This is a genomic window from Paenibacillus sp. FSL H8-0259, assembly GCF_037963255.1.
GTDB classification, from domain to species: Bacteria; Bacillota; Bacilli; order Paenibacillales; family Paenibacillaceae; genus Paenibacillus_AQ; species Paenibacillus_AQ phytohabitans.
Genome location: NZ_CP150147.1, coordinates 2,537,548 through 2,652,890, shown reverse-complemented (window position 1 = coordinate 2,652,890; position 115,343 = coordinate 2,537,548). Strand labels below are relative to the sequence as shown.

Annotated in this window: 91 protein-coding genes, 3 tRNA genes, 1 pseudogene and 1 riboswitch (2 of these 96 only partly in view); of the genes and pseudogenes, 25 read left to right on the top strand and 70 right to left on the bottom strand. The window is 52.1% G+C overall.

Features of this window, described 5'->3' with window-relative positions:
- The 12 genes from NSU01_RS11160 to NSU01_RS11105 all read right to left on the bottom strand — a co-directional run.
- A protein-coding gene (locus NSU01_RS11160; protein WP_076242769.1) for a Gfo/Idh/MocA family oxidoreductase crosses the window boundary here: on the bottom strand, positions 1-436 show its start. The gene continues 470 nt to the left of window position 1, outside the view; only the first 436 of its 906 coding nucleotides appear in the window; the start codon lies at positions 434-436; its stop codon lies off the left edge, out of view.
- A 664-nt stretch (positions 437-1,100) separates the two neighbouring features.
- A complete protein-coding gene (locus NSU01_RS11155) occupies positions 1,101-2,165 on the bottom strand; it encodes a glycosyltransferase family 4 protein (protein WP_076242768.1) in 1,065 nt (354 codons plus the stop codon).
- Entirely contained in the window at positions 2,162-4,054 is a 1,893-nt protein-coding gene (locus tag NSU01_RS11150) for a WD40 repeat domain-containing protein (RefSeq protein WP_076242767.1), read from the bottom strand. Before NSU01_RS11150 ends, NSU01_RS11155 begins: the two co-directional genes overlap by 4 nt.
- A 2-nt stretch (positions 4,055-4,056) precedes the next feature.
- Positions 4,057-5,112, bottom strand: a complete 1,056-nt coding sequence (locus NSU01_RS11145; protein WP_042135480.1) for a zinc-binding alcohol dehydrogenase — start codon at positions 5,110-5,112, stop codon at positions 4,057-4,059.
- A 121-nt stretch (positions 5,113-5,233) separates the two neighbouring features.
- On the bottom strand, positions 5,234-6,112 hold the full coding sequence (locus NSU01_RS11140; RefSeq protein WP_042135479.1) for a carbohydrate ABC transporter permease: 879 nt from the start codon (positions 6,110-6,112) through the stop codon (positions 5,234-5,236).
- Positions 6,113-6,259: 147 nt separating this feature from the next.
- Positions 6,260-7,225, bottom strand: coding sequence for an ABC transporter permease subunit (locus NSU01_RS11135; RefSeq protein WP_042135478.1), 966 nt, complete (start codon positions 7,223-7,225; stop codon positions 6,260-6,262).
- 103 nt (positions 7,226-7,328) lie between these two features.
- A complete protein-coding gene (locus NSU01_RS11130; protein WP_076242766.1) occupies positions 7,329-8,993 on the bottom strand; it encodes an extracellular solute-binding protein in 1,665 nt (554 codons plus the stop codon).
- Positions 8,994-9,523: 530 nt separating this feature from the next.
- On the bottom strand, positions 9,524-10,951 hold the full coding sequence (locus NSU01_RS11125; RefSeq protein WP_042135476.1) for an extracellular solute-binding protein: 1,428 nt from the start codon (positions 10,949-10,951) through the stop codon (positions 9,524-9,526).
- 53 nt (positions 10,952-11,004) lie between these two features.
- On the bottom strand, positions 11,005-12,126 hold the full coding sequence (locus NSU01_RS11120; RefSeq protein WP_042135475.1) for a glycosyltransferase family 2 protein: 1,122 nt from the start codon (positions 12,124-12,126) through the stop codon (positions 11,005-11,007).
- Between the two features lie 15 nt (positions 12,127-12,141).
- Complete coding sequence (locus NSU01_RS11115) at positions 12,142-13,614, bottom strand: hypothetical protein (protein ID WP_042135474.1); 1,473 nt, start codon at positions 13,612-13,614, stop codon at positions 12,142-12,144.
- Positions 13,615-13,800: 186 nt separating this feature from the next.
- On the bottom strand, positions 13,801-14,166 hold the full coding sequence (locus NSU01_RS11110) for a DUF4180 domain-containing protein (RefSeq protein WP_076242765.1): 366 nt from the start codon (positions 14,164-14,166) through the stop codon (positions 13,801-13,803).
- A 40-nt stretch (positions 14,167-14,206) separates the two neighbouring features.
- Complete coding sequence (locus NSU01_RS11105; protein ID WP_076242764.1) at positions 14,207-15,760, bottom strand: S41 family peptidase; 1,554 nt, start codon at positions 15,758-15,760, stop codon at positions 14,207-14,209.
- A gap of 137 nt (positions 15,761-15,897) precedes the next feature.
- Here NSU01_RS11105 and NSU01_RS11100 point away from each other — a divergent pair, with 137 nt between their 5' ends.
- Entirely contained in the window at positions 15,898-16,263 is a 366-nt protein-coding gene (locus tag NSU01_RS11100; protein WP_052421766.1) for a VOC family protein, read from the top strand.
- A 454-nt stretch (positions 16,264-16,717) separates the two neighbouring features.
- On the opposite strand, the gene NSU01_RS11095 is transcribed toward NSU01_RS11100, so the two are convergent.
- The 4 genes from NSU01_RS11095 to NSU01_RS11080 all read right to left on the bottom strand — a co-directional run bounded on the left by NSU01_RS11095 (position 16,718) and on the right by NSU01_RS11080 (position 21,270).
- Positions 16,718-16,790: transfer RNA gene (locus NSU01_RS11095), tRNA-Lys, on the bottom strand.
- A gap of 224 nt (positions 16,791-17,014) precedes the next feature.
- Positions 17,015-18,334 carry an amino acid permease gene (locus tag NSU01_RS11090; protein ID WP_218639431.1) on the bottom strand — a complete coding sequence of 440 codons (1,320 nt, stop codon included), beginning with the start codon at positions 18,332-18,334 and terminating at the stop codon, positions 17,015-17,017.
- A gap of 252 nt (positions 18,335-18,586) precedes the next feature.
- On the bottom strand, positions 18,587-20,689 hold the full coding sequence (locus NSU01_RS11085) for a serine hydrolase (protein WP_083705165.1): 2,103 nt from the start codon (positions 20,687-20,689) through the stop codon (positions 18,587-18,589).
- 161 nt (positions 20,690-20,850) lie between these two features.
- Positions 20,851-21,270 carry a DUF1801 domain-containing protein gene (locus NSU01_RS11080; RefSeq protein WP_076242763.1) on the bottom strand — a complete coding sequence of 140 codons (420 nt, stop codon included), beginning with the start codon at positions 21,268-21,270 and terminating at the stop codon, positions 20,851-20,853.
- A 293-nt stretch (positions 21,271-21,563) separates the two neighbouring features.
- Here NSU01_RS11080 and NSU01_RS11075 point away from each other — a divergent pair, with 293 nt between their 5' ends.
- The 5 genes from NSU01_RS11075 (at position 21,564) to NSU01_RS11055 (ending at position 26,879) form a co-directional block, all read left to right on the top strand.
- Complete coding sequence (locus NSU01_RS11075; RefSeq protein ID WP_076242762.1) at positions 21,564-22,757, top strand: serine hydrolase; 1,194 nt, start codon at positions 21,564-21,566, stop codon at positions 22,755-22,757.
- Positions 22,758-23,576, top strand: a complete 819-nt coding sequence (locus NSU01_RS11070; RefSeq protein ID WP_076242761.1) for an ABC-2 family transporter protein — start codon at positions 22,758-22,760, stop codon at positions 23,574-23,576.
- A gap of 28 nt (positions 23,577-23,604) precedes the next feature.
- Positions 23,605-24,387, top strand: coding sequence for an ABC-2 family transporter protein (locus NSU01_RS11065; protein ID WP_042135468.1), 783 nt, complete (start codon positions 23,605-23,607; stop codon positions 24,385-24,387).
- Complete coding sequence (locus NSU01_RS11060; protein WP_042135467.1) at positions 24,384-25,379, top strand: ATP-binding cassette domain-containing protein; 996 nt, start codon at positions 24,384-24,386, stop codon at positions 25,377-25,379. The genes NSU01_RS11065 and NSU01_RS11060 overlap by 4 nt, the downstream gene beginning before the upstream one ends.
- 357 nt (positions 25,380-25,736) lie before the next feature.
- A complete protein-coding gene (locus tag NSU01_RS11055) occupies positions 25,737-26,879 on the top strand; it encodes an asparaginase (protein ID WP_052421764.1) in 1,143 nt (380 codons plus the stop codon).
- 80 nt (positions 26,880-26,959) lie between these two features.
- Here NSU01_RS11055 and NSU01_RS11050 read toward each other — a convergent pair whose 3' ends face one another.
- Together NSU01_RS11050 and NSU01_RS11045 are read right to left on the bottom strand one after the other, a co-directional pair.
- On the bottom strand, positions 26,960-32,554 hold the full coding sequence (locus NSU01_RS11050; RefSeq protein ID WP_076242760.1) for an Ig-like domain-containing protein: 5,595 nt from the start codon (positions 32,552-32,554) through the stop codon (positions 26,960-26,962).
- Between the two features lie 571 nt (positions 32,555-33,125).
- Positions 33,126-33,410, bottom strand: a complete 285-nt coding sequence (locus NSU01_RS11045) for a hypothetical protein (protein ID WP_076242759.1) — start codon at positions 33,408-33,410, stop codon at positions 33,126-33,128.
- A 124-nt stretch (positions 33,411-33,534) separates the two neighbouring features.
- On the opposite strand from NSU01_RS11045, the gene NSU01_RS11040 reads away from it, so the two are divergent.
- The 3 genes and pseudogenes from NSU01_RS11040 to NSU01_RS11030 all read left to right on the top strand — a co-directional run.
- A complete protein-coding gene (locus tag NSU01_RS11040) occupies positions 33,535-34,098 on the top strand; it encodes a hypothetical protein (protein WP_042135460.1) in 564 nt (187 codons plus the stop codon).
- Positions 34,099-34,150: 52 nt separating this feature from the next.
- Positions 34,151-35,479 carry a TerD family protein gene (locus NSU01_RS11035; protein WP_042135457.1) on the top strand — a complete coding sequence of 443 codons (1,329 nt, stop codon included), beginning with the start codon at positions 34,151-34,153 and terminating at the stop codon, positions 35,477-35,479.
- Between the two features lie 381 nt (positions 35,480-35,860).
- A pseudogene (locus NSU01_RS11030) lies at positions 35,861-36,079 on the top strand (transcriptional regulator); the annotation flags it as partial.
- A gap of 339 nt (positions 36,080-36,418) precedes the next feature.
- On the opposite strand, the gene NSU01_RS11025 reads toward NSU01_RS11030, so the two are convergent.
- The 6 genes from NSU01_RS11025 to nrdR form a co-directional block, all read right to left on the bottom strand.
- The gene (locus NSU01_RS11025) at positions 36,419-36,874 is read right to left on the bottom strand and encodes a DoxX family protein (RefSeq protein WP_076242758.1); all 456 of its coding nucleotides are present in this window, start codon (positions 36,872-36,874) and stop codon (positions 36,419-36,421) included.
- Between the two features lie 20 nt (positions 36,875-36,894).
- The gene (locus tag NSU01_RS11020) at positions 36,895-37,488 is read right to left on the bottom strand and encodes a TetR/AcrR family transcriptional regulator (RefSeq protein WP_042135453.1); all 594 of its coding nucleotides are present in this window, start codon (positions 37,486-37,488) and stop codon (positions 36,895-36,897) included.
- A gap of 163 nt (positions 37,489-37,651) precedes the next feature.
- A complete protein-coding gene (locus NSU01_RS11015; protein WP_076242757.1) occupies positions 37,652-38,200 on the bottom strand; it encodes a GNAT family N-acetyltransferase in 549 nt (182 codons plus the stop codon).
- A 618-nt stretch (positions 38,201-38,818) separates the two neighbouring features.
- Positions 38,819-38,891, bottom strand: a tRNA-Lys gene (locus NSU01_RS11010).
- Positions 38,892-38,897: 6 nt separating this feature from the next.
- Positions 38,898-38,973 (bottom strand) — tRNA-Ala (locus NSU01_RS11005).
- 246 nt (positions 38,974-39,219) lie between these two features.
- Complete coding sequence (gene nrdR / locus NSU01_RS11000) at positions 39,220-39,696, bottom strand: transcriptional regulator NrdR (protein ID WP_039305242.1); 477 nt, start codon at positions 39,694-39,696, stop codon at positions 39,220-39,222.
- Positions 39,697-39,859: 163 nt separating this feature from the next.
- On the opposite strand from nrdR, the gene NSU01_RS10995 reads away from it, so the two are divergent.
- Entirely contained in the window at positions 39,860-40,078 is a 219-nt protein-coding gene (locus NSU01_RS10995) for an alpha/beta-type small acid-soluble spore protein (protein WP_039305013.1), read from the top strand.
- A gap of 99 nt (positions 40,079-40,177) precedes the next feature.
- On the opposite strand, the gene NSU01_RS10990 is transcribed toward NSU01_RS10995, so the two are convergent.
- From NSU01_RS10990 to NSU01_RS10935, 12 genes are all read right to left on the bottom strand, one after another.
- On the bottom strand, positions 40,178-40,741 hold the full coding sequence (locus NSU01_RS10990) for a lytic transglycosylase domain-containing protein (protein WP_076242860.1): 564 nt from the start codon (positions 40,739-40,741) through the stop codon (positions 40,178-40,180).
- Positions 40,741-41,337 carry a dephospho-CoA kinase gene (gene coaE / locus NSU01_RS10985; protein ID WP_042135448.1) on the bottom strand — a complete coding sequence of 199 codons (597 nt, stop codon included), beginning with the start codon at positions 41,335-41,337 and terminating at the stop codon, positions 40,741-40,743. The genes NSU01_RS10990 and coaE overlap by 1 nt, the downstream gene beginning before the upstream one ends.
- Positions 41,338-41,346: 9 nt before the next feature.
- Positions 41,347-42,075 (bottom strand): manganese efflux pump, encoded by a 729-nt coding sequence (locus tag NSU01_RS10980; protein WP_042135446.1) that lies wholly within the window; start codon positions 42,073-42,075, stop codon positions 41,347-41,349.
- Between the two features lie 185 nt (positions 42,076-42,260).
- Complete coding sequence (gene mutM, locus NSU01_RS10975; protein ID WP_076242756.1) at positions 42,261-43,103, bottom strand: DNA-formamidopyrimidine glycosylase; 843 nt, start codon at positions 43,101-43,103, stop codon at positions 42,261-42,263.
- Between the two features lie 51 nt (positions 43,104-43,154).
- The gene (polA, locus tag NSU01_RS10970; protein ID WP_042135442.1) at positions 43,155-45,827 is read right to left on the bottom strand and encodes a DNA polymerase I; all 2,673 of its coding nucleotides are present in this window, start codon (positions 45,825-45,827) and stop codon (positions 43,155-43,157) included.
- Positions 45,828-46,056: 229 nt separating this feature from the next.
- On the bottom strand, positions 46,057-46,716 hold the full coding sequence (gene phoU / locus NSU01_RS10965) for a phosphate signaling complex protein PhoU (protein WP_042211754.1): 660 nt from the start codon (positions 46,714-46,716) through the stop codon (positions 46,057-46,059).
- Positions 46,717-46,839: 123 nt separating this feature from the next.
- The gene (gene pstB / locus NSU01_RS10960; protein WP_039304980.1) at positions 46,840-47,595 is read right to left on the bottom strand and encodes a phosphate ABC transporter ATP-binding protein PstB; all 756 of its coding nucleotides are present in this window, start codon (positions 47,593-47,595) and stop codon (positions 46,840-46,842) included.
- Positions 47,596-47,734: 139 nt separating this feature from the next.
- The gene (locus NSU01_RS10955) at positions 47,735-48,463 is read right to left on the bottom strand and encodes a response regulator transcription factor (protein ID WP_039304977.1); all 729 of its coding nucleotides are present in this window, start codon (positions 48,461-48,463) and stop codon (positions 47,735-47,737) included.
- A 196-nt stretch (positions 48,464-48,659) separates the two neighbouring features.
- Entirely contained in the window at positions 48,660-50,453 is a 1,794-nt protein-coding gene (locus NSU01_RS10950; protein ID WP_042135439.1) for an ATP-binding protein, read from the bottom strand.
- 1,182 nt (positions 50,454-51,635) lie between these two features.
- Positions 51,636-55,487 (bottom strand): carbohydrate binding domain-containing protein, encoded by a 3,852-nt coding sequence (locus NSU01_RS10945; RefSeq protein ID WP_083705162.1) that lies wholly within the window; start codon positions 55,485-55,487, stop codon positions 51,636-51,638.
- Positions 55,488-55,574: 87 nt separating this feature from the next.
- Positions 55,575-58,580, bottom strand: coding sequence for a carbohydrate binding domain-containing protein (locus NSU01_RS10940; protein WP_076242754.1), 3,006 nt, complete (start codon positions 58,578-58,580; stop codon positions 55,575-55,577).
- 398 nt (positions 58,581-58,978) lie between these two features.
- Positions 58,979-60,682, bottom strand: coding sequence for a fumarate hydratase (locus NSU01_RS10935; protein WP_076242859.1), 1,704 nt, complete (start codon positions 60,680-60,682; stop codon positions 58,979-58,981).
- A gap of 104 nt (positions 60,683-60,786) precedes the next feature.
- Between NSU01_RS10935 and yfbR the strand changes: the two genes are divergently transcribed.
- Positions 60,787-61,413 (top strand): 5'-deoxynucleotidase, encoded by a 627-nt coding sequence (gene yfbR, locus NSU01_RS10930; protein ID WP_076242753.1) that lies wholly within the window; start codon positions 60,787-60,789, stop codon positions 61,411-61,413.
- Positions 61,414-61,511: 98 nt separating this feature from the next.
- Here yfbR and thiH read toward each other — a convergent pair whose 3' ends face one another.
- The 5 genes from thiH to NSU01_RS10905 form a co-directional block, all read right to left on the bottom strand.
- The gene (gene thiH, locus NSU01_RS10925; protein WP_076242752.1) at positions 61,512-62,633 is read right to left on the bottom strand and encodes a 2-iminoacetate synthase ThiH; all 1,122 of its coding nucleotides are present in this window, start codon (positions 62,631-62,633) and stop codon (positions 61,512-61,514) included.
- Between the two features lie 31 nt (positions 62,634-62,664).
- Complete coding sequence (locus NSU01_RS10920) at positions 62,665-63,429, bottom strand: thiazole synthase (RefSeq protein WP_042135433.1); 765 nt, start codon at positions 63,427-63,429, stop codon at positions 62,665-62,667.
- A gap of 95 nt (positions 63,430-63,524) precedes the next feature.
- Positions 63,525-63,728, bottom strand: coding sequence for a sulfur carrier protein ThiS (thiS, locus tag NSU01_RS10915; protein WP_076242751.1), 204 nt, complete (start codon positions 63,726-63,728; stop codon positions 63,525-63,527).
- A 6-nt stretch (positions 63,729-63,734) separates the two neighbouring features.
- Entirely contained in the window at positions 63,735-64,424 is a 690-nt protein-coding gene (locus NSU01_RS10910; RefSeq protein WP_256703752.1) for a thiamine phosphate synthase, read from the bottom strand.
- A gap of 74 nt (positions 64,425-64,498) precedes the next feature.
- Positions 64,499-64,601: riboswitch (TPP riboswitch) on the bottom strand.
- A 193-nt stretch (positions 64,602-64,794) separates the two neighbouring features.
- Positions 64,795-65,667 carry an SDR family oxidoreductase gene (locus tag NSU01_RS10905; protein ID WP_039307699.1) on the bottom strand — a complete coding sequence of 291 codons (873 nt, stop codon included), beginning with the start codon at positions 65,665-65,667 and terminating at the stop codon, positions 64,795-64,797.
- Between the two features lie 208 nt (positions 65,668-65,875).
- Here NSU01_RS10905 and NSU01_RS10900 point away from each other — a divergent pair, with 208 nt between their 5' ends.
- Together NSU01_RS10900 and NSU01_RS10895 are read left to right on the top strand one after the other, a co-directional pair.
- Complete coding sequence (locus tag NSU01_RS10900; RefSeq protein WP_042135429.1) at positions 65,876-66,304, top strand: NUDIX domain-containing protein; 429 nt, start codon at positions 65,876-65,878, stop codon at positions 66,302-66,304.
- A 105-nt stretch (positions 66,305-66,409) separates the two neighbouring features.
- On the top strand, positions 66,410-67,564 hold the full coding sequence (locus tag NSU01_RS10895; protein ID WP_076242750.1) for an amidohydrolase family protein: 1,155 nt from the start codon (positions 66,410-66,412) through the stop codon (positions 67,562-67,564).
- Positions 67,565-68,123: 559 nt separating this feature from the next.
- On the opposite strand, the gene NSU01_RS10890 is transcribed toward NSU01_RS10895, so the two are convergent.
- From NSU01_RS10890 to NSU01_RS10875, 4 genes are all read right to left on the bottom strand, one after another.
- Positions 68,124-68,549, bottom strand: coding sequence for a hypothetical protein (locus NSU01_RS10890; RefSeq protein ID WP_076242749.1), 426 nt, complete (start codon positions 68,547-68,549; stop codon positions 68,124-68,126).
- 95 nt (positions 68,550-68,644) lie between these two features.
- On the bottom strand, positions 68,645-69,586 hold the full coding sequence (mdh, locus tag NSU01_RS10885) for a malate dehydrogenase (RefSeq protein ID WP_039307689.1): 942 nt from the start codon (positions 69,584-69,586) through the stop codon (positions 68,645-68,647).
- A gap of 165 nt (positions 69,587-69,751) precedes the next feature.
- A complete protein-coding gene (gene icd / locus NSU01_RS10880; protein ID WP_042135425.1) occupies positions 69,752-71,047 on the bottom strand; it encodes an NADP-dependent isocitrate dehydrogenase in 1,296 nt (431 codons plus the stop codon).
- Between the two features lie 115 nt (positions 71,048-71,162).
- Positions 71,163-72,275: a citrate/2-methylcitrate synthase gene (locus tag NSU01_RS10875; RefSeq protein ID WP_042135423.1), complete on the bottom strand. Its 1,113-nt coding sequence runs from the start codon at positions 72,273-72,275 to the stop codon at positions 71,163-71,165.
- Between the two features lie 389 nt (positions 72,276-72,664).
- On the opposite strand from NSU01_RS10875, the gene ytvI reads away from it, so the two are divergent.
- Positions 72,665-73,780, top strand: a complete 1,116-nt coding sequence (gene ytvI, locus NSU01_RS10870; RefSeq protein ID WP_039307681.1) for a sporulation integral membrane protein YtvI — start codon at positions 72,665-72,667, stop codon at positions 73,778-73,780.
- Positions 73,781-74,595: 815 nt separating this feature from the next.
- On the opposite strand, the gene NSU01_RS10865 is transcribed toward ytvI, so the two are convergent.
- Genes NSU01_RS10865 through NSU01_RS10855 form a run of 3 tightly spaced genes read right to left on the bottom strand, consistent with a single transcriptional unit; the run spans position 74,596 to position 76,755 of the window.
- Positions 74,596-74,994, bottom strand: a complete 399-nt coding sequence (locus tag NSU01_RS10865; RefSeq protein WP_036695825.1) for an FxsA family protein — start codon at positions 74,992-74,994, stop codon at positions 74,596-74,598.
- Entirely contained in the window at positions 74,991-75,539 is a 549-nt protein-coding gene (locus tag NSU01_RS10860) for a thioesterase family protein (RefSeq protein WP_042135417.1), read from the bottom strand. Before NSU01_RS10860 ends, NSU01_RS10865 begins: the two co-directional genes overlap by 4 nt.
- A 34-nt stretch (positions 75,540-75,573) precedes the next feature.
- Positions 75,574-76,755 carry an MFS transporter gene (locus tag NSU01_RS10855; RefSeq protein ID WP_042135415.1) on the bottom strand — a complete coding sequence of 394 codons (1,182 nt, stop codon included), beginning with the start codon at positions 76,753-76,755 and terminating at the stop codon, positions 75,574-75,576.
- Positions 76,756-76,857: 102 nt separating this feature from the next.
- Between NSU01_RS10855 and NSU01_RS10850 the strand changes: the two genes are divergently transcribed.
- The gene (locus tag NSU01_RS10850; RefSeq protein WP_052421761.1) at positions 76,858-77,601 is read left to right on the top strand and encodes a G1 family glutamic endopeptidase; all 744 of its coding nucleotides are present in this window, start codon (positions 76,858-76,860) and stop codon (positions 77,599-77,601) included.
- Between the two features lie 168 nt (positions 77,602-77,769).
- Here the strand turns inward: NSU01_RS10850 and pyk are convergent, their stop codons facing one another.
- The 6 genes from pyk to NSU01_RS10820 all read right to left on the bottom strand — a co-directional run bounded on the left by pyk (position 77,770) and on the right by NSU01_RS10820 (position 86,656).
- Complete coding sequence (gene pyk / locus NSU01_RS10845) at positions 77,770-79,194, bottom strand: pyruvate kinase (RefSeq protein WP_039307670.1); 1,425 nt, start codon at positions 79,192-79,194, stop codon at positions 77,770-77,772.
- Between the two features lie 341 nt (positions 79,195-79,535).
- Positions 79,536-80,537 carry an acetyl-CoA carboxylase carboxyltransferase subunit alpha gene (locus NSU01_RS10840; protein ID WP_076242748.1) on the bottom strand — a complete coding sequence of 334 codons (1,002 nt, stop codon included), beginning with the start codon at positions 80,535-80,537 and terminating at the stop codon, positions 79,536-79,538.
- A 1-nt stretch (position 80,538) separates the two neighbouring features.
- Entirely contained in the window at positions 80,539-81,432 is an 894-nt protein-coding gene (gene accD, locus NSU01_RS10835; protein WP_039307665.1) for an acetyl-CoA carboxylase, carboxyltransferase subunit beta, read from the bottom strand.
- A gap of 84 nt (positions 81,433-81,516) precedes the next feature.
- A complete protein-coding gene (locus NSU01_RS10830) occupies positions 81,517-81,705 on the bottom strand; it encodes a hypothetical protein (protein WP_036700684.1) in 189 nt (62 codons plus the stop codon).
- Between the two features lie 148 nt (positions 81,706-81,853).
- Positions 81,854-82,354, bottom strand: coding sequence for a phosphatidylglycerophosphatase A (locus NSU01_RS10825; RefSeq protein WP_039307658.1), 501 nt, complete (start codon positions 82,352-82,354; stop codon positions 81,854-81,856).
- 543 nt (positions 82,355-82,897) lie between these two features.
- Positions 82,898-86,656 (bottom strand): DNA polymerase III subunit alpha, encoded by a 3,759-nt coding sequence (locus tag NSU01_RS10820; RefSeq protein ID WP_076242747.1) that lies wholly within the window; start codon positions 86,654-86,656, stop codon positions 82,898-82,900.
- Positions 86,657-86,802: 146 nt separating this feature from the next.
- Between NSU01_RS10820 and NSU01_RS10815 the strand changes: the two genes are divergently transcribed.
- The 3 genes from NSU01_RS10815 to NSU01_RS10805 all read left to right on the top strand — a co-directional run bounded on the left by NSU01_RS10815 (position 86,803) and on the right by NSU01_RS10805 (position 88,093).
- Positions 86,803-87,123, top strand: coding sequence for a YtrH family sporulation protein (locus NSU01_RS10815; RefSeq protein WP_039309559.1), 321 nt, complete (start codon positions 86,803-86,805; stop codon positions 87,121-87,123).
- Positions 87,124-87,187: 64 nt separating this feature from the next.
- Entirely contained in the window at positions 87,188-87,691 is a 504-nt protein-coding gene (locus tag NSU01_RS10810) for a hypothetical protein (RefSeq protein ID WP_042135408.1), read from the top strand.
- Between the two features lie 93 nt (positions 87,692-87,784).
- A complete protein-coding gene (locus NSU01_RS10805; protein ID WP_076242746.1) occupies positions 87,785-88,093 on the top strand; it encodes a YtpI family protein in 309 nt (102 codons plus the stop codon).
- An 850-nt stretch (positions 88,094-88,943) separates the two neighbouring features.
- Here the strand turns inward: NSU01_RS10805 and NSU01_RS10800 are convergent.
- Positions 88,944-90,278 (bottom strand): DRTGG domain-containing protein, encoded by a 1,335-nt coding sequence (locus NSU01_RS10800; RefSeq protein ID WP_042135406.1) that lies wholly within the window; start codon positions 90,276-90,278, stop codon positions 88,944-88,946.
- Between the two features lie 340 nt (positions 90,279-90,618).
- Positions 90,619-90,903: a hypothetical protein gene (locus NSU01_RS10795; RefSeq protein ID WP_076242745.1), complete on the bottom strand. Its 285-nt coding sequence runs from the start codon at positions 90,901-90,903 to the stop codon at positions 90,619-90,621.
- 194 nt (positions 90,904-91,097) lie between these two features.
- Between NSU01_RS10795 and NSU01_RS10790 the strand changes: the two genes are divergently transcribed.
- A complete protein-coding gene (locus tag NSU01_RS10790; RefSeq protein ID WP_042135403.1) occupies positions 91,098-91,673 on the top strand; it encodes a hypothetical protein in 576 nt (191 codons plus the stop codon).
- Between the two features lie 100 nt (positions 91,674-91,773).
- Here the strand turns inward: NSU01_RS10790 and NSU01_RS10785 are convergent, their stop codons facing one another.
- Entirely contained in the window at positions 91,774-92,118 is a 345-nt protein-coding gene (locus tag NSU01_RS10785) for a YlbF family regulator (RefSeq protein WP_042135401.1), read from the bottom strand.
- A gap of 337 nt (positions 92,119-92,455) precedes the next feature.
- Between NSU01_RS10785 and NSU01_RS10780 the strand changes: the two genes are divergently transcribed.
- The 6 genes from NSU01_RS10780 to NSU01_RS10755 are packed head-to-tail and all read left to right on the top strand — an operon-like array spanning position 92,456 to position 99,155.
- Positions 92,456-93,823 carry a YheC/YheD family protein gene (locus NSU01_RS10780; protein ID WP_042135399.1) on the top strand — a complete coding sequence of 456 codons (1,368 nt, stop codon included), beginning with the start codon at positions 92,456-92,458 and terminating at the stop codon, positions 93,821-93,823.
- A 10-nt stretch (positions 93,824-93,833) separates the two neighbouring features.
- Positions 93,834-95,000, top strand: coding sequence for a YheC/YheD family protein (locus NSU01_RS10775; protein ID WP_076242744.1), 1,167 nt, complete (start codon positions 93,834-93,836; stop codon positions 94,998-95,000).
- 13 nt (positions 95,001-95,013) lie between these two features.
- Positions 95,014-96,387 carry a YheC/YheD family protein gene (locus NSU01_RS10770; protein WP_042135395.1) on the top strand — a complete coding sequence of 458 codons (1,374 nt, stop codon included), beginning with the start codon at positions 95,014-95,016 and terminating at the stop codon, positions 96,385-96,387.
- Positions 96,384-97,499, top strand: a complete 1,116-nt coding sequence (locus tag NSU01_RS10765; RefSeq protein ID WP_076242743.1) for a YheC/YheD family protein — start codon at positions 96,384-96,386, stop codon at positions 97,497-97,499. Before NSU01_RS10770 ends, NSU01_RS10765 begins: the two co-directional genes overlap by 4 nt.
- Before the next feature lie 25 nt (positions 97,500-97,524).
- Positions 97,525-98,043, top strand: coding sequence for an N-acetyltransferase (locus NSU01_RS10760; RefSeq protein WP_076242742.1), 519 nt, complete (start codon positions 97,525-97,527; stop codon positions 98,041-98,043).
- Positions 98,025-99,155, top strand: a complete 1,131-nt coding sequence (locus NSU01_RS10755; protein WP_076242741.1) for a YheC/YheD family protein — start codon at positions 98,025-98,027, stop codon at positions 99,153-99,155. The genes NSU01_RS10760 and NSU01_RS10755 overlap by 19 nt, the downstream gene beginning before the upstream one ends.
- 969 nt (positions 99,156-100,124) lie before the next feature.
- Here NSU01_RS10755 and NSU01_RS10750 read toward each other — a convergent pair.
- The 13 genes from NSU01_RS10750 to NSU01_RS10690 all read right to left on the bottom strand — a co-directional run.
- Entirely contained in the window at positions 100,125-101,483 is a 1,359-nt protein-coding gene (locus NSU01_RS10750) for a HAMP domain-containing sensor histidine kinase (protein ID WP_076242740.1), read from the bottom strand.
- Positions 101,480-102,157 (bottom strand): response regulator transcription factor, encoded by a 678-nt coding sequence (locus NSU01_RS10745; protein ID WP_042140949.1) that lies wholly within the window; start codon positions 102,155-102,157, stop codon positions 101,480-101,482. Before NSU01_RS10745 ends, NSU01_RS10750 begins: the two co-directional genes overlap by 4 nt.
- Positions 102,158-102,179: 22 nt before the next feature.
- Positions 102,180-104,144 carry a serine hydrolase gene (locus tag NSU01_RS10740; RefSeq protein WP_339303065.1) on the bottom strand — a complete coding sequence of 655 codons (1,965 nt, stop codon included), beginning with the start codon at positions 104,142-104,144 and terminating at the stop codon, positions 102,180-102,182.
- A 648-nt stretch (positions 104,145-104,792) separates the two neighbouring features.
- Complete coding sequence (locus NSU01_RS10735; RefSeq protein WP_076242738.1) at positions 104,793-105,458, bottom strand: hypothetical protein; 666 nt, start codon at positions 105,456-105,458, stop codon at positions 104,793-104,795.
- A gap of 136 nt (positions 105,459-105,594) precedes the next feature.
- Entirely contained in the window at positions 105,595-106,029 is a 435-nt protein-coding gene (locus NSU01_RS10730) for a hypothetical protein (protein WP_076242737.1), read from the bottom strand.
- A gap of 71 nt (positions 106,030-106,100) precedes the next feature.
- Positions 106,101-106,379 (bottom strand): hypothetical protein, encoded by a 279-nt coding sequence (locus NSU01_RS10725; RefSeq protein ID WP_076242736.1) that lies wholly within the window; start codon positions 106,377-106,379, stop codon positions 106,101-106,103.
- Positions 106,380-106,563: 184 nt separating this feature from the next.
- Positions 106,564-108,285 carry an extracellular solute-binding protein gene (locus tag NSU01_RS10720; protein ID WP_076242735.1) on the bottom strand — a complete coding sequence of 574 codons (1,722 nt, stop codon included), beginning with the start codon at positions 108,283-108,285 and terminating at the stop codon, positions 106,564-106,566.
- A 62-nt stretch (positions 108,286-108,347) separates the two neighbouring features.
- The gene (locus tag NSU01_RS10715) at positions 108,348-109,226 is read right to left on the bottom strand and encodes a carbohydrate ABC transporter permease (RefSeq protein WP_039308538.1); all 879 of its coding nucleotides are present in this window, start codon (positions 109,224-109,226) and stop codon (positions 108,348-108,350) included.
- A 13-nt stretch (positions 109,227-109,239) separates the two neighbouring features.
- Entirely contained in the window at positions 109,240-110,154 is a 915-nt protein-coding gene (locus NSU01_RS10710; RefSeq protein ID WP_076242734.1) for an ABC transporter permease subunit, read from the bottom strand.
- A gap of 212 nt (positions 110,155-110,366) precedes the next feature.
- Complete coding sequence (locus NSU01_RS10705) at positions 110,367-112,010, bottom strand: response regulator (protein WP_076242733.1); 1,644 nt, start codon at positions 112,008-112,010, stop codon at positions 110,367-110,369.
- Entirely contained in the window at positions 112,003-113,805 is a 1,803-nt protein-coding gene (locus NSU01_RS10700; protein WP_076242732.1) for a sensor histidine kinase, read from the bottom strand. Before NSU01_RS10700 ends, NSU01_RS10705 begins: the two co-directional genes overlap by 8 nt.
- A 634-nt stretch (positions 113,806-114,439) precedes the next feature.
- Positions 114,440-115,012 (bottom strand): CueP family metal-binding protein, encoded by a 573-nt coding sequence (locus tag NSU01_RS10695; protein ID WP_076242731.1) that lies wholly within the window; start codon positions 115,010-115,012, stop codon positions 114,440-114,442.
- A 55-nt stretch (positions 115,013-115,067) separates the two neighbouring features.
- Positions 115,068-115,343: the end of a Na+/H+ antiporter gene (locus NSU01_RS10690; RefSeq protein WP_076242730.1), read on the bottom strand. Its footprint extends 1,713 nt past the window's final position; only the last 276 of its 1,989 coding nucleotides appear in the window; the start codon falls outside the window, past its right edge; the stop codon is at positions 115,068-115,070.

Here is a 115,343-nt window from a genome sequence, read left to right as displayed (position 1 = left end):
GCCCGCCGAACCGGACCATCGAGCTGGAGAACACGGGTGTCCCGTAGCTTGCAGCAAGCTCCATGATGGCCCGGGCATCCGCGCTGGTGAGCGCAAGCGGCTTGTCGATGAACACCGGCTTGCCGTAGGGTGCCAGAACCGCGAACTGTTCACGGTGTACTCTTCCGTCTACAGAAGTCAGCAGTACCGCATCCGTTCTTTCGGCTACTTCAGCAATGGAAGCCACCAGCTCGACACCATAGTGCACCTGCAGCTCCCTGCTGATCGCTTCCACCCGTGAGGCGCTTAACGGGAAATCCGCCGAGCCCCCGGCATACCCGCAAGTCAGCCTCCCGCCGGGTACATGCAGCGGATGGGACGCACGGTTCAGCAGCGAAGCATAGATTCTGCTGTGTGAGGTATCCATGCCCACCATACCAATGTTCAGCTCTTTCATCTCTGCACCTCCGCCCGCGTAGACTTGGGTTAACTAGTACTTGCAGCAACTAATGTATTCTGTTCCAAATGGATATTCAGGGATAGTTGTATATAGTTGTATAATGTACAATTAAAAAAGCTCAAAAGGGATGCTTGCATCATATAACTGCAGTCTGTACAACTAAATTTGCCCGAATGGGCCAGAACCAAGGAACAAAGGCAGTTTAATTGTACGAAATACAACTAAACGGATTATTGGTTGAAAATCAGGTGATTTAGTTGTACAAAGTGCAATTAAGCATACCGCATACCGCCCTACCGTTTACCGTTTACAGCTTACCGCTTACCGCCTACTGCCTACCGCTTACCGTTTACCGTTTACCGCAAACGCCCAGACATATGCCGTAATCGGGTCATGGGTTGCCGTGACTCCAAAGAATATTTGGCCCTCCGGCCGCTGTCTGTCCCCAGGTTTCTTGATCTAATCCGCTGTTCGCAGTGGAAAATCTCAGCCAGCTTATGCTTCCGATGCTAGCTTTCCTATGGAAAGCTTTCTGGCGACGCTACCTTCATACAGCTCCAGTTCCAAATTCCCTTCCGCCGCTTTTCCCAGTCCGTATATTATTAAGTTCAATCTATATAGCAGTTAATGAACGCCCCCTTGTGCCTGCGGACAACTTAGATTAACTGTGGTATGCACGTTCCCTTACGAAATGTTCCAGCAGCGCCATGTATGCTTTTCCAACCTCTTCAATGCTATACACCGTTCTTGCCTTCTGCTCGCCCAAGGTCATCAAGCGTTCCCGCAGGGCGTTCTGTTCGAGCAGAAGGGCCACACGCCGGACACATTCCTCTTCATTTCCGGTAGCATACAGCGATACACTCAGCTCATCATCCAGCAGCTCAGGCAACGCTCCGACCTCCGGCACGACAACCGGACACCGGCAGGCCATCGCCTCCAGGACGGTCATCCCGAAGGATTCATTGCTGGTAGTACTGATATACACCCCGCCACTCCCGGCAACCGCAGAATAATAATGGTGCATCTCTTCATAATCCACTTTGGGCAGCCACTCAAAATGCCGGATTCCCAGCTCCTGCACTCTCGCCCGGAGTTTGCCGGTAATTTCTTCGGGAGCGGTGTAACCGCCGACAAGCAGGAACTGCAGGTCCGGGAATTGCGCATTCAGCCTGCCTGCTATGTTCATGAAGGACTCCCAGTTTTTATGCCGGTCCAGCTTGCCTACCCACAGAATGGTAGGCGGCCGCTCGCCGGAGAGGGGTTCGTATTTGAATAGTTCCGTATCCAGGCAGTTATTGATATGACAAGCATCTGTAATCCCGATTCCCTCCAGCATTTCCTTCATATAGGCAGAGGGCGTGATGACAAAGTGAAAGGGCAGGGTATCCCTGGATTCAGCCAGCTTCCGCAAGGGCTCTTCATAGGTGGTGTGCACCTCGTGAATGATCAGCTTCCGTTCTTCCGCCGGGCCCAGCGCTTCATACAGCTCATAGGTATCAATGGTGATGATTACGTCAAAGTCATGCACCTTAATGTAGCTCCTGATTTCATCAGGTGTTCCGAGGATACGGACATGCACATAGCCTTCAAAAGCGCCGGCCCCGCCGTAGTCCTCAAGAAAAGCAAAATGCACCTCCGCACGGCCGCGCAGAAACTTAAGCCTGTTCGCCAGCTGCGTGGTGACTCCGCCCAGCAGGCAAAATTTGTAGAAATATAGGATTTTCATGATTCCTCCTGACTTGCCGTCAAGGCCTGCATCCGGTACAGCGCGGTTGCTCTGGCAAAAAACAGTTCCCCTTCGCCGTCCACCGCAAGCAGCCGGGCATCGTCGTCCAGCACCTCAAGCCTGTCCTGGCGCACATCATATTGGAACAGGGTTTTCATTGCGGTTCCGTACAATATGCCTTCCCTGTACAGCAGCTCGTTGCCTCCCCGCCAGAAGTGGGTCATTTCTTCCCAATCCGCCGGGCATACCCGAATCGTCCTTTCAGTCCCCAGCGTGAACGGATTAAACAGGAAGAGCAGCCCTGCAGTGAGTCCCCATACCTTGCCTTCATCATCCAGCGCCAGCGCCGGGATGGCCATTTCTCCCGGTACCGGAACGCCCTCCCACACCTTGCGGCGGGTGTTCACATCCCAGATCATCAGGGACGCTTCCGTCCGCTCCGGCGCTATGCCGAGCCCTCCCCAGACAGAGCCTCCGGCGAACAAAAGGTCTTCACTTGCAGTCAGTGACACGATGCTCTGCTGCGGCAGCAGCCCCCTGAGTACTTCCCGCGCCCCGGTTTCTGGATGCAACAGGGTTAATGCACCTCCATGACGGCCGTAGGACGGTACGGTTCCGATAGCCAGTTCTTCTCCCGCCCGGGTCCAGGCAAAAGCACGGTCCTGTTCTTCGCCTTGCAGGGAGAAAGCCAGCCTGGGATTAAGGCCGGGATTCCATTCCCGTGACGGGTCATAGGCGAAGATATTCGCTTTGGGGTACACTCCCAGATACATAATGCCGCCGGCTTCCATCATGCCCTCGATCTGCCCGATCCCCCGGCGGGAAACGATTTCCGAGGTGGCCGGATCGTAACTGGCCAATCCCCCGGCGAAATAACCGCCGGTATACAGCTTCCCTTCCGGCCCCCAGGCCAGGGACTGCAGGTGAACCGGCTGCCCCTGCAGCATGAAATCCATGACCGTGTGCCGGTCATGCTCCGGATCATAGATCCAGCAGGTCCCGTCCCTGCGCACACCTGCCAGGCAGCTTCCCTGCGGATTCAGCGGATGGCCCTCCAGCCAGCCGTAGTCTCCTGCCGGTTCCGGCATGGCAAATGAAGTAGGGGTAAGCACGCCCGTTGCCAATGCATAACGCTGCAGAACATCATCCTTGATGAAATAGATGTTCCCGTGACGGTCAGGCAGCGACACACTGAGTCCACTTACATGATCGATAGAATTCTCCCACCGGCGCAGCTTCAGATCATAGATATATAATCTAGAACTCGGTGTTATCCGAATTATCAGCTTCCCGTGTACAATATTCAGATCATACACCAGCTGCTCTGTGCGGCTCTCTTCCGGCAGGCTGATTTCACTCCGTTCACCTGTCTCTGTGTCCAGTTCCACAATATGCGGACACCGGGTTCCAGCCCCCACATATAGCTTGCCCTCCCAGGCTTGCATGCACCGGGCATATTGCTCTCCGTCCACCATGGCGCCGTAATCTCTGAACTGTCCCGTGGACGGGTTATATTGAAAGACTTTGCCGCCGGGATAGCAGCCGCCATAGATGTTGCCTGCGTTGTCGGCGGCAAGCCGCCAGGTGTAGAATTCGCCTGGAATCATCTCCCCCAGGTTCTCGATGCCCTGTTCATGCGTAAATCTGTATAGAATCCCGCTGCCGCCGATGTAGATTCCGCTGACCGCCGCAACCACTCCCCAGCAATGATCCGAGCCTTCCAGCGCGAATTGCTGCACTGGCTCGGTACCAGCAGGATCAAGTACAAACAGCATGCAGGGACTGCCGGAGGATACGGCATAGATCCGGTCCTGCCCCTGCCGCTTGCCATAGGCCGATGCCCATACCGCAAGCCCGTTCAGCGGCTCGCCGATCCTCAGCGCCTCCATGATTATTGCCCCTCCCGGGCTTGGGCTGCAGCAGGCTCTGCTTCCTGAACACCGGTTACAGGATAGGCGAGCACTGCTCCCAGCAGCTCTGCAGGAGATTGTGCATACTGTAAGAACGCATCGGCTGAACGCTCCAGGGGGAACACCTTGCTGATCAGCGGTCCTACCTGAATATCGCCTTCAGCGATCAGCCGGATGTATTCCGCCATGTTGCGTCCTTCGGTCCAGCGGACGTAGCCGTAAGGATAATCAATCCCTTGCTTTTCATAGACAGGATCGTAACGGCCCGGACCGCCTGCTCTGGAGATCAGTACCTGCGCTTCCTTCCCGAACATCAGCTCCCGCGAGAAGTCCGCCTTCACATCTCCGACCAGCAGCACCTTCCCCTGGTTCCTCACCCATTCCAGCGCCTGATCGACAAGCCCGCCGGATTTGCCCCCGGCACAGATCATTACGGCATCCGCTCCCATTCCCGCCGTCAATTGTTCCAGATGCGAGCTGACCTGCTCCGGACTCACTGCAATGTGGCGGATGCCAAGGCTCTCGGCGATACTGCAGCGCGCTTCAAGCAGATCATAGACGATGACCCGGCAGCCGGCAGCCCTGGCAATTTGCGCAATCAGCTGGCCGAGAATTCCTGCTCCAATCAGCACCAGCGTCTCGCCGAACTGCAGGTCAGCCTGCCTTACGGCATGCACTGCGATGGCTCCAAGACCCACCGTTGACGCTTCCACCGGACTGACATGCTCCGGAACCGGCACCATGAGATGCTGTGGCATCAGCAGCCATTCCGCGTGTTTCGCATAAGGCCCCCCGTAACAGGCCACCCGCTGGCCAACTGGCCAATGCTCCATTCCCTGTCCACGGGAGCGGATGATCCCTGCCGCACTATATCCGAGAACTATAGGTTTCGGGCGGTGAGCACCATTCATCATCATTTCTGTTCCGGGGCTGATGGCCGAATATTCTGTCTCAACGAGCACGAATCCGTCCTCCAGCACCGGAGCGGGAATCTCAGCCACGTTAATTTCACCATTCTGGGATAGTACCGCCTTCATATAGCCTCTCTCCTCCCGACTGCTTCGCGCAGATTACGGTGCGAATGTTGTTTTCTCTATTTATGCTCTGTTTCTGCTGTGTTTCTGCTCTATTACTGCTCTGTTCTGCTCCATTGTCCGCTTACTCTTTCAGTGCTCCGATCATAACGCCCTTGACGAAATACTTCTGCAAAAACGGATAGATCATCAAAATAGGCACCGTTGCGATAATAATCGTCGCGAACTTGATAGATTCACTGATGCGGAACACCTCATCCTGCGTAACGCCGGCCAGCATATTCTGCGCGGAGGACTGAATCAGAATTTCCCGCAAAATCAGCTGCAGCGGAAACAGATCACGGTCCTGCAAATAGATCATCGCCGAGAACCAGCTGTTCCAGTGTCCCACCGCATAGAACAGCGTCATTACCGCCAGTACAGGCATCGATAACGGCAGCACAATCCGCAGCAGAATGCGGAAGTCATGGGCACCGTCGATTTTGGCCGATTCAACGAGGCTCTCAGGTATGGACTGGAAGAAGGTCCGCATGACGATCAGGTTAAAAGCACTGACCGCGCCCGGCAGCAGCAGCGCCCATCTTGTATCGTACAGTCCGAGCTCACGCACATTCAGATAGGCCGGAATCAGCCCCCCGCTGAAGAACATCGTGAACACGATGAACGCCATGATCAGGCTGCGCCCCTCCAGATTCTTTCTGGACAGCGGATAAGCGCCCAGAGTGGTTAGAACCAAATTGATAAAAGTGCCCGCGATGACATAAATGAACGTATTTCCGTAAGCGGTCCAGATCCGCTGGTCCTCAAAAACCAGCTTGTACGCATCCACATTAAAGCCCTTCGGCCAGAAGCTGATCTCGCCGGCGGCGATGGCATGCGCATCACTGAATGAGGATACCAGTACATACCACATGGGATACAAGAACAGGAAGGAACAGAAGATTAGGAACAGAACATTGCAGCTGTCAAATATCAGTTCCGGAATGCTGCGTTTGATTACCACTGTCTTCCCTCCTAAGAGTTTTGTTAGGATGACTTCACTGATCAGCTTCGTACAAAACTAGCTTCGGAAGCATACGCCAGAGTTTAATGGAGCTATACTTCCTGTGTGAACAGCGCAATTAAACTGGCTTCGGAAGCATAGCTCCCCTCACCATAAGCTGCTCTCGGTGGTCTTCCGGCTGATCCGGTTCGCCAGCACCAGCAGCGTAAAGTTGATCACGGAGTTGAACAGTCCCACCGCCGCCGAGAAGCTGTAATCGGCTTCCATGACACCGCGTCTGTAGACAAAGGTGGAGATGACGTCTGCCGTGACGTAGGTTCCCGGATTATACAGCAATATAATTTTGTCCCAGCCCACATTCAGCAGGGTCCCGACATTCAGAATCAACAGGATCAGCACTGTGGGCAGAATTCCCGGCAGTGTAATGTGGGTAAGCTGCTTCCAGCGCCCGGCCCCGTCCACAACTGCAGCCTCATAGAGGCTTGGGTTAATGCCGGACAAGGCTGCCAGATAGATGATAGAGTTCCAGCCCAGGCTCTGCCACATGCCTGAACCGACATAAATGGTGCGGAACCACTCCGGCAGGATTAGAAACTGAATCGGCTCAGAGATGATTCCAATGCCGAGCAGCAGGCTGTTGATAATGCCTCCGGGCTTCGTGAAGTCAATAATCATGCCGCAGATGACAATTAATGAAATGAAATGCGGCAGATAAGACACCGTCTGCAGGAAAGACTTCAGCTTTTTGATCCGCAGCTCATTAAGTAAAAGCGCAAAGACCAGCGAAGCCGGAAAAATGAACAGCAGCGAATAAAAGCTCATTAGGAAGGTGTTCTTCAGCAAACGGAAGAAATAATAGCTCTCAAAAAACTTCTCGAAATTTTTGAAGCCCACCCAGGGGCTGCCGGCCACTCCTGCGAAAGGATTGAAATCCTTGAAGGCGATTATCGCCCCGTACATCGGTTTGTATTCAAAGATGAGGAAATACAGCACAGTGGGCAGCAGCATGAGATAGAGATAACGGTTAGCCATCATACGCTTCAGCGAAAGGGAACTCCGTTTCGTCCGCTGTTTCCTGCTTTTGGCCTTGATTGCATTTACGGGTACTGCCATAGGGGGCTCCTTTCCGGGACAGAGGCGAGGGTACCGGTTATCTTAGTGCCAGGGAGCTGCCGGAATTTCCGCAGCCCGCCCGGCTAAGACAGCCCTGCTCCGCTTATTTCCCTTTAAAACGCTCATATGCAGCCTGGTACTGCTTCAGCACCTCGCCAATCCCCATTTGCTCCAGCTGCTTCATGACTTTGTCATAATCCTCGAAGCTCTGGCGTCCCATAATCTGGGCATTGATCGTTTCAGCCACATAGGTCTGAATGTCAGCCATAAGCGGAACCACAATTTCATTTTCTTCAGCCGTGAATTGTACTGGCGGTAGCTTCGCGTCAAAGTCAATATAATCCTTGTAAATCTCCAGCGGATTCTCCGTTTGCCCGTTCGCTTCACGGATCTGTTCGGCATAACGGGTATCGGCCACTGTAGCCCAGCTTCCGCCGCCGATGGTATGGTTCAGCAGCTCCTGCGTATTGGTCAGCCCGTTCGTAGGATGAGTAACCTCTTCCTTATATACCGGCTCGCCGTTCACCAGATCATAAGACTTGCCTTCCACCCCGAAATTGTTCAGCAGAATGCCTTCTTCGGAATACTGGTAGTCCAGCCACTTCATCACTTCTTCGGGATGTGCAGTCTTTGAGGATACTGCAAGTCCATGGGCTGCAGCCTGCCAGCGGAAGGAGACATGGCGCTGATCACCGTTAGGCCCCTTTGGAGGAATGGCTGCTGCAATTTTGAAGGTGTCATGCTTGCCTTCCATCAGCGTTGTGAAGTTCCCCATATAGGACCCCGACCAGCCGAACCAGGCACCGGCCACATCCGTGGTAACCTTCTCGGTCAGCGTCTGGAACGTTGTGTCCACCAGATAGTTCGGGTCCAGCAGCTGTTCTTCATATAGACGGTTCAGATAGGCAACAACATCCTTGAACCGCGGATCATTAGGCCCGAATTTCACTTCACCGTTATCCACGAAGAACCCGTATTCGACACCAAAGGCCGGTGCGAACAGCATCATAATGTTCTCCAAATTGACGGTGACGAGCGGAATTTCATCTTTTTTGCCATTACCATTGGGATCCTGCTCCCTAAAGGCTTTAAGCATGTTATACCAGTCTTCTGTAGTTTGCGGCATCTGGAGTCCCAGCTTCTCCACCCAGTCACTGCGGACCTGAGGGAACATTTGGGTCAAATCCTGGGAATCGAGTACGAGGTTCGGCAGATAATAGATATGCCCTTCAGGCGAGGTGATTTGTCCCCGGATATCCGGGTGGTCATCGAGGAGCTTTTTGAAGTTTGGTGCATATTGGTCAATCAGATCTTCCAGTGGAAGGAGCGCTCCCTGAGCGCCGTATTTGCCGGAGTCCGTCCCCCACAGATCGTTATAGATGATATCCGGAAGCTTGCCGGAGGACATCAGCAGACTGAATGCTTCTGCGCTGGCTTCTGTACTGTGCTGAAAGTTGATATGAACGTTGGTGTTCTCTTCCATTTGCTGAAAGGAGTACTTCTCATTAAAATCGGTTCCCCGGAAATTCCCCCCGCTTGGGGACCAAAGGGACAGGTCCAGCTTGTCCGCCACAATCGGCACCTGAAGGCCGCCAACGGACCGGCTTCCTTCTACAGGAGCAGCCGTCTCACTCTGAGTACCCGAAGAGGCCGATGGTTCAGCGGCGTTGCCTCCATTATTGTTTGACCCTCCACAGGCTGACACCAGTGTAACGAGCAGTGTCAGGACCGGCAACAGCAGAGCTAGCTTCCTTTTAGCAACATTCATAATTCAGCCCCCTATTAATAAGTAAAAGTAAGATAGTTCCTATGAGATATTTACTAACACACGATAAGGGAATCAACAGTACATCAACATTTCGTTTTTACGGAATAGCTATCAGCGCCTTTCCTCTTGATTTTCTCCTTCAGCCTGTACATTTCTCAATAATTGTGACGTTTTTCTCAATCTTGACTTCTTTTTGATTTATATCCAAGCTATTCAGATCTATATTTTCGCATTACTGATATACATCTGATGTATACATTATATTTTCACCTTCCATTGAAGTCAATTAAATTTTGACTATTTATCAGCATTTATGTAATTATACATCACATTGATATTTCATCAATCGAATTTCTCATCATAATATTGTGAAAAAGCTAACATGATTTGATATGAAATATTTCATTGTTTTCATTTCATGTTTTCTTTTTACACCACTTCTAGCAGTAACACAGCAAAAAAAGCGTAATAATAGCAGAATCCTGCCATCATTACGCTTAATCACCGATCCAGAACCGCTGCAGCCTCGCTCAGGTGAGCGTGTCCGTTGCCCTATCCGCCTTCGCCCTGTTTTCTTCAGCAATCAGCCGGCCCATTTCCTCATACATAGAGGTCTCATCAATCATTCTGGACCAATACGCATTCAAGAGCTTGCGGAAGCTTTGCAGTACAGCAATAGGAAGCCCCAGATCTCTGAGGTATGAAAATGTTGGAAATAGCTCTCTGTACATCAGATATCTCGAAGGACGGTTCAAATGATCATCCACGGTCATTTCAGCAATCCGTTTGCGTGCCGGAATACTGACCGAACGTTCGCGGATCATCCGCTGCGCCTCTGCCGAAGCCAGGAAGCTGACGAATTGCCGTGCCGCCTCTTTCTGCCGGGAATTCCCCACAACCGCCGCACCGATGGTGACGAGCAGTGTTTTTTGCGGGTCCCTGGCTTTGAGTGTTGGAAGCGGGGCCAAGTCATAATCCAGGGGAAGGTCCTTGAACTCGTTCAGATTGTAGTAGGTCGCCAGGATCATCGATACCTGCTCCTGCACAAACAGCGATATTGTCTCATCCTCGTGATTGCCAGCCAGATATTTGGGGAAGATCTGATGATTGTTCACCAGCCTGCTGTATATATCCAGACTGTTGGCGGTCTCGGGACTCAGTGTGGGATGGTGTCCTCCGTCCTCCGTGATCCGGATTCCGCTCTGCAGCAGAAACACCGAATAGCGGTTCTCGGAGGCGGGTACAAAATACACGGCATGGCGCCCCCGTTTCTCCGACAGCTGCCGTGCCGACTCCATCAGATCATCCCAGGTCCAGTAACTGTCCGGTTCAGGCAGGTCAGCCTCACGGAAATGGGCTTTGTTGTAGCAGAGCACCACGGGAGAGAAGGAAATCGGATAAGCAAACAGCTGTCCCTCATGCAAAAAGGCTTCGCTGGTAATTGGATACAGCCCCGGATCGGGCTCCAGCGCTTCAAGCAGCTCTGCGGACCCGTTCTCGGCCATCTCCTGAAACTGGGTACTGTTGAGGGACAACACATCCAGCATTCCGTTATTCATCAGCTCCAAGGCCGAATTCACATGATCGAAGTCATTCAAGGCGAGCGGCAGAACATGAATCCCGGGATGCAGCCGGTGGAATTCTGCTATGAGATCGTCCAGCTTGAAGTCCTTGGTCAGGGAAGAGCTGCAGCCGAAATGGATGCGAATCCGCTCCCTGACCGACTCCATTACCACGCTGCCCACACGGTCAATCTTCAGAATCAGACCTTCTTGTACAAGGACATCCAGTCCTCTGCGGACGGATTTGTTACTGAGCTCAAACTGTTTGGCCAGCAGGCTCTCGGCAGGAAGATACGCTCCCGGCTGCAGAATACCGCTAAGAATATCTGTTCGGAGCTTGCTTACCATATAATCCAGTCTTTCCCGGAAGGACTGACGTCCTGATTTATTATTCATGTATTATTCTCCCTGCACCACTTAAATTTACATCATCACCTTTTTATTGTGCTTCAACATGGAAAGGTTGTCAAACGCAAATCGGCCTGCTCCTTAACCTTAAGAATTTCTTTTTCCAACAGATTAATGTTGTTGAGGATGCTCTGATCATCCGGGAGATATCCGGAGGCTAACTTGTTATGATGATAGGATAGTTCATATTCATTAAGGTGGTAGTAACACAGGCCCAGCTGCATGTGGGGCAGCCAGGTTCTGGCCACATCATTAGAGATGGCCCAAGGATTAACAGGCGGCGGCGATTCGATAGCCAGCTTATACCAGTACACCGCCTGATGAAATTGCTCCTTTTCCAAAAAGAAATAAGCCAGCCGGCAGCAGAATTCCGGACGGGGAATATCATAGGTGAACGATTTGAAAATCCACTCCTGCTCCTTGTCCCGGTTTCCCATGTGGTAATAACAATCTGCCAATTTCGAACAGACATGAATTATATCTTCTATTGTACGCTGATTAGAGTCTATGAATTGCAGGTAAAAGAGAACTGCCTGTTCATAGAAGCGATGCTGATGCAGCTCCATGGCATAATGCAAAGTATCCCGTGCTGTAAATTCCACCCCGGAGGACAACAGCAGTTCATAAATTCTCAGGTTCCGCTTAGTATCTGAACGGCTATGATTCTTCAGATGAGTAATCACAATATCACTGTCCAGACAGCCTTCTTCTATCGACAAATCCTCATGCACCGCCCCGGTCCACTCGTAATTCCGGGAGCGTCTGACCAGCCTTACGCGCCGGACCTTTAATGTGGCGTTCCCGTATTCATCAAAGTCGCAGTGATAAGGCATAGACACCCGATCAATGTCAGGAGACAGAGAATGTTTGAGCTCCAAAAGCTTCTGCAGCTCCGCAGGCAGCAACACATCATCTGCATCAAGCCATAGGATATAATCCATTGCCGCTTGCGCAAATGAATAGTTCCGTGCCTCGGCGAAATGATGCTTCCACTTATACTCCCGGACATGAGGCGTCCATCGCCCGGCTATTTCTTTGGTGCTGTCCGTTGATCCGGTATCCACAATGATGATTTCATCCACGGCCTCCTGTACAGATTGTATACATCGTTCCAGTGTAGCTTGCTCGTTCCTCACGATCATGCACAGACTAATTGTAATCATCGCGCTCACCTCTTGTTAAGGATTGATCCCTACTCCTAAAGGGGTGGTACCTACCGTTATGCTGGAAGTGACAGTATTTCTGTTCCCGTCGATAACGGAGATCGTATTGCTCCCGGCATTCGCCACATACGCACCATTGGTCAGAGGATTTACCGCTACACCGAGCGGACTGATCCCCACTGGAATGGTGGCGGCAACGGTATTGGTACTTCCGTTAATGACGGACACATTGTTACTGCCCTGATTGGCGGAGTAAATCAGATTAGTGTTAGGATTCAATCCGATGCCGCTTGGTACTATACCTGCCGGAACCGTAGCGATAATGGTATTTGACAAACCGCTGATCACCGAAACATTGCTGCTGTTTGAATTTGTCACATAAATCCGGTTGGTACGGGTATTCACTGTTACTCCTACAGGAACAGCCCCAACAGCAACCGTAGCAATAACGGCATTGGATATTCCGCTGATGACAGAGACATTGTTGCTGCCTGTATTTGCTACATAGATCCGGTTGGTGATCGGGTTCACCCACGCACCGAATGGCCCGGCTCCTACGGCCACACTGGCAATCACTTCATTGCTGCCCCCGTCAATCACCGAGACATTATTGCTCCCTGAATTCGTAACATAAATCCGGTTGGTATTGGGATTTACTCTTACCCCATTTGGTGTAGTCCCCACAGTAACAGTAGCTATAACCGTATTAGTGCTTCCATCTATCACCGAGACATTCCCGCTATCCTCATTGGCTACATAAATCCGGTTGGTTACAGAGTTCACCTCTACACCAAACGGCCCCGCACCAACTGCAATCGTAGCTACAACAGCATTCGTATTCCCGTCTATCACAGAAATATTGTCGCCGCCGTTGTTGGTCACGTACATCAGATTAACCGAGGCGGGCTCCGCTGATCCGGTAGCTCCGGTAACTCCTGTGGCTCCTGTGGCTCCGGTCTCTCCACTCGCACCCGTAGCTCCTGTAACTCCCGCAACTCCTGTAACTCCCGTAGCTCCAGTCACTCCCGTGGCTCCAGTCACCCCATTCACTCCTGTCACTCCCGTAGCTCCATTCGCACCCGTTGCACCAGCCACTCCCGTAGCTCCCGTGGCTCCCGTCACCCCCGTCACTGCTCCTAATAATTCAGCGGAAACCAGCCTGTGCGCCGTCACCAAATTACCCGTAGCGTCTTTTCCCCATGCAGAAATCCGGATCTCATCGTTCACGGAAGCAGATGTGGTGAAAAGAAATTCAAAGGCATTCAAATCCGCGTAATAAGTTCTGGTTATCACTTGATTCGGGGACAGATTCAGAGTTTCACTCACATATAATGTTCTTGTCCCATCCAAAAAATAGCCTTCGACCACAACCGTCGAACTGGAGACACTGCTTCTATTATCGACTTTGACTGTCACCTGCTGCGTAGGCCTTACCCCGGTTGAGGCTGAGACATTGTTCTCAATCGGTCCCGTAGATAATAAGCTCATCGTCACCACTCCCCTTTCACTCAGATTGATATAAAACAATTTTTCAATATAGTAGTATTCGAATTTAATAGTGAAGGTATAGACGTAATGCCTTTTTAGCGCATATTGTTCTTTTGCCTCACTGGAAAATACAAAAAAAACCGATCCAGCCGGATCGGAGTTTGAGTTGTTTCTTATAGCGTATCTCTAAACCTTACTTAACTGCTCAACCGCCTGCTGCTCATCCGCCAGGAAAAAAACATCCTTCCCGTTATTGCATTCATAAATGAAGTCACGCAGACTCCGGCTCGTGTATCCGCTGAAATCTCCTACGATCGCCACCTTCAGCTGATAATTGATGAACTTCTGTAGAATCTCACCGGCCAGCCGGGTCTTCAAATCAAAAAATCTTTCACTCAGCAGAGCTTTATGTATGACTATCCGGTCGCAATCGACTTCATACCGTACCGTTGCCATTAGATCCAGCGCATCCTGGACATCACTGACTAAGGTCTCGCTGCCGCTCACTACGGCTATCGTTTTTCCGCCGTTTACTACTAGTGTTATATTCATTACCAAATCCTCCTAATATGTACTTAGAACTCACATTCCATTATAGACTCAGCATGACCTTGCGGATCCACTCCTCATTCTTCAAAACCTCAGGTTCATAACTCTCCGGATAGGTCGTTGGATAGCGGGATTCGTCCATCAGCACATCCGGCGCAGTCCCGTAGATTTCATTAATCCGGCCTTCAGCGTTGCTGTTCAGGTCCGTTTCGAGTTTAAATATAATCCCGCTGTTCGGCAGAGCGTACCTGTAAGGCTCCATATAGACACAGGCTCCACCCGCCGTATTCGTTCCGGCCACCGTTCCCAGGCCCAGCTTGCGGACAGCGGCCGTGAAGTTGTCTGCTGCCGAGAAGCTGTCACCGTCTGCAAGCACATATACCTTTCCGTCAAAGAGAAAAGAATCTTCCGGCTGCCAGTACTTGGTCACCGTATAAGTGTCCCAGTCCGCAGAGTCTACTCCCGGGAGTTGCTCTTTCTTAACCTCTGTTACGTCATATCTGTCCTTATTGGTCAGAGTAGAGCTGACGAATTGTTTGTACAGGCGAAACCGCAGCCCGAAACGTTCACCGAATGATTTCTTCACGCTTGCGGATTGCTCGTAATCCACGGGCGCTTTTAACAAAGGCTTCAGCAGATTATCCGCCCAATAATCATCATCACCGCCGCCGTTCCTCCTTAGATCAATAATCAGCTTACTGTATTTCCCTCCCGACTTCTTCATGAAATCCTGAATAACCAGTCGGTCCTGCTCCTTATACATATCTGCAAAGCTAAAAATCCTTATATATCCGGTCTGGTCATCCAGCTCAACGGGGATAACATTGCTGTCAGGCTGTTCATTCCGGTATGGCGCCGCATATCCCTTGTACACCAAGAAATCCCCCTTGGCCATCGTGCCATCCGGGCGGACCGCTTCAATCATCCAAGCACCGTTCCCCGGATCAGCACTAAGTAGCGTCTGCAGGTATACCCGATGAAGCGCAGCATCCCAAACTAGATGAAGCCGTGTCTGCAAAGACTTAACATAATCCTCAACATCCAGACCGTTAATTCGCTCAATTATTGAACCTTGCGGAAAAAGAGTCTCTCTCGCCTGATAATCCTGCGCCAGCACATATTTACCCTGCTCATAGTGGATGTCTGCTTTGCTGTGCACATACATCTCCACACCGACCGCCATGTTAAGCCAGTAGTCTCTGGAGCGGTAGGCTTGTTTATCAATGTTATAGAAGAAAGCAAGCATAGGATTGTACGGCTCATCAAAGACCACCTGTGCATGGCCGGCTTGCCCCAAGAATGTCATGTATTCATAGAACAGCCGGAGAAATTCAGCATTATCGGCAGATTCCCCGGCCCGGGTTATGAATGCCTGACTGATTACGTCCATATTCTCAAGACCTTTATCCTGCTCAAGCGCCTTATCCAGCGGATAAACCTCCTTCACGAGCTTGGCCAGATATTCAAAATCCTCCCGCTTCCGTGCCGCTGTTAATTCAGGCACCTCTTGTTGCGGACCCTCGCGCCATATCGTTCCTATGAAGGCCAGCAGTCCCATAAGTACTAGAAATATCAATAGCAGCACATACTTCCTCATCTTCCGGCCTCCGGCAATATAACAGAATCATTCCAGATAGATTATAACGTTACCCGGCAGACTGTGTATGTTAAAAAAGCCGTACACATAGCGTATAATAGACACTACCAAAATTCACAGCAAAGGATATGAGAAACATGAACTTGAGTATGAACTGGATTACGCTCAGAGTGCGCGATCTGGAGGCTTCCCTTGATTTCTATCACAGGATTCTGGGCCTTCCCATTGAGCGCAGATTTGAGAGCAGAGGCAGGCAAATTGTCATGCTGGGTGCAGAAGGACAACCGAAGATCGAGCTTATTCAGGGAAGTGATCCGGCGCTAAAGCCGGAGTGCGGTATTTCAGTAGGTTTCGAGGCAGGTTCACTGGACGAGGCTATGAAGGAGCTTAGTAACGAGGGAATTCCGGTAGCACGCGGACCCGTCTCGCCGAATCCGCATCTGCGGTTCTTTTACATTCTAGACCCGGACGGCTTCGAAGTACAGATTGCGGAGCATTGCTAGCTCCTGTTCTGACAAGCATGATCAAGTTTAATTTCAAGCGAATCAGCAAACTACGGTAATTGAGTATAGGCTAATGCTAATTAATGAGTCGTGCTTAGAGATCGCCGCCGTAGTTTACCCAGTACATAGAGTATTAAATGGAAAAACGTATCTTAATTTCGCTCTTTTGACTAATTTCAGGATTTTAGTTGGAGAAACGTCACTTAATTTCTCACATTCACTCTACTTTATGGCCTTTACCGCAAATTAAGTGCTGTTTATCCAACTGTTGTCCGGCGAGGGCTTCTCTATTCATCAGCAAGTGGAGAAAATCCAACTATTTCCGGCGCTGATTCAGCCCAACCCTCGCCAACGCTGCTCCCGGATGCCTTAGCCGCCTCTTCAGCGATATTCCAACTTTATTATTCACGCCTTAAACGATAAAAAAACGGCATCTCTGCCGTTTCTTGTGTGATGGACTCTCAGGGGCTCGAACCCTGGACAAATAGATTAAGAGTCTACTGCTCTACCAACTGAGCTAAGAGTCCGTATGTGTCTATGTATTCTGATCTACAAGACGATAATCTCTAAGCTGTGAACGCCCGCTCAAAAGATACTTTCATAGTATACTTAATATAACTCCCCTTGTCAACAAATAATTATATTTCCTCTTGCTCAGCCGTTAACTGCTGCAGTACAAAGCCCTGAAGCACCTTGCACTGCGCAGTTTATTTCATATTCAGCTTACCCTCGGACAATCTGTGGACTTACTCTACACACGGTTCTTCCGGATCATCACATAATAAATCGGGAGTCCGGCCAGCGTAATGCCGATCCCCACCAGCGAACGCAGCGGATCACTGATGATCGTGCTGGCCAGAATATAGATTCCGCCTGCCACGCCAAGTATCGGGGTGAACGGATAGAGCGGCACGCGGTAGCGGCCTGGTTCATACGGCATTTTCTTGCGCAGGATGAACACGCCGAACACACCCATCGTAAAGAAAATCCACAGGACAAACACCAGCAGGTCTGTCAGCGTATTGAAAGTTCCCGAGAAGATGTAGATCACCGCCAGCACACTCTGAAAAATAAGCGCATTCGCCGGGGTCTGGAACTTCGGATGAATACTGCTGAGCACCCGGGAAAATGGAATCTGCCGCTTCTCCCCCATCGCCTGCGGCACCCGCGCAGCGGTCATCAGATACCCGTTCAGCGCTCCTAATACGGAGACAATGATGCCTGCTGTAATAAAAGCTCCGCCGCCGCTGCCGAATAGCGCTTCTGCCGCATCTGCACCCGGAGTCTGGGAGGAAATAATCTGATCATAGGGCAGCGCTTTGAACACTGCAATGTTGAACAGTACATATACAGCAATTACAAATATAACGCCGATCGAAATGACTTTTGGCAGTGTTTTGGCCGGATTGTTGATTTCACCCGCCATATTGGTCACGCTGATCCAGCCGTCATACGCCCAGAGTGTGCCCAGAACCGCCGCCCCGAAGCCCGCGCCTGCCGCTGATGCACTGATTCCTCCAAAGCCGGGAGCCAGATCCGAGAACAAGCCTACGCCCACGATGCCCGCTACCGGAATCAGCTTGCCCACAGTTGCCACAGTCTGGATGATTCCGCCGAACCTTGTGGCGATGACATTTATCAGCAGAATGAAAGCCAGAATACCCACGGCCAGCAGCTTCTGCTGCCAGTGATTCAACGGCAGGAAGTAGCCGGAGTATGTGGCAAAAGCAATCGCCAGCGCGGCAACAGAAGCCGGATAGGAGATCACAGCCTGCACCCAGCCGAGCAGGTAGCCGAATACCCCGCCATACAATTCACTTAAATATGTATACAAACCTCCTGACTTCGGAATCGCGGCAGCAATTTCCGCCACGCTCAGCGCCGAAGCCAGTGTAATAATCCCCCCGGCACCCCAGGCCAGGATACTCATCCATGGAGTTCCCGCGTTATTCAGCACAATCCCGGGCTTCAGAAAGATCCCCGATCCGATAATCATCCCTACCACAAGGGCCAGGGCTTGCATGAAGGTGATACTTTTGGTTAACGGCTTCGAATTCATAATGTGATTCATTGTCCTTTCATTCTCAGGTTTTTATTTATCAAACGTCCTCCAGGCTAAATTCAACTCTGCACTCCCCTATTGCACAGGACAAATTTCTGATGAGGGTAATTAAATTCTTCCACCATTACAGAAAAATAATAGCCAGAATGGCATTGTCGCATGGAATAATAAGAAATACCATTACAAAGTTAACAGGCAATGTGAAAATTACCTGCAGCACAAAAAAAGAGCGAATGAATCGCCCCTTCTCCCTGTATGTTCTTATTGCGGAAGCAGCATGCGGAACAGCAGAGCCGCCATCTCCTGTTTGCTCAGCGCACGTAGTGAACCGTAGTCAGACATGCCGTCCGACTCCGTAACCTCCGGTCCATGCAGCTTCCAGCTAACGATTGAACGGACAGCATCGGCAGCCCACTTCGACGTACCCGGTGCAAGCCCGGCGGTAGAACCCGGTACCCTGATCCCCGTTGCTATAAGCAGGCGGTAGACGATTGCTGCCGCTTCTTCGCGCAGAATCGGACGGTCCGGCTCGAACAACCCGTTGCCGGTTCCATTCAGCATGCCAGCCTCGACCGCAGCTTGAATATCCTGTTGGTATGGTGAATTACCGGTGTCCTTGAATAAGGACGGATTCGATGACTCCGGGATGCTCCATATCGTATTAAACGTATGGATGAACGCTCCGCGGGTAACTTTTTGCTCAGGCTCAAACGGCTCCGAAAGCTCCTCTGTCAAGAAGCCCAGTGACCGCAGGCTCAGAATATAGCCGGCATACGGATGATTGGCCGGCACATCCGGAAATCCGGCTGGATTCTCCGGGAGTTTGGACGCATAGCTATATAGATTGGAGTATTTCATATAGAGGATATGGCCCTCATTATCCGCTTTGAAGGCCAGCGGATTCCCCTCCTCATCCACGAACAGCAGCTCGCCAATCTGCTTCAACTGATGACGGCTGAGCACATCACTCACCGTTAGGGTACCGTCTGCGTTTGCTTGAACTTTCGTCAGCAGCTTAATTCTTAGATCGGAGTACAAGCCCTCGAACCTGGCCAGTTCCTCCGCAGCCTGCACCTGATACCCATTCGGTTCATACGGCGATTGTCCCCCTGCATAATAGTGATTCATAAATGCGGTGAACAGATCATTACGCAAATCCTGATTGGTATTGTATGATACGAACACTCCAGTATGCCGGTCAGGCAGAATCCACAGCAAAGAGCTGTAACCTAGAATGTCTCCGCCTTTGGAGATCACCTTCTCCCCTTTCGTCCGGGCCGGGATTACAGGTGATTCAAAGCCATAGGTCGTATCCGGCAGATCGGGATGAATAACCATCCGGTAGGAAGACATCGCCTTAACCGATTCCCCGGACAGGATTACCGTACCGTCAGCAGCCTTGCCGCCATTCAGAAAAGCTTCCATGAATAGCGCCATATCAGATGCGGTTGATAACATGCTGCCTTCAGGCCACTCCGCCGGAGAGAAGCCGTATAGCGGTATAGCGCCGCCCTCCCCGTCATAGGAAGGCACGAGCCGGTATGCCAATTCAGGAGTTACACGGAAGCTGCTTGAATTCATGCCAAGCGGCTTAAACAGATGGTTCTCCACATAGCTCCCGAAGGATTCTCCGCTTACCTGCTGCACGATATAACCCTGTAGTCTGGAAGCGAAATTATCGTACATGTAAGAGGCTCCCGGCTCGCGGACCACAGGAGGAAAGACATCATAGATGCTATCCTTTAAAGAAACCGGCTTACGGGAAGTGTCGTACAGATAGCTGGCGTCGGCAGGTTCGCGTACTTCAAAACCTGTCGTATGCGTCAACAGATGTTCCACCGTTACCGGAGTATCATAAGGACTCGTTAGCGTGTAGCCGTCCAGGTATTTTTCAATATTGTCCTGAAGTGAGATCTTCCCTTGATCGGCCAGCTGCATAATGGCAGCTGCAGTGAACACCTTGGACACGGAGCCGATCCGGAACGTATCCCTGCTTGCATCTACCCCTGACTTCGCTGATTTGCCGGTTACCCCATATCCCTTCGAGATGAGGGTTTCCCCGTCCTGAACGACTGAGACCGCAGCAGCTCCGGCTTTCGCCTTAATATCCGCTCTGGCAAAAAAACCATCCAGAAACGCCTCGACTTCCTTCGCATCATGGGGGCCATTCTGTACATCTGCAGCGGATGCGCGGCTGAGTTCGGCATGCAGTTCGATAGAGGCTGGACTCACTGAAGATTCCGGCTGCTGAGCATAGGCACTTCCCACATTAACACAACCCAGTATAAGCAGAGCGCTTAGAATGCCGGACTTGATACGGGTGTTATCCCTTTTGTTATTCCTTTTGATATTACCTTGTTTCAACTGCAGCCTCTCCCTAATGTCCTTAAATTTGGAGTTCCAAAGGGCGGAGTGAAGTGTCCGTTCCAGCCAACTCCTTCATTGTAGGGGTTCGGGTAAGCACTGTCGTGCGATTCACCTGCTAATTAAGAGGTCTCATGTGACATTGCTGTCACTTGCAGGCTTCAAGCTCCGTAAGTCTCTCTTAAGAACTTCACAGATTGCTGAATGAATTCCTTCAGGACAACGGCATCAATATCGTCCAGCTTATTTACGTATATACAGGCTTTGCCCGCTGTATGCTTCCCCAGCCTCTGCAGCAGCTCTTCCCGCTGGGTATCACCCGCTGCAAAGTATAGGCTGATCTTCGCTTTTCTCGGCGAGAAGCCTACCAGCGGTGCATCCCCTTCATGCCCTGTCGCATACTTGTAGTGGTACGTTCCGAAACCAATAATGCTCGGGCCCCACATTTTCGCCGGATAACCCGTAGTTTCGCTGAAAATATCTAATAATTTATAAGCATCCTCACGTTTCCCCGGACTCTCTATTTGTTCAATAAACTGGGTGACGCTCTGCTCAGTCTCTTTCGTTTTCTGCTCGTACATAGGTGATTCACTCCTTTAATATATGTTCAACACGAACATTCCCCGCCATCCTGTCTCTCCCTGTTAATTTCCCACCACTATATCACATTCTTGTTATTCCATAACAGCAGCTCACTAAGTCAAGTTTGGTTATAAACAAACTCCCCATTGCAACATCCAATCCCTGGAATATACTTAGACGTATCGTGCCAGTAGCCATTGCCATCCTGATTGGCATGTGCTTGTCACAGTGAAAGCGCTTAGATATTTATTTGAGCCATACACGGCACTACTAAATTTTAAGGAGGCATATTATGCTGCACACTCTTGGTAATACCGACTGCTCACCGGCAGAGGTAGGTTATGACGCTTCACGAATCGGTGTTTTGCACAGCCATTTCCAGAATCTGATCGATGACAAGAAGATCCAGGCTGCCTCTTACTGCGTATCCAGATACGGCAAAACATTCATGCACGGTGCCATAGGCCCCCGCTCGTACCGTGAGGACCGGACGGAACCGCTTTTACCGGCAACGGTCCATAATATCGCATCCATTACCAAAGCCATTACCTCAGTAGCCATTGCTAAGCTTGTGGAGGACGGATTCATCCGCTTGGACATTCCTGTCGGGACGATTCTGGAGCCCTTTAACGTAGAGCCATTCAGCAAAATCGATATCTACAGCCTGCTGACCCATACCTCGGGCCTGTTTCCCGACTGTGCCGGCAGCATGATCCCCTACCATAAGTCTTACTGGCAGCTGATCGAAGAGTACTTCGACAAGTATAATCCTGAGGACGGTAAGCCCGACTGGATTTCAGCTGCACTGAGCTGCGGGGTTAATAAAAAGGTTGGCGAGGAGTGGCAATATTGCTCATTCGGCTTCTGTATCCTCGGTGAGATTATTAAGAAAATCACTGGCGTTACCGCCGAGCAGTACATAGAGGAGCAGATTCTGAAGCCGCTCGGAATGAAGGATACGATGTGGGAACCGACTCCGGAGCTGGCTGCACGCTTCATTATAAGAAACGAAAGAAAAGAAAAGCGGCTCCATGACCTGATCCATGGTACTCAGCCAGAGCTCTCTCCGGCAGAAAAGCTGTGGGAGACGGTGTCCAGTACCGGCGGAGGCCTGGTCTCTACACCCGCCGATCTTATCTTGTTCGCCAATATGCTGCTGGGCATGGGCACGCTGGGCGATACCCGGATTGTGGGCCGCAAGGCCGTCGAGAAGCTCACCACCCGCACCCTCTATGGCGTGCCCGATTACTGCTGGGGTAACAATGTCAAAGACCGGAGCTACGGGATTGGACTGGATATGAGACAAGGTCCTGCCTTCCTCTACTCTGAGGGCAGTTACTTCCATGAAGGTGCAGGTGCCTGCTGCATGGCTATCGACCCTGCAGAGCAGCTTGCTGCGGTATGGTTCGTGCCTTTCACTGACGATAACTGGTATGCGGAAGGGCTGTTCAATGTAACCAATATTATCTGGTCAGGACTGATCTAAATGAACCGCCTTAAGCATAACTGGCTTGTTTGCCGCTCGGTAGCGGAGGTGACCTATAAAGAGTGGAGTGCCTACCGCACCCATTCCCTGGTTTCCGTTATCGTCGGCCCTGTATATTTCATGGTGCAATATTTCATCTGGACAGCGGTATATGGCGGGCAAGCTACATTGGGGGGAATGGATCTCCACCAGATGATCCGCTATTTCGGGGCAACGGCGCTGATCGGTTATCTGATTATGGATTTTGCCGACTGGAACCTGTCCATGCTCGTGCGCACCGGCAAGTTTCTGACCTTTCATCTGCGGCCGGTTCATCACCGTTCCTTCGCCTTGTTCCAGAAGCTCGGGCACCGCTTCCTGGGCTTCCTGTTTGAATTTGTGCCCTGCCTTTTCATTTTTATTTTTATATTCGGAATCGATATGCGGCCGGCAAGCCTCCCGTGGACACTATTGTCTGTGCTGCTTGCCTTTCTGATGAATTTCTATGTGAACTATACGATTGGCCTGACTTCATTCTGGCTAGTGCAGTCGGGCGGAATCCGCAGCGCGTTCATGCTGGTGTCGGCTATTTTCTCAGGGGCGCTCATTCCGCTCGCCTTCTTCCCGCACTGGCTGCAGGTCATCCAGTTCTTCCTGCCGTTCCAATACATCGCCTACATGCCGGCAATGGTGTTCACCGGGTATTATTCGCTCGGCGGCCTGGAGCTGTCCATTCCGCAGGCGGTAGGACTGCAGGCCGTGGCAGTGCTGATTACTTTTGGACTTAACGAGGTTATCCGCCGCCAGGCCATGAAGCAATTCACGGCTGTCGGCGCGTGAATGCCCTGATGAAAGGACAATTCTCAACATGAAACGGTATCTGGAAGTGTATAAGCAGTGTATGTACTCCGCTGTTCAATCGGCTGCGGCCTACCGGATGAACTTCATCGTCAGCAGCCTGATCACGCTGGCCGGCAACATTCTCTTTCCGCTGGTGACCCTGCTGATCTACAGGGCAGGCACCAGCTTTCCGGGCTGGAGCCTGTATGAAGTACTGCTGATCCAGTCTGTGTTCACCATGTCCAGCGGCCTCTCCAGCCTTGTCTTCGGCGGGGTTCTCTGGACAACCATGTCGCATGTTCGCGAGGGCAGCTTCGAGGTGATTCTGCTTAAACCGCTGAACCCGCTGTTTTTCATTGTGGCCACGACATTTTCTACCGAAAGTATCGGCCTGTTCCTGGGCGGTGTGGCGCTGTTCATCTTCTCAGCCCTGCATGTAGGCGCGATTTCTGCGCTCGCTTGGCTGCAGTTCGCCGGCATGTTCATCGCCGGGACAGCTGTCCTGGCCGGATTATCTCTGATGATGGCCGCGATGTCCTTCAAATGGGTAGGCAATTCGCGAATTTCCGAGCTTGCGGACAGCGTGCTGCAGGTCGGCAAATATCCGCTGCCGATATTCCCTCAGGCTGTTCAGGCCGTAGCCACGATGATCATTCCAGTGGGAATGGTAGGCTTCCTCCCGGCGTCCGCTTTACTGGGACGGGTGCAAGCGAGCGATTTCGCGGCGATTGTGCCCTGCTTTTTATTTATGGCAGCAGCCGTATGGGTATACCGGCATATGATCAGATTGTACGAGGGGGTAGGCGGATGAAGCCGGTTATTGATGTGAAGCATTTGACCAAGACATATACAACCTATAGGCGTGGCGCAGGCATGGGGCAGACCTTCAGGAGCTTATTCCAGCGTGAAGAAGTCCTAGTTCAGGCCGTAAGCGATATCAGCTTCTCCATTGCGCAAGGTGAAATCTGCGGCATTCTGGGGCCCAACGGGGCGGGCAAATCCACCGCTATCAAAATGCTCTGCGGCGCGCTCTACCCCACAAGTGGAGAAATTCAGGTACTGGGTTATTCGCCTGCCCGGGACAGGAAGCGTTATGTCGGCCAAATCGGGGCCGTCTTCGGCCAGAAATCCCAGCTGATCTGGGATATTCCGCCGATCGACAGCTTCAACATGAACAAAGCCATCTACGGGATTACCACTAAGGATTACAACAACCGATTGGAAGAACTGACCGGGCTGCTGGATATAGCTTCTGTGATCGAAAAGCCCACCCGGGTGCTATCCCTCGGTGAACGCATGAAATGCGAATTCGTCATGGCGATGCTGCATGGACCGGACATCCTGTTTCTGGACGAGCCGACTATTGGCCTGGATGTAATCGCCAAGGTCAAGATCCGCGAATTCATCCGCCAGATGAATCAGAAACAGAATATGACCTGTATCCTGACGACCCATGATCTTGAGGACGTGGAAGAGCTTGCCCACCGGGTGATTGTCATTAACCATGGGGAGAAGGTGTTTGATGATTCGCTTCAACGGCTGAAGCTTTTCCTGGGGGAGAAGAAACAGGTTAGTTTTACTTTTGTAGAATCTGCACAGGGCACTGACTTCGACAACACCTACACCAAGGTCATCGAACGGCCGTCTGACTTTCAGATTACGCTTGAGGTGGATACAGCACGGATTTCTATCAGTGACTTCATCGAAAATATCTCCCGGAAGCACCAGTTCTCCGACATCTCCGTCAAGGAACTGCCGATCCAGCAGGTGGTCATGAATATCTATGAGAATGCGAAAGCTTAATGTACAAAAGCAGAATGGGCCGTCACAGGGATGTGATCGGCCCATTCTGTTGTATTCGGGACAACCTCTTACTTCACAGCAGCCAGCTCGGACGCCAGCTTCTCGGCCCCGTCCCGACCGCAATGAACTTTGCGAAGCCCGCTCATGACATCCACGCTGGCACCGGCAACAGGTTATCGGAGCCAAATATGCTTATCGTGTTATATATAGTAACATTGAAATTAATTTATTTAATATTTATACATGATTAATGCATAATTATTGATTTATTTTACATAAAAGTAAAAATATCATTTTGACATTTATGATTTATGTCATATATAATTACATTGAATTTAAAATAAAAGGAGGTCACTTATGAATTTTATTCACAAAAGAAGTCTACGTCTCTTCACCGCCCTACTTGTTCTCTTCACCATGTTGTCATTCCCTTCCATCACGAAGGCCGCCGAAGTCAGCGTACCCGGGAAAATTATTCCTAATGTCGTAGTGGTAGGCGTCGGCGGAACGATCACCTCCACTTCGCCTTCCAGAGAACTGTTTCAGACTTACGGCACACCCAAGGTACCGATTAATGATATTATCCAAAGATTACAGCCCGAGCTATCCAAAGTAGCTAATGTCACCAGCACTGAGCTTAGCAACATCAGTTCGGCGCAAACCACCTCCAAGGACTTATATAACCTCACGATCGCTATCGATAAGGAACTGGCCAATCCGGCTGTTAATGCAGTAGTTGTTACTACCGGCACCAACATCATGGAAGAGCTGGCCTACTGGACCGATCTCACCGTCCGCAGTCCAAAGCCCGTTATCTTCACAGGATCCATGAGACAATCCAATACTATCTCCTTCGACGGGGAAGCCAATCTGCTGAATGCTATCCGGCTGGCAGCAAGTCAAAAAACAGCCTATTATGGCACTGTTTTGATGATGAACGATGAATTTTTCGCCGCAAGAGAAGTCACCAAGACAGATGCCCTGCGTCTGGATACCTTTGACGGGGGCCGGTACGGCGCTCTGGGAACGGTAGACGAGAACCGGATTCGTGCCGTTCGTGCTCCAGCCCGCGTCAAGGATGCCGGAACGGATAAGTGGAAAACTCCATTTGATCTCAGCACGATCCAGCCAGAGGACCTGGCTAAGGTTGACGTTGTATACAGCTACACGGAAGCCTCCGCAACCCCCATCACTGCCTTGGCCGATGAAGGGGTTAAAGGGATTGTAACTGCGGGTCACGGTGCCGGCGGTATCTCCACCGCGCAGCAAGCCGCCCGCACAGCGGCAATCGAGAAGGGCGTTTTGTTCGTCAGCGCGACTCGCGCGGGCTCAGGGGCGGTATATGACACTGGAGCCAAAGGAATCATAGGCGCAGGCGACCTGCTCCCGCAGAAAGCGAGAATCCTGCTTCAGCTCGGCCTCACCTTCTCCAAGGATCAGGAACAGATCCGTCAGTGGTTCTCTTCGATCGGCATGCCGGATTTCGATATGAGCAAATAGTCGCCGGCAGTCTAAACGAATTTGCAAAAAACAGCCCTCCCCCCGTCAGAAGACGGAAGGAAGGGCTGTTTTTGTAGTGATTATTCTGCTGTGTGATCCACCGATGCCGCTTGGATATTGCTAAATGCCCAATACTGCGCAGGGACGTCGGACCATTGTGGTGCCGCGCTTGTCAGCGGCGTGATGCCCAGGGCACGGTTGACGATGGTTACGGCCTCCGCTCGGGTTAACGTTTGGTTCGGACGGAAGGTTCCATCTTCGTAACCGGTGATCATGCCCGCTTTGGCCGTCGTTTCAACGGCTGCCTGTGCCCAGTGGCCGGCAATATCGCTGAAGCTGACTGCATTCCCCTGACCGTTAGTAACCAGACGGGACAGAATGGTCGCCATTTCGGCTCTGGTGATCGTTTGGTTTGGTTTGAAGCTTCCGTCAGCGTAACCTTTCATAATACCGCTGCTGCTCACCAGATTAATTGCATTTGTTGCCCAGTGGCCGGCAGCAAGATCTGTGTATGCAACGCCGGAAGTACTGGCTGACGGGTTGAAGGTACGGGCAATGATGCTGGCAACTTCTGCACGGGTAATGCTCTTGCCCGGCTGGAAGGTGCCGTCAGCGTAACCCGTCATATAAGCCTTCACTTGTACCGCAGGATCTTGCGCAAGAACAACTGTAAATGTACTGAATTTATTGACATTAAATTGAATTCCGGACTTGCCGGTTTGGCCGAAGGGTACAATTTCGCCCTTAACCAGTTCTTTGGTGCCGTCGCTATGCTCAATGAAGACCGCCAGTGCCTTCAGCTGTTCTGCAGTTAACGAAGTGTTGTTAATCGGCAGCACCAGCGTCACCGGACGGCTCTGCAGATTGGTATCAATCGTTACCGGACGGCCTACCAGCGTCACCGCCCCACCGCCGGACAGACTTTGAACCTGTGCTTTTGCACGCGCTTCAGCATCTGCACTCTGCTGCTGCGTTTTTAAGGGTACCAGGTTGAAATAAATATCTGTACCAAACCCAACCAGAGAGCTTCCCGGCACCTTCACTTCCGCATTAACCGTGAAGATGTCCAGACTGATTTGATTATCGGCAAACGCCTTGCTTGAAGCGGCTGGAATAGTCATTCTAGTTTCCGCAACCTCATCATTGGCATCAGGAACGATGATTCTGGCAATATTGGAGCCAGCCGCCTTAAGCTCATTAATCGCTCTGAGCGCTTGATCCAATGCGAACGTAATAACATCACTTTTCACACCATTTGCATCCTTCGTACGGCTAACGACAACGGAGGATACATTGGAGCCTTGGGTTGAGCCGTTTTCAACGTTTAGATTAATGGTTTCGGTCTGCGTGCTTGGTGTTGCTACAGGTGCCGCTCCTCCGGAACCTCCAGAACCCGATGCCGGAGGATCTGTTGGCGTGACGGGTACAGGAACGGTTGAGAAGTTCCAGACGGTTTTATCCGCAATCCCCGCAAAGCTGTTCCCTGACTCATCAGTAAATGCACCCGGGTGAATCAATACATAATAGCTGCCGCCCTGCTTCAATATACCGCCTGTATTAATGCTGACGGTAGCATTCGTAACGGAGACAAGCGCCTGATTACCCGCTTTAATCGTCGTTACGATCATATCATCCGCCGCATTCACAATATCAATATTGGCATCCCCGGCTAATACATTCTCGTTAAAGGTCAATGAGAGCGCAGCGGATGTGGATACTTGGGTTGCATTGTCTGCCGGACTATAAGCTGTCACCAGCGGCGCTGCTGTATCAGGCCCGCTGGCTGTTACAAACCGCCAGGCTGTGATGCCTGCAATACCGGCAAAGCTGTTGCCTGCATTATCTCTAAATGCGCCTTCTGTAATCCGGACAAAGTAGCTTGTACCATGCTCCAGATTGTCAGCCGGATTAATAGTTACAACATTATTCTGAATCGTTACGATGTCTGATGCGACGGGAATCGTCACTATCGGATGAATCTCATCTGTACTTTTGAAAATCTCAATGCTGCCTTCCGCTTTCTTTACATTCTCGCTGAAGGTAAGAACCAGATTAGCGCCAAGTGCTACTTCCGTTGCCCAAGGCTCCGGTGAATACGTGCTCACCGTTGGTGAGGTTCTATCTGGTACACCGGTTGTTGTAAAGTTCCATACTCCGCTGTCGTTGATGCCAGCATAGCTGTTGCCTGAAGTATCTTTGAACGTCCCGGTTCCAATCCGTACATAGTAACTTGTACTATACTTCAGATCGTCAGCCGGATTAATCGTCACTACATGATTCTGGGTGGTTACATTTCCGGAAGCAGCGGGAATTGTAGCTACCGGTGCATTATTGGCACTATTGTAGATCACAATGTTGCCTTCTCCCGCCGTTACATTCTCGCTGAAGGTAAGGATAAGATTGGCATCAATCCCCACTTCCGTTGCCCCAGGCTCAGGTGAAAACACGGTTACTGTTGGCGATGTCGTATCTGGTGCAGCAGCTGTTGTAAACTGCCAGGTTGTGCTGTCAGAGATGCCTGCAAAGTAGTTGCCCGCTGTATCTGTGAATGCATCGTCCGTGATCTGAACAAAGTAACTGGTACCATACTCCAGATTGTCAGCCGGATTAACCGTCACTACATCATTCAGGATGGTCAGGTCACTGGCGGAAATCGTAGCTACCGCCTTGTCAGACGCACTGTTGTAGATCACAATGCTGCCTTCACCCGCCGATACATTCTCGCTGAAAGTAAGCACAAGATTGGTCTCAACCCCTACACCTGTTGCACCGTTAGCAGGTAAATACGCGCTTATGGTTGGTGCAGCCGTATCCGGTTCACCGGTTGTTGTAAACCGCCAGGTTGTGCTGTTCGCGATGCCGGCATAATTGTTGCCGGCCGTATCTTTGAATGCCCCGGACCCGATCTTCACAAAGTAGCTTGTGCTGTAGTCCAGCTTATCCTCCGGATTGATCGTTACCACGTTGCCTTGGACCGTTACAATTTCGGAAGTGACAGGAATGGTCACAGCCGGGGTAATGCTATTCGCACTGTTATAAATCTCAATGCTTCCTTCACCTTTCGTTACATTCTCACTGAAGGTAAGGGTCAGGTTCGCGCCAGTGGCAACCTCCGTTGCTCTATCCTCAGGCGAATAAGAGCTCACCACCGGTGGTGTAGTATCCGGCGCCTCTTCTGTTGTAAACTGCCAGGTCCCGCTGTCCGTAATTCCGGCATAATAGTTGCCTGCCGGATCAATGAATGAACCAGCTCCAATATTCACAAAGTAGCTTGTATTGTATTTCAACGGGAAAAACGGATCAATAGTAATCACGCTGCCATCGATCGCTACGTTATTAGAAGAGATCGGAATAATCTGCACCGGTACATCGCTATCCGTACTTTCGTAAATCTCAATGTTGCCGCTCTCCTTCGTTACATCCTCGCTGAATGTAAGCGTCAGATCCGCGTCAATGGCTACTCCCGTTTCTCCCTTATCAGGAGAATAAGCAGTTACAATTGGAGCTGTTTCATCCAGCACGGCTACTGTCGTAAAGCTCCAGGCATCACCTTCAATCGCTACATTCCCAATTTCACTCTCGTTGTAGAACGTATCGCTGTCAATTGTGACTGCATATTTAGTCCCTTTATCCAAATCCTTTTCCGGATTAACCGTTACAGTATTATTCTGTACGGTTACCCTGATGCTGTCGTCCACCGGGATGGTTTCAACCGGAGCTGACAGATCCGAAGCTTTGTAAATGTTAATATTTCCACTGGCTGCTGTCACCTTCTGATTGAAAGTCAGAACCAGCTCAGCATCGGTTGGTATATCTTTCTCAGCATTCTCTGGAGACTGACTTATAACCCGCGGAATGTTGAGAACCGGATAGGACACAATCATCACGCCGGGGTCACCGACTGCGATAAAACGATCTTGCCCGGCAATAAACCCGATGCCGTTAAGTTTTTTAGTCGTGCCTGTAGTCTCAGGGTGCCAAGTCTGGCTTGGATCAGCGGTGTAGTAGACATTCCCGCTGTCTCCCGCTGCCATAAATACGCCGCTTCCGGATGCAACTCCATTCAGATTCACTTGGCCGTCAATGGTTCTGGCCGACCATCTTGAGCTATCCGCAGAGATTACGACCGTTCCGGACGCGCCGACCGCCACGAATAAACCGCTGCCGTAGCTGATGCCGTTCAACAATTTACCGTTCGTTTTGGAATCTTCCGATTTCCACTCCGCTCCATTGGAAGAAGTTACGATGGTACCGCCAGCACCTACAGCCACGTATTTGCCGTTGCCATAGGTAACAGCATTTAAGTGATTCACGGTCTTACTGTCGGAGATCCTCGCCCAGTTGACTCCGTCTGAAGACACTACAATTTTCCCGCTATTGCCTACTGCAACAAAAAGGCCGCTGCCGTAAACAATACTATTAAGTGTAATAGCGTCCACTGAGGTTCCGGCTGTCCAACTAGTACCTTTGTTGCTGGAGGTCAGGATTTGGCCGTTCGAGCCGACCGTTACGAACTTGCTGTTGCCATAAGCAATGCCGTTAATAGCATTAGTAGTGCCGCTAGCAACCTTCGACCAGACCTTACCGTCGGTGGAAGTGCCGATCAATCCATCCGTACCAACGGTAATATAGGTATTATTGGCGTAGGTTACCGTCTTCAGTGCACTGGAGGTGGGGGAGCTGAATTTTTCCCAGCTGCTCGTTCCGCCAGTACTTGCTGTCGCGAAAAATACAGTACCCTCTGAGCTAACTATAAAATAACCAAAATCGGTAGCCTTGATTTTCATCAGATTATCCGTAGCTCCGGCTACTGAAACTGAACTGCTCCAACCGCTCGTTCCGGTGGCTGAATATATCAGTTTGCCTGCATCGCCGGCAATGAAAAATCTGTTGTTTCTGTAAGATACACTATTGAAATCCGACTTAATGCTATTCGTTCCCTTTGTCCATGTGCCCAAAGCGTTCGGGGCGCTTAGGATCTCACCTGCAGCTCCGGCCGCAACAAATACATTGCCGCCATAGCTGATGCCGTTCAAATCATTAGTAGAACCGGAAGTCTGCGGCGTCCAGGCCAGCCCATCCGAAGAGTTAATAATTTTCCCGCCATCGCCAACAGCTACAAACTTGCTGTCACCATAAGCAATAGCGTTCAGATTCACACTAACGCCTGAGGTTGAAGCAGCCCAAGTGACGCCGCCATCGCTAGACGTAATTATTTTGCCTGAATCGCCGACTGCGACTAATCTGCTGCCGCTGTAAACAACTGCATTCAAGTTTTCAGATATATTTTCAGATATGCCTGTAGTCTGAGTGGTCCAGGAAGCACCATCTGTTGACGTTATGACGGTTCCCTTGTCGCCTACAGCAACAAATTTGGCGTTAGCCCCTGAGCCTATATTTATAATATCGTTCAAGTCATTAACTACCCCTGAATTACGGATCGCCCAGGTCGTGTAGTTGCTGAACGTACCCACGCTTCCTCCTTCACCTACCACAACGACTGTATTTGCGCCTATAGTTACTCCCATTACTTTGTTGCCGCTTGGCAGCGGGCTTAGGTTCTCCCAGCTTACCGGAGCTGTATTCTCCGTACCTGCAGATGCGGGCAATGCTCCTGTCACAAATAAACTGATTACGAGTAACAACGAGAAATACTTCTTCAATCCCCTGCTCATTAACAATGTATCGCTCCCCCTTATTCATTCATCATTTTCCGTCCGCTGTATAGCAAGCTTTGCTGCAGTTTGTATACGCTCCCTTAGCTCCCGCATTCTCCCTTCATCTTGCTTATCCGCGGACAAAAAACAATTAAATCTAACTAGAAATTTTCATATCTGCGGTCCATTCTATCAGACAGCTCTAAACAAACTCTTAACAATTCTCGACAAAAAACGCCTCACCAGGTCCTACATGGGGGAAATCTCTCGAAAAAGCGAAAAAAAACTCTCCTCCCCGAAAAAAATGTCTAAAACAAAAAAACGCAAGGAGCTTTCGCTCACATGCGCTTCAGGAACATTTGTATTCTCCGTATACCTAACTCTGATGATCATGTTCGGCATGTTCATTATTGCATTGCTCAACTACCTCAAAAAGAAATAGACCGCCTTAGTCCAAAGGATGCGGTCTATTTCTGCCCGTAGCACCTAAAAGCCTCCGCCCTTAAAAGCGGCTATTGCTCAGAGAGTCGTGTTGACGTGTTCAGTACAAAACCTACAATGAGGATTTCGCGGACTACATGCCGGCAGGTTATTCATCTTCGTCCTTATATTCTTCTTCGTCTCCGAAATTCGTCTTCTCACCGATATCGGCAAACAGCTCGTAGCCATTTTCAGAGCGTGTCCAGTTTTTGATATTATCATAGAATCCAAAGGCGTGATCCAGATCAAAATCAAAGCCTTCAATCGAAATTTCCGCCAGAGCATACAATGAGTCTTCGGCAGCAATGACTATATTACGGAAAGGCCGTCCACGAACCGCACCGTTCCTGTCGCTTAAAGTTATTTTAAAGGCTATGCCTTCATTATTCTTCATCGTTCATCACCACACTACTAAACTACTAAATCTGATATAAATAATCAACCGTGCTCTCCCAAGATTCCCCATCTTCTGCTATGCTAATAGAAATCCCAATAAGAAGCAGGAGGCACGAACTTGAATGGATGCATTTCAATATGAGCTTACTTCAGAGACTACGATTAATCTGAAATATGAGTATGGAGGCGAGTACTTCACGTTCAGCCTGTACCGGGATGACAGAGGCTGGGTGCTTCACCCCTTTGACGGCATTCTGCTGAGGAATCCGGCAATGTGCTCTCTTGTCGCCCAAGAGCTGTTCAAGCACAAGCCTTTCCAGGTCATGCTGGCAAAAGAGGGAATTCTTTTCACCGATATACGTTCCACTGTTAACCTCGATAATGTGAACACTCCGGTTGCCGCGCGCAATGAGCGGGAGTCCTACGATAACCCGGCTGATGACCTTATGGAATTTGTTCAGCAGCACTCGGTGGAAGAGGTCATTGATTACGAATGTAGTCTCGTCGAGAACCGCATCTCCTTTTATAGAGAAATCCTGCAGCGGATGTTCATGGACAATCTGGGCCCCTCTGATCCGGAATTCCAAAAGGTGCAGGATATTGTACGTATCTACGAACATTCTTTAGATAAGCTATCCAGTCTGAATGGTCCGAACCTCGATGCCGGAAGACGCGGCAGATTCTAAGCTCCTTCACGTATTCATTCAATTCTACTAATCTTATGAAAGGCTGGTTCCAATGACCGCTCAGCTGATAAAGGGACAAAAATGCAACTTAACAAAAGATACGCCTCTCCTTACCCGTATCATCGTCGGAATGGGCTGGCACAATACGGGCTCTGCGGTTGAGGTTGATTTTTCCGCCTTTTTGCTTACGCCATCCCAGAGCGTCTCAAAAGATGAGGACCTAATTTTTTATGGCAACCCTTCTACTCCGGACCAATCTGTATGTGTATTGCAGTCTGATAAAAAAGCCTACGCAGGGTTAACCGATAACACACAAATCGCTGTCAGTCTCAGTCAGATTCCTGCAGAATACGAGCGGATTGCATTTGCACTAACGATCTATGAGGCGGAGAAGCGGCAGCACAGCTTCTCGCTGCTGGACGATGCATATTTACGGATCATCAATGCTGCTGATGGAACTGAGCTTCTCCGCTACAGGCTGGGTAAAGCGTTCACTGTAGAGACCGCGATTGTCGCCGGAGAAATCTACAGATACCAGAATGAATGGAAATTCAGCGCAGTGGGTTCCGGATATGCAGGCGGTTTAGCTGCCCTATGCCAAAGTTATGGGATTCGGGTCAATGACATTCTGCCGTCTGTTCAGAACGCCAGCCGGGTCGTTCAGCCGCAGCAGTCTCCCCTTATTCTCCCTGAGCTGAGGTCACGGCCTAAACCGGCGGGTAATTTGCCTCCTTCTTCACCAGCTTCACCTCCAGCATCGCCAGCAGCACCGCCAGCCCCTCCATTAAATCCGGGTACCCTCCTGCTCAAGAAACGCGGGGAGCGGATCAATCTGCAGAAAGGGGCAGGATCACTAGGCGAGATTCTGATTAACCTGAACTGGGTGCAGACCCAATCATCCGGCTGGTTCGGCAGCAAAGGTATCGATCTTGATCTCGGTTGTCTGTTTGAATTAAAAAACGGGCTTAAGGGCTCTGTCCAGGCACTCGGTGAGTCCTTCGGCAGCTTGAACAGGCCGCCCTACATTTCCCTGGACGGGGATGACCGCACCGGATCGATCGCCACAGGTGAGAATCTGCGGATTAACGGCCATTATCTTTCCGAGATCAGCCGGATTGTTGTCTTTGCCTTTATCTATGAGGGAATCACGAACTGGTCGCAGGCTGACGCCCGTGTGACTATCAGGCAGCAGAACGGGCCTGAGATCGAGGTCCGGCTGGATGAGCATAACAATAATAAGGGAATGTGTGCCATCGCCATGATTCGTAATCAGCAGGACGAGACCTTCAGCGTGGAGCGGCTCGTAGAATATTTCGCCGGACACGAGGAATTAGATCAGCACTATAACTGGAATCTGAGATGGGAAGCCGGGAGCAAATAGAGGGGCTCGGTTGCGGACCAGAGAGTTCTTATTTCCTTGAGAAACCCTGTTTCGTATTTCTTACGGACACAGATGTACTTATTTGCAGATATTCGGGTGAAATATTGCCAGATGCCATGGGATAAGTACCGTATGGTCCGTTAGCTCGGCAAAATATGCTGATTATCAAAAAGGCAATTCGATAATTCAGCTTACTACACACTCCTACGAAATAAATTGAATTCACTTTTCACTTCGCGTTATAATAGAAGACATAGGTTTTGAAGCACACGCCGCTTTTAATGCTCTCCCCCATCCGAGACTGATTTAAGGAAGAGGTGAGTATTAAGGCGGCTTTTTGGCGAGGGAAAATAGCGCTCAAGGAGGAGCACCGCGAAAAACAATCTTGAGAATGAAAGTAACCACTGGCGAAAGGAGTTACTCGGTAAAGGATTAGGCCATGGAACCGTTGAGTTCCTCCGCACAGTATGGTTTCCGGCAATCGGGAATCTGGATCATTTGTTTCCGGAATGGGAAGTGCGCGACTTCAATAACGGGTACCGACATTTGGATTTGGCTTATATGCCTGGAGGTATAAAGGGCGGAATTGAGATTCAGGGCTAAGGACCTCATGCCAGAGATCTTGATGTTAGATTGGATATCGCAAGCGGCGGGCAGCAGCGTAATCGTGCCTATAAGCTAAGAGTTTAACTAAGTAACAGGGGTGGGCAGCATGCTAAATTGCCTGATAATTTGATCTGTTCTTATAACGATCTTTAGGGGAGGAATGGTTGCCTGGCGTCAAAACTAGGGAATGGTTTATAAATAATAGTGTTGTATGCAACAACAAATGGCACTATGTCGCTCCGGTCGTGGCAGGTAGAGGCGTGTGAGTGGGCGGGCAAGAGGTGCAGCAGCTTAATTTGTTGCTTGTAGCGGATGGCTGAGTGTTCCCCCCCGCTAACCGGGTAGATAGAACACTGGGGAGGCAAGCAGTACTGCAGTGATAAATATGATCTGAATTCCTATGCGCACCGGCAATTTCGGCACAGGCTTGCCGCCGGTTGTCAACTTGTTGCGGGCGGCATAGATATTGGCGGGGAGCATTGCGATAAGAAGCAAAACGAGGCACACTGAAGCAGCTGGTGAGAAAGCGGGCAGAAGGATACCGATAGCTCCGGCAATTTCCAAGATCCCGGTAACCGTCACAATCCATTCTTTCTGCGGAAAAGCAGGCGGCACCATTCCTACCAAATCAGACCGCCGCCGCCCCCAATGAGCAGAAGCACCCATTAGGAGCATTATGGATACTGCCCATTGAATGGAGGTATGCCAGTCATTCCAATAAGTCACGCCCAGGAAACCAACCACCCGAAACAGCAAAAAGGATAAGATGAGCGTTATAAAAGGAACCATTTCATAATCCTCCCTTAACTTTATTTTTTTAGAATTCCTGCCATAAAGTCCGATACCTCTTTCGCTGCAACAGACTTAGATGATGGGCGCAGGGATGCCCGCACACGCAGACCCAGTGACAGCAGTACGAACAATTCCGCCGTCTCATCAGGGTTCACGTTTTCTTTGATCACCCCGTGCCTTTGACCCGTTGTAATCCACTGCCTGGAGACTGATACCGACCGCTCATGAAAATGCGCAAGGACTTCCGCTACCGCCGGTTCATTCTCCTTGCCCAGCAAGTATAGAAGAACCTTATTGGTCGCTTCATGGCTGTCTTCCAATCCTGCAAGGCTCCTGGAGATGGCCAGCATCGGCCCGTCGAATGTTTTGTTAAGGCCGCCTGCCACTTCTTCCTCAAAACGTTCATTCACAGCTTCAAGCCGCTCCTCCAGCACCCAGGCAAAAATCTCATCCTTACTTTTTACATAATGGAATATTGCACCCTTCGATAATTGCGATTGCTCCATGATGTCCTTTAAGGTGATCGCATGGCAGCTTTTATCCCGCAACAATTCCTTGGTTGCATCCAGTAGTTGCCGGATGGTCTGCTTCCGGCGATCTGAGTTCTTCATGGCGATTCTCCTCCTTCGTTCTGCTTTGACTTTAATTTATCATGATTATACATACCGACCATCGGTTTGTAAATAGAAAAGGGGGCTCAGATACCCGAGACAAATAAAAAAGAACAGCAGCTCTGCCGTTCTTGGGGATAATCAAGCCATTCTACTCTCAGGCCTAATCTGTATATCTCGCCATTATATATGTACTGTAATATTTGCCGTCTGACAGGATACGGTCCTTCTTCAGTATCCCTTCAACTTCAAAACCAAGGCTTTGGTACAAGCGGATAGCCTTCTCATTGGTTTCCAGAACGCCGCTTAGAATGATTTTGGTTATTCCGTTTGCGTCAGCCCAGGAAATGGACGCCTGCAGAAGGTTTTTACCTACTCCGAAGCCCCAATATTGTTTCAAGACTCCTACCCCAAATTCCACCTTGTGCTTAAACCGCTGAAGATCATGTCCTTCACACCGGGAATAGCCAATGATTCTGCCGTCCGCTTCCGCAACCAGACATATATTCCGCGGATGGTTCGTATCCCTCTCAATAATTGTTTCAAATCCGGCTTCATCAATAAAAGCTTCTCCCGGCACCCGGTCCATATGCTCGGTCTCCCCGTCAAGCTGAAGCCTTACCCCGGACAGAGACTTCGCATCTGCCTTAACTGCTGAACGGATCGTGTAGTTTAAACCTTTGACAAGGTATTCCTGATTATCAATGATCATGGAATTACTCCCTTCTTAAAGAATCATTGACTAGCCGCGAAGAGTACACTGCGTGGAAACTATCCTTGAGTAAAGGCTGGTGCACCCCAGCCCCTCTTCATCAAATCGCAATTTGAAAATGAATCGGCTATCCAATCGTGATCTATTCGTTAGTAATTTGTATCGTTTCATCGGTGATTGTTCTTCCATCGCTCCCTAATGCTTGGATGGCAATTCGATGATTAATGACATCCCAGATATATTCCAGGTTAGATTCCAACCATCTTCTCCATTTATATCGTAACCGACAAGTTCTCTCTCTCCCCAAGCTTCTGTGCCCGTTGGGACCGCCAAAAAAAAGAATCGTTTCAACGTTTGTAGCATTTACGGAAACATCCAGTTCGCCGCTGTTCTTCGGAACTATGTACCAACTATCTTTTTTGGGGAAATTAGTTTCAACATTCGATATTCCAGGTGTAGTATCACCCGCCTGGGAAGAGATGCTCCCTTGATTTATAGAAAAGTCCCCGGAGGAACATGCTGTAAGAACGAATAGATAATTTTTGATATCCGTCTACAGCTATATATATGGTATGAAGAAACAACAAAAAAACGGCATCTCTGCCGTTTCTTCTGTGATGGACTCTCAGGGGCTCGAACCCTGGACAAATAGATTAAGAGTCTACTGCTCTACCAACTGAGCTAAGAGTCCGTAGTATGGTGGAGAATAGGGGGCTCGAACCCCTGACCTCATCGCTGCCAGCGATGCGCTCTCCCAGCTGAGCTAATTCCCCATACGCTTGATTTCGAATCACATTATGTATTCTGAAATCCATTTTGAGCGGTTCGCTCAAGTCGCTTTCAAGTTGTTATGTTTCGTAGGCGACTTCTATATAATACAGAAATTCAGCATCAGTGTCAACACTTTTATAAAATTAATTAATTTCTATGCAGAGGCGCTTCACACAGAGGCCAGCCTCACAATATCAAGGCTAGCCCCTTTATGCCAGGAATGGCACATTACCTCTTCACAAAGCCTCCTACAGCCCGTCCAGCTCCTCAGTCCCCTTAGAGAGCAGTCCCTTCAGTTCCTTCATAAACATGTTGATGTCCTTGAACTGACGGTACACGGACGCGAAGCGGACGTAAGCTACCTCATCTACAGGATAGAGCTGCTCCATGACCAGCTCGCCGATCTGGCGGCTCTCGATCTCGGCCAGGGCGATGCCGCGCAGGCTTTTCTCAACCTCGGATACGATGACTTCCAGACGCTCTACAGAAACGGGACGCTTCTCACAGGCGCGGATGAGGCCACGGAGGATTTTGTCACGGCTGAACTCTTCGCGGCTGCCGTCTTTTTTGATGACAATCAGCGGGGTCTCTTCAATCATTTCGAAGGTGGTGAAGCGGCGGCTGCACAGTTCGCATTCGCGCCTGCGGCGGATTGACTTATTCTCATTGGCTGGACGGGAGTCAAGCACTTTGGTATTGGTGTGATCACAGTAAGGGCATTTCATAAGCTTCATCACTTCCTCATAGTAAGAATGGGTATGCCCCGCTCCTGAAAACCCAGGCTACACGGGGATATGTTAATTTCCAGAAATCACCGTTTATTTGTTGTTATGAATATGGCAAGTCCGGCACATAATACAGTTACCAACCGATAGGAGGTGAACAGCAATGAGCCAAAACAACAGCTCCAATAACCTGGTAGCTCCAAATTCACGCGGTGCCTTGGAACAACTGAAATTCGAAGTTGCCCAAGAACTAGGTATCACCCTCTCCCCAGATGGATACCAAGGCAATAAAACTTCTTACGAAAACGGTTCGATCGGTGGTTACATCACTAAACGTCTTGTAACCCTGGCTGAACAGCAATTGGCAGGTCAATACAAATAACCTGTCTCCATAAGCTTGCCTAAAGAAGTATTGAACGGCCTCCGGGCCGTTTGATGCTTCTTTTTATGTCGGCACAAATGCAATATTTAAAGCAGAGCCTCAGAATTCACTGTAGAGCTCCGTGTATTGGTCATAATAATAAATGACGCGCTGTACATAATGACGGGTCTCGCCGAACGGGATATCCTTCACAGACGCTTCTGTTCCGTCCCACCGGCCTTCATCCAGCCAGCTCTGTACTTTGCCGGGTCCGGCATTATAGGCGGCTATAACCGCTGTCCGGTTGCCCTCAAACTGCCGCGAAAGCGTAGACAAATACCAGGTGCCCAGTTCGATATTGGAGGATGGCTCTTCTTTTAGCCGCTCAAGAGACACATCGGGAAGCTTGGCCTTTTCCAGCGCCCACTTGGCGGTATCCGGCATCAGCTGCATCAGTCCGAGTGCACCCTTTTTGGATTCGCGTCCGGTCTTGAAATTGGTCTCAACGCGGATAATTGACGCCACCAGGAACGGGTCCATCTCATAAGTAAGGCTGTGTTTGCGGATCTCATCTTTATAATGTATCGGATAAAACCACGACATCCAATTGGTACCCAGGAACAGGATCGCTGTAAAGCCGATAAACAGCAGCAGCAGTACTCTTTTTTTGCGCAGCCACTTCATCATGAGAGGCCCAGCCTGTCCCACAGGCCGGCAACCTGCCGCTCCGTAGCTCCGGGATCACCGCTGTTGTCGATCACATAGTCGGCTTTCCTGCGCTTCAGTTCGATGTCCATTTGCGACTTCAGCCGGTTCTCGGCTTGTTCCAGCGTCATTCCGTTCCGCGCCATGAGCCTGGCCAGTTGGACTCTGCGGGGCACATATACCACAATAATCTGATCGAATAAATTGTCCAGCTGTGATTCATAGAGCAGCGGAATATCCACAATAACCAGCCGTTGCGGATCTTCCTGATCTAACGCATACATACGGTCCTTAATTTCTGTGCGGATCGCCGGATGTGTCAGATTGTTCAAGGTCTGAAGTGCTTCCGGATCCCGGAAAACCATCTCCCCCAGCCTCGCCCGGTCCAGTGTTCCGTCCGGCTGCAGAATCGTCTCTCCAAAAGCCTGTACAGCAGCGGCCAGCACCGGATGTCCGGGGAGCATAACCTCTCTGGCGATGACGTCGGCATCCACCAGAGCAGCTCCCTTAGCGACAAACAGTGCGGACACGGTGCTTTTTCCGGAAGCAATCCCTCCGGTTAAGCCCATAATCATGTACTCACCTCATAATAGCTTCATTATACCCATTGCAATCAATAATAACGCCGGCAGAACAGCCGCATGCTTCATCCAGTAGCTGCCTGACAATCTTAGTCCTGTCTTCATCCCCAGCAGCAGGAAAGTTCCGCTGAACACAGCGATCATCAGCGAGGTCGACACCGGGCTGAACCCGAGCAGCGCAGCACCGAGACCGGCGCCGAAGGCATCCAGCGAGAGCGCAATGCCCAGGACCATAGCTTCCATGGAGGAAATACTCCCGGAAGCATCCATATCGGCGGAAGACGGGGTGCGGAGGATCTGAATGACTACTCCCAGATGCCGGAGCTCCAGTGAGAATACAGCCGGCTTCAGCACCTCTGCCTCTGCCTCAATCGCAGCGGCAGCAGCCGTCTCCAGCAAGGCTTGCCGGTCTGGCAACCCGTCTCCGGCTCCCAGCCCTGCTTCCCCCTGCTCCTTCTCTTTCTGTGTCAGCATCTGGAACAGCGACCAGCAGCCCATCAAGACGAGAATAACCGCTCCGATACTGGAAGCGGCATGCGGTGAGACCACCTTGGCCAGCAGCACGCCGACCTGCATAGACACACAAATGACTACCCCCGAACAGAGCGAGATAATCATAATTGAGAGCAAAGGAATTTTCATTTTACGCAGTCCATATGTAATGCCTACACCAAATCCGTCCAAACTAAGAGCAAACGCAAGCAGCAGCAATGACAACAATGGGCTCAGCACCCGCAATCCCTCCCGTGAAGAACCGGAACCTGGCGGCCTTGTCAGCCGGGTTCCGTTCGCCTTAATCAGCAATCTTCACACATTATATGGGCGGGACGGGCAGTGAGTGCCTGCCTTTTGATGAAGCATGGACAACACCGCTTAGAACTTCCTTATAAATCCACTTCATAAGCCCGGCTGAATGCTTACCTTATCTGCACCGGTACAGGCTGGCAGTTCGGACAATAATGCGTGCCCCGGCCGCCGACAACACTTTTCTCAATCAACGTTCCGCAGGTAGCGCAAGGCTGATCCTTGCGTCCGTATATGCGGTGCTGATCCTGGTAATTCCCGCTCTCCCCCTGGCCGTTGACATATGACTTCACCGAGGAGCCTCCCGCATTCACCGCCTCTGTCAAGGTTGCAACGATCGCATGATGCAGCCTGGCCAGATGGTCCTCCGAGAGAGAGTTTGCGGCTTCTTCCGGATGAATACCGGCACGGTGCAGGGATTCATCCACATAAATATTGCCGATACCGACGATATATTCCTGATTCAGCAGCAGCGGCTTAATTTTGGTGCTTCTCCGCGAGACAATCTGTTTGAAACGCTCCAGGGTGAAATCTGCATCCAGCGGTTCCTGTCCCAGCTTATTCAGCGGCTTCAGCAGCAGATCCTCACCCGGCTGGAACAGATGCATCGTTCCGAACTGGCGCACATCGGTATAACGCAGCTCCGTACCATCGGTGAAATGGAAAATCACATGAGTATGCTTGTCCAGCGGCTCGCCCTCCCGGTACACCCCGTAACGGCCTTCCATCCGCAGATGGGAGACCATCACAAGTCCATCGAAGACGAACCGCAGGAACTTGCCTCTGCGCTCAACCGTTACTACGCTATGGCCTGCCAGCATATGGGCAAAAGCCTGAATATCATCCGGCCGCTGAATAATCCGCGGCAGCCGGACGGTGACATGCTCTATCTGCTTGCCTGTAATTAAATCATTAAGTGTTCTTCTGACTGTTTCGACTTCCGGCAGTTCCGGCATAATGGCTCACCTCCATTCCATTATACCGGATATCCAGCGGATGCGGGGAGCCTATTTCGCTTCATACCAGTTACTGCCAAAACTTACCTCTGCCTTCAAGGGAACGGACAGCTTCAGCGCTCCGGCCATAACCTCCGGCAGCAACTGCTTCATCTGCTCCAGTTCATCTTCCGGCACCTCGAACACAAGCTCATCGTGCACCTGCAGCAGCATGCGGCTCTTCAGCCCGCGCTCGTACAGGGCCTTGTCCATGTGAACCATTGCCAGCTTGATAATATCGGCAGCCGTTCCCTGGATCGGCGTATTCATGGCGGTACGTTCGGCGAAAGAACGCAGATTGAAGTTCTTCGCATTGATCTCCGGCAGATAGCGTCGGCGCTCCAGCAATGTGGTCACATACCCCTGCTTGCGTGCCTCGACCACGATATCATCCATATAGCGGCGGACACCCTTGAACACTTCGAAATACTGTTCAATGAACTGGGCCGCTTCCTTGCGCGGAATGTTCAGGTTCTGTGACAGGCCATAATCACTGATGCCATACACAATCCCGAAGTTAACCGCCTTGGCAGAACGGCGCATATTGCTGTCCACCATATCGGCTGTAACGCCGAATACGTCCATAGCGGTCTTCGTGTGAATATCCATGTCTTCTACAAAAGCTTCCTTCATCCGCTCATCGCCGGAGATATGTGCCAGCACCCGCAGCTCAATCTGCGAGTAATCCGCCGCCAGAATCGACCAGCCGGGTTCGGAAGGCACGAACACCTTACGGATCTTGCGGCCTTCTTCCAGCCGGATCGGAATATTCTGCAGGTTCGGGAACTGGCTGCTGAGACGTCCCGTTGCGGCAATCGTCTGCCGGTAGAAAGTATGGACCTTGCCGGTCTCCGGCGAGATTTCCTTCAGCAGGCCTTCCACATAGGTGGATTGCAGCTTGGCAATGGAACGGTATTGCAGGATCAGGCGCACAGCGTCATGGTAAGGAGCCAGCTTCTCCAGTACCTCGGCATCGGTGGAATACCCGGTCTTCGTCTTCTTCACGACAGGCAGGCCGAGCTTCACGAACAGGATTTCCCCCAGCTGCTTCGGTGAATTGAGATTGAATTCTGTTCCGCAGATCGAATAGATTTCTCCTACCAGCCGGGAGATTTGTGCTTCGAATTCTTTGCCGAGCTCTATGAGGTCATCTTTGTTAACCGCAATGCCCTGCTTCTCCATATCGGCAAGAATCCGCGAGAGCGGCATTTCCAGATCCTGAAACAGTCCGGTCATCGCGGTCTCTTCCAGCTCCTCCTGCTGCTTCTGCACGATGCCGAGCACGGTTGCGCTCTTGCGGGCTACGTGATTTCCGAGAATCTCAAGCTCCGGTATTCTATATTTGGCCCCTTTGCCGAATACATCTTCATCAGGCGATAAGCGGGGCAGTCCGTATTTGCTCGTGAGGTCATTCAGATTCTGGTTCGCTTCCGTCGGGTCGAGCAGATATGCGGCAAGCTGGACATCATTAGCAGCTCCGGCAAAAGCAATCCCCTGCCAATGCAGCGCCAGATCGGCACGGTGCAGGTCATACCCGCTCTTCGGCGCTTTGTCATCGCCGAGCCAGTCCCGCAGCGGCGCCGCTGCGGCGCTCTTCAGCAGGGCAAACGGCACGAAGTAGTGCTGATCCGGCGAAGACAGCCCGAGACCAATGACCTCTGCACGGTGCGGATTCTCACCATTCGATTCCACATGCAGCGCCGAAATGCCCGGCAGCGCAGCAATCAGGTCAGCCAATCCGGCTTCATCCACTATAGTGATATTAAGCGCTGCCGCTTCCACCGCTGCTGGATCTGAACTGCTGCCATCGGCCGCATGCGAATAAGCGCTCAGTGACAGGCGTTCGAGCAGGGATTTGAATTCGAGCTTAGCGAGTGCAGGACCAGCCGTATCCGTATTGATACCGCTGAAGACCATATCCTCCCAGGCATGCGCCAGCGGAACTTCGCGGTAGATCGTCGCCAGCTTCTTGCTCATGATGGCGCTGTCAGCATGCTCCTCCAGCTTTTCCTTCATTTTGCCCTTCAGCTCACCGGTTCCGGCCAGTACCCCTTCTACTGATCCGAACTGCTGGAGCAGCTTGAGCGCTGTCTTCTCCCCTACTCCCGGCACACCGGGAATATTGTCACTGGCATCGCCCATCAGCCCTTTCAGATCGATGATCTGCTCCGGGGTAAGATCATATTTGTCCCGGATCTGCTGCGGCCCGTACAGCTCTACTTCCGTAACGCCCTTACGGACCAGCGCGACGGTTGTATGCTCTGACGCCAGCTGCAGCATGTCCTTATCCCCGGACACAATCATTACCTGCCGCCCTGCGGCATCCGCCTCGCGGGAGATGGTGCCGATAATATCGTCAGCTTCATAGCCGCCGATCTCAAACTGCGGCACCCCTAATCCCTGCAGCAATTCCTTCAGCAGCGGGAACTGTTCGGACAATTCCGGCGGGGTCTTTTGGCGTCCGCCTTTATAGTCTTCATACCCTTCATGCCGGAAGGTAATCTTCCCGGCGTCGAAGGCCACAATCATATGACTCGGCTTATGCTCTTCAATCAAACGCAGAAGCATCGTCGTGAAACCGTACACCGCATTCGTCTGCTGTCCTGCTGTATTCGTCAGCGGCGGCATCGCGAAAAACGCCCGGTAAATGATATTATTTCCATCAATCAGTATCAGCTTGTCCACTCTAGCACCTCGCCTTTATCTTGCTTACTTCTTATATAGTACCATATGCCCCGCACCAAGTTGAAACATAAGGATGATTGATTTTAGTGAAGCCTATTCATGAAGCCCGCCGGATTCACGCGGGGTCTGCAGCTTATGGCATCCTAAGCAGGATTTCCAATCAGACAGCGCTTTAAAACAAAAAAGGCAAGCCTCCGGGGATGAAGGCTTGCTGTCGTGCCTGATGCTTTTATTGATTCAGATCCGGACGTTTGCCCGTTACAAGATAAACTACGCTCTCGCCAATGTTGGTCGCATGATCCGCGATACGCTCAATATAGCGGCCAACCAGCGTAAGCAGCATAGCTTGATTAACCGACTCGGGCTTCTGAACCATGTAAGTGTACAGTTCATTAATCATTGCACTGTACAGCCCGTCGACCTGATCGTCGTCCTGGGCCATTTTGTAGGCCAGATCCGTATTCTCATCCAGATAGGACTGAATTGCCTCTGAGATCATTACCGTAACAATCTCGGCCATCCGCGGAATATCCACAAGCGGTTTAATCAGCTGCTGCCCTTGGATCCGCATCGTTACCTTAGCCACATCCAGTGCCAGATCGCCCATACGTTCGAGGTCACTGGAGATTTTGAAGGCTACAATGATGCGGCGCAGATCCTTGGCTACCGGCTGCTGGGTGATGATCAGCCGTGAGCCGATCTCCATAATCCGGTCTTCCATCGCATTCAGCCGTAAATCGTTCTTAACAATTTCCTGTGCCCGTACGGTGTCCAGATTCTGCAAAGCAAGTACTGCACCTTCCAGCGCATCCGTAACATGCTCGCCCATCTGCTCCAGCAGACTACGCAGCTCTTCCAGATCTTTATCGAATTCTTTTCTGCGAATCATATTGAAAACGATCCTCCTCAAAAACATATGGTCATATAGAGTGAACTTAAGAATACGCCGTAAAGCATTCTTAAGTTCAGCTTATACCGCTGATTTCCTTCCGGGAACGGATTCCTCTGCCGTTTAACCGAAGCGTCCGGATATATAATCTTCAGTGCGGGAGTCTTTGGGATTCGAGAACAGCAGTTCCGTATCCTGAGCCTCCACGATAACGCCGTTCAGGAAAAATACGGTGCGCCCCGACACCCGGGCGGCCTGATGCATATTATGCGTGACCATTACAATCGTATACTTATCCCGCAGCTCCTGTACCAGCTCCTCAATCTTCAGCGTGGACACCGGATCAAGTGCGGAGGTGGCCTCGTCCATCAGCAGAATATCCGGCTGTACGGCAAGGGCTCTGGCGATGCAGAGACGCTGCTGCTGGCCACCGGACAAGCTGAGTGCAGACTTTTTGAGGAAATCCTTCACTTCCTCCCAGAGTGCGGATTGGCGCAGGCTTTGCTCCACAATGACATCAAGCTCGGCTTTGCCCTTCACCCCATGGAGGCGCGGACCATAAGCTACATTGTCATAAATCGACTTGGGAAAAGGATTGGGCTGCTGGAACACCATACCTACCTGCTTGCGCAGACTTTCCACTTCAATCTCGTCGCTGTAAATATTTTTACCGCCGATGTTTACTGTTCCTTCAATACGCGTTCCGGGAATCATGTCGTTCATTCGGTTTAGGGTACGCAGCAGCGTGGACTTTCCGCAGCCGGAAGGACCGATAAAAGCGGTAACCTGTTTCTCCGGAATTTGCAGATCCACATTCTTCAGCGCGTGAAATGACTCATAGTAGAGATCAAGTTTCTCTATGTCAATGATGGATTTCATTAGTTTCTGTTGTCTCCTTCTCATCATCTTCGTTCCCCATGATAAGCTTTCAGTGTAAATAGAGCTCCAGAGAATTGTTAACGCTGTGTAAAATCAAAATTCAGCAGGACAGGTGTATCTGAAAAAGAACACCGCCATATCAAATGACTGGTGTTCTCTTCTTGTTCACGACCAGCTTATAGCCGACCCCGCGGATGGAATCAATATGCACGGATTCAGGATCAAGCTCAAGCTTCTTGCGCAGCGAGCTGACATGAACGTCTACAGTACGCTGGCCGCCGATATAATCAAAACCCCAGACCGCATTCATCAGATCATCACGCGTCAGAACCACACCCGGCTTCCGGGCCAGATACAGCAGGACTTCAAACTCCTTGGGACGCAGATTAATGCTCTGTCCGCCCAGAGAGACTTCATAACGTTCCGGGTAGATTTCCAGCTGTCCCAGGATAATGGTCGAAGCAGATACCGCCGTTTCCGGTGGGGCTTCCTCGGCAAGACCGGATATCCGGCGCAGGACCGCGCTGACACGGGCCAGTAATTCGGAGACGCCAAACGGCTTGGTTATGTAATCGTCGGCCCCCGATTTCAGGCCCCGGACTACATCTTCTTCGGCATTCTTGGCCGTCAGTACAATGACCGGTGTACGTATGCCCTGTCCACGCAATTTATCCAGAATGTCAATGCCGTTCATGCCGGGCAGCATAAGATCCAGTACGATCAAATCAAAAGGTTCTCTAGTCGCACGGTCATATCCTGCCGTTCCATGATCCTCCACCGTCACTTCATAGCCTTCCTGTGTCAAATTATAAGACAGCAGCCGGGCCAGTGTCGGTTCGTCTTCAATGACAAGCAATCGTTGTGCCATAGGTTCCCCCGTCTTTTCATAGGTTATTAAATTTACAAAACTGCACACATGCACATCATAGCACCACAATGTTAACTTGGTGTAAAATTACGAATTTAATATTACCCCTTTGCCAGCATACAATCAAATCAGGACATACGCCCTATCCACGGGCTAAAGAAGGATGTCCTGCCAGAATTGAATCGTTGCTTGCAGGTTACTCGTTCTCTTCCTGCAGCAGCGGAAGTTCCAGGATAAAAGAGCTGCCGATGCCCAGATCGCTCTCTACTGTAATTGATCCTCTGTGCAGCTCTACCAGATGCTTCACGATGGACAAGCCCAGGCCGGTTCCGCCGGAGCTTCTGGAGCGGGCTTTGTCCACCCGGTAGAAGCGCTCGAAGATCCGCGGCAGATCCTTGCGCGGAATCCCCATGCCCGTATCGCTCACGGTAAAGCGCACACTCTCCGTTCCGTCTGCCTTTTGAACGTTGGCTACGGTTACCCTTACATTTCCCCCGTCCTGCGTGTAGTTAATCGCATTCGAGAGCAGATTCATGAAGATCTGGCGCAGCTTGTCTTCATCCCCCTCGATAAACAGCTCCGCAGGTACATCCGAGCTCAAGGTGATCTTCTTTTTCTCCGCCACCTTGCTGAGTGTTTCCAGCACAGAATCGAAGAACTCGATCAAATGAACCGGCGAGCAGTCCAGCTGGACGCGTTTGGATTCGATTTTGGACAATTCCAGAATATCTCCAATCAGGCGGTTGAGCCGTTCGTTCTCATCATAAATAATCTGCAGGAACGAACGTGCGGTCTTCTCATCCGTAACGCCTCCGCCGAGCAGGGTTTCGGCGAAGCCTTTTACCGCAGCTACCGGTGTCTTCAGCTCATGGGAGACATTCGCGACGAATTCGCTGCGCATTTTCTCCAGACGGCGGATTTCCGTCACCTCCTGCAGCAGGAACAGCATTCCCCGGGTGGAGCCGTCCTGAATCATCGGCACTCCGTCCAGGCGTACAATCCGCTCCACCGGATTATAGATAATACGCTCTTCATGGACCGGTTCATTACGGGATACGCCTTCTTCAATCAGCCGGGTCAGCTCATAATGATGTTTGATTTCTTTGTAGGAATGCCCGGTCATCTCGCTGTTCTTCACATCAAGGAGCCGTTCTGCCGCACGGTTGAGCAGGGCAATCTCCCCTTCGGCGTTAATCATCACGATCCCGCCGGTCATATTATCGAGTACGCTTTGCAGCAGATCCTCGTTGTCGCGGATGGTCTTCAATTGGGCCTGCAGACTGTCTGCCATCGCGTTGATCGCTGTTGCCAGCTGGCCGATCTCGTCCTTGCGCTTCATCGGCACACGGGCATCGTAATCCAGATCGGTGATACGCCGCGCGACTCTGGTAATCTGCTCAAGTGGCGAGGTCATGCTGGAGGCTACCTTATAGCTCACAAAAGTGGCCGCAATAAACAGCAGCACGAGTCCCCCAGCCATAATCATCCACGCCCGGTTCAGTCCTTCCGTCACTGCATCCAGTCCCATGGAGAGCCGGATATATCCGTCGAAGCCCTGGTCAGAGACTACCGCACCAGCTACATAGAGCATTTCGCGGTCCAGCGTATCACTGTAGCGGATTGCCCGGCCAATCCCTTCTTTCGCGGCGAGCAGCTCCTCTTCCCGGGTAGAGTGGTTGTCCATTTCCAGCGGATTGCGCTCCGAATCGCCAATCACCCGGCCTTCCTTCGTAATGAAGGTGATGCGCGATCCTGTCAGTGTGGATATCGTCCGGGCCTGGTCTGTATAGTAATCCATGGCGTCCGGACTGTGCATATCCTTGAACGTAAACGTGCCGGAGAGCAGATTTATTTCCCGGGACATGTTTTCTTCCAGTACGGAAATATGTGAGTCCTTAAACAGCTGGGCCATAGTAATGCCAGCCCCGGTCATGGATATCCCGATCAGGGCCATGAGTATGAATGTAAGCCGAACGCGGAACGGTTTCATCAGTAGTAGTCCTCTTCCTTATCATTGTGTCCTTGTGAACATCCTACCTCCATTTTCGTCAAAATACCAGATCCGGCAGCGATTATCAACGGAGTGTAAAATGGGTTGCATGAACAGATATTATAGTCTTGGAGTAAAAGCTGCTTTAGCACTTGGATGGACGCTCCGCAAACGGACCGTTGTTCCGATCGGAGTAGGAGCAACGTTAGAACTCGCTGTGGACGCTCCGCAAACGGACCGTTGTTCCGATCGCTGTTGTTCCCGGATTTTATTTATTCTCCTTAGCGGTGAAAATCCGTGAACAAAGGCGAACGCTATCGCTTCTCCACAATCAGTCCGTCCGCTCCGCTGTTTAAGAGGGGGAAGTTACGGCAAACCTGTAGACCCTTGAATGCTTCAGCCTCAACACCTCAACACCTCAACACCTCAACACCTCAACACCTCAACACCTCAACACCTCAACACCTCAACCCTCAACCCTCAACCCTCAACCCTCAACCCTCAACCCTCAACCCTCAACCCTCCAACCCTCCAACCCTCCAACCCTCCAACCCTCCAACCCTCAACCCTCAACCATCAACCATCAACCATCAACCATCAACCCTCCAATCCTTAATCCCCCCATAAAATAATAGAAGACAAGAAATCGCCCCTTTTAAATGGCTGGACCACACACCATTTAAAAGGAGCGATTCTTTTAACACACATTATAGTCTATAGATCAATATTCTTCCTTTAACTGTTATTAATCAGCAACAAATACCGATGCAACCGCTTATTGTAGCTCAGACCAGAAAGGTTTTTATAAAATCCTGCATAAAATACAACATTTTCTTCATTATATTGGCCCAAATTCAAAATTGTTGTACCAAATGCAGCATTTTCTCTTTTACAAGAGGTTTAACGGAAGGATTGTTGTATTTCGTACAACAATCCTTCCGCACATCCAGATATCTAGGGATCAAAGTTGTAAAACGTACAACAATTATGCCTGCAGAGCTTCTTCAGAGTCTCAATTCTGCCGGTAACTAATCAGGTGTGAAGAGAGAAATGAATTATTGCGCTAATCCCACCAGCGATTACTGGCAACTTGTGGGATTGTTAACTAAAGTGTAGTTAGGATAGATCATATCCGCTTCTAATAGATGAACCAACTTTTGGTGTAAGCACGGAATGCGTCCATTACTGATCCTTCCAGCGCTGAACGGTCAGCGTGACGGTCTGTGCACCGCCCGCCGGAGTTAGCGACCTGTTCGCAATATCCGCCCCGCCGGATGCTGTCTCTACCGAAGCCCAGCTACCGCGCGTCAGCTTATACGTCACTGCTGTTCCTGCCGGAAGGCTCACGGTGATGGAGTATATACCATCGCTGCCTTTAGTCAGCAAGTACGCCGGATCTGCTGCATTCCAGCTGTTGAAAGACCCCGTTAGATAGACTGGCCCGGATGCTGGTGTAGAACCCGGAACGGTCACTCTGAAGGTTACGCTGTCTGCCTGCGGCTCTCCGGTGCTAAGACTTCCGCCAGTCAGACTCGAGCTGCCAACATTAAAGTGATAATTGCTGCCGCCGTTATTATCCCAGGTTCCGCTGCCGTTATTAAAAGCTGCAGTAAGGCCTGTTGCAGTTCCGAGCTGGATGGTAATCGCCTTGTAACCGCTAAATGCGGATGCCTGCATCTGCACGCCCGGCGAGGTGGTCCAGACCGTCGCCCCATCCAGCTTGTAATGAATATACGAATTGCTGTAGGCTGAATTCTTGTAATAGATCGTGGCCGTATTGCCCACCGGCGTGGCAGTTGGCACCGGAGTCGCGGTCGGCGTAGCCGTTGGCGCCGCTGTAGGCGTAGCCGTCGGTACCGCTGTCGGCGTAGCCGTCGGTGCCGCTGTCGGCGTAGCCGTCGGTGCCACTGTAGGCGTAGCCGTTGGCACCGCTGTCGGCGTAGCCGTTGGCACCGCTGTCGGCGTAGCCGTCGGCGTCACTGTCGGCGTAGCCGTTGGCGCCGCTGTAGGCGTAGCCGTTGGCGTCGCGGTCGGCGTAGCCGTCGGAACAGCCGGGGCGCCCGCCTGGATTTGCCCGGTAGGGGTATAGGTCCAGGTGCCGGTGCCGAACAGATAATTGCTGCCGCCGTTGCTGTCCCAGGTACCGCTGCCGTTATTGAAGCAGGCTTCAAGCTGGGTGGCTGCACCGATATTTATCGTGATTTTGTTATAGCCTGCCACTTCAGCCGCAGGAATCGCTACGCCCGGCGCCGTCGTCCAGGTGCCCGCAGCCGGACGGTAGTGAATGTACGGTGTGGTGTAGCCCTTCTTGTAATAGATCGTCACATTATTCCCCGCCGGAGTTGTGGCCACTGCTGCTGCACTCAGTCCGGACAGATTGCCCGAAGCGTCATACGCTTTGACCTTGTATTCATATGTCGTAGAGGAGGACAAGCCGCTGTCTGTATAAGAAGCAGACGGTGATGTACCGATCTTAATGCCATCGCGGTAGACCTCGTACCCTGTCACACGGATATTATCGGTAGCTGCATTCCATGTCAGCAAGGCCGAGGAGGCATTGACCACAGCTGCCTGAAGATTAGCCGGCACAGACGGGGCTTCCGTGTCCGGAACTGCAGGCACATCGGTAATAAACGGATGCGTTCCCTCAACGGTTCCCTGCATGCTCTCGGTATATTTTCCGTTTGCCAATGTGTATTTGCCGGCTCCGACATAGACCTGCTGGATATCGCTTTTCGTTACATTACCCTTAGCGTCTGTGGCTTCAATATAGTAGTCCACCAGCTGGTCACGATAATCCGAGATATAACTGAAATACAGATTGCCGATGTCCGTAGCCGGAACCTTCTGCATGATGGCCTTGCTGCTTGGCTGCCAGTCGACCCCGTTGATATCGGTGCTGAGGTCGCGGACCGTCATCGGGTATTCCGTCCAGGCACCAACCTTGGCAGGGTCAATATTGGATATTCCTGCTGCGGCCAGACCCGCCGGGTCATAGACCTTAAAAGTATTGTCCGCAGCATCTGCCGTCTTGTCGCGGTGTGCCCGGACCTTCACCTTGATATCGCTGATACCGCTGGTGTCGAAGGCGTAGGTATAAATGGAGAACACATTATTGAAATGCTGCAGCGTCCAGCCCTCCGCCTTGCTGACATTCGCGCTGCCCGGATTGTACGGGTAACGCTGCGGCCACCATACGGAGGGGCCGGTTTTGTCTTTGGCCAGCTTTTGCGTAACATAAGGCTTGGAGAAATACAGCGATTGATTGAAGGACAGTGCCGGCTTCACGCTGTCATCCACATTCTCATCGTAATACCCGAAGCCGGAGTCCATCGCCGGGAGCAGGAAATACCAGGCTAATTCAGCCGGATTGGCGCCGCCGGCATAATCGCTTGCGGTGTTCCCTTTGACCGGATAAGAGATCATCCAAGGGTTGAGCTGATTGCCCTCGTAAGTCACCTCGCGGTCAATCGGATTGACCGGCTTCCAGTAATTCGGATGCTCATCCAGCCAGATCTGCTCGGCTGTCTTGGCATAATTCAGGGAAGCCTGCAGCAGGGCGAAGTTACGCTCCAGATAGTGGTACCCCTTCTCGAAGGATACGGTCATGCCTTCTTCGACACCGGACAGATTCTTCTTCGGCGCATAAGAGGTGCCGTTCACCTGATTGAAGCTGGCAAACTGGCCTTTCCAGATGCCGAACGGCAGATGCCAGTGGTACCAGGTCGGATCGGAGGAGGAATCCCGGGTATCAATCCATGAGCCGTCCTGAACATGGACTACATCGGAGGCGGCTGGTGTATTATTGCGCAGATACTCGTCAATTCCCATACCGGTAACACCGCTGCTGGCATAGGTCACATTCCCGGCATTGCGCCAGGTCTCCTCGGAACCTGCCCGGCCCGAAGAATTATCCCCGTCATGCGCGACCACAAAAATCTGCTTCTGCGCGACCAGATTCTCATACGGCTTAAGCACATCTGCTTTTACCTGGCCCAGATATCCTTCTTCCCATGACTGCGCCTGTGCAACCGGAACGCCGACCACTTTGGATTCTGCCCCGGTTGCCGGGTCCACATAACGGACCCAATGGGCTGTAGAGGCAAAAGGATACTTGTTATAGACAACCTGCTGTTCGTTGAACATCGGTTCATTCACCCAGGAGCCTACGGTGCTGACATTCTGCAGATCACTGCGGTTGGGCGGTGAGACCATCGTATCCGTGCCGGGACTGTTCAGCAGCGGATAGTCCTTAAGCGTACGGGAGAAATGGTTGTTGCCGATTACGGACCACTGAATGCCGAGCTTTTGCAGGACGGGAATTATCCGTTCAGAGAAACCCAGCTCTGTCGGGAAAAATCCCTTAGAGGACTTGTAGCTGCTTCCGAGAAAATAAGGCTGAGCCAATGTGGCTCCATGATAGATCATATCCTTGAGCAAATAGTCGTTGCCGACCAGCGGACCCATAGAGTGATGCCCGGAGAAATGGATCAGATCGAGCATATTGCTGCCGTTTGTTGTTTTGAGCTGATCGACGGCGTTCTTCCAGGGAGTACCCCAAGCCGGATTATTGTATCCGCTTACATTACCCTGCTGAATAATACTGTTCACGTTATTTACAACCGAGCCGGACATTGTAACATGCATCTGCGCCTGGGGATAATTGCTGTGCAGCGTGTTAGCCACGCTCCAGGGCCAGGTTAGATAGGCTCCTGTCTTCGCGTGATGTGAATAATAGGAGACCAGATCATCATGCGGCATCGGGGAACCGTTCGGCAAATAATAGGTATATTCCGCAGGAGGGTTCTGCTTCAACTGGATGACTTCACCATCATACGTATAGCGGATCGGACTTCCTGCCGGGGCAGCGTTATAGGAGTTCAAATCATAGTACGCCCAGAAATTCGGCATATGGTTATGGTACACATGCGTAGCGGCAATATCTGCCGAGACATTGGTGACTGTTGCCGGAACAATCAGAAGCATGCCCAGCAGCAGGGCTGTGATTTTGCGCCAATACCTGGATTTCTTCATCAGCAACCAGCTCCTCTCTTTTCAACCACATCAGCTTATTCAAAAGAACGGGGGCGCCGGAATTCATCCTTTGCCCCCTGTCACTCCCTATTGATCCTTCCAGCGCTGCACGGTCAGCGTGACGGTCTGTGCGCCGCCCGCCGGTGTGAGCGCACGGTTCGCAATATCTGCTCCGCCGGATGCGGTCTCTACCGTAGCCCAACTGCCGCGCGTCAGCTTATACGTCACTGCCGTTCCTGCCGGGAGGTTCAAGGTGATGGAGTATACACCGTCACTGCCCTTGGTCAGCAGGTATGCGGGGTCAGCCGCGTTCCAGCTGTTGAACGACCCGGTCAGATAGACAGGCCCGCTCGCTGGAGTGGTGGCCGGAACAGTGACCCGGAATGTCACGCTGTCCGCCTGAGGCTCTCCGGTGGTAAGGCTTCCCCCCACAAGGCTTGAGCTGCCTGCGCCAAAGTGATAATTGCTGCCGCCGTTGCTGTCCCAGGTTCCGCTGCCGTTATTGAACGCTGCAGTAAGTCCGGTCGCGGTTCCGAGCTCGATGGTAATCGCTTTGTAGCCGCTGAATGTGGATGCCTGCATCTGCACGCCCGGCGAGGTCGTCCAAGTGCTTGCCCCATCCAGCTTGTAATGGATATAGGAGTTGGTATAGGCCGTATTCTTGTAGTAGATCGTCGCTGTATTCCCTACCGGAGTGGCGGTTGGCACCGGAGTCGCTGTAGGCGTAACCGTTGGTGTCGCGGTCGGTGTGGCTGTTGGCGTAGCGGTAGGTGCCACTGTCGGTGTCGCGGTCGGTGTAGCTGTTGGTGTTGGTGTTGCGGTCGGCGTTGGCGTCACCGTTGGTGTCGCAGTCGGTGATGCGGTCGGAACAGCCGGCCCTCCTGCCTGGATCGTTCCTGTCGGAATATACGTCCAGGTACCGGTACCGAATAGATAATTGCTGCCGCCGTTGCTGTCCCAGGTGCCGCTGCCGTTATTGAAGCAAGCCTCGAGCTGGGTCGCCGCACCGATGTTGATCGTGATTTTGTTGTAACCTGCCACTTCAGCCGCAGGAATTGCTACGCCCGGCGATGTCGTCCAGGTTCCCGCAGCCGGGCGGTAGTGGATGTAAGGTGTGGTGTAGCCCTGCTTGTAATAGATCGTCACACTATTTCCGGCAGGCGTGACGATCAGTGCAGCCGCGCTGAATGCCGAGAGGTTGGCGGCGGCGTCATACGCTTTTATCGTATACGAGTAGTTCGTACTGCCAGATAAGCCGTTGTCTGTGTAAGAGGTAGTTGCCGAGGTCCCAATCTTGACCCCATTGCGGTAAATCTCGTAACCTGTAACCCCGACATTATCGATGGAAGCCGTCCAGGTCACAAGCGCACTGGAGGCATTCTGCACAGTGGCTGTTACATTCGCCGGAACAGACGGCGCCTGGGTATCAACTATTGGCTGCGTCTTGGAGTAGATTTTGGCGGAGTTCGCACTGAGTGTGACTGTAATTTGCTTCCCGGTTGCCCCGCCGGATTGTACGGTTACCGTGTCTGAGGTGTTCAACTGGTTAATCAGTACTGTTCCCACAGTCAGAGTACTTTCGGCGCGCAGCGGAATCGTAACGGTCTGCGATCCGCCCGAAGCATTACTGAACGCGGAGATGACTTCCTGTCCCACATTGGTCCCGCTGTCAATCCGGCGGGAGAACGCGTACAGGTTCTGGGCAGACCACATTTCACGCTGGGTACCGGTGCGCAGAGCCGGGTTGTTTTTGCGGATTTCATTAAGCTTGGCTACATGCTTGTAGGTGCTGGCGTTCTCATTGAAATAATTCTCCACCACGTTGCCGCTTGCATCACGCTTCACCATAGACCAGCGGTTCCACGTATCAGCAATACCGCCAGTCATAATCTGGCCGTTCCCGTTGCCTTTATTCTGTTCTGTACCCTGGAACACCACCGGGGTTCCGCGCACAGTGAAGATGAAGGACAAGGCATTCTGCAGCTTCTCTACACTGCCTCCGGCCTCTGTCAGGAAGCGGTTGCGGTCATGATTATCAATGAAGGTGACCATATGATTCGCATTGCCGTTGTAATAGGAATCGAGAGCCAGTGTACTCTTAATATTGGAATCGAAGGATTGTCCGTAAGCAAAGCTATTCAGCACAGAGAAGAACAGCGGGAAATCAAGCATCCCCCATTCCTTGCTGCTGCCGACCCAGCGGGAGACAAATTCGGCATTGCCGTCAAAATTCTCTCCGAAGGTGTTCACGCCCAGCAGTGTCTGCAGCTCCCCGATATCCGTCGGCTTCATCAGCTTGGCGGCATCAACGCGGGCACCATCTGCACCTGTATAATCAAACCAGCCTTTAATCGAGCTGAAGATGGCCTGCTTGGCGGCAGGAACATCGAAGTCGATATCATCCAGTCCGCCCAGATCGTGATTCTCCAAATAATCCTGGGCCCACTGATCATATCTTCCGTCTGCCAGCGACCAGTTGATATCCCCGTTATGGTGATACCAGGCCGGATTATTGAAAGGGGCGACCGGCTGCAAGGCAGGTATATCATAATAAGCCTGGGTACCCAGCATATAGTCGCCGATATGATTCGGAACGACGTCGATGATGACCTTGATTCCGAGCGCATGCGCTGAATCTACCAGCTCCTTCAGCTTCTCTTTTGTACCGAAATAAGGATTGGCCGCATTGGGATCTTTGACATTGTAGCCGTGGTAGGCTGTGTTCTTCCCTGTCCCGTTATTCTCCCGGTTGGTCATCTGCGGTTCGGCAACCGGAGAGATCCAGATCGCCGTATAGCCCATATTATGAATATAGGGGAGCTTATTGATAACTCCCTGCCAGTCTCCACCCTTCATATAACGGAAATCCTCTTCAGAGGTCTCTCCATAGCGGATGGCGGCTCCTGTGGCATTATTGGAGGAGTCTCCGTCATTGAAACGGTCAACCATAATCTGATAAATCGTGTCATTCTCTGTAACCGTACCGATACTGGCCGCTTCAGCCTTAACTGGAGGCAGAACAAATAAATTCATCGTGATCGAAAGAACCATGGATGTGATAAGTACGGGGATAAGCCAATGTTTACGTTTCATTCTTCATCTCCCTCTCATAAATGCGTATGCACAACACTTTCTGCCAAAAAGAACAAGCTACCGTCTACAGCCTCATCTTACTCACTTCAGGGAAACCGGTTTCCCCACTAAAAATTAACATGGACTTGTATGCGCTGTCAAGACATATAAATTGATCTTCCTTAGAACCCGTATCCCATATAGGATAACGATTCTGCAATACGCAGAAAATCCCCCGTTTAGCATCATCCGGCAGCATGCACCTCCGCGGACAGGCACCGGTTTCGATTTCTTTCAGAGGCGCACCGCAAAAAGACCCCTTTCATCAAGCAGAAAGAGGTCTTACTATCACTGAATAAATATACTATTTGATTCATATCATCCAAAAAATCACTGTCACAGTGAGATTGCTAAGCTGTTTATTTAAATACCGGCTCCCGGAACTGGGCCAGCTTGGCCGCGGAATCCTTCTCCACATCAGCATGCAGGCTGTTGCCATGCGCATCCATGGTGACGATTGCAGCGAATCCGTCTACCTGCAGATGCCACATGGCCTCCGGAATTCCGAACTCCATGAAATCAACCGCGTTAACCTTCTTGATGCATTCTGCATAGTACTGGGCTGCACCGCCAATGGCGTTGAGATAGACGCCGCCGTGTTCGCCTAATGCCTTCAACGTTTTCGGGCCCATTCCGCCTTTGCCGATTACGGCACGGATGCCGAATTTCTTAATGATATCGCCTTGATAAGGCTCCTCGCGGATGCTGGTGGTTGGACCAGCAGCCTTCACATGCCAGCCCTCATCATCCTTCAGCATAACCGGACCACAGTGATAGATGACCGCACCGTTCAGGTCGACGGGAGCGTCGTGATCCATCAGATATTTGTGCAGGGCATCGCGGCCGGTGTGCATCTCGCCGGAGAGAATAACTACATCACCAACGCGCAGGCTGCGGATATCCTCCTCGCTGATCGGCGTGGTCAGGCGGATTTCGCGCGAACCACCCGATACGGCGGAGCCTGCGGCAGCAGGTTCGATTACCTTGCCGTTACCCGGGATAGCAGCATCAGAAGCAGCTTCCCCAGTTCCTGACAAGATGGCCGGAGCCGCAGGAATCGTTGCATCCTCTGGAATCATGCCCTGCGAAATGCCGTCAGCAGCAGAGACAGCTACCGGTTCAGTTACTTGCACTAAGGCTTCTTCCCCTTCTACAGAAATGCCTGTGCCGCTCTCATAGAGCCATTCCTTAATGTCCCCGGTTGCCGGATTTACCAGTATCCCCTGACGGCGGAAGGCCCAGCAATTATATGCCACCGAGACAAAGAAGCTCGCCGGCAGCCGGTTCATCACTCCGATTTTGCAGCCCAGCAGCGTAACTTCACCGCCGAAGCCCATCGTTCCGATCCCGAGCTTGTTGGCATTCTCCATAATGTAATCTTCCAGCTTGCCCAGATCTTGGGTGGGATTCACATCCTCGACCTTGCGGAACAGCTGCTTCTTGGCCAGCTCATAGCCCGTTGTACGGTCACCGCCGATGCCTACGCCAATGAAGCCTGCACTGCACCCCTGGCCCTGCGCCTGATAGACCGAATGAAGAATACATTTGCGGATGCCGTCAAGATCACGTCCGGCTTTGCCCAGACCCTCCAGCTCTGCCGGGAGACTATACTGAATATTCTTATTCTCGCAGCCGCCGCCCTTCAGAATGAGCCTTACATCAATGCCTTCCTCTTCCCACTGCTCGAAATGAATCACCGGCGTGCCTGCACCCAGATTGTCCCCGCTGTTCTCGCCTGTAAGGGAATCTACGGAATTGGGCCGCAGCTTGCCGTTCTTCGTCGCCCGGATTATCGCGCTATGAATATCCTTCTTCATCTCTATCTGATTCACGCCTACCGGCGTATGAATTATAAAAGTCGGCATCCCTGTATCCTGGCAGATCGGCGATACCTGGAGCTCAGCCATACCGATATTCTGGGCAATCGTGGTCAGTGCCAGTCCGGAGCGGGTCGCCTTGTCTTCCAGCGCACGCCCTCTGGCGACCGCCCGGCGTACATCACCCGGTAAATTCGTGGAGGTCTCTACGATCAGATTATAAATGCTGTCTTCAAAATGCTGCATCTTCATTCAGTCTCCTCTCCATCTGTTTCAAGCTGCCCTAACTCTGTTACAATTAGTTATTATCATATCATATTAAGCCGCTCATGAAAGGGGTTACTTAAAAATTGAACTACCATTTCTCTGCCTATCTCTACCGGCTGCAATATATCCAGCGCTGGAGCCTCATGCGCAGCACCGCCCCTGAGAACGTGGCGCAGCATTCGTTCCAGGTGGCCCTGCTGGCGCACATGCTGTGCACCATCGGCAATGTCCACTTCGGCCGGTCGCTGAACGCCGACCGCGCATCCACAATGGCGTTGTTCCACGACGCCACCGAGGTATTCACCGGCGACATCGCCACGCCGGTGAAGCATAACAACCCGCTGCTGCTGTCCAGCTTCCGCGAGATGGAGCGGGTCGCCGCTGAGCGCCTCGCGGCGATGATCCCGCCGGAGCTGAGCGCAGTCTATGCGCCGCTCCTGCAGCCGCAGGACAGCCCGCCCGGCTCCGAGGATGCCGGACTGCTCCGCTACGTCAAGGCGGCGGATGTGCTCGACGCCTATCTGAAATGCGTCTGGGAAACCGCCGCAGGCAACCGCGAATTCGCGGCCGCCCGGGAGCAGACGGCCGCGAAGCTGCACGGGCTCGCCCTGCCGGAGATGGAGTATTTCCTTACCCATATGGCTCCGGGCTTCGAGCTGTCGCTGGACGAGCTGTCTTCAAGCATGAGTCCGGAGAAGCCCGCCGACTAGCCGGAAACCGTGCGGCCTCTTGAAGAATGCAGCATCGCACCGTCCGTTTGGCCCTGCAATGCAAATAACCCGCCTCACGGCGGGTTATTTGCATCAAGTTAAGGCATGGCTAACGGCTCATCCAGGCTGTCCCAGTCTTTGAACACCGGCTGCAGCCCTTTTTCCTCGAGCATCTCCTTAATCTCCTGCACGCTGCGGTTGTCTGAGATTTCAAACTGCGGGGTGCCGCCTTCCAGAGAATGTCCGCCTACTTCGGTGGATACCCCTGCAGACATCCTGGTGATGCCGAGATGGACCAGATGATCGCGCAGGGCTGCCGGCTCCCGCGTGGACAGTGAAATACCGGAACGCGGCAGAAACAGGCGGTAGGCCAGGATAATCTGCACCAGCGCACGGTCGGTTACATCACTCGCAGGATTAAATTCCCCCAGGTACGGCCGAAAACGGGGAATGGACAAACCGATTTCGCACTCCGGATACTTGTCCTGTAAGTACCTGGCGTGCAGTGCAGTCGCGAGGGCCTCCTGACGCCATTCGTACATTCCCAGCAGGGCTCCGATATTTACCGAGCGGAATCCGGCCAGGCAGCCACGCTCAGGCGCATCCAGTCGGTTGCGGTACACCCGCTTGGGACCCTTCACATGCAGCTGGCGGTAAGTCTCCTGATGATAGACCTCCTGATACAGCGTCAGACCGTCTACTCCTGCCTGTCTGAGGTCAGCGTATTCTTCGGTAGTGAGCGGATTCACTTCAATGCTGACTGAAGAGAAATAGCCGCGGAGCACCTCCACGCAGTCTTTCAGATAACTGACCGGACTTTCATTCCGGGATTCTCCGGTCAGAATCAGAATGTGGCGCAGCCCTGTGGCTGCGATTGTTTCCGCTTCCCGCCGGACCTCCTCCAGTGTCAGTTTTTTGCGCGGAAAATCATAGATAGAGCTAAAGCTGCAGTAGGTACAATGGTTGACGCAGAAATCAGCCAGATACATCGGTGTAAACAGCTGCATCACATGACCGAATTGCGTACGTGTCAATCTATGCGCCTTCTGCGCCATCTCTTCGAGGTAAGGCTCCGCTGCCGGTGACAGCAAAGCCATCACCCCGTCCTCGTCCAGCCGCTCCAGACGAAGCGCCCGCTTCACATCAAGCGCAGTATACTGCTTCCATGCCCCCTCGTAGGGAAGCTTGTCCAGCCGTGTCAGCCTATCATAAAAGCTCATGTCCTTCCCCCCTCTTCATAAACAGCATCAGTCATGCCAGAAATCCGGTCAACGGCGAAGAAGCTGCGGCTGTCTCTTCCACCGGCCCCAGCCCGGCCAGATAGGCCTTCCGCCCCGCCGACACCGCTTCGCGGAATGCCTCCGCCATCAGCTGCGGGTCCCGGGCGGTGGCAATTGCCGTATTCAGCAGCACAGCGGCTGCGCCCATTTCCATCGCCTCAGCAGCCTCGGAGGGTCTGCCAATACCGGCATCCACGATGATGGGCAGACCCGTTTCTGATATCAGAATCCGGATCAGCTCCTTGGTCTGCAGCCCGCGGTTAGAGCCGATTGGCGCTCCCAGCGGCATGACGGCTGCAGCTCCGGCCGCCTTCAGCCGGAGTGCGGCTGACAGATCAGGACTCATGTAGGGCAGAACTACGAAACCCTCCGCAGCTAGGATTTCCGTGGCTCGGATCGTCTCGGTATTATCAGGCAGCAGATATTTCTGATCATTGATAACCTCAATCTTCACCCAGTCTCCCAGCCCCGCTGACCTTGCCAGCCGGGCAATGCGTACCGCTTCCTCTGCGGTGCGCGCACCGGAGGTATTGGGCAGCAGCGTCATGTGGGAAGGAATATGGCTGATAATATTGTCCTTGCTCTCCGGATCTACCCGGCGCAGGGCAACCGTAATGACCTGTGAACCCGAGCGGGCGATCACTTCGGGAATAAGAGTGTTGCGGCTGTATTTTCCGGTCCCGATGAACAGTCTGCTCGTTAAAGTAACTCCTCCAATAATCAAAGGATCCTGCATCATATCGCCTCCTGTGATAAGTCGCTGCCTTTATCTTAATTGCGTATTGGCGTATTGGCATTCTTGCATCTGCCGCACGCACAGTTACCAGTTACCTAGCCTCCGCCGACAAAATGAACCAGCTCAACTCGGTCACCTTCATTCAGCAATGTATCTTCATAAACCTCTCTGCCGGCAAGCTCACCATTCAGCTCCACAATAACCAGCTTCCCGGTCCACTCAGGCCGGGCCAGAAGATCAGCCAGCGTCCGGCAGCTCTCTTCATACCTTCCTCTGCGTCCGTTAACGGTCAAATTCATTCCAGTTCACCTCCTTTGCCCGGTATGGGGGTCATTCAGGACTTCAGCATATGCTGCGGCCTGAACGGATGATCTGTAAGCCTCAGCGGCGCCAGCAGGATCCGTCGCTCCGCATATCCCGGACATTACGGCTATTCCGGCAGCCCCCTTCGACAGAACGATTCCGGTATTGCCCGGTGTGATGCCTCCGATAGCAATCAGCGGTATACTGCTGGAGCGGACAGCCACTTCCAGCTGCTCCAGGCCCCGTTCCCGCTGTCCGGGCTTGCAGGCCGTAGGAAATACATGTCCATACAGACAAAAGTCCGCTCCCTGCTGTCCGGCGCGTGCCGCTTCCTCCGGGGAATGCACCGACCTGCCCAGCCGCAGGCCCGGGGCAATACCGCTCGCCTTGGCAGGCGGCAGGCTGTGCCAGGCCAATTGGACGCCGGCTGCCCCTGCTGCCAGAGCCACATCAATCCGGTCATTAATAACCAGCTTTGAGGGCGGAACCCCCGCTTGCAGCAACCGCTCTGCGGCAGCCAGAAGCTCAAGTGCGGACAGGGCTTTTTCCCGGAGATGGATATAATCCACCATGGTATGTACAGCAGCAGCCAGTCCGGCAAACTGCTCCGGATTCAGCCTCCCGTCCGAGATCAAATGGATTTCTTTCAGCACCTTCACCTTCCCTTCTATACGGCATTCCGGAAAATACAAAAAGACCGCCCCCTGTATCAGGAAGCAGTCCGGAATATAAGCAGGAATACCGGGTAAGCCGTTACCCCCGCTGCATTATTCATTCTCCACTTCCCTACGCTGGTATAAACCAGATCAGGTTCAAAGGGTCCGAACAGATATGTTCGTCTCAGCCTTGCGGCACCCCTAGTGATCGTTCATATTCTATTGTTCTTGCAGTTTGTATATTAGCATATTATTCCTGTAAGAGCTATTCTTTAATAGATTCAATTATTAAGTCCAGCGGGTTTAAGCGGCAAAAAAGCCAGCCTTCCGGCTGACTTTTCATCTGTTGAACGTTTGATTCTTTAAACAGTATAAACTTATCCGGCTTACAAAGCAGTGCCAATGGTCAGCCGTTAACGATCTCGCCGCCGTTCACATGCATGACCTGACCGCTTACATAAGAGGAATCGTCAGAAGCCAGATACACATAGGCCGGTGCCAGCTCCTCGGGCTGTCCCGGACGCTTCATCGGCTGGGTGCCGCCGAATTCACTGACCTTCTTCGCGTCAAACGTAGACGGAATCAGCGGCGTCCAGATCGGGCCCGGTGCTACCGCGTTTACCCGGATGCCTTTGTCTGCGAGATTCATCGACAGGGAGCGGGTGAAGCTGAGAATTGCTCCTTTGGTGGACGAATAGTCCAGCAGCTGCGGGCTGCCGCGGTACGCCGTGATAGACGTAGTGTTGATGATCGTGGAGCCTTTTTTGAGATGGGGCATCGCTGCCTTGGTCAGATAGAACATGGAGAATATATTCGTCCGGAACGTCCGCTCCAGCTGCTCGGCGGTAATGTCCTCAATGGTCTCCTGCGGATGCTGCTCTGCCGCATTGTTAATCAGGATGTCCAGCTTGCCGAGTCCCTCAATGGTTTTATTAATCAGATCCTGACAGAAGGCCTCAACCCCGATATCACCGGAGATCAGAATACACTTCCGCCCCTCCTGCTCCACCTGGCGCTTGGTTTCTTCCGCATCTTCATGCTCATTCAGATAGGATATCACTACATCTGCGCCTTCTTTGGCAAAATGAACGGCAACCGCACGACCGATTCCACTGTCCCCTCCGGTAATGAGTGCGGCCTTGCCCAGCAGCTTGCCTGCTGCCTTGTAAGCTGAGGTTTCAAACTCCGGAAGCGGATTCATCTCGCTTTCAATTCCGGGCTGCTGGTCCTGTACCTGCGGAGGCAGGGTTTTGACGGGTTGTTTGCTGGTGTCTGGCATAATCCATTCTCCTTTCGCTGTACCGTTATACTGTTTTTACTAATCATGTTAGGTTGGCTAAAAGTCTGGTGTTTATGCATCATACTTGCCTAGCAAAAATCGCTTTACGTTATTTTACTTACCACATAGGGAAGCCGGCCAAACAGAAAATCTTGAGTCCAACGCGTTCCCGCTCCATTTTAGAGCCTGCAGAAGGAGAGTTATCCTCATGTCCAAAAAATCAAAAAGCATCATCGTTGCCGTCAAAGGTGTCATCCTGTATCAGGGCAGAATCCTCATCGTCAAGCGGGCTGCCGCCGATTCTGCAGGTGCCGGAAGCTGGGAATGTGCCGGAGGCAAAATCGAATTCGGTGAAAGCCTGGAGGCTGCACTGGAAAGAGAAATTCTTGAGGAAACCGGACTGGCGGTTACGACAGAACGTATCCTTTATGCGGTGACCCTGCTCACTGACCCTGCTAGACAGGTAGTGATTATCACCTATTTATGCCGCGCAGCCCGTGGCGAAATCCAGCTCTCGGAAGAGCATACCGATTACCGCTGGTGCACCGTGAGCGAAATGAACGCCCTGCTGCCGCCGCAGATTATCGCTGACTTTCAGGAGCACGGCATTTTTGAGCTGGAAGGGTTGTTACGGTAAGTAATGAACGGTTTCTACAAGAATATTATATATATCCGGACATTTTTATATCCTATACTTTCTCTTGGAAGACAACCATCTTCACTGGAGGGTTCACTATCTGCCATGGGAAATGAAAATGAGATTATACGATTGACTAACGCGACGTTAATCGACGGAACGGGGCGCCAGCCGCTGTACAATGCAAGCATTGAAATTGTTAATGGCCGGTTCGGCATGATTGCCGGGCCAGGGAGCAGCGGGCTGGAGCATGACTCAGTAACGGAGATAGATCTTGAGGGGCTTGTGGTCCTGCCGGGATTTATTCATACCCATGCACACACCAGCTTCAAATTTATACAGAACGAGCCTCTTCACGGGTACCATAAGGAATATTTAGCCGCCTGTCTCTCAGAAGGAATAACCACGATCCGTGACGAGGGGATGACTACAGCCGCAACGCTTGACGATGTGACGGCACACACACAAGCGCTGGACCGCGGATCTTTTCCCCGAATAATCACAACCGGCAAAGTCTTCACGGCTCCCGGCGGGTATGGCGGGCAGGCCCCTATCGGAGTTGGAAGTGCGGATGAAGCCAGATTGAAGGTCCGCGAGGTATTAGAACAAGGGATACATTGTATCAAAACAGCGCTTGAAGACGGTTACGATTCCAGTACAATCGGACTGCCACAGCTGAATCAGGAGCTTCTGGAGAGTATCTGCAGGGAAGCCCGGAGGATGGGGGCTTATGTGTCAGCTCATGTAACCAGTGCACGCAACCTTCAGATTCTGGTGAATGCGGGGATTAACGATGCTGCGCATATGATTTACGACCGGCTGGACGATGACCTGATCCGGCAAATGACAGCCTCCAATATCCGGATCGTCCCCACACTCACTGTATTGAAGATGTTTCAGGACAAATTCGGCGCCCCTCTGTTAGAACAAGGACTGGATAATGTCCGGAGATTCATCCAGGCAGGCGGAGAGATTGGCCTCGGGGATGATTTCATCGAAGAAGAAAGCCCGTGGTACAGGCTGGGAATGCCATGGGAAGAAATTCGTTTATTGGGCGAGGCGGGTCTCACCCCGATGCAGATTATCACAGCCGCCACTTCAACCGGTGCAAAGATATGCAATCTGGCGGAAGAGATTGGCACGATTGAGACGGGCAAAAAGGCGGATCTGTTTGTGATAGAGGGCAACCCGCTTACGGATATAGACAATCTCCGGAAAGTCAGATTTGTGATGATGGACGGCAGGGTCGTATCGAAATAGGGGGTTATATTGTTTGATTTAAGACCGCTTTCCCAAGGAAAGCGGCCTTTTTCAATTTATAGTGCCCTGTATGGTTCCCGGCAGTCCTATCTACAACTGATCCGCCACTGCCTTCAACGCAATAATCTTGTTCGCCGCCGTTACCTCCAGCACCGCCTTCTGCGCATCCGTCAACTACATTTGGCCCTGTTACCTCCATGGAGGCACATTGTGTTCGATTTTTCGCATACATTCGGCTTGATCACCTCCCCGGAAGCTGATTGTATTCGATTTTTCGCATACATTCAGCACGGTTACCTCCGCGGAGGCACCTTGTGTTCGATTTTTCGCATACATTCGTCCCGGTTACCTTCTCGGAGGCACATTGTATTCGATTTTTCGCATACATTGCCCCTCATCCGCTCCCGCTTCCGGGATATTCAGCGGGATTCCTGAGGACAAGAACACATCGTCCTTCAAACGGATCTGCTTCAGTGTCTTACACAACAAAAGGCCCTGGCAGCCTAAGCTGCCAGAGCCTTTGATACTCGCGTTCCTCCCTATAAATCAGGAGCCAGGTTTAAATAAGGCGACGGTACACCATGAAAAAGATCATGATAACCAGCACGACCATCAGCAGCAGGCTCATGGTCCGGATCTTGGCGGTTTCGGCAGAGACATCACGGTTCTCCCGCATTCCGGCCGCAGCCAGGCGCAGGGGTCCGCTCATTATGCCGCCAAGCGCAAACATCGCCAGGAGCAGCACAACAACAACGATCATCCAGGCGACAGAATAGTCACCCTTGGTCATCATATAGCCTCCGGTCAACAGCTGGATAACTAGTCCATACTGGGCAAAGCGGTTGAAGCCGCCGATGGCGCTCAAGGTACCTTCCTTCGCCGGGGCGGACAGCTTCGCCGTCCCGCTCAGAATAAACGGCAATACCAGATAGAAGCCAAGCGCCAGCGTGCCGATCATATGCAGGAAAAAGAAAATACGGTCCATATCAATCTCCTCCGATTACATTGTAGGATTAAATAGCAGCAAAGCCCAATCTCTGCCTGCAAAAAGGGGCTTCAGCAGCCGCCCGCTAACGTTACTTACACAGTTACTGCTGAAGTGACTGCACGGACAGAATCGGCTGATTTATCCAGAGCAGCCTTCTCTTCTGCCGTAAGCTCCAGCTCGAAAATCTTCTCGATGCCATCCGCACCGAGGAGCGCCGGAATACCCATGAATAAATTATCGTAACCATATTCACCTTCAAGCAGGGCAATTACAGGAATAATCCGTTTCTTGTCCTTGAGGATTGCTTCCGTCATCTGAACCAGTGACGCGGCGGGTGCATAATAAGCGCTGCCGTTACCCAGCAGGCTGACGATTTCACCGCCGCCGACACGGGTACGCTGCACAATCTCAGCAATGCGTTCCGCAGGGATGAGCGTGTCGATCGGAATACCGCCAACACTGGAATAACGCACAAGCGGAACCATATCATCCCCATGACCGCCCAGTACGAAACCGCGTACATCTTCAACCGAAACATTAAGCTCCTGGGCGATGAATGTACAGTAACGCGCTGTATCGAGTACGCCGGATTGTCCGATTACGCGATTCTTCGGAAAGCCGAGTGCATTGTAAGCCACATAAGTCATGGCATCGACCGGATTGCTCAGAATGATCACGATAGATTCGGGGGCTACCCGTTTCACGTTCTCGCAGACCGACTTGACGATGCCCGCATTGGTATTGACCAGATCATCACGGCTCATGCCGGGCTTGCGTGCAATCCCTGCCGTAATAATGACGATGTCGGAATCGGCTGCATCTTCGTAGCTTGAAGTTCCGGTGATCTGGGCATCGAATTTCTGCACAGGTCCGGCTTCCAGCATATCAAGCGCTTTACCTTTGGTCGGATTCTCCAGTTGGGGAATATCGAGCAGCACTACATTGCCAAGCTCCTTCTGGGCAAGCATAAGCGCCGTAGTCGCACCGGTGAATCCGGCACCTACGACAGTGATTTTATAACGTTTGATGGCCACGGGAAGACCTCCTAAGGGTTGGATAGCATACACTTCGTTCATTTCACTTCGCAAGACTGCCCCGGAGCATGAACCAATGATGTTGAATGGGCTGGCAGATGCACAAGCATAAGTATAAGCTGCACGTATGTGCAGCTTATACTTGTTATATACCAGTTAGCCTGCTTATAGATTGCTGATAATCTCGTCAGCAAAGGCGGAGCATTTCAGCTCTGTAGCGCCTTCCATCTGGCGGGCAAAGTCATAAGTAACCGTCTTATTGTTAATCGCGGTGCTCATTCCCTTATAGATCAGGTCAGCCGCTTCCTGCCAGCCCAGATGCTCAAGCAGCATAACGCCGGAGAGAATAACCGAACCCGGATTCACAACGTCCTTATCCGCATATTTAGGTGCTGTACCATGAGTAGCTTCAAAAATAGCATGTCCAGTAATATAGTTAATGTTCGCTCCCGGAGCGATACCGATGCCGCCGATCTGGGCAGCCAGTGCGTCGGAGAGGTAATCCCCGTTCAGGTTCAGCGTCGCGATGACATCGAAATCGGTCGGACGGGTCAATACCTGCTGCAGAGCAATGTCGGCGATAGCGTCCTTGACAATAACTTTGCCGGCTGCTTCGGCTTCCTTCTGGGCAGCATTTGCTGCAGCTTCACCATCACGTTCCTTGATGACATCATATTGGTTCCAGGTGAAGACCTTGTCGCCGAACTCCTGTTCAGCCACTTCGTAGCCCCAGTTCTTAAATGCACCTTCGGTGAATTTCATGATATTGCCTTTGTGTACCAGCGTTACGCTCTTGCGTCCGTGCTTGATGGCATACTCAACCGCAGAACGCACCAGGCGCTTCGAGCCTTCCTCGGATACAGGCTTAATGCCGATACCGGAAGTTTCCGGGAAGCGGATCTTGTTCACGCCCATTTCCTTCTGCAGGAACTCGATAACCTTCTTCACTTCAGCGGAACCTTCCTGATATTCAATCCCGGCATAGATATCTTCAGTATTCTCACGGAAAATAACCATATCCACCAGCTCCGGATGCTTCACTGGTGAAGGAACACCATCGAAATAACGTACCGGACGCAGACATACATACAGGTCCAGCTCCTGGCGCAGCGCCACATTCAGAGAGCGGATACCGCCTCCGATCGGAGTTGTCAGCGGGCCTTTGATGGCTACAATATACTCGCGGATTGCTTCCAGTGTGTCATTCGGCAGCCATTCACCATATGTATTGAAGGCTTTCTCGCCGGCAAAAACTTCGTACCAGGCAATCTGCTTCGTGCCGCCGTAAGCTTTCTCTACAGCCGCATCCAGCACCCGCTTGGAGGCTTTCCAAATGTCACGGCCTGTACCGTCACCCTCGATAAAAGGGATGATCGGCTGATCCGGAACCAGCAGCTTGCCGTCTTCGATTGTAATTTGTTCGCCTTCTGTGGGCAGATCGTACTTTTCCAGTTTCAACATTAGTGGGAATTCCTCCTAAAAGTATGATGTACAAGCAATAATCAATAAGCAGTTGCTGCATATATTATAGTTCATTGTACTAAAGGGGTGGAGCGGCCCGCAAGGGGCCGCCTTGTTATCGTTCGTCTACAGGGACGTATTTCATGTCGGACATGCCGGTATATTCCGCACGCGGCCGGATAATCCGGTTGTCTTCATACTGCTCCAGAATATGCGCAGTCCAGCCCGAGGTCCGGCTGATCGCGAAGATCGGAGTGAACAGCTCACGTTCAATACCCAGCTGTGTATAGACGGATGCCGAATAGAAGTCGACATTCGGTTTGAGCCCTTTTTGCCCCGTAATCAGCTCTTCAACCTTGACCGACATGTCATAGAGCGTAGTATCATTCTTCATCGTGCCCAGCTCATAGGACATCTTCATCAGATGTTTGGCCCGCGGATCTCCGTTCTTGTATACACGGTGTCCGAAGCCCATGATCTTCTCACGGCGTTCCAGCTTGCCTTGGACATACGGCTCAACGGCATCGAGCGTGCCGATTTCCTCCAGCATCTTCATCACGGCTTCATTCGCACCGCCATGCAGCGGCCCCTTAAGCGCGCCAATAGCCGAAGTAACTCCGGAATAGATGTCAGACAGTGTAGCCACAGTTACCCGTCCGGCAAAAGTGGAAGCATTCAGCTCATGGTCTGCATGCAGCACGAGGGCTGTATCCAGCGCCTTGACGGATACGATATCCGGCTGCTCTCCCCACAGCATGTAGAGGAAGTTCTCGGCGATGGTCAGGCCTTCCTTCGGTGCTACCGGCTCAAGTCCCTTACGGATGCGTGCCAATGCGGCAACCACAGTCGGAATCTGTGCCTGAAGCTTCACAGCTTTGATCTGATTCGCTTCACGGCTCATATCATCCGCAGCCTCGTCGTACAGTGCCAGGGCGGATACGGCGGAGCGCAGGGCCGCCATCGTGTTGGCTTCCTTCGGATACAGCTTCATCTGGGCAAGCACCTGATCCGGGATCTGGGCTGAAGCGCTCAGGTCGCGGCGCAGCGTTTCAAGCTCCGGTACCGTCGGCAGATTGCCGAACCACAGCAAATAAGCGGTCTCCTCAAAGGTGGCATTATCCGCCAGATCATCAATATCATAACCGCGGTAAGTGAGCACTCCATCCACAATGGAGCTGATCGATGAGGTCGTTGCAACGATGCCTTCAAGTCCTTTAGTAGCTGTCATAGTATCTCTCTCCTTTGCCAACAAGGGTATATAATGCTGGTTCTAACCTCATGAAAACATTTACATTTTTAAGTATTTCAATTCTCCGCAAAAGGCGTTAGGACAGGGGCTGAAGATTGCAACTATATTTCTGCTGTTTAACCTGTAATAATCATACCGGATTTTGACGGTTATGTGAACAACGTGGGAGCTTTGCAGCGGATCAAATGATTTTATCGGAGAGATAGAAAAAAACTAACGAAAAACCTGTTTCATGATTACGCTTTCAGGTTAGTAAGCTTCTCCATTCTGCCCTTTTCCGTCCCTGCTAGTCTTTTCGCATGCTCTATGAATATACATAAGACGAGCAGTTATTCCTTGTACACCCGTTAGAGTAGGAGGGACCGGATATCGATACACTTGTACTCAAAAGAGTGCTGCGCGGCCTGTGGGTCGTGCTTGCCGCCGCCGTGATCCTGCTGGCTGTTTATGTACTGCTGCCGCTCCTCTATCCCCTGCTGCTGGCCTGGCTGCTGGCTTACCTTATACATCCGCTGGTGCTGATCCTGCGGGGGCTGAAGCTCCCGGGCTGGCTGGCGGTGGCCCTCTCACTGCTTTTTTATATTGGAGGTACGGGCCTCGTACTGACCGCGCTGATTACCCGGCTGGTGAAGGAGCTCATTGTGCTGCTCCAGACCTTCGACCTCCATACAGACCAATGGCGCGAGCTGCTGCTGAAGGTTAGCCGCAACGCCAGCATTCAGAATATTATTAACCAGATCAACCAGTTTTACCACGACAATCCGGGTTACCATGCCACGATTGACAGTAATATCAGCAGAACCACGGAAACTGTAGGCCACGCCATGACACAGCTGATTACCGGATTCTTCAACATGATTCTGGGGCTGATCTCCTCGCTGCCGAGCCTCGGCACGATTCTGATCGTGATCGTACTGGCCGCCTTCTTCCTCAGCACCGGCTGGGAACGGCATAACGCCAAGCTGCTCTCACTCCTCCCCGCTCCGCTGCTGCGGCCGGTCTCGGAGATCTGGAAGGACCTGCGCAAGGCGCTGTTCGGCTACCTCCGTGCCCAGCTCGTGCTGATCTCCGTAACTGCGGTGATCGTAATCATCGGCCTGCTGCTGCTGGGCGTAGACTCTGCCTTCGCCATTGGCCTGACCATCGGCATCGTCGATCTGGTGCCTTATCTCGGGGTTGGCATCGTGATCCTCCCCTGGGCGCTGTATTCCTACATGACCGGGAACCTGGCTCTGGCGGTTGGCCTTCTGGTGCTGTATGGCATCATTCTGATCACCCGGCAGGTCCTTGAGCCGAAGGTGCTGGCCAGCAGCATCGGGCTTGACCCGCTCGCCATGCTGATCGGCATGTTCGCCGGACTTCAGCTGTTCGGCATGCTCGGCCTGATCCTCGGCCCGGTGCTGCTCGTCATACTGGACGCGTTCGGCCGCGCCGGCGTGTTCCGCGCACTGCGCAGCTACATCCTCAGCGGCCGGCTGCATTAGCTTTATACGCCAACACCTCACAAGCTCCTTGAATACCAGTAGAGCAAATAGCCGGTACGGTCTGGACCCCGTCCCCATACACCGGGCCCGTTTGCGCTATCCGCCGCACATTGTATTCGGTTTTTCGCATACATCGGGCCCATTTACTCTATCCGCCGCACATTGTATTCGGTTTTTCGCATACATTGGGCCCATTTGCGCTATCCGCCGCACATTGTATTCGGTTTTTCGCATACATCGGGCCCATTTGCGCTATCCGCCGCACATTGTATTCGGTTTTTCGCATACATCGGGCCCGTTTGCGATATCCGGCATACATTGTATTCGGTTTTTCGCATACATCGGGCCCATTTACTCTATCCGCCGCACATTGTATTCGGTTTTTCGCATACATTAGGTCCGTTTGCGATATCCGGCACACATTGTATTCGGTTTTTCGCATACATCGGGCCCGTTTGCGCTATCCGCCGCACATTGTATTCGGTTTTTCGCATACATTGGGCCCATTTGCGCTATCCGCCGCACATTGTATTCGGTTTTTCGCATACATCGGGCCCATTTACTCTATTCGCCGCACATTGTATTCGGTTTTCCACATACATTAGGTCCGTTTGCGCTGTCAGCCGCACATTGTATTCGGTTTTTCGCATACATCGGGCCCGGTCCTTGTTCATCGCATTTCCCACCGCATACTCCTGCATAATCTTCAACATTGCGCTACATCCGGTTCGGCTGCAAGCAGAAAAGCGCTCAGCCGCATTGTCCAGCAGCCGAACGCTTTTCCAAACCTCATTGTCCTTGCGGCGCCCCCGCCTCTACCTGCGGTAGAAGGTGAAGGTGCCGTTTTTCATCTTCTTCTCGATCCATTTCAGCAGAAAAACCCGGTATAGCGGCCGGGTCAGCGGAAATACCAGTGTAAAGCCGATCAGATCCGTGACGAAGCCCGGCAGAATCAGCAGCAGACCACCAAAAAAGATACATAAGCCGTCCAGCATGGTCCGTCCGGGCACCCGTCCTTCCTGCATATGTGTTCTGCTGTCCTGCAGCACTTTTTTGCCTTCAAACCGCATCATGAGCAGACCGATGACCGAAGTGGCCAGCATGATCAGCAGGGTCTTGGGCGCTCCAAGAAAACTTGAGACATAGATGAAACCGAATAATTCCACGGCCGGGACGGCAAATAATGCAGCCCACAGCCATTTGTTCCTGATCATACTGCTCCTCCTTCTTCTTCCTTAAGCGCCGTAGTGATAGCGCGGAACAGCTCAGGCTGCGCCCTGTCGATACGCACAGGCTTCCATTCCTTGTTCAGCCAGACATGGCTCGTCGTGCCGCTGACCAGCAGTTCGCCGGGAAGAGGTTCACTGTCCGCCGGATGCGCCTTACGGGTCCCGGAGCGTCCGGAGGCTCCGGACGCTCCGCCTTCCCCGTGCTCTTCCGCCACACGGCGGATTTCATATTCATAGACAACCCTTAGCGCCGAGAAGGTTGTTAACCGTGCATACACGGCAATAAGATCATCATATCGCGCCGGGCTTTTAAATTGCAAATCTGCAGAGGTCACAGGCAATAACAGCCCCAGGCTCTCAAGTGTGCGGTAGGCAAAGCCCAGTCCGCGGAACATCTCCGTACGCCCGCTTTCAAACCAGGTCAAATAATTGGCATGATAGACCACACCCATCTGATCGGTTTCCTGATAACGCACACGAAATGAAGTTTCATGCCAGCGGCTGGACCACCCCGGTTTATGTGAATTCATATTCATGCTCCTTTCTGTAATGGCAGGCGGGCAGCTAAGCGCTGACTCCGCCGGAAGAGGCCTTCAGCGGCAGCTTGCTGCGTGAGCTCCGGGCGACATAGAACAGCAGAGCCGCGCCGGCCGCCGCACTCAGCATACAGGACAGATTCATAAGGCCGACCCCGCCCTGATTCAGCAGCATTCCGTTCAGCAGATTGCCCAGAATACCGGCAAAGCCGGAGAATACGATGTTAAATACGCTTTGTCCCGTCGCCTGCATCTCCGCAGAGGTAATCTTCGATACATATTCAACTGCAGCAATATAAAAGAAGCCGAAGGATAGGCCGTGCAGCACCTGTACCCCAATCATGACCGATGGATACGGGAAGGCCACCTGAATCCCCCAGCGCAGCACATAGATCAGCGCACCCAGCAGCAGCGTCCGCTCCATGCCCAGCCTGCGGATAACCTTAGAGGCGAAGAACATGGATGGTACGTTAGTGATCGACGCCAGAAACAGGGCGATCCCCGCATAGCTGGTCGAGCCGCCGACCGACTGGAAGGCTAGGACGAAATAAGTACCGAACGCCGTCATCGTCTGGTTCACCAGGAAGCTTCCCCCGAGAAAGGCCAGGAATATACGGTTGCCGAGCAGCTTTTTGACGCCCTGGGAGAAGGACTGGCTCATCATGTGATTCTCTTCCGCCTGCTTCGGCAGGGTGAAGGCAATGGCCACTGCAACGGCATTCAGCAGCAGAAACGGCAGCCAGATCGTGGATACCGAGAATTTAGATACATATTGCCCCCCGGCTATGGCTCCTACAGCGGCTCCTATGCTCATCATCATCCGGATGCTGCCGTAAGTCGATCCGGCTCTGTTCGCCGCTGCTATGGCGTAAGAGTCGGCAATAGGAGCCTGTGTGGAGGAGAAGATCGTGGATACCGTGTACACCAGCATCAGCACAATGAAATACTCCGACCGGTACAGCACCGCAAGCAGCGCCGGAACCGCCACACTCAGAAGAAGCACCAGCCGCGCCTGGTTATATCTGTCAGAGATCACTCCCCATAGGGGCTGCACACAGATCGCGATCAGTGTGCCCGTAGCCATCAGCATGCCGATCTGGCTGACGTTAAGTCCGTTTGATTTGAGCAGCAGTGACAAATAAGAGCCGAAGGAGCCCCCGGCGAGTCCCAGAAACAGATAAAACCCGCGCAGCTTCGATATTTTTTCCATTGGAGTTATAAGTCCTCTCTCTTCCTTTTTAACAGAATACCCAACCTTAAGAGCCTCTTACTGCATTAAATAGAGCAGAACATATTATGAGGCGGTGGACAAGTGGGCCAAGTCAATAGATTGCTAAGCAGCAAACCCTGTCTGAAAGATAAACTCAACACAGGCAGAGCCGTCAGCTCAGGCTTCGGCTGGACATCCAGCAACTGGAGCGGTTATGCCATCTCGGGCAAAAAAGGCACTTACCGGCGGATATCGGCCGACTGGATTGTCCCTTATGTAAAACCTACGGTCAAAGCCACGTATTCTTCGGCCTGGATCGGCATCGACGGCTTCCGGAACAGCAGCCTGATTCAGACCGGAACCGGCCATGAATCGGTAAACGGAACCGTCCGGTACTATGCCTGGTGGGAAATTCTGCCCGCTGCCGAGACCGTTATCCCCTTGCCTGTATCTCCCGGAGACCATATGCGTGCTTCCATCGTCAAGCTCAGTCCGGGTAAATGGTGTATCACTCTGCGCAATCTCAGCAAAAACTGGGTTTTCCGTACTGTCCAGCGCTATCAGGGGCCGCAAACCTCTGCCGAATGGATCATGGAAGCTCCCCAGGTGGGACAGAATATCGCACCGTTGTCCAAGGTATCACTGGTAAGATTCACCTGCTGCCGGGTTAACGGATGCAGTCCCAAGCTCAAGGCTCAAGACGGCGGCATTATGGTCCAGAACAAAACGCTGCTGGCCGTGCCGACTCTGCCGGGTCCCCGCGGCGATTCCTTCTCGGTCCGGCGGATCTACCGCAAAAGCCATCCTGCTGTGTACTCCAGAAACCCTATATTTACAAGAACCTGATTGCCCGGTTTCTCAAAACTCTCAATTCAATATATACATTTGCACCGTTTATATCAACCCGCAAGCGGAAACGGCTGTGCCTTCCTGCACAATAAAAAGAGCAGCGGCTAAGAACGCCACTGCTCTAATAGGTGTATTCTGTTAATGCTGCAGAACCTCTTCCAAATCCTAGTCGGCTGGAATTGTGTCTACCTTCACCAGGTTAGTGGAACCGGAACGGCCCAGCGGGATACCTGCAGTAATGACTACAAGATCTCCGGCTTTTACCAGACCGGAAGCTTTACCGCCTTGAAGTGCAGTTTCCAGCAATTCGTCAGTCGAAGTAGCTTCTTTGCCGAATACTGGAGTTACGCCCCAAACCAGCGCCAGCTGACGCATAGTTCTTTCCTGGGTAGTTACAGCAATGATTTGTGATTTAGGACGGTATTTGGAAACCACGCGTGCAGTGTGGCCAGTTACAGTCGAAGAAATGATAGCTTTAGCGTTCAGATCCAGAGCGGAAATCGCTACAGATTGGCTGATCGCTTCAGTTACCGTAGTTTCTTGAGCAATTTGCTGCTTCATGAAGATTTCACGGTGGTTCAGGGCAGATTCCGCCTTCTCAGCAATGCGGGACATTGTGAGTACGGATTCTACCGGATATTTCCCGGCAGCAGTTTCACCGGACAGCATGATTGCATCTGTTCCGTCGAAGATAGCGTTCGCTACGTCACTCGCTTCAGCGCGGGTAGGACGCGGGTTGCGCTGCATGGAATCCAGCATTTGGGTAGCTGTGATTACCGGTTTGCCGGCGATGTTACATTTCTGAATCATCAGCTTCTGAGCCAGAGGCACATCTTCAGCAGGAATTTCTACGCCAAGGTCGCCGCGGGCAACCATAAGGCCGTCGGAAGCTGCCAAAATTTCATCAAGGTTATCGACACCTTCTTGGTTCTCGATTTTGGAGATGATTTGGATGTGGGAAGCGTCGTGCTTCTCAAGCAATGCACGGATTTCCTGAACGTCGCTGGCTTTGCGAACGAAGGAAGCGGCGATAAAATCGATGTCCTGTCCGATCCCAAAAACGATATCATTGGTGTCTTTTTCCGTAATACCCGGCAGGGAGATGGATACTCCTGGTACGTTAACGCCCTTCTTGCTCTTGATTGTACCGCCGTTAACAATACGGGTCTTGATTTCGGTGCCTTGAATGTCGACAACAGTAAGACCAATAAGGCCGTCGTCGATCAGGATAGTCGATCCAACTTGAACATCGTTAGGAAGGTTGTTATACGTGATGGAGATACGGTTCTGGTCGCCCAGGATTTCTTCCGTAGTCAATGTCAGGTATTCGTCCTGAACCAGTTCAATCGGTTCTACTTCCAGCTTACCAGTACGAATCTCAGGTCCTTTGGTGTCGAGCAGAATGGCAACAGTCTTGCCAAGTTCTTTGGAAGCTTGACGGATCGTGTTGATCCGGGCACCGTGCTCTTCAAAATCGCCGTGGGAGAAGTTCAGACGGGCCACATTCATACCAGCCAAAATCAATTTTTTGATATTCTCCAACGATTCACTTGCAGGTCCGATCGTACATACAATTTTACTTTTCCGCATTAGGTTTTCCTCCGTTTTTTCGTTCTCTCTGTCTCACTTTTTCCAACTACAAAATCTACTATAAGGCTTGCTCTCTGTATAGGAACTTTATCACATGTAGTCACATGTACCTTTTATTGCGCCCTTATGAATATTACTGCAAGTTGAAGACAAAATCAATGTTAGTGCCTGTTTTTGCTGTAAATTAAAGTCGAATTTTATAAGAATGCCGTCAAAATAAAAAACACCCCGCAAAGTCTGCGGGATGATCGTAGTGGAAATAAATGGTTAAAAGTATTCCGAGCGGCTTACGGACAGGAATACACTGGAATATGTCAGAAAGTGCAAATGATAAGTGTGGATTACTCTACAATCTGCACTTCTTCTTCAGCCGCATCCTGTTCCTGGAGGGACTCCGAGAACTCGCCGATTTTGCGGAATTTAAGGTAACGGTCTTCCTTAAGCTCTGCCGAATCCATCACAGATAATTCCTGCAAATGACGCCATACCGCATCCTTGATTGCCGCTGCCGTTGCCTCGTAGTCACGGTGTGCTCCGCCTTTGGGTTCTGGAATGATCTCCTCGATCACTTCCATCTCCAGCAGGTCAGACGCCGTAATCTTCATCGCTTCAGCTGCCTGCTCTGCTTTGGTGGCATCCTTCCACAGAATGGACGCCGCCCCGTTGGGGGAGATCGCCGAATAGATGGCATGCTCCAGCATCAGGACCCGGTTGCCCACGGCCAAAGCCAAGGCACCGCCGCTGCCGCCTTCTCCGATAACGACGCAGATGACCGGTACGGCCAGCTGAGACATCTCGTACAAATTCCGGGCGATCGCTTCGGACTGTCCGCGTTCCTCTGCCGTATTGCCGGGATAAGCCCCTTTGGTATCGACAATGGTGATAATCGGACGGCCGAATTTCTCTGCCTGCTTCATCAGACGCAGTGACTTGCGGAAGCCTTCCGGATGCGCGCTGCCGAAGAAACGCAGAATGTTCTCCTTCGTATCCTTGCCGCGCTGCTGTCCGATTACGGTGACCGGACGGCCGTTCAGCTTGGCGATTCCGCCGACTACGGCAAGATCATCACCATACAGGCGGTCGCCATGCAGCTCCATGAAATCGGTGAAGATAAGTCCGATCAGATCCAGTGAGGTCGGACGGCCGTGATGCCGGGCCAGATGCATCTTCTGGGCCGGGGAGATATCCGAATACACTTCATTCTCAAGGATGTGGTAACGCTCCTCAAGACGGGCTACCTCATCTTTGAAATCAATACCCTTCTCTTCGCCAAACTGCTTCAGTTCAGCAATTTTCTTGCGCATTTCTACCAGAGGCATTTCAAAAGGCAACTCTCCTGCCAACCTAAAATCCCCCTTTCACATCATGCAGCTCCAGCAGCTTGGTTAACGTGGAGCGCATTTCCTTGCGGTGCACAACCATATCCAGCTGGCCGTGCTGCAAATTGAATTCTGCTGTCTGGAAATCTTCCGGCAGCTTCTGGCGGATCGTCTGTTCAATCACAATCCGTCCGGCAAAACCGAATACCGCACCGGGCTCGGCAATAATAATATCACCCAGGCTGGCGAAACTCGCCGACACCCCGCCTGTTGTGGGATCAGTAATTACGGAAATATACAGGCCTCCGGCTTCGCTGAACCGGGCCAGTGCGCTACTTGTCTTCGCCATCTGCATGAGACTGAGTATGCTCTCCTGCATTCTCGCTCCGCCCGAGGTGGAGAAGATCAGCATCGGAAGTCTCCGCTCTGTTGCTTCTTCAACCGCTCTGGTAATCTTCTCGCCGACTACGGACCCCATGCTCCCGGAGAAGAACTCAAAGTTCATCACCGCTACAATCACCGGATGGCCGCCAATAGTGCCCTGGCCGGTGATTACAGCTTCAACCTGTCCAGTTTTGGACTGCTGTTGTTCCAGCTTAGAGGCATAGCCGGGGAACTGCAGCGGATCAACGGACGCCATTTCGCTGTCAAACTCAATGAACCCTTCAGGGTCCAGCGTCATCGCAATCCGTTCCGAAGCGTTCAGGCGCATATGATAGCCGCAGGAAGGGCATATTTTCAAATTCTTCTCCAGTTCCTTGCTGTACTGGATCGTTCCGCATTTGTTGCATTTGTTCATGAGTCCTTCTGGAATCTCACGTTTGGGGCGCTCGCCTTCCGCCGGTCCGCCGCTTCGCTCCAGACGCTCTGAAGGAATGATCGCGTACTTCCGTTTTTTCTGAAATAAATCTTTGAACAAGGGTCGCACCTCTTCAGCCGTTTATTTGCGTAGATAGCAGCTTGCCGCTGTCATGACCGCTCATGTATCTCTAAGTTGTAAATCTCAAGGATGCAGAATCAGATTCAGGACCTCCTGCACTTCTTCAAGCTCTCCTGAAGGAACCAGAATCTCAAACTGCTGCTTGGACATATTAATCGGACGGCATTTTATCAGAAATCCTTCTTCCGTAAGCTTCCTCTGAATCATCTCCGCCACTTTGGCGGTCGGCGCTATATAGATTACCGTCCACATGCCCTGCAAGGCCTCCCTAATCTCAAATCCCAGCCGTATCCTGTATATAATGGAATCATGATAACACAGTTTTCTTTTTTCCCGCAACAGGCTCGGCAGGATGGCTGCTGGACCGGGAGGCCGCTTCCAACAAATGCAAGAGCTGCAATTATGCCTCTCCGGAGGCAGGAGAATAGACCTTCGCCCCTTCGTGGCGGTGGGCAATTCTGGCCGATGCCGCAGCTGCAATCCCGGCTACCAGATCATCAAGAAATACATGAATGCTACCCTTATCATCATTCAATTTGCCGATAATTCCAAGCTTTATTTTGTCCAGATAACCGAAACCTGTCAGCCCGATCATCCCGTATACACCCGTGATGCCTAGCGCCAGAGTCTCGTCCGCCCCGTAGAGCGATTCATCCGCCTCCAGCACTGCCTGAAGCGGCTGCGGCAGCAGCTTCTTCTCCGCCAGCTCATCCAGCGCGACACCTGTCATCAGCGTGTACTGTACTTCTCTTTTGCCCAGCACCGCCTTGACGCTTACGAGGCACTCTTCCTCAGTCAAATCGGGATAATAGGCCGATTGCAGAATATATACGATCTCAGCGATAGAATCAAGCGAAACTCCCCGGCGCTCCAGCAGGTCTGCTGCCAATTGATAGGACATGATGTGATTCCCCTTTCCGCACGGGACAATGCCCTGTGGTTCCCTAATGTATGCGGAAAAGGGCGGAAATGTGCTTATTTTAAATATAAGAAAATATGTTTAAGCTGTATGGGAATTTCCCGGTTCATCCGCTTTTTGCGGCAGAGACCGGAATACTTTGCAGAATCCTGCACAACGTGCAACATTTTCCTCATTTAATGAATGAAAATCCAAAATTGTTGTACAAAAGGCAGCAACTCCTCTTGTCCAGGCGGCTTAGCGGGAGAATTCCTGTATTTGATACAACAATTCTCCCGTACACCCGGCTAATTATGAATCAAAGCTGCAAAACGTACAACATTCTTGTCTGCAGTGCTTACCTGGAAGTCTCTATACTGCCGGCAGCGAATCTAGTGTAAGCAATGAACGTAATCCGCTAACCCCACGGCGATTGATCCGTTAATTATTGGGTTGAATCACATACCTTTGAAGCGGATACCTGAAAGGGATACGTTGTATTGCTGCTTCGGATGCAAAGCCTCCTTAGCGGACGGCAAGCCGTTCCTACCTGATTCTGACGGTTCCGGCTCCCAGCATGCTCTCTATTGCCGCAAACAGCTCCTCCGAGGGCTCGATCCGGTAGCTGTCGCTGAGCGCCAGCACCTTCTGGTTGCGCTCGTAGAACAGCAGCGTCGCGGCTGGTCCCGGATGGGTCTGCAGCAGTGCCTGGAGGCGCGGAAGCAGACCTTTGAGCTCAGCGCCCGGCGTGATCTTGATGAAGACACGCTGGGTGCTCTGCGCTGAGCTTGCGGAGCGCTCAGCAGGTGCAGGCTGCCCCGTGCGCAGCGGGGCAGGGCTTCCCGGCCGCGTAGCTGACGCGGCCGGGGATTGGGGCGCGGCCTGCGCAGCGGCCGCGTTAGCGCGCGCACCGGGCGGCTGTGCCGCCGGTGTGCGCGTGCCCGGTGCAGCGGCTGCGCCAGCTGCACTGCCGCTGCGGGCGCCGGGGCTTCCGGCGCCCGTACGGGCTGCAGGAGCTGCCGCAGGCGCTCCTGCGGGGGCGTTCCGGCCCGCGTAGGCGGGCCGGGCGCCTGCGGCGCTGCGGCGCTGCAGCAGGCCGCGCACGCTGTCCGCGGTGAGCGGTGCCACCTCCTCGGCCAGCAGCTTGAAGCCCTCGTCCTCCTGCTGCACCTTGGCGCGCAGGGCCAGCAGCGCGCCCTTCTCGATCAGGCCGCGGCTGCGTTTCCACACCTCTGGGAAGAGTACGACCTCGCAGCGCTCGATCTGGTCTTCCCATTCGACAAAGGCCATCGCCTTGCCGGCCTTTGTCGTAATTTCCTTAACCGACACGACCATGCCGGCTGTTACCGTCATACTCTCGTCTGCCATTTCGCCAAGATCCATCAGCTTCTGCATCCCCGGCTCCTCCAGCAGAGCCGCACTGTCGTCCAGCGGATGGCCGGACAGGTACAGGCCCAGCAGCTCACGCTCCAGCTCCAGCTGCTGGGTCACGGAGAATTTCGGGATATCCGGATAACGGATTTCCCAGTTCGGCGTCTCAATCAGATCGTCGAACAGCTGGATCTGCAGCTCATCGCGCTCCTTGCGCCACTTCGCTGCCGCATCGACTGTCTCATCCAGCATCGCCAGCAGCTGGGCCCGGTGGCCGGGAAGCCGGTCGAAGGCGCCTGTCTGCAGCAGTGATTCAATCACGCGCTTGTTGCAGACGCGCAGATCGACACGGCGGCAGAAATCAAGCAGGCTGTCGAACGGACGCTCCTTGCGGACCGCCATAATATTCTCCACCGCCAGCGTCCCGACATTCTTGACCGCTGCCAGTCCGAAGCGGATATGCCCGCTGCCTTCGCCGGGTACAGGGGTGAACAGCACGCCGCTCTCGTTAACATCGGGCGGCAGCACGCCGACCCCGCTGCGGCGGCATTCCAGTACATACTCTGCCACCTTGCGGTGCGTCCCCATAACTGCGGTCAGCATTGCTGCCATGAACTGCACAGGATAATGCGCCTTGAGATACGCAGTCTGGAACGCCAGTACGCCATAGGCGGCAGCATGGGCACGCGGGAAGCCGTAGTTGGCAAACCGCACGATCATGTCATACACCTCATTGGCATCTGCCTCCTGATAGCCCTGCTTCAGACTGCCCTCCACAAAGTGGCTGCGTTCCTTGTCCAGCGTCTCCCGCTTCTTCTTGGACACCGCCCGGCGCAGCAGATCGGCTTCGCCGAGCGAGAACCCCGCCATCAGGGAGGCAATCTGCATGATCTGCTCCTGATAGACAATGATGCCATAAGTATCAGCCAAAATCGGCTTCAGATCAGCATGAGGATATACGACCTCGAACTCCCCGTGCTTGCCCCCGATGAATTTCGGAATAAATTCCATCGGACCCGGACGGTACAGAGCCACCACGGAGACAATATCTTCAAAACCGCTGGGCTTCAGATCCTTCAGCACCCGCCGTACACCCGCGGATTCCAGCTGGAACACGCCGGTGGTCTCGCCTGCCCCGAGCATCTCGTAAGTCAGCGGATCATGATCCGGGATGAAGCGGAAATCAGGGACGCTGCCGGTCATTTCCTTCACCCAGTTCATGCAGCGTTCAATAATCGACAGGGTCCGCAGCCCCAGGAAGTCCATCTTCAGCAGGCCTACACTCTCCAGATGCTCCATGGAGTACTGGGTCAGCGCTGTACTCTCACTGCCCGCCTGGAGCGGAACGGCATCGGTCAGCGGCCCCTTGGAGATGATCACTCCGGCAGCATGCGTTGAGGCATGACGCGGCATGCCTTCAACCTTCATCGCCATGTCGAGCAGCCCTCGGGTCTTCGGATTGGTATCATACAGAGCCTTCAGCTCTGGCGTGCTCTCCAGCGCCCGGGTGATGCTGATGCCGAGCTGGCCCGGAATCAGCTTCGCCGCCTTGTCCACCTCGTTATACGGCAGATTCAGCGCACGGCCTACATCCCGTACAGCTGCTCTTGCCGCCATCGTTCCGAAGGTGATGATCTGCGCCACATGCTCCTTGCCGTATTTGTCCACCACATAGGCAATAACCTCATCACGGCGTTCGTCACTGAAGTCAATATCAATATCGGGCATCGTAATCCGCTCCGGATTCAGGAAACGCTCGAAGAGCAGATTGTATTTCAGCGGATCTACATCCGTAATCTTCAGCGTATATGCTGTAAGACTGCCTGCCGAGGAACCACGGCCGGGGCCGGTAATAATACCATTCCGGTGGCAAAAAGCGATGAAATCCCAAACAATCAGGAAATAATCGCTGAATCCCATGCTCTCAATGACGCCCAGCTCATAGGCCAGCCGTTTCTCGGCCGTTTCCTTCTGCTCCGGAGATGCCCACAGCGGCGTATCCGCATAGCGCTCCTCCAGCCCGCTGCGGCACAGCTCACGCAAATAAGCGGCGGCATCCAGCCCTTCCGGCAGAGGGGAATACTCCGGCAGAATATGATTGCCGAACGTCAGCTCCAGATTGCAGGCTTCTGCAATGCGCAGCGTATTCTCCAGCGCCTGCGGCACATGCGGGAACAGCGAGGCCATCTGCTCGCCGCTCTTGAAGAACAGCTGATCCGTGCCGATCTTCAGACGGTCCTCATCATCCACAGATTTGCCTGTGCCAATACAGATCAGCACATCCTGAACCTCGGCATCTTCCTTGTCCATATAATGCACGTCATTCGTAGCCACCAGGGGAATATCCAGCTTGGCAGCAAGCTGAATCAGCTTCGGATTCACCCGCTTCTGTTCAGGCATCCCATGATCCTGCAGCTCCAGGTAGAAGTCCGCGCCAAAAATCTCCTTGTAACGCAGCGCCGCCTTACGCGCTTCCTCCTCACGCCCATGCAGCAGATGCTGCGGCACCTCTCCGCCAAGACAGGCGCTGAGGCAGATGATGCCCTCGGCATGCGCCGCCAGTGCTTCCATATCAATCCGCGGCTTGTAGTGCTGGCCCTCCAGATGGCCGATGGAGATCAGCTTCATCAGGTTCCGGTAGCCGATCTCGTTCTTCACCAGCAGAATCAGGTGATAGATCGGCTGATCCTTGCGGCTGCCCCGCTCACGGCGCGAGCCTGCGGTTAAATAAGCTTCACAGCCGATAATCGGCTTGATGCCGTTCTCCTGGCAAGCTTTATAGAAAGGGATAGCCCCGTACATCACTCCATGATCCGTCAGCGCCAGCGATTTCATGCCGTATTCGCCGGCCCGGCGCACCAGATCCGTAATGCGCGCCGCCCCGTCCAGTAAACTGTATTCGCTGTGCACATGCAAATGCACGAAAGGGCTCATTATCCCCACTTCCCTTCAGTTCCAAAATCAAAACATAAGATGAAACTATTTTATCATATTAGAGGGGGAACCGCCCATAGAATGGATTAAGAGCATAAGGACAGGCAGCGGATAAGTAATTGCCTGGACCGGGAAGGAGCCTTATGATGAATATTTTCCTGAGCAAAGCCGTCCTCGACTTCTTCATCGCCTTCGGCATTGTATTGGGCGGTTCCCTGCTGGGCGGGATCGGAGCCGTGGTCTCCCTGCAGCCGCCTACGCACACCATGCTGGATATCGCTGACCGGATCAAAATCTGGGCGCTGGCCGCCGCCGTCGGCGGAACGATCGACCCGATGCGGGTCATTGAGAGTAACATGCTGGGAGGCAACCTCTCCCCCGCCATCAAGCAGATTCTCTATCTGGTCTTCGCCTTTCTGGGCGCTCATATGGGCAGTGAACTAGTCAAATGGGTGTGCGGCAAGTAGAAACGGAAGGATAATGGATAGCGCTGAGCAGATACATTCTTATATTTAAAGGGGTGATGGATACATGCGCCTGCCGCCGTTTCACCGCTACCGGCGTTTCTCGCAGATTGCTGCCGTTTTTGTGCTGGGAATGATTGTGGGCGCCGTGGTATATAACGCCATTTATCATATGGGGTATAACGTGCTCTGGCTAAGCAATCAGGAACTCCGGATACAGATCGAGGAGTACCGCGATGACATTGACACGCTCAAAAAATACAACAATACCTCCACCGTAATCCGGGAGATTAAGGTCCGCACCGAGGACAGCAAAGTTAAGGAAGGCACCGCTGTGCTGGACACAGTAACTGTTAAGGAAATCCTAAGGAAGCTGGTCAGCGATCTGGAGCCGATGCGCGGGCGCAGCATGTTTGAAATCGATTCCGACGGGAAGCTGGCACGCCTGCTGCTGGACGGCAAAATCTACATTGTACGCGAGAAGGAATACACCGTCAAAATCCGCACTATGCTCGTTATGGAGGGTGTGCTGCAAATCTGGGTGGAGATCGGTCCTTATAAGCGCACCTGAGTCCTAATCATGGTACAATAGTGGGCAAATCATAGAATTGTAGAGATAGGCCGAAGCACTGTTTCCCACCTTCCACTAAGGAGCTGTCTGTCCATGATTATGCTCATCAAGTATCTGCTGTTTGTTCTGCTGGTTGTCTTTATGATCAGCGCCGCGATGTATAGTTTCTCCTCCCGCAGGGCCGTAGACCCGCTCATCAAAGGGCTTAAGCGATCGATTATGAACGTGCTGCTCGGCGCAATGCTGGTAACGCTCTCACTAATGTCGATGTTCATCTTTCGCGGCTCGACGCTTAATGTTGTCATTGAAGCAGCTTTTCTGCTGCTGGGTATCTTCAACATCTTCTCGGGGCTGCGCAGCCACGGGTACTACAGCCGGCTCCGCAGCGGGAGCGGAAGCTGAGTGTTTACGGTGTCCGAACCGGTATCTGAATGGGAATTTTAATCCGGCTATTAATCGGTAGTTCAATCGCTATTTGAATCTTTGCATCGCTATTTGAATCGGTATTTATCTTTGAATCGCTAGCTAATTCGCTGCATCTCCCCACCCGGCTCTCCGGTAAAATCTATGCGAAGTGGAAATTGTACACTTATTTCTGGCCAAGCCGTACCTTTCAGGGAAGCAGTTGGAAAAAAGGCACTTATTTCGTCCGCTTTCCTCCCCTGGTGCAGATTCGGGCGGATTAGTTGTCCTTTTTCCACTTATTGTTCCAAAATCGGGAAGTCCAGGACAAATAGATGCCCTTTTTCCACTTACCTCCCGCTGCTCATAAGAGAGACCTATCCACTCAGTATCCTTGTAACCAGATGTCCAGTCTGTCGCCCACTCAGTGTCCATGTAACCAGATGTCCAGTCTGTCGCCCACTCAGTGTCCATGTAACCGGATGTCCAGCCCGTCGCCCACTCAGTCTCCATGTAACCAGATATCCAGTCCTTCGCCCACTTAGTGTCCCATGTAACGAGATGTCCAGTCCTTCGCTCATATAGTATTCAGCTGTTCAGCTGTTCAGCTTCCTAGCCTCGCAGCCATAATCCAACCAGTTGTTCCATGGCTTGCCGCAATTCCCCCGATTAGTCTCTAATGCCAAATAGACCAGAGTACTCTCCCGGTAATTACAGGATAGTCTGGTCTATTTAGTCTGTATTCGTTTATGTTCGGGTTCTGACTCGTCTGTATTCGTCCTGTATTCATTTTCTGTGCGAAGACTGCATGTATGCCTGCACTATTGCTGAATGTATATACTTGAGCGGTTTAGCCGTGGTCAATCGACTGCAGCATCAGGACGGCCTTGGCCACAATGGTCTCCATATGGCTGATCTCAATCTCCAGCTTGCAGGTACGGCGGCTGATCTCCAGCAGCTTCGGCATGACGATAATGGAATGCTCGATTTGCACCGGGCGGATGAAATAGGTGGACATGTTGTCCAGCACATAGTCATTGCCGGTGATGTCCTTGGCCGCTTTGAATGCGGAAAGGGTCATCAGCGTGGACAATATCCCTTCCGAGATCGTGCCCAGATCCGTCGCCATCTGCGGTGTGATGAAGCCATGGAAGAACAGCTTGCCCTCCTCATCACGCTCATCGGCGAAACCGTTCCAGATCAGATGATCGAAGGTCTCCCCGAGCTGCGGCTGGTTGCTGGCATCGCGCAGACTCTGCAGCACTTCCCTGCGGGTCAGCGACCCGACCAGCTTGCGGTTGCGGTCTACGATCGGCAGGAAGTCGATCCCTTCCCACATCATAATCTGCGCCGCCGAAGCCAGCGAGGTCTGCAGTGCGGCGGTCACCGGGCTGCGGATCATGGCCTTCTCGATGCTCTGCCCTTCTGCGAGATCCTCCACATCGCGGCGGCCCACGATGCCGATGACCCGGTTCCACTCATCGGTCACCGGGAAGCGCTGCTCGCCGCTCGCCAGGGACAATTCGCGTAATTCGCCGACTGTGCTGGAGATTTTGAGCGTATTCAGGCGCGGCTTGCCCTCCACAATATCTTCCACCAGCATAATCTTCTTCTTAATCAGCCGGTCAAAAATCGCCCGGTTAATCATCGAAGCTACTGTAAACGTATCATGCCGGGATGAAATCACCGGCAGGTCCAGTTCATCCGCCAGCGCCTTCACCTCGCGGCTGGTACCGAAGCCCCCGGTTACGAGCACCCCTGCCCCCTGCTCCAGTGCAAGTGAATGCACATCATCACGGTTACCCACGATCAGCAGGCTGTCGGCATCGATATAACGGATCATAGCATCCACTTTCATCGCGCCGATCACATATTTATGAAGATGTTTGTTCAGACCCTCCGCTCCGCCGAGGACATGTCCCTCGACAATGTCAACTACATCCCCAAACGTAAGCTGATCAGAAATATTGCGCGGCTTTTTTTCTACCCGGACCGTACCGATCCGCTCCTTGGTAATGACGATTCCCAGGTTCTCCGCTTCCTTCACCGCACGGTAAGCTGTACCTTCACTGACGCCCATTTCCTTGGCCAGCTTGCGGACGGAAATCTTCGTTCCCACCTTCAGGCTTTCAATATGCTGCAGCAGTTGTTCATGCTTTGTAATGTTATCGCCTTGACCTTCCAACTGTTACACCCCCATACCCCGATCTGTACTATTCTGTACCCATTATAACGCTGGTTACAGCGGAGTACAACAGAACGGGTATGCTTCTTTCAAGAGATATGTCAGCCGTATGACAAGCGATGCCAGAGGCAATTAAGGTACAGCCGCGCTTATGCCCACACACATATAATGCATGCATGAGTACAGCCTTGAATATAGCTATAACACATCATTTCACAAGACATAAATACACTGTATATCCGCACATCCACATTACTGCAAACACAGCAAACCCCCAGTCCGCAGCTTTCGCGAAACAGGGGGCGAGCCGCTGCACCTTGCCTATAGGCCCGGCCAAATTCTATAATCTCTGGGACACCCGGGTTTCTTCGTTCCACTGGCCCTGCCATTGCTCCAGCTTAACCTTGCGGACCGCCTCCAGGCGTTTCTGCTTCTCTTCATCCACTCCGATGATAAAGTGCAGGTGCGAGGCAATCACCAGGAAGGCAAACGCACACCAGATAATACCGAAGCCCAGCACCCAGCCGGAGCCATTCTGAAAAGACAGCTTCGGCAGCGCGTACAGCAGCATCGCCAGAGCCGCCAGCAGATACACGGAATGCTTGAATTTGTTTCTTTTTTTCATTGTCGAACCGCTCCTTCGTTCTAAAGGGTTGTCAGGCTGAATCTGAATCTATATCTCTACTCTATGAACTTCAGGTCCGGATTATGAGACAAGTTGCTAATTTTTCATCCCGCTGATTTCGCTGCCTCCGGGTTTAGTCTAGCCTGAATGCCGGGGGTGTGAGATGATGGAGCCACGAAGAGGAGGAATTTACATTGAATAACATTTGGGGCCAGTCCGAGTACATAATCCGCAAAAAGGTATTCTCCGTCATGGGGGCGAAGCTGCATATTTACAACAGCTCGGAGGAGCTGGTGCTCTTTTCGCAAATGAAAGCGTTCAAATTGAAAGAGGATATAGCCCTGTACACGGACGAGAGCATGGAGAGAGAGCTGCTGCGCATTAAAGCCCGCAAAATGATAGATCTCAGCGCCACCTATGATGTCTATGATTCGGAGACCGGGGAATCTCTGGGCGCACTCCGCCGCAAAGGCCTGAAGTCCATCTTCAAAGATGAATGGGTGATTCTGGACACCGGCGATAACGAGATCGGATTCATTAAAGAGGACAGTGTGTTCATGGCGCTGCTGCGGCGTGTCATTACTCTAATTCCGCAAAAATATAATGTGGAGATCGGCGGCATGGTCATCCCGGCCTTCCGGCAGAACTTCAACCCTTTTGTCACCAAAATCATCGCCGACTTCTCCGAGGACCGCAAAGGTGTGCTCGACAGACGTATTGGCGTAGCTGCCGCGATTCTGCTCTGTGCCATTGAAGGCAAACAGGATTAGAAATAACCGGCCTTAGCATCAAAAAGAGGGTGATTCCGGAGCCAAATGGCCCTGAAATCACCCTCTTGCTATTATCAGGAGGATTCCCCTCCTATAGCGCTTATTGTTGTCCGCCGTACATTTGGGACAGGCTGTCGGTGATGATTTTGTTCACATCCTCGATCACTACACTAAGGCGGCGCTCTGCGTCGAACAGGCGGCGGATGCCGAGATTCAGGTTAAGCACCTCGAACAGCTTCTCCATCTTCTCCATTTCCTCCTGCGGAGGCATCTCTCCGCTCATCATCCGCTGCTGCAGCTCGATCTGGCTCTGACGGAAGTTGTCGAGCATCAGCTTGCTCTCCGGATCTGCTTCGATCACTTTCATCGCGCTGGTGATATCCGATACCTCGGTGCTGTCTTTAATGGCTCTCGCCAGTTCATGTGCCTTGTCAATTACGTTCATTATAAATCCTCCTAAAAGTTTTGTTGTGAGCTACATTTCCTGAGTTACTTCGTACAAAACTCACTTCGGTTAAGCATTGTGTATCCGCCCAAATTTCGCGGTCACGTTATTTCCCCTCCAGCGGCCAGACTTCTGTCTGTGCGCCTGCACCTGTAGCCTGCACCTGTACTCCGCCTGCCGAATGGTTTCACCGCTGCCGGACATTTAATCCGTCCGGCACGGCTTTTTAAAGAATAGGTCAATCACCAAGGGTCAGATGTCTCCATATGATGAATGATATGTAACCCTTAAGATTCATATTGCCGGCATCATGCTGCCTACCGGAAGGAGATCCACGATGTCCCAACTCAAGATCCCGGTCCAAACGGTCCACTCGGGCATCCTGCAGGAAAACGCTGTAATGCTAGGCGACAAATCCATGAAGAGGCTCAAAATACCGGCGCACGGAACAATCCAGCTTACCTTCGGCTCTTTCCGGCAGGAGGTTACCGTTATTCCGGTTCCCAAATCCGACAGCCTGCGCGTAAGCGAAGGGCTGGCGCGGCGGCTGGGCTTAAGGCAGCGCCTCAAGCTTAACGCTTCCTATAGTTCAGGCAGCCGCAATCTGCGGCTGGGGCCGCTGATTGGAGTTCTGGTGAGCCGGGACCATCCCGAGCATCCCGACAGAGTGTTCGGCCAGATCACGATGTTCTGCCGGGAACTGACCAATGCCTGCCATGCACAGGGCGCCTATGTATATTTCTTTACCCCGGAAGCGCTGGAAACGCGCAGCACTACCATCCAGGGCTGGGTATACGATGAGGGCTGGCGGAAGCTGAGTCTTCCTGTGGCCGATGTGATCAACAATCGGCTGACGACGCGAAAGGTAGAGAACAAACCTAGCGTACAGCATTTTTTGGCGGATGTAAAATCCCGCTACGGAACTCATTTCTTCAATGAAAAGTTCCTTGACAAGACAGAGGTATTCGAAGCGCTGGCGCAAGATCCCGCCCTGCAGCGGTATTTGCCGGAGTCGCATGCCCTGAACGGCTTCGCCGTATTGAAAAGAATGTGCAGCAATTACCCAAGTGTGTTCCTGAAACCTGTACGCGGTAGCCTTGGCAAAGGCATTCTGCGCATCTCCAAAGAAGACGGCGGCGGCTACCGGCTGCTGTCAACAACACCGCTGGGGACACGCAAGCAGAGCTATCCCAGTCTGGCGAAGCTTTTTGGGTCCATTGCCCCGAAGATGAAAACGACCCGCTACCAGATTCAGCAGGGATTGCCCCTGATGGAGCTTGGACGGCGGCCGGTGGACTTCCGGGCACTCGTACAGAAGAACGGTACCGGCAAATGGGGCGTCACCTCCATTGTGGCCCGGACCGCCGGAAGTAATCACTTTGTCTCTAATCTCGCCCGGGGCGGGACGCTCAGTACGGTCCGCGAAGCCATCGGCAAAAGCAATCTCCCGCCCGGGGCGAAGGAAAGCTCCCAGGTTCAGCTCCCCCGGGCTGCACTGGCAATCGCCAGAGGCGTAGAGACTTATATCCCCGCGCATTTCGGGGAGCTGGGCATCGACCTTGCGCTGGACCAGTCCGGCAGAATCTGGCTGCTGGAGGTCAACTCCAAGCCGTCCAAGAATGACAACACGCCGCTGAACGACCAAAAGATCAGACCCTCCGTCAAACAAATGATTCTATACTGCCGCTATCTGGCCGGGTTGTAAGGAGGACATCATGACAGAAACAGCAATGGGGTTCCTTGGCATAATGACAGACCGCCGCCACGGGAATCCTCCCATCGCAGAGCCGGAGTTCTGCAGTCATCTATGCCGGGCGGCCCCGCTGTATGATCTGAAGGTCCTTGTTTTTCATCCGGAGGGTGTTGCGAAGGATGGCGCTTCAGTCAGCGGATATCTCTGGCAAGGCGGACAATGGGTGCCTGCCCAGGCGCCTCCGCCTGACATCCTGTATAACCGCTGCTTCTACCGGACTCCGGAGAAGAAGCAATCTGCAGCTGCCGCCTTGGCTGTATTATCCCGTTCGCTTCCCTGGTCACGCGGACTGCCGGATAAATGGGGGGTATACGAAATTCTGCGGCGCAGCCGCGCAGCCGCTGCCCTGCTGCCTGAAACGCTGGTCTACAGCGGACGGAAGGCGCTCGGCAACCTGCTGGCCGAAAGGGAATACGGTGTGTTCCTGAAACCCAAAACCGGCTCCCACGGCAAACGCACCCTGCATGCAGTACTCCTCGGCAAACACGAAGGCTGCGGAGTGAGTGTGCGGGGAAGAGACCGGATGAATGAACCTTTTCAATATGTTTTCGGTACGCTGGACGAAGGCCTGAACTGGATCCACCGCTTCATCGGCCAGCACCGCTATATCATACAGCCTTATCTGCATCTCACCGGCAGCGGGGGACAGCCGTTCGATGTGCGTGTGCTTATGCAAAAGAACGGCACCGGCGCATGGACCCTGACCGGCATGGCCGTTCGTCTGGGGGGCCGGGGATCTCTTACCTCGAATCTGCACGGCGGGGGAACCGCGGTTCCCGCTTTGCCCTTCCTGCTAGCCGAATACGGCGCAGCAGGCCGGGACCTGTATCAGGAGCTGATCTCAGCCGCCGCACTCCTGCCTCCCCTGCTGGAAGAATCCTGCGGGAGACTGGGAGAGCTCGGTCTAGACTTCGGCATCGATGCCGGAGGAAGACTGTATCTGCTTGAAGCTAATTCCAAACCAGGGCGCACGGTGTTCCGGCTGACGGGCGACCGCCGGGCTGCTAGGCTCGCCGCTGAGAATCCGCTGCGCTATGCGCGTCATCTGCTGCTTGCACCCTGGCAGCAAACCACAAGCTGCTTCAAAGGCAGTTCCGTTCAACGGGAGAATGATATCAATGGTTCCTAAGGAGGATTCATAAATGGGTCTCACTTTTTGCAATGTTCATTTCACCAAGCAGCCCCAACGAGTGGTCTATGTCTCGGGTGAACTGATGAAAAGCCTGAAATTATCCGGCAAGAAAAACATCCGCCTGCGCCTTGGGAAGGATGCCATACCGGCGATGATCAAGCCGATCAAACGCGCCGGCAAGCATCTCTTCCTGGCCTCGGGAGTGAAGAGCGCAATCAAGATTCCGAAATCAGGTGGCATTTATTTGCGCAACCTGCAGAATGATGAGGTCCAGCTCGGACCGCTGGTCGGCGTACTCTCCGACGGGCCTGCCTCCGCGGCACAGCCTTTCGGCTCCCGTACCGGCTTCATCAAGCAGCTGCTGCGCGAAGGCAGCAACAAATGCTATATCTTCGCCTTCATGCCGCGTGACATCGACTGGCAGCAGGAGCAGGTCAACGGCTATTTCCTGAGTGCAAGCGGCAAATTCGAGCGTAAAATAGTGCCGCTTCCGGATGTCGTCTACAACCGTCTGCCCAGCCGCAGGGCGGAGACTTCCCCATACATCAACCAGCTGCGCGAGCGTTTCGGTCGCAAGAAGATTCCTTATTTCAACTGGAGCTTCTTCAATAAATCGGATGTATACCGTCTGCTGGAGAATGACGGTGCCGCCAACCGCTTCGTGCCTGAAACACACAGCAACCCCAGCACAGAACAGATGCGCGATATGCTGGACCGCCACCACTTTGTCTATTACAAACCTTCCGCAGGCAGTCTTGGACACGGCATCTACCGCCTAACTTACCTGCCGAAGAAGGGGTACTTCGCCCGTTACCGTAAGAGCGGCAAGAATGTGCTGCTGCGCTTCACCAGCTTCGACAGCCTGATGCGCATGCTGCGCGGCCGTCACGGACAGAGCCTGCAGAACTATGTGGTTCAGCAGGGTATCCGGCTGATTGAGATTGACGGCTGCCCGATTGATTTCCGCTTCCATATGCACAAGAACGGCAGCAACCAATGGGTAGTTGTCGGCATCGGGGCCAAGAAAGCCGGCCGGGGCAGTGTCACCACCCACCTGAAGAACGGCGGCGCCCTGCTTACACCGCAGCAGGCACTGGGCCGTGTCTTCGGCGCAAGATCGGATGAAGTGCTGCAGCGCGCCAAAACAACAGCCGTCAAGCTGGCCGAATCCCTGGAAATCCAGCACCGGCATCTGCTCGGTGAGATTGGGTTTGATCTCGGGATTGACCAGGATGAGGATATCTGGATGTTCGAGGCCAATGCCAAACCGGGACGCTCTATCTTCCGCCACCCCTCCCTGCGCGCTGAGGGCAAAGCTTCCATTGAGCACATCCTGGAGCATTGTCTGTATCTCAGCAAATTCCGCAGGAGGGATGACTTGTGAACAGCCGTATCCCCGACCCCGGCAAGCCCGTTATCGCCATCCTGACTACCAGTGACCGGCTGAAGCAGTTTCGCGGCAACCGCAATAACTTCCGCGATATTATCCGCACCGGCAAAGAAATGGGTTATCTGGTATATGTTGTAACCGTCCGCGATCTGAAGCTGGAGGAGCGGATGGTGAACGGCTTCGTCCCCTCTGCCAGCGGCAAGCTCTGGTACTCCATTCCTGTCCCGCTGCCGCAGGTGATTTATAACCGGATTCCGAACCGCGTTGAAGAGGAGAAAGCACCGGTCGCCCGCAAAATAGCGGAGTGTCTGGAGCATCCTGAGATCCAGCTGTACAACCCGAGCTTTTTCAATAAATGGAATCTCTTCGAGTGGCTCAAGGAATCCAAAGCAACCTCAAAGCATGTGCCCAAGACCCGCCGTCTGCGCAGTGCAGCAACCCTGACGGCCATGCTGAAGAATCACGACAGTCTCTACCTCAAACCGGAGAACGGCAAAGCCGGCAAAGGGATTATGCGGCTGAGATACCGGATGGATGCTATGCTGCCTTACAGGCTGCAGATCCAGAGCGGCAAAAAGAACACGACCTACAAAGCCGCGTCCCTCGAACGCCTGTGGGCCAGAATCGTCAGGGAAAAAGGAGTATCCCGCTATATCGTGCAGCAGGCCATTGTGCTTGCTGCGCACCACGGGCGTCCCTTCGATCTGCGCGTGCTGCTGCAGAAGAACGGCCGGGGCGCCTGGTCGGTCACCGGCATTGGCGCACGGCTGGCCGGAGCCCGCAGCATCACTACCCATGTGCCGCGCGGCGGCAGCATTGAAGAGCCCTCCAGCATGCTGGAGGGAACCTTCGGGGCGGAGCAGGCGGCGGCCATCCTGAAGAATGTCCCCACTACGGCGCTGCTGATTGCCCGGCAGATTGAACGGGCTTCGGCCACCATGCTGGGCGAGATGTCAATGGACCTCGGCGTCGATGAAGAAGGCGGGCTGTGGTTCTTCGAGGCCAATTCCCGGCCGATGAAATTCGATGAGCCGGCGATCCGCAAGCTGTCGCTGGAACGCATTTTTCATTATGGCCAGCATCTGTCCCGCCAGACCAAGCCCTAATTAAACCCGTAAAGGAAGTGACACCATGCAGATATCCTCACTCTACGACAGCAACCCGGTGCAGTGGAATTCCAGACTATCCGGACTGCTTGAGTTCCTGAGGGAGTATGGGGAGCAGCGGATTACGCTTCGCGGCTGCAGGGAGCTGGCCCGGCTGACGCCGGAGCAGCTTGCCTTGCCGGGAGTTTCGCTGCTCGTTGCCACTGTACGGGGTCAGAACGGCCGTCAGCTCGCAGGTGTCAGCTTCGTCTCCGGCTACGGCAAGGAGGCCTGTGTAGTAGCCGTTCATCCCCTGTACCGCAAAAGGCATACCGGCACAGCCCTGCTTACCGCGCAGCTGGAACGTCTTGGACAGCTGGAATGCCATGTGGCCTGCGATAACCCGGCCAGCCTGAAAATGTGCTTCAACAGCGGGCTTGCCGCCGTAGACCTGGTTAACGGCCCTACGGGCAAACCCACGCTGCTGCTGCGGTCTCCCCGGACTGCAGCCGGACCTACTATTCTCCCACAAGAAGGTGAACTCCTGTGCCAGAGCCCGTCTTAGGCATCCTCACGCTATATCTGAATGACGCCAAACAGCTTGAGGAGAAGAGCGTGTACCGGAGGATGATTATTGAAGGCAGCCGGATTGGCCTGGATGTCTTTGTCTTTACCCCCGCAGATGTGCATGTAAGCAAGGAACAGATCCATGCGCTTGTCTATGATGTTAAAAGCGGAACATGGTCGCGCAGGTGGCGCTCCTTCCCCAATATGATCTATGACCGCTGCCGCATTCAGCGCAGCCAGCGGTTCCAGCAGCTGATGCGCTTCCGCGCGCGGTACGACCACCTGACCTTCCTGAACCGCCCGCTGCGTAATAAGTGGACGGTTCACCAGACCTTTTCACAGAAAAGCCGTTTTCGGCAGCATATGCCGGAGACTCTTCTATATCAGTCTTCCGCCGATCTCCACCGGATGCTGAAGATCAGTCCGGTCGTCTACGTCAAGCCGGTTAACGGCACCGGCGGACGCGGCATCCTGCGGATTGAACGGCAGCGGGAAGGCAAGCACCTCTACGATATCCAGGGACGCCGCCAGAGCCGCCAGATCATCGCGCCCCGCAAGGTGTCGCTGAACCGCCTGGAGTCGATTGTGCGCCAGTGGTGCCTCGGCGGACGGTTCCTCATCCAGCAGGGCATTCCGCTGCGTCTGCCCAGCGGACGGTTCCATGATTACCGGATGCTCGTGCAGAAGAACGGCCAGGGCGTCTGGGAATTCACCGGCATGGCCGGCCGGGTAGGCGCTGCCCGCAGCGTCACCTCGAACCTTCATGGCGGCGGGCATGCGATGCGGGCCGAGGCCCTGCTGAAGCAGTGGCTCGGCAGCGAAGAGCGGGCCGACAAGGCCATGCGGAACGCAGAGAAGCTGGGGCTCGAAGCTGCCGCTTATCTCGAAGACAGCTTCGGCGCGCTCTGCGAGCTGGCACTCGACCTCGCGATCGACCGCGAGGGCAAAATCTACGTGCTGGAAGTCAACCCCAAGCCGGCCCGCGAGGTCTTCGCCCGCTCCGGCGACAATAGCACCTACCGCAAAGCGCTGGTGCGCCCGCTGGAGTACGCGATGTGGGTGTATAAGAACAAGAATACGCCGAGTACGGCGAAGACGGTTGAGGAATAGAGGATTATCTCTGCAACGAACAAAATTTTCCTCCAGGCAAACTTATCGGGTTGCCATGCGATAGCTCCTGCTGCTGCTCTCTGTTCCAGCGAAGGATCTCCTTGTAAGCAAGCTGCTTACTCATGCTAGCTGATGTTGGTTAGGTCAACCTCTGAAGAATTTAAGTGGAAAAACATATCTTAATTTTATCATTTTGGATTATTTTCGGAGTTTAATTGGATAAATGGCATTTAAATTCTCATCCTTCCTTTACTTTGACCGATTTACTGCCAATTAAGTACTGTTTTTCCAACTGCTGTTGGACTGTCACTCCTCCGATTCCTAGCAAGTGGAGAAAATCCATTTATTTCAGGAACACCGGACACCCAGGCTCTAACAATACTCATCTAAATTTCTTTAGCCGTCTCTTCACCGTCTTTTTCACAATATTTCTTCTTGCTTAATTTCCTGTACATGAACAAATGCCCCTCCGCAGCTACCGGAGGGACATTTGTTCATTGTAATGCGACAGAATTACCACAGTTAAGAATTTTCTAAATTCATATTCAAGCTTTATCAACTGCAAGAACTTCTGCTGAGCTATTTGCATTCGCAGTTATGCTCGTGATATCTGTCAGTCCCGTTAGTTGAATGGCTTTCGGAGTTGTCGTTTTCGTTGACCCTGGTGTTTCTTTAGTACTGCTTTCCCTATACCCATATTGTTCCGGCACTCGTTGAGGCATTGTCTGTTTCCTTACTTGTTGCCTGGGCAGTCGCTTCGCTTACGCCTTGGACCTGAACCGGTATACCCCGAGGTATGGTCTTATTACCTCCCAATTATTCCGGATTGTTGTATCCCCATGCCCATTCTGCAGAAGTCCACCCACCTGTATTTCATGTACCTGCAAAAAGCCGTGATTCTTACTCATCAGCGGGGCGGTTTGGTTACGGAGGAAGACCGGGCAGCGGACCGGCAATTTAGGGATTTCATCATGTCTGGCGTACGGGCAACCTGACAATCATCGTCGTCCCTCCTCCAGGTGCTCCCTCCACCTCAATGTTCCCCTGATGCAGGGAGACGATTTTTTTGACAATCGCAAGCCCCAGACCGTTCCCGTTGTTGTTTCCGCTGCGCGACTTGTCAGCTTTATAGAATCTTTGAAAGATGGCGCCAGCCTCTTCCGGGGAAATCCCGATGCCATTATCGCTGATGGTGACGGATACTTCTGCTGCACTGCTGTCTAAAGAGATGCGGATCTTCCCGCCTTCAGGCGTGAACTTAATGCTGTTGCTGAGCAGATTCATCCATACCTGCTTCAGCTGATCTTCATCCCCAATGATATGGACAGCTTCCGGCAGCTCCAGATCAATAACGATGCTTCGGGCTGACCATTGCGGCTCACAGGTTACAACGATGGTTCTAATCTGCTCGTCAAGCCGGAAGGAGCCTGTTATGAAGGGATGATGCTCGGAATCCAGGGAAGCAAGCTTCAGCAAATTATCACTTAGCCTCGACAGACGCCCACTCTCCGCAATGATGATATCCAGATAGTCCTTGCGTTCCTCCTCTGCAATCAGATCATTGTTCTGCAGCGCCTTGGCAAAGCCGGAAATAGACGTAAGCGGTGTCTGAATTTCATGCGAAACACTCGATACGAAGTCCTGCCTCATCTGCTCCAGCTGCTTCAATTCTCCGGCCATCTCCACATAGCTTTGTGTCAACTCCCCGATCTCGTCCACTCGGTTCCTTTTAAGATCCACCTCGAAGTCACCTTTGGCCAGTCTTTTGGTAGCATTCGTCAAAGCCTTGATCGGCTCCACCAGATATCTGGCAGCAACAACGATACATACACTTCCCAGCACAAGCACCAGCAGCAGCACAAAGAGTACCATCCGGTTGACGATAGCCTCGTTCCCTGCAGAGTACTGCAGGAACATTGCATGCCACTCCCCCTTGAGCATAAAGGGCATTCCGATGAACGTATCCTTATCTTCCTTGGAGGAACGATAGACCTTCCCCTGCAGCACTTGCCGGACAGCTTCTGAGGTGATGGGTACAGCAGGGCTATCTATGAGCCCGTAAAAAGTATGTTCTCCGGATGGATCGTACAGGTTAATGGGATGTGCCGATATTTTAACCATACTATTCAGGAACTCGTCCGTATCTGTAGGCTTGGCGTCATCATAGCGGTGAATGATCTCCTGGCCCACTGCGAGCATTTCGCTCTGTCCCTTATAGCTTATTTGCTGCTGAAAAACATACAAGCCGATGAAAAAGGAACAGATCAGGCTGAAGATGATGATGCTGAGGAACGTGAGAATGACCCGAACATACAGTGTCTTGATCATGGCTCAGGGATCAGCCGGTATCCCAGACCGCGGGCAGTTTCGATTTGAAAACCCTCGCCATTGCCGCTGAACTTCTCCCTCAGCCGGCTGATATGCACATCTACAGTCCGCCCGTCCCCTTCATAATGGAGTCCCCAGACTTGCTGAATCAGTTGTTCTCTGGTGAAGATCTGCCCGGGATGGCTGACCAGGAGAAACAGAAGATCAAATTCCTTCAAGGGAAGCGTGACCGGTGCCCCACTGCGTGTAACCTGAAAGGTCCGGCGGTTGAGCACCACATTGCCGAGCTGCACGGACTGGGAAGTAACTACCAGTGAGCGTTTGAGCAGCGCTTTTACCCGCATCACCAGTTCCACCGGATCAAACGGCTTGGTCAGGTAATCATCCGTTCCGAGCTGAAATCCTTTCACTTTGTGGGCAGATTCCGCTTTGGCCGTCACCATGAGGAGGGGGAGGTTGGCATCCGAACGCCTGATTTCCCTGCACAGCTCCCAGCCATTCAGTCCCGGCATCATAATATCCAGAATGACAAGATCGATCTGTGAGTCCTCTATGATGGACAAGGCCTTGGTGCCGTCCCCGGCTTCTTCGAGGTCGAACCCTTCTTTGCGCAGATATAGAGACATCAGCTTCCGGATATTGTCATCATCATCCGCGATAAGTATAGTAGCCACGATCATCCTTCTCTCTTAAACGTTATCCAAACTGCCAGCCGAGCAGATTCCAATAGTAGAAGAAGATCATCAGTACGACAGCCGAAAGCGTCACTAACGTGTAATGCACCCGCTTAAAGGCGGTCCAGTACTTATTTTTCCAAACCAATATAGCCGAGACCAACATTGCTAAGGTCAAGCCCGCCATAATGATTGGCATAACCAAGCTGACAGACAGCAAAGGACTGATACCGCTGAGCTTCTGCATAATGTCCATGGACATAATAACCATAAACAGAGTAATAAAAGATAACAGCGCCCAGCCGGCAGTTCCCGCAGATAATCGGATGGCCCGCTTTTCTGCGAGCGTCATCGCCTTGAACCTGCGTCTGAAGAAGAGGGGTCCGGGCAAAGCGGTGATGAAAATGAATCCTACGACACCAAGAAGGATAAGCCAAAACTTACTCTGATCCAAAAGTGGCGTACGCTCCAGCGGCATCTCCGGAGCCATGTCCAGGAACATATGTGTAACTTTGCCGGACTCATCCGTAAGGAAGCCGATCTGATCGGTCCCTCCTTCAAGCTGGAACAGGTTAGGACCGATGGCTCTGTACAGCTGTTGTTCACTGCCGCTTCCCAAGGATAGCTTATTATCCGCAATCGTAACATTCAGCTGGGCAAAAAAATTAAAGAACTTGTCGATATCACTCATGTTGCGGCGTGTAAATTGATAGGAGCCGGCATATTTCTGCACGGATTCCGCATAAGCGGAGAACTCCGGCTGCTTCACTTCGGGAGCGGGATAATAGCGGTTGAACAAAGCCTGGACCAGATTTGCTGCCGATTCACTGCCTTTACCGCCATTGTAGGATAAGAAAATCCCCAGTTGCTTGGCAGGTGCAAGATACAATTCCGTATTAAACATGGGATCGGAGCCGCCATGAGAGATTAATGTTACCCCGTTCACCCGCTTCTCTGCGAAACCGAGAGCTACTCCCGGCAGGCGCTTATCGAGCTGGAACGCTGTTGAATGCATGAATGCAGCAGTCTCAGGCTTCAGAATCTGCCCGTCACCATATTTCCCGTTCTGCAGATGCGCGATCATGAAATGTGCCATGTCTACTGCAGATACGGTGCCCGAGCCGGCAGGACGAAATCCGCCCTCGAAAGTAGGCGTGCCTGGAATAAAGCTGCCGTTCTCGCTATTATACCCTACCACCTGGTAAGGGACGAATGACTCCGGCAATGGCTCCACAACCGTCGAATGTTTCATGTCCAGCGGATCGAAGATATACTTCTGAATATAATCATTATAAGGAAGACCGCTGACATCCTCCACGATCATACCTGCAAGCGTGGCTCCATAGTTAGAATAGGCACTCATCTCACCGGGCGGTCTGATCCGGGCCAGCATATGTTTATGGAGTGTCTCCGAGATGGAACCGGGCAATCCGGCAGGATCAGTGACGATCTGATAACCGACTCCGCCCTCTTCAAATCCTGCTGTGTGGGTCATCAAATGGCGCATGGTGACGGGTTCAGGATAAGTAGCAGGAATCTTCACGGATTTCAGGTAGGTGTTAATATCGGTATCCAGATCAATTTTACCTTGTTCAACGAGCTGCATTACAGCAGTCCAGGTGAACAGCTTGGTCGTAGAAGCGATACGGAACATGCTGGTTGCAGGGTCAACCGGAGCCGCTTGCTCCAGATTGGAGCTGCCATACCCTTTGCCCAAAATGATCTTGCCGTCCTTGACGATGGAGATCACCGCTCCCGGAATTTGCAGCCGGTTCATATCCTCTTCCATGATTCCGTCAACGAAAGCAGTCAGACCCGCGATATCCTTCAGATTGGCGGCAGATGCTTCAGTCTGAGGTACCGCTGGCTGGGTTTGAGCCGTCTCGGCCATGGCATGTTTCCCGGGAAATATAAGGCTCACGCTTAACCCGATTACAGCTAATATCGTCAGACCAGCGGCCAGCCTTTTTTGCATAGTTATTACCATATTATCCTCCGCATCATCTTACATATTGTAGGCCGGATAATCATCCGCCTGACACTTATAGAGACTAACAGAGTATTGTGAATAGAACGTTAACAAGACTATAAGCTGTCCATGAGCAGGTTCATTACACGAATCTATGAGCAGGTTCATCTGCGCAAATCCGTGGGCGAACAGGTCGATAAACTTCTTAATGTCTATAGAGTAATCCTGCCTGGGTCCGCATGCATCCTCATGGTGCGGATGGTGCGGATGGTGCGAATGGAGCGGAGTAAGGTCACTATTACTCAAAATCCTGCACTAAATACAACATTCTCCTCCTTAAAAGGGTCAAAATTGAAAATTATTGTATAAAATGCAGCAATTCTCCTCTTCCAAGCCGATTATTGGAATAATTGTTGTATTTCGTACAACAATCCTCCAAAACAGCCGGGTATGCATGTAACCGAGTTGTATTTCATACAACATTTTATCCTATACAGCCGCGAACTTAAGAATCCCATTCGCTGCTACAGGCCGGAGCTCTGAGACAACAGCACATTCTAAGCAGTTTGCCTAACTTACAAACCTTGCTTGAAAGCTCAGAGCATATTTTCCCGGACAATTCATCAGCTCTTACATAAACAGCTACAGAAACAACTACACAAACAGCTACACGAACATATCAGGTACTCCCTCCACCGGCTCGTAATAACAAATGTATGAATTCTGCATCACCGGACGGAGCAGCCCTTTACGCACCAGCTCCTGCAGCTGCTTACGCGCCGTCCGAAAGTTCAGATTGTATTGCAGCATCACGTCTTTGGGACGTAGTCCCTTGTCCAGGCTCCAAGCCAGTTTAACGATTTCCTTATCCTGCGGGGAGAGGGATTGCCCGGACGGAACCCGGATCAATGAAGGGGCGATGACCATTTGCAGCAGCATGCGGCAGATCTCCGGGCGGTTCTGCACATCATCGAAGGAGAAATGGATAATCCTCCAGCCCAGTCCATTCAAAAAAGTATCCCGGTTAAGCGAATAGCTGAACCTCTCCCGGTCCATATCCTTCACATGGCTCTGATACCCATCGCATTCCAGACCGAATTTCCCGTACGGCGGAAGAAAAGCAAAATCAAGAAATTGCGACTTGCGGTTCCAGTCATACACCTCATATTCAGGATGCAGATGATCAAGATTGCCGAACAGCGGCCACCAGACATTTTGCAGGAATAGCTTCTCGGCATATTGATGCCCCCGTGCCAACCGGCCTCTGCGCTCCCCTGTTCTGACCGATAAATGCTGGTCCATTAGCAGCTGATGTGCATTTTCAAACTCCATAATCAGTTACCTCCCTCTCTCATTTACGCAAAAAAGAACGCCCCTCTGCCAGCAGCAGCTTGGGACGTTCTTCGTCTGAGTTAATTATAAGCCAGCACAACAGGTGCGGCAATCATTTCATTCGATAGTGATTACATTAATTCCTATTCCATACCCTTACATTAATAAGATAGTATATAGTCATAATTAATTGGATGATTATAATAACTATTGGAAGCAGATAGATCATTTCAGCCGAATACTTCGGCATTGTAATAAATACCAACGCATCTTCACTGCCTCCAGCACTTTGCATTTCCACGAAAAGAAACAGAAGTAAGCTGCTTGGAATGACCGTAAATACGAACCAGGTGATCCGGTCCCTGACTCTCTTCGCCCTACTAAACAATAAACCGTTGAGAAAGCACATGGCGAGGGGAAGAACATACGTTGTACTCAGTAAAATGATTAACTCTGTGCCCCCTCCTCCCTCAATTCTTATCCCGAGAAAATAGATTAAGATCAAATGTATTGCAATTGCTGCTAACATATATAGAATGACTTGGAATACTGTCTTTATGGATTTCTCCATTGTTTATCTCCCTTGCTTAACATGTATTAGGCAAAATGATTATTCTTTGAATGTATATCTGGAATTTCTAATTATGTAAGCCAAGGCGCAAGGAAGAAAAAGAGCACTGTCGTGCTAAAACAGATCAGAAGCAAAAGATGCAGGTTCTTCTCTAATAAGTGTTTTGCGAAGAAAAAGCAGATTACCAGGCACACTAACAATAGAACAATATAAAACGACAGTTGAGTATAGTCGGTTGCTGCCCAAAATAAACCGCCTCCGCCAGCAGAAAAAACTATGCCGATGACTAGAAAGTACATCCCTACTCCCATTAATCCGCTTAAAGCAACGAAAATCAAACTGATAATCATATTACGCTCCTTTGGCTTGGTCACTGTTCCTCATCAACCAGATATAATATCAGGAATCTATTGAATATTTTCCCTTTATCCCAAGTTATCGGATTCTCCCCATGATTTGTGTAGATCAACAGAACGACAAAAAAGGAACCGTGATAAACACGGCCCCCCTCGAATCTCTCTAACCCACTATCCTTTATTGAACGCCCTTCTTCTGCATATCCTCCAGATGGCGCTGATACATCACTTTCTCGGCCTTCTCTGCACCGACTTTGTCCATCTGGCTGATGAAATCGTTGTAGGCATTGTCGAAATCAGCATCGGTTTCGGACAGGATCAGCTTCGGAATGGTTTTGTTCCAGAGATCCTTCACTTTGCCGTTGATCACACCTTCAGGTGAAGAGCCGTCCGGCTCCAGATTGTCCATGCCCAGGGAATAGCTGTCGAAGTTGTATTTCTCCAGCAGCTTCGCTCCGGCGAATTGCTCCGGCTGCTGCTCCTGGAAATCACGGGCGGACGCATCATCCCACAGTTTACCTGCCCGCATCAGGAGGGTCGAATCATCAAAGCCGTACTGGGCGTTATAAGCGTTGTTGTCCTTAAGCTTCAAGTCCATAATTTCCTGCTTGAATTTCGGCAGGCCGTCAACCATGTCATAAGTCTCGCCTTCAGTACCATAGCGTGCATCAAGCTGTCCTTCATCGGACCAGGCATATTCAGCAAAGCGGATAATCCGTTCCGGATTCTTCGCATTCTTGGTGATGAAGAAGCCCTGCCAGCCCATCAGACGGGAAGCGGCATATCTTGGGTCCTGACCATTCGCCTGAAGTCCGCCGATAATCGAGTATTTATGATCGGCCCCCAGCGTACTTTCAATTTTCGGATTGTATTGGGTGTACATATTGGACATGTACTGCGAAGCTGCGGCATATTGCGCCCCATACAGCTTCTCTTCATACTGCTCCTGCTTATAGATCAGCAGCTGTGAATCGAATAGTCCATTGCGGTACAGCTGATTCATGTAACGGAAGGAATCGATGAAGCCTTTGTTCCGCATCGGGTATTCTACGATCTGCTGATCATCCTTGATGCGTTCCTCCAGCAGATTCGGCGAGAAGGAGCTGATCAGGAAGTTCATTGACAAGCTGCCGCCGAAGCTGTTTTTGGCCACATCGAAGTTCTCCACACCGACCGGACTGATCTCAGGGAATTTCTCCTTTGCCAGCTTGAGGGCGTTCATCAGATCATCTGTCGTCTTAAGCTCCGGACTGCCAATAGCCTTGTAAATATCGTCGCGGAAGAACCATGGACGAATCGGCGTAATCGGCACCCCGCTGGTCAGTCTGTCAGCGGTTTCAAACAGGTTCGGCAAGTACCAGAGCTTTCCGTTGACCGAATGATATTTCACCATGTCCGGGTCGAGCATGGACTTCAGCTCCGGTGCATATTTGTCCATCAGCTCATCCATGGAATAGACCATGCCATTATTGATCAGCTTGCTTACCGCAGGATTGTTCCAGTCCAGCATGATGGTATCCGGCAGATCCCCGGAAGCAATCATGGTGTTCAGGTAATCGTCATCGTTCCCTGTTGCCAGCTTGCGGTCTATCGTCACACCTGTTTTTTCTGTAGCCAGCTTCATCGCATACTGATCCTTCCACAGATATGCAGATGCCCAGTTCCCGTAGAAATATTGGGTGAATTTAAAAGGTGAGGTGTCTTGCTTCCAGGATTCCGTGCTTCCGGTGTCTGTGCCCGCATTAGCAGGTTCTGCCGAAGCATTCGCTGCCGGAGTAGCCGGCGCATTACCCTCAGCCGCTCCATTTGCATTATTGCCGGTATTATTAGAACTGCAGCCTGCCAGCAGAGTGACGGCGAGTAAAGCAGCGGCCATTCCTTGTGCGCCTTTCTTTCTCATACATTGACCTCCCATAAAATGAAATCTATATACTTAAACGGCCGGAGCCGTTAAAGCCGTTATTAACCTTTGACCGAACCGATCATCACGCCCTGCACAAAATATTTCTGTACGAACGGGTAGGTAAAGACAATCGGCAATGTGGTAATGACCATCGTAGCCAGCTTAAGCGATTGCGCAGAGACTGAACCCAGTCCCAGGTTGCTGGCCATCAGGCTGACATTGCTGTTCGAGCTGATAATTTGCATCAGAATCTGCTGGAGTGTCAGCAGGTTATCATTACCGAATAACATGGCATCATACCAGGCGTTCCAGTGGAACACCGCATTGTAAAGTGCGATCGTCGCCAGCACGGGCTTGGAGACCGGCAGGACCAGCTGCCAGAAAATCCGCAGATCGTTGGCACCGTCAATTTTGGCCGATTCCTCAATTTCCTTGGGCAGTCCCCTGAAGAAGGTCAGCATAATGATGGCATTAAACACATTGAACAGATTCGGGATAATGTAGACCAGGAAGCTCCCTTTTAGATGCAGATACTTGGCTACAACGAGGTAATAAGGAATAATACCGCCGCTGAAATACATGGTGACAATAGCCATCATGAGGAAAATCCTACGCCCCATCAGCTCGGTCTTGGATACGCCATAAGCAAAGGCTGCTGTAAACAATACCGCAGTTGCTGTTCCGGCAAGAGTCCGGGCGATGGTGATGAAAAAGGCGTGCCCCATACGTTCATCCTGAAACACGACTTTGTAATTCTCCATGGAGAACACGCGCGGCCAGAAGGCGATCCCCCCACGGGCGGCATCCGTCGGATCGTTAAGGGAAGTAATTACGATATTATAGAACGGATACAGGGTCATAATACAGAGCGCCAGCAGCACCAGCACATTCAGGATGTCAAAGGCTCGTTCCGGCCACCTTTTCGAATACGTTAACATGATGTCCCGCCTCCTAGAACAAGCTCTCTTTAGTGATTTTGCGTGAAGAATAGTTGGCAATGTACATCAGCACAAAAGCAACGATGGATTGGAACAGGCCAATCGCAGTCCCGTAGGAGAATCTGCCTGTTACGAGACCCGTTTTGTACGAATACACAGACAGCACATTGGCTGCATCCTGAGTCATTGAATTCTGCATCAGATACATCTGGTCAAAGTTCGAATTAATGAGCCCGCCCACCGAAAGGATCAGCAGGATAATGATCGTTGGCTTCAGGGAAGGCAATGTAATATGCCAGATCCGCCGGAACCGGCCCGCACCATCCACAATGGCCGCTTCATACAGCTGGGGATCAATACCGGCAATGGCTGCCAGATAGATAATGGAGTTCCAGCCGATATTTTTCCAGATCTCCGTAAACACAACCAGGGTCAGGAACGTATGGGGACTGCCCATCATCATGGTATCGCTTCCAATTATCCCGGTGCTGACCAGCATTTTGCTGATTACACCAGTCTCCGGGTCCAGCAGGGTGTACATTAAGCCGACTACCAGCACCCAGGATACGAAATACGGCAAATACGTCAGCGATTGAACAATCCGCTTGAATCTTTTGAATACTACCTCATTCAGCAGGATCGACAGGAGGATCGGTGCCGGGAAACCAAATACCAGCTTGGCAATACTGATCTTGAATGTGTTAGCCAGTGATTCTGTAAACGTCGGATCATTGAATAATTCCCGGAAATTCGCCAGCCCTGTCCAGGGACTGTGGAGAAACCCCTGAAAAGGTGTATATTCCTTGAAGGAAATAATCACACCATACATCGGGATATAGTTAAAAATGATCATCCATAGTACTGCCGGCAGGGTCAGCAACATCAGATACCGCTGCTGCCAGAACCGCTTGGAGGGCAAACTGCTCATAAGCTACATCCTTTCTTCTGCATTCGATTGCGTTCGACTTCTCATCTTCCTATGGGTTAATTATAAAATGCCGCCTGCCAGGGTTATATATCAAAAATGAACGCGGGTATCAGAATCCCACGAAGTTTGTAAGCGCTATCTAAATAAAAAAGCCCCAAACGCATCATCTGCGATTGAGGCTGACTTATTATCGTCCGGGAAGGATCTGACCCTTAACGCTGTACGAATTCCCTGTACTCTCCGGGTGTCATTCCATAGGCCTGTTTATACAGCAGCCCGAAATACGATGGATTCGGAATGCCGATCTGCTCGGCCACTATAGCTATGCGCTGCTTGGTTGTGCGCAGCATCTCCTCCGCACGTGCGAGTCTGTACTCCTGGATATATTCACTCGGTGTCTTGCCTGTCTTCTTCTTGAAGATCATCCCCAGGTGGTTGGGGGAGACGAATACCTCGCCGGCTAAATAAGCCAGGCTCAGATCCTGATTCCCGTACTGCTCCTCAATCAGAACGATGACCCGGTTAATCAGATAGTCGTCCTTACGGTTCCGCTTCTCTTCCAGCAGCAGCGACATTTCACCGATAACGCCTGCTGTATAAGCTCTCATGTCCGGGAGACGGCTGCTGGCCAGCAGCGCCTCCATATGATTGGCGGCAACTGCTGTGGTAGCTTGGGCAGCGGGCATCGCAAGCGAGGAACAGCTCTCGATCACACCGCCGAGCAAAGAAGCGATATAGGATCTTCCTGCCCCGGGATGCGCGGCAAGCAAGGCGAACAGTTCGTCCATGACCGGTCCGGTTGGGCTCCCGCTCCCGAGATCATACCTCAAGCGCTTGGCCAGCTCCCGGAACTGCCGGATGAACACCTCGGAGTCCTTAGTGAATTGCTTCCTGGCGAGCTGCTCCCCGTCTGCTGCTACAACGCCGCTCAGGCCATTAAACACCGCGAAGTTAAATGCACTTTGCGATTCCCGGAAGGATTCGCGGATGAGTCCGATATCCTCCCGCGGTGAGCTTATACCGATGATCCACCCCGCTGGATCAACCTGTTCCCGGGCTGTATCCTCCATGATCACTGGCTGCAGATTAAGCACCTGCAGCAGCTTCTCTGCAAGCTGTGCCTGTCCGCTGAGCTCATCCTGCTGCAGGGCGATGAGCAGGACGAAGGCCGCTAGTTCTCCCTGCCCTGCCCCCGCCCCGGCCGAAAGCACAAGCACTTGCCGCCCCAGTACAGTTCCGGCGGTCCGCTCCATCTCCATTGTATCGGGCTTCGGCGGCAGGCCCGGCCGGGAACACAGCCACACAGAGAAGGCGCCCGCTTCCAGATAGCCATTGTCCCGGAGTTCATTAATCGTCTGCTGCTGCGCCTCCGCACCGCACCGGCCCAGCAGCCAATCCATTACCTGCTGGCGCAGCGAGAGGTGGTGCACCGCATCTTTTTCCAGCCACATGCGCTCCTCTTCACTCCGCTTCAGCAGCTGATCCTCACAGCCTTGGACGACCTTGAGCATCGTGCTGAGCATTTCTTCTTCCCCCACCGGCTTGAGCACATAATCCACCGCGCCGAACCGCAAGGCTTCACGGGCAAATTCGAAATCATCGTACCCGGTCAGCACAACGATCCGCACCCCGGGAAGCTGCTCCAGAACAAGCTTGGCCATCTCGATTCCATTCCTGCCGGGCATTTGTATATCCGTGATGATGATATCCGGCTTGATCTCCAGCGCTTTGTCCAATCCCTCGATGCCGTCCGATGCGGTCTCAATCACAGAGATGCCCATCGACACCCAGTCCAGAAACTCGATTAACCCTTCTCTCTCCCAGCGTTCATCTTCGACAATAAGCATTTTAAACATTGTTCATCCCCCTGGCTGCAAAAGACAAGGTAATTACCGTTCCAATCCCCTGTCTGCTGTAAAGTTCAATATGCTGGGATTCCCCATAAAAAGCCTGAAGACGTTTGGTTATATTGGCAATGGCAAACCCGCTGCCCCGTGTATTGAGAACTTTGCCTGCAATTACATCCTCGATCATATCCCGCGGCATGCCTACCCCATCGTCGATGATGCGGATGACCACCAGATCTTCTTCGAGGGCTGCTTTGATGATAATGGTACCATGTGAACGCTTAGGCTCAATCCCGTGAATCAGGGCATTCTCAACCAGCGGCTGCAAAATATTCTTCAGTGTATAACAGTTCCTGACCCGCTCCTCCACTTCAAAAACCGCGTCAAACCGGTCTTCGAACCTGAACTTCTGAATCGCCAGATAAGCCCCCACCATATCGAGTTCATTCGCCACCAATGTCTCCGAATTCCCCTTGTTCAGTACCAGCCGGTAGAACTTGGCCATGGAATCTGACAGCTTCACGATATCCGGCGCTTTGGCCTTGCGGGCCACCCAGGAGATCGTCGCAAGCGTGTTGTACAGAAAATGCGGATTGATCTGGGACTCCAGCGCTTTGAGTTCGGCATCTTTTTCGAGCAGCTCGGATTTGTATACGGTTTCGACCAGATCATGGATCCGGGTAGTCATATGATTGAAGCTCAGTGCCATCTGGGTGAACTCGTCATTCCAGACAACCGGCACCGATACGTCAATGGAGCCTTCCCGCACCTGCTTCATCGCCTTAAGCAGCACCTTCATGCGGGACAGCAGCTTCACTGTCAGATAATACACCAGCAGGCTCAGTATAATGAGCGCGGCAATCAGCACCATGAAGCTGGTCCGGATCGACTGGTTCACTTTATCCACGAAGTTGCTGACTGGAAAAACACCCACAAGGCGAAGATCCGGGCCTGTAAGCGGGACCGAGATCACTATGGACCTGACCCCGCCTACCGTTGCCAGCATATTCAGCCTCATGTTATCCCCGGGCATCCCCCCGGTGAGCTCTTTGATCATCGCATCGGACAGCGGAGTGTTGTTATTGGAGGCAACCTTGTGATTATTGTCGAGGACGAGAACGCTTCCAACCTCCGTGTTGGCATCCTCCAGCGGCTGGAACAGCACGCTTTGTGTCACCTCAATTTCGACCAGACCGTTCACCTCGTTATTGCGTCCGGAGAGAATCTTCCGGTTATACGAAAAGACATCCGCTTTGGCCTTCACATCAGGCCTCGTTGTCAGCAGATTCTCCAGATGCAGTCCCCGCCAGTCCGTGGAGTTCTGGACATCCTTCATAAACCGTACATACTCCCCGTCCCCGCGAATCCGGTCCATACTATAGAAGCCGTCGTAAAGCTCGAAGATCTCAGGGATCGTCGGATTGTTCATATAGACATGTATCGAGTGGATGTACGTATTCTGCCGCATAATGTTGTCTACAATCGGGGCAACGTTGTATCGGTAGTCCTGAAGCTGAAAGCTCTCATTAATAAAAGCGCTGTCCAGCAGCGTCTGAATCCTGGAATCAAAGGCGATGATCTCCGAAATGTTCTCGATCATGTCCACCTTTTCATCGATCGTGGTTTTGGTCTGCAGCAGATTCTGTTCCATCACGCTCCGCGCCTGGGAGATGGCTGAATTGTACGCCTGCACATAAATGATGACCCCTGTGATGATGGACGAGACCGTTAGAATCAGAACAAATACCCCAACAAACTTTGAGGTCACACTCCAATTGTGAAAAACCCGGGTGATCCGCTTCATGTAACCTGTTTGCCCCCTATTTGCCTCAACTCCACCCCATCGTAACACCGGGTTCTGGAATAGTAAATTAGGTTTTATATTCAAAAGAGGAGAAGACCTTAGGCGGTTGACTGGGCGGGGGAGGCGTGAGCAGAGCTAGGGGGGATATGTGGGTAGATAGAGGGATGGATTGAGAGGGAAAGATAGACGTATGGATAAGCTTTAGCTGATTATTCTTTACTCCCCCCGGGAGTTGTAGCCGCAGCGAAGCCGATTTCTTAAGCCCGCCGGGCTGATTAGGCATAATTGTTGTACGGAGTACAACTCTGGTCGCCAGTTACCCCTGTGTTTGGGCGAATTGTTGTACGAAATACAAGAATAGTCTCTTTGATTGGCTGGAAGACGTGGAAATGCTGCAAAAAGTACAACAATTTTCGATTTCGATCGATCTCACGAGGAAAATGTTGTATTTTGTGCAGCATTTCATAAAGGTGCCTCTGGATCAAAGCGGAGGACTCCTGCGTTGTGTTACTAAGCCGGAGGCCAGTGATTCGCATGGTGAAAATAGTAAATGATCACAGCAAACAGCCGCCTCCCTGCCGCAGAATAGCGGTACCCGGAAGACGGCTGAGACCGTAAGCCTAATAGAAATAGATTAACTTAATTGCATAGTAGTAAGGCAGGTGTCATCGCTCTCGAAGGTGGATACTTCGGTCTTGGCTTGTTTCCCGTCATGCGTGACGGTGATCTGAAGCTTCTGGTCGCGCGGGAGCCATAGGTCGATGAACCCGTTAGGCTGGGACTTCAAGGTCTGCTTCATCACTTCCTTGCCTTCGGCGTCTTCAATGTATACGTCGAATTCCTGACCTGCCATTTCCCCCTGGCAGCCGGTCAGGCTGTGTGTTGCGCACGGATGCGTCTTCTGCACATACGGGGCAACCGACAGGAAGAATTCGTTCTCCGGCAAAGCATAGGTGACTTCGTTTGGACCGCCGCTGTCCACGATAAGCTGGGTGGAGGTGATGGAGGCGGACTGGGACGTCAGCGCGCGCGAGCTGTAATCAGACACCATCTGCTTAATGTCCTGAGCGGCCGCCTGACTAACCGGCTGGCTGCTGCCCTGCGCCTCTTCGACGTCAGCCGTGTTTCGTTCCCCGCTTCCGGCATAAATAAAGATTCCGATTGCCGCAACAACTGCACATGTACCCGCCACGATTTGTTTACGCATACTCTATATGTTCATCTCCTTGTGGAATTTCAGCCTTAATACAGAAGAGGACTCATCAGCCCATTTCTTCCCTCAATTCATGTTCCATAAACAGGATATCACGTTTCATTTCCTTCATGCTAGCTCTGGAAATCCGTCCGCTCTCGAACATCAGCTGAATGTTGTCACGCTCCAGCTGAATCCCTGCTCTGGACAGCTCCTGCAGCGCCTCTTCAAACTCCCGTTTGGTGGAGGAAAGTGACTCCGTACGGGTCAATCTCATCTGCCCCCGTTCATAGCGCATGATCAGGGCGCTGACCGCTTCGGGTTCGGTCTCCCCTTTACTTTGCAG

What these genes read in the sequence shown, in the direction of transcription:
- NSU01_RS10705 (WP_076242733.1), bottom strand. Translation starts at nt 112,010, where the DNA reads ATGTTTAAAATGCTTATTGTCGAAGATGAACGCTGGGAGAGAGAAGGG.
- NSU01_RS10700 (WP_076242732.1), bottom strand. Translation starts at nt 113,805, where the DNA reads ATGAAGCGGATCACCCGGGTTTTTCACAATTGGAGTGTGACCTCAAAG.
- NSU01_RS10795 (WP_076242745.1), bottom strand. Translation starts at nt 90,903, where the DNA reads ATGAAAAAAAGAAACAAATTCAAGCATTCCGTGTATCTGCTGGCGGCT.
- NSU01_RS11045 (WP_076242759.1), bottom strand. Translation starts at nt 33,410, where the DNA reads ATGAAGAATAATGAAGGCATAGCCTTTAAAATAACTTTAAGCGACAGG.
- NSU01_RS11035 (WP_042135457.1), top strand. Translation starts at nt 34,151, where the DNA reads ATGACCGCTCAGCTGATAAAGGGACAAAAATGCAACTTAACAAAAGAT.
- NSU01_RS10810 (WP_042135408.1), top strand. Translation starts at nt 87,188, where the DNA reads ATGCGCCTGCCGCCGTTTCACCGCTACCGGCGTTTCTCGCAGATTGCT.
- NSU01_RS10770 (WP_042135395.1), top strand. Translation starts at nt 95,014, where the DNA reads ATGGGTCTCACTTTTTGCAATGTTCATTTCACCAAGCAGCCCCAACGA.
- pyk (WP_039307670.1), bottom strand. Translation starts at nt 79,194, where the DNA reads ATGCGGAAAAGTAAAATTGTATGTACGATCGGACCTGCAAGTGAATCG.
- pstB (WP_039304980.1), bottom strand. Translation starts at nt 47,595, where the DNA reads ATGAAATCCATCATTGACATAGAGAAACTTGATCTCTACTATGAGTCA.
- NSU01_RS10715 (WP_039308538.1), bottom strand. Translation starts at nt 109,226, where the DNA reads ATGTTAACGTATTCGAAAAGGTGGCCGGAACGAGCCTTTGACATCCTG.
- NSU01_RS11075 (WP_076242762.1), top strand. Translation starts at nt 21,564, where the DNA reads ATGCTGCACACTCTTGGTAATACCGACTGCTCACCGGCAGAGGTAGGT.
- NSU01_RS10720 (WP_076242735.1), bottom strand. Translation starts at nt 108,285, where the DNA reads ATGAGAAAGAAAGGCGCACAAGGAATGGCCGCTGCTTTACTCGCCGTC.
- NSU01_RS10830 (WP_036700684.1), bottom strand. Translation starts at nt 81,705, where the DNA reads ATGTGGACGGTAATCTATATAGCGCCGACCGCCAAAGTGGCGGAGATG.
- thiS (WP_076242751.1), bottom strand. Translation starts at nt 63,728, where the DNA reads ATGAATTTGACCGTTAACGGACGCAGAGGAAGGTATGAAGAGAGCTGC.
- NSU01_RS10740 (WP_339303065.1), bottom strand. Translation starts at nt 104,144, where the DNA reads ATGGTAATAACTATGCAAAAAAGGCTGGCCGCTGGTCTGACGATATTA.
- NSU01_RS11025 (WP_076242758.1), bottom strand. Translation starts at nt 36,874, where the DNA reads ATGGTTCCTTTTATAACGCTCATCTTATCCTTTTTGCTGTTTCGGGTG.
- mutM (WP_076242756.1), bottom strand. Translation starts at nt 43,103, where the DNA reads ATGCCGGAACTGCCGGAAGTCGAAACAGTCAGAAGAACACTTAATGAT.
- NSU01_RS10945 (WP_083705162.1), bottom strand. Translation starts at nt 55,487, where the DNA reads ATGAAGAAATCCAGGTATTGGCGCAAAATCACAGCCCTGCTGCTGGGC.
- NSU01_RS10920 (WP_042135433.1), bottom strand. Translation starts at nt 63,429, where the DNA reads ATGCAGGATCCTTTGATTATTGGAGGAGTTACTTTAACGAGCAGACTG.
- NSU01_RS11070 (WP_076242761.1), top strand. Translation starts at nt 22,758, where the DNA reads ATGAACCGCCTTAAGCATAACTGGCTTGTTTGCCGCTCGGTAGCGGAG.
- NSU01_RS11115 (WP_042135474.1), bottom strand. Translation starts at nt 13,614, where the DNA reads ATGAGCTTATTATCTACGGGACCGATTGAGAACAATGTCTCAGCCTCA.
- NSU01_RS11080 (WP_076242763.1), bottom strand. Translation starts at nt 21,270, where the DNA reads ATGTACGAGCAGAAAACGAAAGAGACTGAGCAGAGCGTCACCCAGTTT.
- NSU01_RS10780 (WP_042135399.1), top strand. Translation starts at nt 92,456, where the DNA reads ATGTCCCAACTCAAGATCCCGGTCCAAACGGTCCACTCGGGCATCCTG.
- NSU01_RS10955 (WP_039304977.1), bottom strand. Translation starts at nt 48,463, where the DNA reads ATGGCACAACGATTGCTTGTCATTGAAGACGAACCGACACTGGCCCGG.
- NSU01_RS11020 (WP_042135453.1), bottom strand. Translation starts at nt 37,488, where the DNA reads ATGAAGAACTCAGATCGCCGGAAGCAGACCATCCGGCAACTACTGGAT.
- NSU01_RS11110 (WP_076242765.1), bottom strand. Translation starts at nt 14,166, where the DNA reads ATGAATATAACACTAGTAGTAAACGGCGGAAAAACGATAGCCGTAGTG.
- NSU01_RS11105 (WP_076242764.1), bottom strand. Translation starts at nt 15,760, where the DNA reads ATGAGGAAGTATGTGCTGCTATTGATATTTCTAGTACTTATGGGACTG.
- thiH (WP_076242752.1), bottom strand. Translation starts at nt 62,633, where the DNA reads ATGAGCTTTTATGATAGGCTGACACGGCTGGACAAGCTTCCCTACGAG.
- NSU01_RS11155 (WP_076242768.1), bottom strand. Translation starts at nt 2,165, where the DNA reads ATGAAAATCCTATATTTCTACAAATTTTGCCTGCTGGGCGGAGTCACC.
- nrdR (WP_039305242.1), bottom strand. Translation starts at nt 39,696, where the DNA reads ATGAAATGCCCTTACTGTGATCACACCAATACCAAAGTGCTTGACTCC.
- NSU01_RS11120 (WP_042135475.1), bottom strand. Translation starts at nt 12,126, where the DNA reads ATGATTACAATTAGTCTGTGCATGATCGTGAGGAACGAGCAAGCTACA.
- NSU01_RS11065 (WP_042135468.1), top strand. Translation starts at nt 23,605, where the DNA reads ATGAAACGGTATCTGGAAGTGTATAAGCAGTGTATGTACTCCGCTGTT.
- NSU01_RS10860 (WP_042135417.1), bottom strand. Translation starts at nt 75,539, where the DNA reads ATGAATTCACATAAACCGGGGTGGTCCAGCCGCTGGCATGAAACTTCA.
- NSU01_RS10725 (WP_076242736.1), bottom strand. Translation starts at nt 106,379, where the DNA reads ATGATTATCAGTTTGATTTTCGTTGCTTTAAGCGGATTAATGGGAGTA.
- NSU01_RS10865 (WP_036695825.1), bottom strand. Translation starts at nt 74,994, where the DNA reads ATGATCAGGAACAAATGGCTGTGGGCTGCATTATTTGCCGTCCCGGCC.
- NSU01_RS11090 (WP_218639431.1), bottom strand. Translation starts at nt 18,334, where the DNA reads ATGAATCACATTATGAATTCGAAGCCGTTAACCAAAAGTATCACCTTC.
- NSU01_RS11055 (WP_052421764.1), top strand. Translation starts at nt 25,737, where the DNA reads ATGAATTTTATTCACAAAAGAAGTCTACGTCTCTTCACCGCCCTACTT.
- NSU01_RS11150 (WP_076242767.1), bottom strand. Translation starts at nt 4,054, where the DNA reads ATGGAGGCGCTGAGGATCGGCGAGCCGCTGAACGGGCTTGCGGTATGG.
- NSU01_RS10750 (WP_076242740.1), bottom strand. Translation starts at nt 101,483, where the DNA reads ATGATCAAGACACTGTATGTTCGGGTCATTCTCACGTTCCTCAGCATC.
- NSU01_RS10995 (WP_039305013.1), top strand. Translation starts at nt 39,860, where the DNA reads ATGAGCCAAAACAACAGCTCCAATAACCTGGTAGCTCCAAATTCACGC.
- NSU01_RS11100 (WP_052421766.1), top strand. Translation starts at nt 15,898, where the DNA reads ATGAACTTGAGTATGAACTGGATTACGCTCAGAGTGCGCGATCTGGAG.
- NSU01_RS11015 (WP_076242757.1), bottom strand. Translation starts at nt 38,200, where the DNA reads ATGATCATTGATAATCAGGAATACCTTGTCAAAGGTTTAAACTACACG.
- NSU01_RS10940 (WP_076242754.1), bottom strand. Translation starts at nt 58,580, where the DNA reads ATGAAACGTAAACATTGGCTTATCCCCGTACTTATCACATCCATGGTT.
- NSU01_RS10735 (WP_076242738.1), bottom strand. Translation starts at nt 105,458, where the DNA reads ATGGAGTTTGAAAATGCACATCAGCTGCTAATGGACCAGCATTTATCG.
- NSU01_RS10855 (WP_042135415.1), bottom strand. Translation starts at nt 76,755, where the DNA reads ATGGAAAAAATATCGAAGCTGCGCGGGTTTTATCTGTTTCTGGGACTC.
- coaE (WP_042135448.1), bottom strand. Translation starts at nt 41,337, where the DNA reads ATGATTATGGGCTTAACCGGAGGGATTGCTTCCGGAAAAAGCACCGTG.
- NSU01_RS10895 (WP_076242750.1), top strand. Translation starts at nt 66,410, where the DNA reads ATGGGAAATGAAAATGAGATTATACGATTGACTAACGCGACGTTAATC.
- NSU01_RS10815 (WP_039309559.1), top strand. Translation starts at nt 86,803, where the DNA reads ATGAATATTTTCCTGAGCAAAGCCGTCCTCGACTTCTTCATCGCCTTC.
- NSU01_RS10775 (WP_076242744.1), top strand. Translation starts at nt 93,834, where the DNA reads ATGACAGAAACAGCAATGGGGTTCCTTGGCATAATGACAGACCGCCGC.
- NSU01_RS10935 (WP_076242859.1), bottom strand. Translation starts at nt 60,682, where the DNA reads ATGCAGCATTTTGAAGACAGCATTTATAATCTGATCGTAGAGACCTCC.
- NSU01_RS10890 (WP_076242749.1), bottom strand. Translation starts at nt 68,549, where the DNA reads ATGGACCGTATTTTCTTTTTCCTGCATATGATCGGCACGCTGGCGCTT.
- NSU01_RS11125 (WP_042135476.1), bottom strand. Translation starts at nt 10,951, where the DNA reads ATGAATAATAAATCAGGACGTCAGTCCTTCCGGGAAAGACTGGATTAT.
- NSU01_RS10695 (WP_076242731.1), bottom strand. Translation starts at nt 115,012, where the DNA reads ATGCGTAAACAAATCGTGGCGGGTACATGTGCAGTTGTTGCGGCAATC.
- NSU01_RS10950 (WP_042135439.1), bottom strand. Translation starts at nt 50,453, where the DNA reads ATGAAACCGTTCCGCGTTCGGCTTACATTCATACTCATGGCCCTGATC.
- NSU01_RS10710 (WP_076242734.1), bottom strand. Translation starts at nt 110,154, where the DNA reads ATGAGCAGTTTGCCCTCCAAGCGGTTCTGGCAGCAGCGGTATCTGATG.
- icd (WP_042135425.1), bottom strand. Translation starts at nt 71,047, where the DNA reads ATGTTGAAACTGGAAAAGTACGATCTGCCCACAGAAGGCGAACAAATT.
- NSU01_RS11050 (WP_076242760.1), bottom strand. Translation starts at nt 32,554, where the DNA reads ATGAGCAGGGGATTGAAGAAGTATTTCTCGTTGTTACTCGTAATCAGT.
- NSU01_RS11060 (WP_042135467.1), top strand. Translation starts at nt 24,384, where the DNA reads ATGAAGCCGGTTATTGATGTGAAGCATTTGACCAAGACATATACAACC.
- phoU (WP_042211754.1), bottom strand. Translation starts at nt 46,716, where the DNA reads ATGATTCGCAGAAAAGAATTCGATAAAGATCTGGAAGAGCTGCGTAGT.
- NSU01_RS10730 (WP_076242737.1), bottom strand. Translation starts at nt 106,029, where the DNA reads ATGGAGAAATCCATAAAGACAGTATTCCAAGTCATTCTATATATGTTA.
- NSU01_RS10785 (WP_042135401.1), bottom strand. Translation starts at nt 92,118, where the DNA reads ATGAACGTAATTGACAAGGCACATGAACTGGCGAGAGCCATTAAAGAC.
- NSU01_RS10905 (WP_039307699.1), bottom strand. Translation starts at nt 65,667, where the DNA reads ATGCCAGACACCAGCAAACAACCCGTCAAAACCCTGCCTCCGCAGGTA.
- NSU01_RS10820 (WP_076242747.1), bottom strand. Translation starts at nt 86,656, where the DNA reads ATGAGCCCTTTCGTGCATTTGCATGTGCACAGCGAATACAGTTTACTG.
- NSU01_RS10990 (WP_076242860.1), bottom strand. Translation starts at nt 40,741, where the DNA reads ATGAAGTGGCTGCGCAAAAAAAGAGTACTGCTGCTGCTGTTTATCGGC.
- NSU01_RS10805 (WP_076242746.1), top strand. Translation starts at nt 87,785, where the DNA reads ATGATTATGCTCATCAAGTATCTGCTGTTTGTTCTGCTGGTTGTCTTT.
- NSU01_RS11145 (WP_042135480.1), bottom strand. Translation starts at nt 5,112, where the DNA reads ATGAAGGCGGTACTATCCCAGAATGGTGAAATTAACGTGGCTGAGATT.
- NSU01_RS10875 (WP_042135423.1), bottom strand. Translation starts at nt 72,275, where the DNA reads ATGACAGCTACTAAAGGACTTGAAGGCATCGTTGCAACGACCTCATCG.
- NSU01_RS11130 (WP_076242766.1), bottom strand. Translation starts at nt 8,993, where the DNA reads ATGAATGTTGCTAAAAGGAAGCTAGCTCTGCTGTTGCCGGTCCTGACA.
- NSU01_RS10825 (WP_039307658.1), bottom strand. Translation starts at nt 82,354, where the DNA reads ATGTCCTATCAATTGGCAGCAGACCTGCTGGAGCGCCGGGGAGTTTCG.
- NSU01_RS11135 (WP_042135478.1), bottom strand. Translation starts at nt 7,225, where the DNA reads ATGGCAGTACCCGTAAATGCAATCAAGGCCAAAAGCAGGAAACAGCGG.
- NSU01_RS10760 (WP_076242742.1), top strand. Translation starts at nt 97,525, where the DNA reads ATGCAGATATCCTCACTCTACGACAGCAACCCGGTGCAGTGGAATTCC.
- NSU01_RS10900 (WP_042135429.1), top strand. Translation starts at nt 65,876, where the DNA reads ATGTCCAAAAAATCAAAAAGCATCATCGTTGCCGTCAAAGGTGTCATC.
- NSU01_RS11040 (WP_042135460.1), top strand. Translation starts at nt 33,535, where the DNA reads ATGGATGCATTTCAATATGAGCTTACTTCAGAGACTACGATTAATCTG.